Raw genomic sequence first — 115,343 nt, forward strand, 5'->3', positions numbered from 1 at the left:
ACGAGCACGGCCGCTACGACGGTGAGCGTCAGACCCAGGTCCGGCGTCTCGGCCGCGCTGGCGTCCGGGACGTCGACCTGGGCGCCGACCATCGTGACCAGGAGACCGCCGAAGAGGACTGCCGTGCCCGACGCCAGGCCCAGCACCGTTCGCCGGGTCACCGCCGTCCGGCCGACCCTCAGGGAGAGAACCGCCAGCACGACGAGGCTGATCCCGCCGACACGCCGGTCACGGTGACCAGATCGGCGACGGAGCCGAAGCGGTCCGCGACCCCGCCGGTTCCCCAGTGCAGCGCCACGCGATCGGGCAGGCGCGGCAGCCAGGAGGCCACGAGCGCCCAGGCGGCGGCGGTGACGACCAGTGGAACCACCACGCCCAGCAGCAGTGCGCGTGTGCGGTGGGGGAGCGGCGGGCGTGGGGCGTCGGCGGTCATCGGTTCTCCTCGGGTCGGTCGATCATGGCGGCGACCGCGCTGAGCGGCAGTCCGAGGCGTCCCGCCTCGCGGCGGACCTCCTCGATCGCCCCGCCCAGCCGGTCGTACTGCTCGGTGGCTCGGGCCGTGACGACGGCGCCGCGCCCCCGTCGGAGCTCCACCAGACCTTCGTCGCGCAGCACCTGGTACGCGTGGAGCACCGTGTGCTGGTTGATCTCCAGGGAGGCGGCGAGATCGCGCGCGGCGGGCAGTCGTTCGCCGCTGCGCAGCTCGCCGTCCACGACCGCCACCCGGATCTGGACCGCCAGCTGTTCGAAGAGCGGCCGGGGGGAAGCTGGGTCGACGCGGAGGAGCATGAACCGACCATAGTTGTTCTATGGGAACTAGAGCAACAATTTTTACGACGCCGTGCCCGCCGGGTGCTCGACGACAGTCACGCCGGCGGACGCGACCCTCGCGGTGCCGGCGGTCAGGGCGGCCACCGTCCCGGCGAGCTCGGCGCCGTCGGCCGCGGCGAGGGTGAGCCGCACGCCTTCGGCGTCGTAGCGCACGTCGGGGACCCCCACCCCGCGTGCGTGCAGCTCCGCCTCCAGTCGGCCGGCGTCGGCGTGTCCGACGTCGACGGTCCACAGGCCCACGGTCTCGGCGCGGACCCGCGGCGTGACGGCCAGCGCCCCCTGCACGGCCTCTGAGTACGCGCGCACGAGGCCGCCCGTGCCGAGCTTGGTGCCGCCGAAGTAGCGGACGACGACGGCGACGACGTTCGACAGGCCGGAACCGCGCAGCGCCTCGAGCATGGGCATGCCCGCCGTACCGGCCGGCTCGCCGTCGTCGGAGGAGCGTTCGACGCGGTTCGCGCCGGGGACGTCGACGACGAAGGCCGAGCAGTGGTGCCGCGCGTCCGGGTAGAGGGACCGGGACTCGGCGACCGCCGCCCGGGCCTCCTCCTCGTTGTCCGCGCGGCGGACGAGGGTGATGAAGCGCGAGCGGCGCACCTCGGTCTCGGTGCGCACGTCCGTGCCCGGGGCGGGCCTGAGGTCGCTCACCGCCGCAGTATGCCGCCCCGGCGCGACCGATCTCACATCTCTGGTCCTGTCCTGGCCCCGGCAGGAGGCGGCAGGTGCGCTCGGGCGTGGGTTAGACTGCTCCGGTTGGTCTGACGCCCCTGCCACGTGGGAGGGTATGCGTCGGCAATATCCCTCTACCTACGGAAGGAGCGGCAAGGGCATGGCAGTTCCCAAGCGCAAGATGTCCCGCAGCAACACCCGCTCTCGCCGGTCCCAGTGGAAGGCCGAGCTCACCGAGCTCGTCGCCGTCCGCGTCCAGGGCCGCGAGGTCAAGGTGCCGCGGCGGCTGGCCAAGGCTTACCAGAAGGGCATGCTGGTCGAGGACTGATCCTCGCCGCGTACCCTGACGGCCCCCTCACCCACCGGTGAGGGGGCCGTCGTCGTGGGGCTGGCCGTCTGGCCTGGACTCCCGGGCCGCGTTGTCGGGGACGCCCGAGCCGGGTTGTCGGTCACGGCCAAGCACGGGTGGCGCGGACGGGCGGTGCCGGGTCGGCGACGGTGCGAAGGAGCCGGGGGCGTCGTCCGCCGTCGGGACGCCCAGGACGTTCGTGCTGGAGCGGGTGACCAGAATCGAACTGGCACCATCTGCTTGGAAGGCAGAGGCTCTACCATTGAGCTACACCCGCGCGGGCCGGAGCCGCACGAGGATTCTAACCAGATCGTTCCGCTGGTGCGTGACATCGATCAGGTGCGGCTGTGCGTCCAGGTGCGGCTGTGCGTCCGACGGCGCGGTGCGACCGCACCGGTGTCCCGGCCCGTAGAATGCGGGACTGGCGCCGCCGGTGGCGCGACGGGATGTGGCGCAGGTTGGTAGCGCGTCCGCTTTGGGAGCGGAAGGTCGTGGGTTCGAATCCCGCCATCCCGACTGTGTGATGTCGCAAGACATCCGCGACAGGCCGAACCCACGAATGTGGGCCCCGCCGCGGCGGGTACGGTCCGGTGCATGCGCCTGCCCGAGCCGTCCGACCTCTGCCTCCTGCTCGTGCGGACCGACTACTCCGACCAGCAGGCATGGCGCGCCGCGCTCGCAGCGGCGACCGCCGTGTACGAAGTCGGTGACTTCCCGCGCATGGGCGCGTGCCTAGAACCGGTCGAGTCGCCAGATCTGGCAGGCCTGACCCCGCACGACCTCGTGCACCTGCCGCGGGCCGGCTACGTGGGCCAGCTCGCGGTCGCTGACGCGCAGACCATGCGAGACCAGACCGTGCTGTTCATCGACCTGAACACGTACAACGATCAGGTCGGGCGGACGTTCCGGGCGATCCCGCAACAGGTCGAGGGGATAGCGAGCAATCTGACGATCGCGAACATGGACTTTTTCGAGTACGCCGACGCAGCCGACCCGGACGGTGTGTTCCGGGGCTTCTGAACGCTGCCGATCGACGGCCAGGTCCGCCGGACCTGAGCGTGCGCCGATGCTGAGCGCCTCAAGGCGTCCGCGGTGCCGTGATCCCACCCCTGTGCGACGCTTCCCCCTCCAGGTCGAAGGGGCGGTACCGATGGACCCCACCGGACTGACGTACGCGGCCGCGGGCCTGGCGGCACTTCTCGCCGCCGTGCTGCCGCGCCTGATCAGCCGCGCCCCCGTCTCGATGCCGATGATCTTCCTCGGCGCGGGCGTGGTCGCGTTCGCCACGATCGAGTGGTTGCCGAACCCCGACCCCCTGGCGCACGGCGGCGTCGTCGAGCACGTCACCGAGGCGTGCGTCATCATCTCGCTGATGGGTGCCGGGCTGGCCCTGGACAGACCCGTCGGCCTGCGCCGGTGGGGCTCCACCTGGCGCCTGCTCGGCATCACGATGCCCCTCACGATGCTTGCCGCCGCGTCGCTCGGCGGCTGGGCCCTGGGGCTTCCGGTCGCGAGCGCCATCCTCCTCGCGGCCGTGCTCGCCCCCACGGACCCCGTGCTGGCGAGCGAGGTGCAGGTGGCCGAGCCCTCGGACGCGGAGGGCGAGGACGAGGACGAGGTGCGTTTCGCGCTGACGTCCGAGGCCGGGCTGAACGACGGCCTCGCGTTCCCGTTCACCTACGCGGCCATCGCGGTCGCCATGGCGGGAACCGCGCCCGCCGGCTGGCTGGGCCGGTGGCTGGCCGTGGACGTGCTGTGGCGCCTCGGGGTCGGCGTCGGTGTCGGCCTGGTGCTGGGCTGGCTCCTCGGCAAGCTGTTCTTCTCCGTCAGCTCCGAGCGGCTGCGGCTGGCCGAGCACGGCGAGGGCTTCGTGGCGCTCGCCTGCACGTTCGCCGCGTACGGAGTGGCGGAGCTGGCGGAGGGCTACGGGTTCGTGGCGGTGTTCGTCTGTGCCTGCACCATCCGGGCCGCGGAGCGCGACCACGGGTATCACAAGGTGCTGCACCAGTACGTCGAGCAGCTCGAACGCCTCGTCACGATCGTCATCCTGGTCCTTCTCGGCGGCGCGGTGGCGCGGGGTCTCTTCGCCGACGTCACCTGGGGGCACGTGCTCGTCGCCGCCGTGTTCCTGCTGCTCGTGCGCCCGCTGGCGGGCTGGGCCGGCATGGTGGGGAGCAAGGCAGGCCCTCGGGAGCGCGCGGTCATCGCGTTCTTCGGCGTGCGGGGCGTGGGGTCGCTCTACTACCTCGCCTACGCGCTCGGGCAGGCGTCCTTCGGCCAGCCCCGCTCCCTGTGGGCGATCACCGGCCTGGTGGTGGTGGGATCAGTCGTCGTCCACGGCATGACGGCGGGCCCGGCGATGGCGCTCCTGGACGACCGGCGACGCGCCTACCTCCGCCGGGCCGGGGGCGGCCAGCGTGCGCCGCAGACGGGGGCGATGCCCCCGACGTTGCCGACGGGAGGACCGGCCGGGCAGGGGCCGCAGTAGCACGGTGAACGGGCGCAGGACGAGTTTTCGGCGTCGCAAAAGGCTCTGGATCGTTTCAACGGTCGTTCGGAATGCCCGAAGTCGCCTCCGCAGTTGTGCATTTACCGTTCAAGTGTTCCGTGAATGACGCCACATCACTAGGGTCTGCCTTATCGGGTAGGCGCCCCCCTCGCCAACCCATGTTCGCAGGAGACCCCCATGAGTGTTGACCGTTCCTGGACCGCGTACGCCGCATGCGCACAGCAGGCCCCTGACGCGTTGTTCGTGCGCGGCGCTGCGCAGCGATCGGCGCGCGAGGTGTGCTTCGGCTGCCCCGTCCGCGAGGCCTGCCTGGCCGAGGCCCTGACCACCGAGACGGAGTTCGGCGTCTGGGGTGGCATGACCGAGCGGGAGAGGCGAGCTCTGCTCCGCCGTCATCCCGAGGTGACTGACTGGGCCGCGTGGCTGGCCGAGCGTGGTGACGAGATTGAGAACCCGTCGATGCGGGCCGCGCGTCGCCGCGCCCGGCGTCCGCTCGTCAACGCCTGACGCCTGACGCCTCACGCCTGACGCCTGACGCCTGACGCTGCGCCCGACGCCCGGCCCTGCGCCGGTCGTCGACGCGCCGGCAGGTGACCCTCTCGTCGGGACGGTGTGCCCGGCCGCTGCGCCGTGCCCTAAGATTGGTCGGTCTGTGCGCCTCGCGCGCATGCAAGAACTTCGCGCCGCCCCCTGGGCGGGGCCTGACCGAACCGTCACGATGAGTGGAGCACCGCAGTGAAGAGCGCCGTCGAGAACCTTGAGCCCACCCGGGTCAAGCTGACCGTGGAGGTGTCGTACGACGAGCTCAAGCCGAGCCTCGACCACGCCTACTCCCACATCGCCGAGCAGGTCAACGTGCCCGGCTTCCGCAAGGGCAAGGTGCCCCCGCGCGTGCTCGAGCAGCGCGTCGGCCGCGCCGCGGTGATCGAGCACGCCGTCAACGACGCCGTCCCGGGCTTCTACAACCAGGCGGTCGCCGAGACCGAGGTCCGCCCCATGGGCCAGCCCAGCATCAACGTCACCGAGATCCCGGCCGTCACCGGCACGCCCGGCGGCCAGCTCGTCTTCGAGGCCGAGGTCGACGTCCGCCCCGAGATCTCCCTGCCGGCCCTCGACGGCATCGAGATCACCGTGGAGCCGGCCGCCGTGAGCGACGACGACGTGGCCGCCAAGCTCGACGAGCTGCGCGAGCGCTTCGGCACCCTGGTCGGCGTGGACCGGCCCGCCGAGGACGGCGACTTCGTCGTCATCGACCTCTCGGCGAAGGTCGGCGAGGAGGAGGTCGACTCGGTCTCCGGCGTCTCCTACCAGATCGGCGCGGGGAACATGCTCGACGGCCTGGACGAGGCCCTCACCGGCCTGACGGCGGGCGAGACCACCACCTTCACCGCGCCGCTGGCCGGCGGCGAGCACGCGGGTGAGGACGCCGAGGTCACCGTGACCCCGACCGCGGTCAAGGAGCGCGACCTGCCCGAGGCGGACGACGACTTCGCCCAGCTCGCCTCCGAGTTCGACACCATCGACGAGCTCCGCGAGGACCTGCGCGGCCAGGCCGCCAAGGACCGGGCGGCCGACCAGGCCGTCCAGGCCCGCGACCGTCTCCTCGAGCGCCTGCGCGGCGACGTGGAGATCCCCGTCCCGGCCGGCGTCGTCGAGGCCGAGATCGGCCGCCACCTCGAGGCCGAGGGCAAGGAGGCCGGCGACCCGCACGGCGAGGAGGTCCGCGAGGAGATCACCGACCTCCTGCGCGACCAGATGCTCCTCGACACCCTGGTGGACCGGCTCAAGGTCGGCGTGACGCAGAACGAGCTCCTCGAGTTCCTCGTCTCCAGCGCCCAGCAGTACGGCATGGAGCCGAACCAGTTCATCCAGGCGGCGTCCCAGACGGGGCAGATCCAGGCCTTCATGGGTGAGATCGCCCGCAACAAGGCTCTCGCCGTCGCGCTGCGCCAGGTCACCGTCAAGGACAGCGACGGCAGCGAGGTCGACCTGAGCGAGTACATCGGCTCGGACGAGCTCGACGCCGCCGGGCCGGACGGCGCGACCGCACCGGTCGAGGAGAAGGCGGCCGAGGCCGGCAGCGCGGAGTCCGCCGAGAGCGCGGAGTCCGCCGAGTCCGCCGAGAGCGGGGAGTCGGCCGAGAGCGCCGCGTCCGCCGGTTCCCCGGCCGAGGTCGCAGAGGCCGAGGAGGAGGCCGCCGAGGCGAAGAAGGCCCCCGCCAAGAAGGCTCCCGCGAGGAAGGCGCCTGCCAAGAAGGCCGACACGGCGTCGAAGGACGAGGGGGCGGCCAAGCCCGCGGCCAAGAAGGCGCCCGCGCGCAAGACGGCGGCGAAGACCGCGGAGAAGGCGCCCGCGAAGTCCGCCGCGGCCAAGAAGCCGGCCGCCAAGAAGGCTGAGAAGAAGGCCGACGAGTAGCAGCTCCCGGCCATCGCGGCGGGCCCGGCACCTTGTGGTGCCGGGCCCGTCGCACGTCCTGGACGGCCCCGGGCCGCTCCGCCTCGGTGACCGTGCGCCGTGAGCGAAAAGCGTCCCCTGGGGAAAGGATCTGTCGGCGGGCGGCGTTAGTGTCGTCCGAACGGACCATCACAGGCCGAGACGGCCGTGGCCGCGGGGCCCGGCGAGAAGGAGCATGCACGTGAGCGAGACGATGCCGCAGGCAAGGACCGAGAGCACCGGTATGGGCCTGAACGACAACATCTACAACCGGCTCCTCAAGGAGCGCATCATCTGGCTCGGCTCGGAGGTGCGTGACGACAACGCGAACGCGATCTGCGCGCAGATGATGCTGCTCGCCGCGGAGGACCCGGACAAGGACATCTTCCTCTACATCAACTCCCCGGGCGGCTCCATCACCGCGGGCATGGCGATCTACGACACGATGCAGTTCGTCCAGCCGGACGTCGCCACCGTGGCCATGGGCATGGCTGCCTCGATGGGCCAGTTCCTGCTCTCCTCCGGCGCGAAGGGCAAGCGTTTCGCGACGCCGCACGCCCGCGTCATGATGCACCAGCCCTCCGGCGGCATCGGCGGCACCGCCACCGACATCCGCATCAACGCCGAGCTGATCCTGCACATGAAGCGCGTGCTCGCCGAGCTGACCGCCGAGCAGACCGGCAAGACCGTGGAGCAGATCAACGCCGACGCCGACCGCGACCGCTGGTTCACGGCCCCCGAGGCGCTCGAGTACGGCTTCATCGACGGCGTCGTCGAGCACTCGCACTCGGTGCCCGGCGGCGGGGGCACCGACAGCAACAGCGGGCCCGAGACCAAGTGACGCCGCACCCCGCCGACCCGATGACCCCAGGAGCACCCGTGAGCACCAACTTCTTCGCCCAGGCCGGGCGCATGCCGGCCTCCACCGCGCCGGCCATGCCGGGGGCCCGGTACGTCCTCCCGCAGTTCGAGGAGCGCACCGCCTACGGCTACAAGCGCCAGGACCCGTACACCAAGCTCTTCGAGGACCGCATCATCTTCCTCGGCGTGCAGGTGGACGACGCCTCCGCCGACGACGTCATGGCCCAGCTGCTCGTGCTGGAGAGCCAGGACCCCGACGGGCTGATCACCATGTACATCAACTCGCCCGGCGGCTCCTTCACCGCCATGACGGCGATCTACGACACGATGCAGTACATCAAGCCGCAGATCCAGACCGTCTGCCTCGGCCAGGCCGCCTCCGCGGCCGCGGTCCTGCTGGCGGCCGGCTCGCCCGGCAAGCGCCTGGCGCTGCCCAACGCCCGCGTCATGATCCACCAGCCCGCGCTCGAGGGGGGCGGCTACGCGCAGGCCTCGGACATCGAGATCCACGCCAACGAGGTGCTGCGGATGCGCGAGTGGCTCGAGGAGACCATCGCCCACCACTCCGGCACGCCGCTGGAGCAGGTCCGCACCGACATCGAGCGCGACAAGATGCTCACGGCCGAGCAGGCCCGCGAGTACGGCCTCGTGGACCAGGTCCTCGAGTCCCGCAAGACCCCGGTCCTGACCAAGGCCTGAGGCCTGCCCGCGCCGGGTGCGTCCGCCCCTCGTGGCGGCGCACCCGGCGTCGGCGCACCGGGGTACCGTGAAGCGCCCGCGCGGCGAGCAGGACAGGAGCGCGCCCGGTGGTGTGGAATGGGAGTGTCGGACCGGATCGCCCGGCCGGCACGTGACAAGAGACGAGACGGTGGTGGAGCGCGGTGGTTCGCACGGGTGAGGGAGCGGACCTGCTCAAGTGCTCGTTCTGCGGAAAGAGCCAGAAGCAGGTCAAGAAGCTCATCGCGGGTCCGGGTGTGTACATCTGCGACGAGTGCATCGACCTGTGCAACGAGATCATCGACGAGGAGCTGGCGGAGGCGAGCGAGCTCGGGCTGGTCGACCTGCCCAAGCCCCGCGAGATCTACGACTTCCTCGAGGAGTACATCATCGGGCAGGACCGCGCGAAGCGGTCGCTCGCGGTGGCGGTCTACAACCACTACAAGCGCGTGCAGGCCCGCGAGTCCGCCGGGCAGGACGACGCCGGCGTCGAGATCGCCAAGTCCAACATCCTGCTCGTCGGCCCCACCGGGACCGGCAAGACGTACCTGGCGCAGACGTTGGCGAAGATGCTCAACGTGCCGTTCGCGATCGCCGACGCCACGGCGCTGACCGAGGCGGGCTACGTCGGCGAGGACGTGGAGAACATCCTCCTCAAGCTCATCCAGGCCGCCGACTTCGACGTCAAGAAGGCCGAGAAGGGCATCATCTACATCGACGAGATCGACAAGATCGCCCGCAAGAGCGAGAACCCGTCGATCACGCGGGACGTCTCCGGCGAGGGCGTCCAGCAGGCGCTCCTCAAGATCATCGAGGGCACTCAGGCCTCGGTGCCGCCCCAGGGCGGGCGCAAGCACCCGCACCAGGAGTTCCTGCAGATCGACACCACCAACGTGCTCTTCATCGTGGCCGGCGCGTTCGCCGGCCTCGAGGAGATCATCTCCGCCCGCGCCGGTCGGCGCGGCATCGGGTTCGGTGCGCCGCTGCGCTCCGCCGACCAGGAGGTCGACCTCTTCTCCGAGGTCCGACCGGAGGACCTGCACAAGTTCGGCCTCATCCCCGAGTTCGTCGGCCGCCTGCCGATCGTCGCCACGGTCAGCACGCTCGACCAGGAGGCGCTCGTGCGCATCCTGACCGAGCCCCGGAACGCCCTGGTCAAGCAGTACCAGCGGATGTTCGAGATCGACGGCGTCGAGCTGGAGTTCACCGACGACGCCCTGGAGTCCATCGCGGACCAGGCGCTCCTGCGGGGCACCGGGGCCCGCGGGCTGCGCGCCATCATGGAGGAGGTCCTCCGCGAGGTGATGTTCGAGGTGCCGTCGCGCGACGACGTCGCCCGCGTCGTCGTCACCCGTGAGGTCGTCCTGGAGAACGTGAACCCGACGCTCGTGCCGCGCGAGAAGGCCAGCAAGCGGCGTACGCCGCGGGAGAAGACGGCCTGACGAGCGACAGCGGCGACGGCGGTCGCCGACGGCCGAGGGCCGGCACCGGACGGTGCCGGCCCTTCGTCGTCCCCGGGGTGCAGGCCCCGTAAAGCTGCTTCGGGGGCACCTATGGCGTCCCGGGCCGAGGTGCGTCAGAGTGGACGCGACCAACCGACTCCGACACAGTGAGGTGCCCGATGCGACTTGACCGGATCACCGCCAACCTTCCCCAGGACGTCCCCCTCGTCACCGTCGTGATGGACGCGACGCGGGAGAGCGAGACGGGAAACCAGGCGGTGCTCACACGGTGGAAGGACCTGCGGCGCGGCCTTGAGGGGCAGGGCGCCGACGGTGCCACCCTGGAGGCGCTCGGCGAGCGCATCCGGACGATCAGCAACGCGGCCGGCAAGTACGGGCGGGTGCTCGTCGGGGCCAGGGGCGAGGTGGTCCTCGACTGCACACTCGCCTCGCCGCCGGGAGCGGACGAGGCCATCGTCGACCGCGGCGTCAACGCCCTCGCGCTCGCGCGCGTGGCCGACGAGCACGTGCGCTACCTCCTCGTGACCGTGGACCGCTCCGGCGCGGACGTCACGCTCTTCGAGTCCGCCACCGCGTCCGAGGTGGCTGCCGACCTCATGAGCGTCGAGGGGGGCCACGACGAGCTGACCAAGGCCAACGCGGGCGGATGGTCGCACCGCCGCATCGAGAAGCGCGCGGAGGACTCCTGGGAGCGCAACGCGGAGGTCGTCGCGGCCGAGCTGGACCGCATCGTCTCCGAGCGCCGCCCGGAGCTGCTGCTGCTCACCGGCGACGTCCGCGCCCGGGCGATGGTCGCCGACGCCCTCGGGCAGCAGGCCCGCGAGATCCTCACCATCCTCGACGGCGGCTCGCGGGCCGAGGGGGTCAAGCCCGAGGCGTTCAACGCGCACGTGGCCGACATGCTGACGCAGTTCCGGCTGCGCCGCCGGGAGGCGGTCGTGAACCGGTTCCGGGAGGTGCACGGCCAGGACGGCGCAGCCGTCGCGGGCCGTGACGGCGTCCTCGACGTGCTGCGGCGGGGTCAGGTCGCCGAGCTTCTCGTCACCGAGGAGGTGGCGGGGCCTCCGTCGTCGCTGGCCGGCAGGAAGCTCTGGTGCGGCGACGACCCGCTCCAGCTCGGCAACCGCACGGACGTGGTCGAGATGGGTGCGCGCGCCCCGCACGAGGTCCGCGCGGACCTCGCGCTCGGCCGGGCCGCCCTTGCCCAGGGCGCCGGCATCACGGTGGTCGACCCGGCGAGCGTCCAGCTGCCCGACGGCGTGGGTGCGCTGCTGCGCTGGAGCGACGCCGCGACGCCCAACGACCACCTGTTCTCCCAGAGCGCGGACCCGCACCGCGAGGGCCGCAGCCGGGTGGGGAAGCGGCAGTCGATCGGCGAGGCCCGCTGACGGCCCGCTGACGGCCGACCCGGGCGCCGGAGCTCCGGCACGTGGGCGCCCGGGTCCGGCGGCCGCCGTCTTCCGTAGGATCGCGCCATGACGACGACCCCAGGGATCCACCGCAGCAACGAGCCCGACGAGGTGCCGGCGGCGCTGCGCTCGGCGCGGGCGACGATCGACAACATCGACGCCGCGCTGGTGCACCTGCTCGCCGAGCGCTTCCGCTGCACCCAGCAGGTCGGCGTCATGAAGGCGGAGATGCACCTGCCGCCCTCGGACCCTGACCGGGAGGACCGTCAGGTGGCCCGGCTTCGCGCGCTCGCCGAGGAGGCCGGCCTGGACCCGGTGTTCGCGGAGAAGTTTCTCAAGTTCATCGTGGACGAGGTCATCCGCCACCACGAGGACATCGCGGAGGCCCGGGCCAACGGCGGCGGCACGCTCCAGTCCTGACCGCAGCGGCCCGTCACGCCGCGAGGCGTCATCTTCCCGGTGAGAGCTCACGAGCTCGTGAAGGTCTCACCGGGAAGATGACGCCCCGCCGGGCCGGCGACGTCTCACCGAGAAGAGGACGTGCCCGGCGGGTCAGGAGTAGATCTTCTCCACCTCGCCCGCGAAGTCCGCGAGCACCTTGGCGCGCTTGACCTTCTGCGACGGCGTCAGGTAGTCGTTCTCGATCGTGAGGTCCGTGGTGAGCACCCGGATCTTGCGGATCGACTCGGCCCGGGAGACCGCCTCGTTCGCGCGGGTGACGGCACGGTCGAGGGCCGCGAGCACCTGGGGGTTCTCCGCGGCCTCGGCGACGCTCATGGCCGGCAGGCCGTGGTTCGCCAGCCACTGCGGCAGCATGTCGCCGTCCAGGGTGACCAGCGCGCCGATGAAGGGCTTGGCGTCACCGACGACGACCACCTGGGAGACGAGCGGGTGGCCGCGCAGACGGTCCTCCAGCACCGCCGGGGCCACGTTCTTCCCGCCCGCGGTGACGATGAGTTCCTTCTGCCGGCCGGTGATGCGCAGGTAGCCGTCGGCGTCGAGGGTGCCGATGTCGCCGGTGACGAACCAGCCGTCGTCGAAGGCGGCCTCCGTGGCCTCGGGGTTGTTGCGGTACCCGCGGAAGACGTTGGGCCCCTTGACCTGGACCTGACCGTCCGCCCCGATGCGCACGGAGCTGCCGGGGTAGGGCGGGCCGACCGTGCCGATCTTGACCAGTCCCGGCCGGTTGACGGTGGTGGGGGCGCCGACCTCGGTGAGCCCGTAGCCCTCGAGGACGACGACGCCGATGCCGCGGAAGAAGTGCCCGAGCCGCTCGCCCAGGGGTGCGCCGCCGGAGATCGCGTACTCGAGGTCCCCGCCCATCGCGGCGAGGATCTTGCCGTAGACGAGCCGGGCCGCCACGGCGTGCTGCGCCTTCAGCGCCGCCCCGGGGCCGTCCGGCCGGTCCTGCGCGCGGGAGTACTCGATGGCGACCTTGGCGCCCCAGCGGAAGATCCGCTTCCTCGCCCCCGAGCCGGCCTTGGCGTCGGCCGAGTTGTAGACCTTCTCGAACACCCGCGGGACGGCGAGGAGGAAGGTGGGCCGGAACGCGCCGAGGTCGGCGACGAGGTTCTTCGCGTCCGGCACGTGCGCCATGACGGCGCCCGAGTAGATGCAGAGCACCTCCACGAAGCGGGCGAACACGTGGGCCATCGGCATGAACAGCAGCGTGCGCTTGCCGCCTCCGCGCACGACCCCGGAGAAGTTCGGGTCGTCCGTCCCGTTGACCACCAGGGAGACGAAGTTGCCGTGGGTCAGCTCGACGCCCTTGGGGCGCCCGGTGGTGCCGGACGTGTAGATGACCGTCGCCAGCGACTCCATGACGACGGCGTCGGTGCGCTCGTCGACCACATCCTCGGGCACCTCCGTGCCCGCGGCGGAGACCTGGGAGATGGCGAACTCGTCGATGACGTAGACCTTCTCCAGGCCGGGGACCTTGCCGACCAGCGGCTCGACCAGCGCGGCCATGGCGCGGTTCTCGGCGAAGACCAGGCGCACGCCCGCGTCGGTGACGATCCACTCGACCTGCTCGGCGGAGGACGTCTCGTAGACGGGCACCGGCACGGCGCCGACCGACCAGGCGCCGAGGTCCAGGACGGACCACTCGTAGCTCGTGCGGCTCATGATGGCGACCCGGTCGCCCGGCTCGACGCCGAGGGCCACCAGGCCCCGGGCGAACGCGCGCACCTCGTCGAAGAAGACCTTGGTCGTCACCGGGACGAAGCTGGACCCGAGCGCGGACTGCCGCTCGAAGATCGTGCCCTCCGGGTCCCGGGCGGCCCGCTCGCGCAGGATCTTCGGGATCGACATCTCCGGGGTCAGCGTCCCGCGGCCCGGGGTGGAGGCCTCCGGCAGCGTGGTGGTCTGGGTCATGGTGTCCTTCCGTGCGTCAGCGACGCGGTTCGGGCTCGTCGAGCTCGTGGTCGACGACGGCGGCGGCCTCTCCCGCGGGAGCGCCGAGAATCTCGAGGTCGCCGCGCACCCGGCCGGCCGCGCGCAGGTCGCCGAGCGCCTGCTGGACCAGGGCGATCGTGTCGGCGGGCAGCTGCAGGCGCGCCCGGGCGAAGCTGGTCTTCTGGGACGCCTTGGCCTCGGACTTGACCTTGCGCAGCGCCGCGAGCGCCTCGCCGGTCGCGGCGACGACCGCGGGGTCCCCGCCGGCCGCCGCGGCGCGCAGCGGCTCCGCCGTCGGCCACGACGCGGTGTGCACCGAGCCGGTGCGGTACCAGCTCCACACCTCCTCCGTGGCGAACGGGAGCACCGGCGCGAACAGCCGCAGGAACGTGTCCACGGCGATGGCCAGCGCGGCCCGCGCCGAGGCGACCTCGCTCACGCCCAGAGCCCCGTCACGGTTGTACGCGCGGTCCTTGACGAGCTCGAGGTAGTCGTCGCAGAACGTCCAGAAGAACGTCTCGGTGGTCTCCAGCGCCCGGGTGTGGTCGTACGCCTCGAAGGCGGCGGTCGCCGTCTCGACGACGTCGGCCAGCCCGGCGAGCATCGCGCGGTCGACGGGGGCGGTGACGGCGGCGGGGTCGAGGACGAGGTCCTCCTCCCCGCCCATCGTCAGGGCGAACTTCGACGCGTTGAGGACCTTGATGGCCAGGCGGCGGCCGATCTTCATCTGGCCGACCTCGAAGGCCGCGTCCGTGCCGAGGCGGGCGGAGGCCGCCCAGTAGCGCACGGCGTCGGAGCCGTGCTCCTCGAGCAGGCCCATCGGGGTGACGACGTTGCCCTTGGACTTCGACATCTTCTTGCGGTCCGGGTCGAGGATCCAGCCAGAGATGGCGGCGTGGCGCCACGGCAGCGCACCGAACTCGAGGTGGGCGCGGACCACGGTGGAGAACAGCCACGTGCGGATGATGTCCTGACCCTGCGGGCGAAGGTCCATGGGGTACACGCGGGCAAAGAGGTCCTCGTCGCGCAGCCAGCCGCCCGCGATCTGCGGGGAGAGCGACGACGTCGCCCACGTGTCCATGATGTCGACCTCGCCGACGAACCCGCCGGCCACGCCGCGCTGGTCCTCGGTGTAGCCCGCGGGGACGTCGATGCTCGGGTCGACGGGGAGCTGGGCCTCGTCGGGGGTGAGGACGCGCTGGTAGTCGGGCTCGCCGTCGTCCCCGACGGCGTACCAGACCGGGATCGGGACGCCGAAGAAGCGCTGGCGCGAGATGAGCCAGTCGCTGTTGAGACCGTTGACCCAGTTCTCGTACCGCACCCGCATGAAGTCGGGGTGGAAGTCGAGCTCCTTGCCGCGGGAGATGAGGTTCTCACGCAGCTCCTTGCCGTTGGCCTCCGTGTGGGGGCGGCCGCCGTTGCGGATGTACCACTGGCGGGACGTGACGATCTCGAGGGGCTTGTCGCCCTTCTCGAAGAAGTTCGTCTTGCGCTGGGTGGCGACCGGCTCGCCGACGAGGTCGCCGGAGGCCCTGAGCGCGTCGACGACGGCGGTGCGCGCCGAGAACGTCGTCTTCCCCGCCATCTCGGCGTAGGCGGCCCGGCCGCCGTCGTCCGTGATCCAGTCCGGGGTCTCGGCGAGGATGCGGCCGTTGCGGCCCAGCACCGGGCGGGTGGGCAGGTTCAGCTCGCGCCACCACTGCACGTCGGTGAGGTCGCCGAAGGTGCAGCACATCGCGATGCCCGCGCCCTTGTCCATCTCGGCCGCCGGGTGGGCGAGGACGGGCAGCTCGACCCCGAAGATCGGCGAGGTGACCGTGGTGCCGAACAGGTCCTGGTAGCGCTCGTCGTCGGGGTGGGCGATGAGGGCGACGCAGGCCGGGAGCAGCTCGGGGCGGGTGGTCTCGATGGCGACGGTGTCCGTGCCGTCGGCCCGGGGCGCCGTGAGGTGGAAGGTGACCTTGTGGTAGTGGCCCGGGTAGTCGCGGGCCTCGAGCTCGGCCTGGGCGACGGCGGTCTGGAACGTCACGTCCCACAGGCCGGGGGCCTGGGCCTGGTAGGCCTCGCCGCGGGCGAGGTTGCGCAGGAACGCCGCCTGCGCGACGGCCCGGGCGTCCTTGCCGATGGTCTGGTAGTGGTGTGTCCAGTCCACGCTCAGGCCCAGGTGGCGCCACAGCGCCTCGAACTGCTGCTCGTCCTCGGCCGTGAGCCGCTCGCACAGCTCGACGAAGTTCTTGCGGCTGACCGGGACCTGGTCCGCGGCCTTGACCGACTTGCCCTCGCCGCCCACGTGGGGCGGCGTGAAGTCCGGGTCGTAGGGCAGTGACGGGTCGCAGCGCACGCCGAAGTAGTTCTGGACGCGGCGCTCGGTGGGCAGGCCGTTGTCGTCCCAGCCCATCGGGTAGAACACGGCCTTGCCGCGCATCCGCTGGTAGCGGGCGACGACGTCGGTGTGGGTGTAGCTGAAGACGTGGCCCACGTGGAGCGAGCCGGAGACGGTGGGCGGCGGGGTGTCGATGGAGTAGACCTGCTCACGGGTCGCGGTGCGGTCGAAGGCGTAGGTGCCCTCCCGCGTCCACGCGGCGTTCCAGCGGTCCTCGATCCCGTCGACGCTGACCTTCTCCGGCACCGACGGGGCCGGGAAGGTCTCGACGTCGACGGAGGGGGCCAGGGATGCATCGCTCATGGTGACCGATTCTCCCACGACGGCGGACGTGCCCGTCGTCACGGTCCGCAGCGCCTCGCCTCAGCGCCGGGCGAGGGTGATGAGTTTGTCGAGGATGCGGGCGCCGTCGGTCCGGATGCCGTCGTGGGCGTAGTCGTTGCTCACCCACGGGCGCGCGTCGTGGAGCGTCTCCGCCGTGGCCGCCGAGAGGTCGAAGGGGACGAACATGTCGTCCACGTAGACCGCCGCGGCCACGGGAGGGCCCTGCGCGGCGAGGGCCTGCGCGTCGTACAGGGCCGGGAAGTCGTCCTTGGCCGCGAGCAGGTCCGCGGCGTCGGCGAGCGGCGCCAGGGCGGGGTCCTCGCGCAGCTGCCAGGGGTAGACGTGCTCGCCGGTGAGGTAGTACGGGCTCGAGGTGTCCGCCGGGTCGGCGTCCTCGGCGAAGCCGTCGTGCTCCTCGCGCAGGCGGTGCGCCGCCCACCGGGTGGCGGAGCCCTGGGCGTAGATCGCCTCGTGCAGGACGGCGTAGAGCGGGTTCGTGGCGTGGCTGAGGATGGCGCCGGCGTCGGCCAGAAAGGCCCGGCTGACCCGGCGGGTGCCGCTCACCTGCACGAAGGGGTCCTCGAGGACGTGGTGCAGCGCGTCGAACCCGAGGTCGGCGCCGAGCCGGATGCCGATCTGCCGCAGCCGTCGCGGGCTGAGCCGCTCGCCGGTGGGCAGGTGCTCCTCGGTGTCGGCGAGGTGCCGGGCGAGCAGGCGCAGGTTCTTCTCGTCGCCGGTGTAGCGCGCGAAGTACTGGCGGTTGCGGCGGGCCGTGGCGGCGTAGGTGCGCCGGTAGACGTCCTCGGCACTCGCCGTCAGGCCGGGCAGGCCGCCGGTCACGAGCGCCTCGCGGACCGAGCCGGGCGCCACGGAGAGGTAGCGGGTGATGACGAAACCGCCGAAGGACTGGCCGAGCAGCGACCACGCGTCGCCGGCGAGCGCCTCGCGCAGCAGCTCGGCGTCGTCGACGATGGCGTCGGCGCGGAAGTGGGCCAGGTAGGCGGCCTGCGCGGCGGCGTCGCCCCGCGCGGTGACGGTCAGCGCGTCGGCGGGGGTCGACAGCCCGGTGCCTCGCTGGTCCATGAGCACCACGCGGTAGTCCTGGAGCGCGCGGTCGATCCACCCGGTCAGCCGGGCAGGACGGTCGGCGCGCCCGCCGGGGCCGCCCTGCAGGTAGAGCAGGTACGGCCGGTCCTCCCCGCCGTCGCGGACGATCTCGCGCGCGAAGAGGCCGATGCGCTCGCCGGCCGGCTCGGCGTGGTCCAGCGGGACGGCGATCCGGTGCTCGAGGACGCTGTGCCCGTCACGGCGGTGCCGGATGGTCTCCACCCCGCTCATCGGGCCGCCCTCACCGTCGGCGCGGGCGCGGCGGTGTCGGGCATGGCGTCCGAGATCCGGGCGATGGTGGCCTCGGCGCGGCGGACCCGGGCGAGCGCGTGGCCGGGGAGGGCGTCGACGAGGAACTCGTAGCTGTCGGCGGTGGCGCGGGCGGCGCGGTCGCCGGTACGGGCGGCGGCGACCGTGGCGTCCCACCAGTCGGCGATGTCGCCCCAGCCGGGCGCCGCCAGGGAGCCGCCGAAGTGCTGCACCGCCAGGGCGGAGCACAGGACGGCGAAGCGCAGCCGGTGCTCCAGGAGCCAGCCCTGCAGGGTGCCGCCGATCAGCGCGGCGGCGAACACGTCGCCGGCGCCGGTGGCGTCCAGGGCCTTCACGCGCAGCGGCGGGACCTCGACCTCCGTCCCGGTCGCCGAGTCGACGGCGAGCGCACCCTCCGCGCCGACGGTCACCACCGCCAGCGGCACGTGCTCGGCGAGGGCGCGCACCGCCTCGCGCGCGGTGCCGGTGCGGGTGTAGGCCATGGCCTCCACCGCGTTGGGCGTGAACGCGTGGCAGCCGTCCAGCATGGAGAGACGGGCCGGGTCCCAGCTCTGCGAGGGGTCCCACCCGCCGTCGGCGAAGACGAGCGAGCCGGACGCGGCCACCGCCCGCCACCACGGCTCGTCACCCTCCCCGGGGTCGGTGAGGTCGGCGACGACGGCGCGCGCCGGGGGAGCGGCGGCCACGAGCGCGCCGGCGGGCTCGGGGTCGTGGTGGCCGTGGCTGACCATGGCGCGGTCGCCGTCGAGCGCGAGGGAGACCGTCACGGAGGTGTGCCAGTGCCGGTAGCGGCGGGAGGCGGACAGGTCCACGCCCTCCTGCTGGGACAGCACGGTCCAGAGCCAGTCGGCGTAGGCGTCGTCGCCGAAGCCGGAGGCCATCCCGGTGCGCAGGCCCAGCCGGGCCGCCGCCACCGCCAGGTTCGCGATCCCGCCGGGCGCCGTGCCCATGCCCTCCGCCCAGACCTCCGTGCCGGGTACCGGCCCGCCCGGCAGGCCCGTGAAGATGAGGTCGAAGAAGACGGGGCCCGAGACCAGGAGGTCCAGCGGGGCGGTGGGGGAGGCGGTGGGGGAGGCGGCGGAGGCGGTGGGGCTCATGGTGCCCACGATCCTGCCACCCCGATAGCGTGGGCCACGTGATTCTCACGATCCTCGGCGGCGGGGGTTTCCGCGTGCCGCTGGTGTACGAGGCTGTCGCCGCGGCGAGGGAGCGGGTCGCCGTGGACGAGGTCGTCCTGCTCGACGACGACCCGGCCCGGCTCCGGGTGATGGCGGGCGTGCTCGAGCAGGCCGGCGCCGGCGCGGCGGGGCCGGTGCCCCGGGTGCGCGCCACCACGGAGCTCGACGACGCCGTCACCGGGGCGGACGTCATCTTCTCCGCCATCCGGGTGGGCGGGACGGCGGGGCGCACGCGCGACGAGCGGGTGGCGCTCGGTGAGGGGCTGCTCGGGCAGGAGACGGTGGGCCCGGGCGGGCTCGCCTACGCGCTGCGCACCGTCCCCGAGGTCGACCGCATCGCCGCCCGCATCGCCGAGCTCGCCCCCGGCGCGTGGACGATCAGCTTCACCAACCCCGCCTCGATCGTCACCGAGGCCATGCGGACGTGGCTCGGCGGGCGGGTGGTCGGGATCTGCGACACCCCCATCTCGCTCGTGCGGCGGACGCTGCGTGCCCTGGGGCTTCCCGCGCAGGCCTTCGACCGCGGCGACGTCGAGATCGACTACGCCGGGCTCAACCACCTCGGCTGGCTCCGCGGCGTGCGCGCCGGCGGCGAGGACCTGCTGCCGGGCCTGCTGGCCGACGACGCCGCGCTCGCGGGCCTGGAGGAGGCGCGCCTCATGGGCGCGGACTGGGTCCGGGCGCTGGGCGCGCTGCCCAACGAGTACCTGTACTACTACGACTTCACCCGCGAGGCCGTGGCCGGCATCGCCTCGCGGGGGTCGACCCGAGGCGAGTTCCTGCTCGCCCAGCAGGGGGCGTTCTACGAGGCGGCCGCCGCCCGGCCCGACCGGGCGCTGGAGCTGTGGCGCGCGACGCTGGCCGAGCGCGAGGCCACGTACATGGCCACGGAGCGCGAGGCCCAGCAGGCCGGCGAGCGGGCGGAGGAGGACCTCGGCGGCGGCTACCACGAGGTCGCGGTCGACCTCATGGCGGCGCTGCTCGGCGGCGAGGAGCACCGGATGATCCTGGACGTCGCGAACACCGGGCCCGACGGCGCCCCGCTCGTGGCGGGCCTGCCCGGCGACGCCGTCGTGGAGGTCCCGGTGCGCGTCGACAGCGACGGGGCGCACCCGCTGCCGCTGCGACGCCCGCTCGAGCCCGCCATGCTCGCCCGGGTCCAGGCCGTCAAGGCGTGCGAGCGGCTCGCGATCGACGCGGCGCGGACCCGCTCGCGCGAGACGGCGTGGCTCGCCCTCGCGATGCACCCGCTCGTGGACTCGGCCGCGGTGGCGCGGCGGCTGGTCGACGCGTACCTCTGACCGGTGCCCGGGACCGTGGTCCCTTCCCTCCGCACCCCCCGCGGGGTTTCCCTGGGAGAGCAAGGTCGCGGAGCGCGCTCCGCCCCTGGAGCGCCCCGCGCGAGGTCAGGGAGGACCGGTCATGCACGTCGCCTACTACCACGCATCCAGGTTCGGCAACGGTGCCGCGGTGGCGGCCAGGTTTGCGGACGTCATGGCGGCGAGGGGTGTCACGGTCGACGTCCGGCACATGCGCGACGCCGACCCGAAGAACCTCCCCACGGCCGACCTGTACGTCTTCAGCGCGCCGGGCTTCATGGGGAAGCCACGCCGGACGGCCCGGAGCTTCGTCAAGCACGTGCGGCTGGAGCCGGGCTCCCGGTACGCGATCCTCACCACCGAGGTCGCGCCGAGGCCGGACAAGAACGGGCAGATGCCGGACCCGGAGAAGCTCGACCGCTGGCAGCGCGTCATGCCGATCATGAGGGAGCTCCTCGAGGGCAAGGGCGTCGAGGTCGCGGAGGGCACCGTCAGGGTGACCGACCTCAAGGGGCCGCTCGAGGAGGGTTGGGAGGACAAGGTGCGGGCCTTCGCCGACCAGATCTCCTCGCCCCAGAGCTCCGCCGCCTGAGATCCAGCGTCCGGAGGCTGTCCCCTGAACGGACAACCGCGCGGGTGGGCGGACAGCCGCGCGGGCCACCGGCGCTCGTGGACGTCGAGAGCACGAGGTCGCCCTCGACGAGGGGCGCCTCCCTGGTGCGCGCGCGTCGTTCCGTCAGGCTGAGCCTCACAGAGTGACGCCGGCGCCCCCCCGGCCGCCGGCCGCCACCGCCGCCGGCGCGCCGTGTCAGGTTCCGCCGTCGGCGCGCCGTGTCAGGTTCCGCCGTCGGCCGCCGGCTGCCGGCCGTCGGCTGCCGGCTGCCGGCCGAGGTGCTCCGGCCGTCGGCCGAGGTGCTCCGGCTGCGCTCCTCGCCGCCCTGCGAGAGGGTGGGGCGACGGCGCACCGCGCACCACCGAACGAGGAGGCACGCATGACGTTCCACCACTGGTCCCGAGACAGCGAGGCCGAGCAGTCCAAGGACTTCCGGCGGGTTCTGTGGACCGGGGAGCACAGCCAGCTCGTCATCATGACGATCGAGCCCGGCGGGGAGATCGGCGAGGAGACGCACCCCGACAACGACCAGATCCTCAGCTTCGTCTCCGGGTCTGCCAAGGCCGTGATCGAGGGTGAGGAGCACCTGGTCGCGGCCGGCGACATCGTCGCCGTGCCGGCGGGGACGAAGCACAACTTCGTCAACGTCGGGCACAGCCCGCTGGTCCTCTACACGATCTACGGCCCGGCCCACCACGCCGAGGGGGCGGTGCACGCCACCAAGGAGGAGGCGGACGCCAAGGAGGAGGCCGGCGAGGACGAGCCGCCGCAGTGATCCCGGGCCGGCCTGCCAAGATGGCCCCATGAGTCTGACGATCGGTTACGCCGCGGCCCTCGAGCAGTTCGCGCCCATGGAGGCGGTGGAGTACTCGGCGCTCGCGGAGGAGCACGGCTTCTCCGGGGTGATGGCGGCGGACCACTTCCAGCCGTGGACGCCCACGCAGGGGCAGGCCGGCTTCGTGTGGAACGTGCTCACGGCGGTGGCGGAGCGGACCCGGGGCGACCTCGGGCCCGGCGTCACCGCCCCGACGTTCCGGTGGCACCCGGCGATGGTGGCCCAGGCGTCGGCGACCTTGGCGACGATGTACCCCGGGCGGCACTGGCTGGGGCTCGGCTCGGGGGAGGCGCTGAACGAGCACGTCGTGGGCGGCTACTGGCCCGAGGCGCCGGAGCGGATCAACCGGATGTTCGAGGCGATCGAGATCATCCGCAAGCTCTTCACCAACTCCCTCGCGGGCAAGGACACCAAGCACGCGGGCACGTTCTACAAGCTCGAGTCCACGCGGCTGTGGTCGATGCCCGAGGAGGCGCCGCCGATCCTCGTGGCCACCGGCGGCCCGGTGACCGCGAGGCGGGCGGGCAGGCACGCGGACGGGCTGATCACCGTGGGGGCGCCCCTGGAGAAGATCGGCGGGCTGTTCGAGAAGTTCGCCGCCGGGGCGAAGGAGGCGGGCAAGGACGTGGACACGATGCCGAAGGTGCTCCAGCTGCACCTCTCCTGGGCGCCGACCGACGAGGAGGCGCTCGCGAACGCGATGGACCAGTGGCCCAACGGCGGCATGAAGTTCCCGAAGGCCGACATCCGCTCGCCCTTCGACTTCGCCGCGATGGCCAAGCTCGTGCGCGAGGAGGACTTCGCCGGCCGCATGGTGATCTCCGCCGACCCGGACGAGCACCGCGCGGAGATCCAGCGGTACGTGGACCTCGGTTTCGACCGCATCTACCTGCACAACGTCGGCCGCAACCAGCGGGAGTGGCTCGAGGTCTTCGGCCGCGACGTCCTGCCCAAGCTCGCCCGGTGAGCGCCGACGGCATGCTGCTCGCCCAGGCGCCCGACGGCGTCCCGATCATCACGCGGGGCGACGATCTCGCCGCCCTCCTCGTCCCGGTGCTCGAACGGCTCTCCTGGCCCGACGGCTCCACCGGGCTCGCGGAGGGCGACGTCGTCGTCGTCGCCTCGAAGATCGTGGCCAAGGCCGAGGGCCGGCTGGTCGCCGCCCGGGACGACGCCGAACGGGAGTCCGTGATCGCGGGCGAGACGGTGCGGGTGGTGGCCGAGCGCGAGCGGCCCGACGGCACGACCCTGCGCATCGTGGAGAACAAGCTCGGCCTGGTCATGGCCGCGGCAGGTGTGGACGCCTCGGACGTGCCGCCCGGGACGGCGCTGCTGCTGCCCGAGGACCCCGACGCCTCCGCGCGACGGCTGCGCCGCGGCCTCCTCGCCCGTACCGGCGTCCGCCCGGGGGTGCTCATCACCGACACCGCCGGCCGCCCGTGGCGCCGGGGCGTGGTGGACATGGCCATCGGCGCCGCCGGCGTGCAGGTGGTGACCGACATGCGGGGGAGCAGGGACGCGTACGGCAGAGAGCTGCAGATCACGGTGATCGCGGTGGCGGACGAGATCGCCGCCGCGGCGGAGCTGGTCAAGGGCAAGGTGTCGGGTCGCCCGGTCGCCGTGGTCCGGGGCATGGGCCACGTGGTGACCCTGGAGGACGGCGACGGCGCCGCGTCCCTGATCCGCCCGGCGGTCGAGGACATGTTCCGCCACGGGGTCTCTCAGGACTGACCCGGGCCTCCCGGGCCGGCGGCCTCGTCGTCCGGGACCGGGGCGGGGGTGACCGCGCAGCTGTCGGTGCCACCGGGCATGCGGTGCCGCCGGGCCGCCACGGCCCGGTAGACCACGTCCGCCAGCGGGCGCACGGGGTCGCTGGCGATCAGCAGCCCCGCCACCGTCGCCGGCCCACCACGGGCGACCATCGCGGCGGCGATGGCCGCGCTCCCGCCGCGCAACGGCCCCTCGCTGCCCTGCCAGTACGCCTGGCGCGAGAGATCCTCCGCCCGCAGGCCGAGCTCGGCCAGGTCGGGCACCGACTGCCACGGAACGATGGTCACCCGGTCCGGTCGCCGCCGGGCCAGCCAGAGCGCCGCGCGGGTGCAGAAGCCGCAGTCGGCGTCGTACAGCAGCCGCCCCGAGGTGTCGGCGCCGCGGCGGACCGCCCGGGCGGCCCGGGCGAGCCGCACCACGGGCGCGAGCAGGAACCAGGCACCGACGGCCCCTCCGGCGACGAGCACGACGGGGTAGACGACGTCGGCGGCATTCCCGGCCGACTCGACGAGCAGGGACCAGCCGACGCCGCCCGCGAGCACCACGACCGGTGCGAGGCGGACCAGCCGGGCCGGCGCGACGAACGAGCGGCGCAGCGCCCGTGGCACCGGCACGCGGTCCCACGGCACCACGAAGCCGTACGTCACGACGTTCATAAAGAAGGCGATGTTCATCATGAGCCACACGCCCAGGTGGAACGTCGCCGCCACCGCGAAGGCCAGCCGCGTGGTGGTCCACCACAGCACCGCCACGATCATCCCCGCCTCCAGGACGATCGTGGCGATGTCGAGGATCTCCCAGAACACCGGGTGGTCGAAGTTGAGGAAGAACGGGGCGAGGAGGTCGTCCTTGCCGTTGGTGAAGTACTGGCGCACCTGATGGCCCTGGACCGCCTGGGTGCGGGGACTGAGCCAGTCGCCGCGGATCTTCGGCCAGGCGGCCGTCAGGAACCCCAGGCCGATCATGAGCGCGTACAGCCGCAGCGGCCACTGCTCCGCGCGCTCGGGCGCCTCGGGCAGACCTCGGGCGCGTCGTCGCACCGCGTCCAGGGACATCCGGTCCCCCCACCCCGCGAGGGCCATCGCCGCCGGGATCAGCACGAGAAAGATGTCGTGGTCTATTTTTCCGAGGCTGTACGTGAAACCGAAACCCGTCATCGCGACGATCACCGAGAAAAATGACGCGGCGCGTGTGAACCATCCGAGCAGAATTGCGACCAGGCACGAGGCGAAAATCGCCTCCAGGGCGCGCAGGAAAACCTCGGGCGGAAATCCCGGGAAAAGCATGAAAGGCCCCGGCGGGGCGATGTACATCGAGTCGGGGAAGAGCGTCGGCCAGGAGAAGTCCGGGAGGGTCAGCAGGGCGATGACGGCGTAGACGACGCGGTAGCGCGCCAGCGAGGTCCTGGTGAAGGCCCCGCCGTGGATCCAGGCGTCGATCCGGGCGGTCCTGGTCGTCGTCGCGCTGCTCATGACTGCCCCCCGAACGGGATGACGGTGCGGTCGCCCACCGTGACGCGGGGAGGGCCGTCCTCGTCGAGGTCGTAGTGCACGGTCCGCCAGCTGATCACCGCGCGGACCGGTTCTCGGCCACCCGCAAGGACGGACACGCGCTCCTCCAGCCACGCGACGGTCTCGGGAAGGTCCCGCCGCGGGCTGTCCGGCCGGAAGGCGGTCGAGAACACCCGCGTCGGCGACGACTTCGCCTGCGCCATCACCTCGAGGTGGCTGAAGGTCTCGGAGCCGCCGTCGGCGTAGTCGACCGTGACCGTGGGCTCGTCCGAGTCGACCGTGCCCGCGACGGGGCCGATCCCGCCGAAGCCCGGCTGGAACAGTCCGGGATACGGCTCGCGCCACATCTCGTCCACCGCCACCTGCACAATAAATCCAGTCAGGGCAAGAATGAAAATGCCCCGGACCAGAGAGTTCCGAGTCGTCCTCATCGCGCCAAGGTAGCGTCCGGCGCGTCGGCGGGAGGCGGATCGGGCGGCCGTCGTCGCACAATCAAGAATGCGATTTGATACGGGTCCAATTTTTATGAAAAGGACCTCGGCAGGGCATGCCGGCGGTCAGCGACGCCCGGACGACGCGCTCGTCAGCTGGCGCACCGGGTGCTTCGCGTCGTCCCGCTTCAGCTCCAGCAGCAGCAGGTCGTGCCCGCCGGCCCGCACCCGTTCGGCAGCGACGCCGTACACGTCGCTCACCAGCTCCCCGGTGAGCACGTCGCCCGGCGCACCGGCGGCGACCACGGCCCCGCGCGCCATCACGACCACCCGGTCCGCGTGGCGGAGGGCGTGGTTCAGGTCGTGCAGGGCGGCGAGCACGGTGACCCCGTCCCCGGCGAGCTCGCGCGCCAGCGCGAGCACGTGGAGCTGGGCGGCGACGTCGAGGTGGTTGGTGGGCTCGTCGAGCAGGAGCACCTCCGGCTGCTGCGCGAGCGCACGGGCCAGGTGCACGCGCTGCCGCTCGCCGCCGGACAGCGTCGAGAAGTCCCGCTCGGCGAGGTCCCACGCCCCGGCACGTGTCAGCGCCGCACCGGCGATCTCGAGGTCGCTGGCGGAGTCCGCTCCCCACCGCGGGCGGTGCGGCGTGCGGCCGAGCATTACCACGTCGAGAACCTGCCGGGCCACCGGCGCCGAGGAGTCCTGCTCCACGAGCGCCATCCGTCGTGCTCGCTCGCGCCGCGTGAGCCGGCCGAGGTCGGCGCCGTCGAGCATGACGGAGCCCCCGGCCGGCAGCGCCCCGACGAGGACGCGCAGCAGCGTCGACTTCCCGGCGCCGTTCGGGCCCACCACGGCGGTCACGGCCCCCGCGGGGACGTGCAGGTCCACACCGTCGAGGACGGTCACGCCGTCGACGCTCACCTGCACCCCGGCGATCGTCAGGGTGGTCACGAGACGGCCCTGCGGCGCAGGAGGACGGCGAAGACGGGGGCCCCGATCGCCGCCGTGAGGATGCCGACCGGCAGCTCCCGGGGCTCGAAGAGGCTGCGGGCAGCGGTGTCCGCGAGAAGCAGGAACGTGGCGCCGGCGAGGGCGGCGACGGGCAGGAGCCGGTGGTGCCGGTCCCCCACGATCAGCCGCACGGCGTGGGGAACCACGAGCCCGACGAACCCGATCGCGCCGGCCACGGACACGAGCAGCCCGGTCAGGAGCGCCGCCGTCCCGAGCAGCACCCAGCGGGTGCGCGTGACGGCCACGCCGAGCGAGGCGGCCGAGACGTCGCCGAACGTGAAGGCGTCGAGCGCCCGTGCCTGACCGGCGAGGAACGTGCCGACGACGGCGGTCGCCCCGAGCGCGGTGAGCGCCTCGGGCCAGGTCGCCCCGCCGAGGGAGCCCATGAGCCAGGTCAGGATCTCCCGGTAGGAGTCGCCGGTGGAGGACCAGAAGATGACGAAGCTGACGACGGCGGATCCGGCCTGGGCCACCGCCACGCCCGCCAGCACGGTCCGCACGGGGCTCAGCCCGCCGCCCCGGCCGGTCGCCAGCGCGAGCGTGAGCACCAGCGCCGCCATGGCGCCGGCGAAGGCGGCGACGGGCAGCGCGGCGGACAGCCCGAGCACGAGCACCAGCACGGCGCCGACCGACGCCCCGGAGGAGACGCCGAGAAGGTACGGGTCGGCCAGCGGGTTGCGGGTCAGAGCCTGCATGACGCCACCGCACAGGGCCAGCCCGGCCCCGACGGCGGCGGCCGCGACCACGCGGGGCGCCCGCCCCGACCAGATGATGGCGTCCTGGATACCGGTCAGCGGGTTGGCCGGGCACCAGCCGGCTCCCGGCGTCCCGGCCTGGCCGCAGAGGTGGTGCCAGGCGGAGGTCCAGACCTGCGCCGTCGAGATGTCCGCCTGCCCCAGCGTCAGCCCCCAGCCGGCGACGACGACCAGGACGACGGCGAGCACGACCAGCACGAGCGCCAGGGGCGCCCGGGCTCGCACGGCGGGCCGTGGGGCCCCGGGCCCGCGGTCCCTGCCGGGCGCGGGCCGGCGCGCCGGACCTGCCGGGCCGCCGGGCCCGGGCGTCGGGCGGGCCGCGGACCGGATCGCGGGCTGGGTCGCGGTCAGCGTCCCACCTCCAGCTCGGCGAGCTGCGCGGCGAGGTCGGTCACGGCCGGCACGTTGCGCACGCCGGCCTCGGTCGCGGGGAAGGGGACGACCAGGTACCGCTCCTCCTGCACGGCCGGCAGCGCGGCCGTGACGGGGTTCTGCTCCAGTGCCTGCTTCTTGTGCTCGGCCGTGTTCCAGGCGGCGTCGACCAGCACGACGACGTCGGGGTTCGCCTCCGCCACCGCCTCCCAGCCGAGCGAGGTCCAGGTGTCCTGCACACCGGCCGCGACGTTCTCCAGCCCGACGGCGTCCATGATCATCTGCGGCGCCCCGATGCCCGCCCCCACGTAGGGCACGTCCTCGCCGGAGGAGTACCACAGCGCGGTCAGCCCGGCGTCGGAGGGGACGACGGCGTCGAGCTCCGCGCGCTGCGCGGCCACCAGCTCCGCCGCGGCCTCCTCCTCGCCGAGCATGCGCCCGGCCTCGGTGATCTCCTCGAGGACGAGGTCGAACGTGAGCCGCTCCGGACGGTGCTCCGCGGCCTTGCACGCCGAGGGGGAGACGTAGGTGGCGACGCCGAGGTCCTGGTACATCTCCCGTTCGCCGGCGCCATCGGCGGTGAGGTTGGACTCCCACCCCGCGTAGACCAGGTCCGGCTCGAGCTCCAGGACCGCCTCCGTCGCCGGGTTCTTCTCCGCCAGCACGGGCACGTCCGCGGCCGCCGGCGCGAGCTCGGCCGGCACGTCGCCGTCGGCGAACGCGGTGCCCACCAGGCGGTCGCCGGCCCCCAGGGCCAGCACCATCTCGGTCGCGGAGGACTTGATGGTCACGATGCGCTCGGGCGGCGCCTCGAGCGTCGCCTCCACCCCGCAGGAGGACACGGTGAGCGGGAACGTGGCGGTGGAGCCCGGGGCGGCGGAGGACGGCGCCGCCCCCTCCGTGCCCGGGCCGGCGGCGGCCGGGCCGGCCGCGCCCGAGCCGGCGCAGGCGGACAGGAGGGCGCAGACGGCGAGGCCTGCCGCGAGAGGCAGGGTGCGGCGTCGGGAAAGGCGGACGGGAGCAGCGGGCACAGGAGATCTCCGGAACGTCGTCGGACTGGTCGTCGGGCTGGTCGCCGCAGTCACCGCGCTGCGCTCGGCGGACCGTGACCCATGTCCAGGCCAACGCTCAGGGTCAGTGCCGACCCGAGGTCCGCCGTCATCGTAGCCCTTCCCACCTGCACATCTGCGCAATCGCCCCCGGCCGGGCCCGCCGCAGGGCACGATGTCACCTAGCGAGCCCCGGCAGCGCCGCCGGGGGAGGCGAAGGCCGCACCCAGTCAGAACCTGCTGGAGGATTCGATGACCGTTCGGAAGATCGCCCTGACCCAGACGCCGTGGACCGGGGACAAGGAGTCGATGATCGCCCTCCACGAGGACTGGACCCGTCAGGCGGCGGCCCAGGGGGCCGACGCGATCTGCTACCAGGAGCTCTTCTACGGCCCCTACTTCGGCATCACCCAGGACACGAAGTACTACGAGTACGCCGAACCGGTCCCGGGGCCGACGACGGACCGGTTCGCGGCGCTCGCCAAGGAGCTGGGCCTGGTGATCGTGCTCCCGATCTACGAGCAGGACGCGCCGGGCATCTACTACAACACCGCCGTCGTCATCGACGCGGACGGCTCGGTGCTGGGCAGGTACCGCAAGCACCACATCCCGCACCTGCCGAAGTTCCAGGAGAAGTTCTACTTCCGCCCCGGCAACCTCGGCTACCCCGTCTTCGACACCGCGATCGGCAAGGTCGGCGTGTACATCTGCTACGACCGGCACTTCCCCGAGGGCTGGCGCGAGCTGGGCCTCAACGGTGCCGAGATCGTCTTCAACCCCAACGCCACCGCGCCGGGCATCTCCAACCGGAACTGGGAGCTCGAGCAGCCGGCCGCGGCGCTGGCCAACGAGTACTTCATCGCCGCCGCCAACCGGGTCGGCGCCGAGACGAACGAGTACGGCGACGAGGCGGTGACCTTCTACGGCAGCTCCTACGTGGTGGGGCCGGACGGGATGTTCGTCGGGGAGTGGGCCTCGAGCACCGAGGCGGAGATGAAGGTCTGGGAGATCGACACCGACCTCATCAAGGTGGTGCGCGACCGCTGGCAGTTCTACCGCGACCGCCGGCCCGACTCCTACGCCGCCGTGACGGCCCCATGACCGGCAAGGAGCGTACGCCGTGAAGACCCTCGTCACCGGCGGCACCGTGGTCAGCTCCACGGGCCGCTCGCAGGCCGACGTCCTCATCGACGGCGAGACCATCGCCGCCGTCCTGCCCACCGGGTCGACGATCCTCGGCTTCGACGTCGCCGCGAACGTCGACACCGTGATCGACGCGACGGGCAAGTACGTCATCCCGGGCGGGATCGACGCGCACACCCACATGGAGATGCCCTTCGGCGGCACCCAGGCCTCGGACACCTTCGAGACCGGGACGACGGCGGCGGCCTGGGGCGGGACGACGACGATCGTCGACTTCGTGGTCCAGTACCCCGGCCAGGACCCGCTCGAGCAGTACCAGCTCTGGCACGAGAAGGCGGACGGGAACTGCGCCGTCGACTACGGCTTCCACCAGATCCTCTCCGACGTCCAGGACTCCACCCTCACCGCGATGGACGCGCTGCTGAAGGAGGGGGTCACCAGCTTCAAGCTCTTCACCGCCTACAAGGGCGTCTTCCTCTCCGACGACGGCCAGATCCTCAAGGCGATGCAGCGCGCCGCGGACAACGGCGCCATGATCATGGGGCACGCGGAGAACGGCTCGGTCATCGACGTGCTCGTGCAGCAGGCGGTCGCCCGCGGCGACACCGACCCGATCTACCACGGCCTCACCCGGCCGTGGCAGGCCGAGGAGGAGGCCACCCACCGGCTCATCATGCTGGCCGACCTCACGGGCGCGCCGCTGTACATCGTCCACGTCTCGGCCAAGCAGGCGGCCGACCAGATCGCCGCGGCCCGCGCCCGGGGGCAGAACGTGTTCGGCGAGACCTGCCCGCAGTACCTCTACCTCTCGCTCGAGGAGCAGCTCGGGGCGCCGGGCTTCGAGGGCGCCAAGTGGGTGTGCTCGACGCCGCTGCGCTCGCGGGCCGAGGGCCACCAGAACCACATGTGGCACTCACTGCGGACCAACCACCTCCAGGTGGTCTCCACGGACCACTGCCCCTTCTGCATGAAGGACCAGAAGGAGATGGGGATCGGCGACTTCTCCAAGATCCCCAACGGCATCGGCGGGGTGGAGCACCGGCTGGACCTCCTCTACCAGGGCGTGGTGACGGGGGAGATCACCCTCGAGCGGTGGGTGGAGCTGTGCTGCGTCACCCCCGCCCGGATGTTCGGCCTGTACGGCAGGAAGGGTGTCATCGCCCCCGGCGCCGACGGCGACGTCGTCGTCTACGACCCGAACGGCCACACCAGCATCGGGGTCGGCAAGACCCACCACATGAACATGGACTACTCCGCCTACGAGGGCTTCGAGGTCGACGGCCACGTCGACACCGTCATCTCCCGCGGGGAGGTGATCGTCGACGGCGGCCAGTTCCGCGGGCGGGCCGGTCACGGCGAGTACCTCCGCCGCGGACTCACCCAGTACCTCGTCTAGCTCGCCGCACCGGCCCCCGCAGTACCCCGACGTGAGGAGGCGCCACCCATGGACTTCGGTGTCGTGCTGCAGAACAACCCGCCGGCCTCGCGCGTGGTGGACCTCGCCCGCCTCGCCGAGACGCACGGCTTCTCCCACGTGTGGACGTTCGACTCCCACCTGCTCTGGCAGGAACCGTTCGTCGTCTACAGCCAGATCCTGGCCCACACGCGCAAGGTGATCGTCGGGCCGATGGTCACCAACCCCATCACCCGCGACGTGACGGTGACCGCCTCGGCGTTCGCCACGCTCAACGAGATGTTCGGGAACCGGACGGTGTGCGGGATCGGGCGCGGGGACTCGGCGGTCCGCGTGCTCAACGGCCGCCCGGCCACCCTCGCGCAGCTGCGTGACGCGGTGCACGTCATCCGCGAGCTCGCGAACGCCCGGCCGGTGGAGATCAACGGCTCCACCGTGCGCTTCCCGTGGACGCTGACCTCGCGGCTCGAGGTCTGGGTGGCCGGGTACGGGCCCAAGACGCTGGCGCTGACAGGCGACGTCGCCGACGGGTTCATCCTCCAGCTCGCCGACCCCGACGTCACGGCCTGGACCATCCGGGTGGTGCGCGAGGCCGCCGAGAGGGCCGGGCGCGACCCGGACTCCCTGCAGTTCTGCATCGCCGCGCCGATGTACGTCGGCGAGGACCGCGCCCACATGCACGACCAGACCAGGTGGTTCGGCGGCATGGTCGGCAACCACGTCGCCGAGCTCGTCGCCCGGTACGGGGCGGACTCCGAGCTGCCCCGCTCCCTGACCGACTACATCGCCGGCCGCACGGACTACGACTACAACGAGCACGGGCAGGCCGGGAACACCCACACCGACTTCGTGCCCGACGAGGTGATCGAGCGGTTCTGCCTCCTGGGGACGTGGCAGGAGCACGTGGCCCGGCTCAAGGAGCTCTCCGGCCTCGGCGTCACGCAGTTCGCCGGCTACCTCATGCACGACAACAAGGAGGAGACCCTGCGCGAGTACGGCGAGCACGTGATCCCCGCGCTGCGGGAGCACGTGCTGGCGAAGGCATGAACGCCGACGCCGACGCCGGGATGACGGTGAGCGACATGGCGGCCGACGCCGCCGTGCTCGCACCGAGCCTCGGCGCGGCGGGGGAGACCACGGCCGGGGGGCCGGCCGGCCGCCGGGCCGCCCTGCGCGGGCTGCCGGCCTGGGCGCGGGCGCTCGTGTTCGGCGCCGCCGGGGTGGTGGTCCTGGCGGCCCTGTGGGAGCTGTACAAGTTCCTCGGGCCGCAGGACGGCGTCAGCGTGGGGGACAACCGCGTGCTGCCCCGCACCACGGACCTCGCCATGCCGCACGTGTGGGAGATGCTCGCCGAGCTCGGGCAGCCGCTCAGCTCCGCCACCGACGCACCGGTGCTGTGGGTGGCGGTCCTCCGGGCGAGCGCGGCCAGCGCGCTGATCGCCCTGGTGGGGTGGGTGACCGGGGTCGTCGTCGGGATGCTGCTGGCGCTGGCGATGCTCCGGGTGCGCATCGTCGAGTCCGCCGTCCTGCCGCTCGTCATCCTCAGCCAGACCGTCCCCCTCATCGCCCTGGCACCGCTCGTGAGCAACTGGGGGAACCGGATCCGCGTCGGGCCCTGGGAGTGGCAGGAGTGGACGTCCGTCGCGGTGATCGCCGCCTACCTGGCGTTCTTCCCCGTCGCCGTCGGGGCGCTGCGCGGGCTGCAGTCCCCGGACGCCATCCACCGCGAGCTCATGCGCTCCTACGGGGCGGGCTGGTGGCAGACCCTCCTGCGCCTGCGCCTGCCGGCCAGCGTGCCCTACCTCCTGCCCGCCCTGCGCCTCGCCGGGGCGAACGCCGTGGTCGGCACGGTCGTCGGCGAGGTGTCCACCGGCCTGCCCGGCGGCGTGGGGCGGATGATCATCGAGTTCGCCAACTTCGCCTCCAGCGCCCCGGCCCGGCCCTGGGCCCCGCTCCTGGGCGCCGTCCTGCTCGGCCTGCTCACCGCGGGCCTGGTGGCTCTGATCGGCACGGCGCTGCACCGGTTCCGGCGCACGGAGGTGGCGGGGTGAGCCGCCCGGCCGCCGGCGGCGCGGCTGTGGGTGCGCCCCGCGGCGCAGCCGTCGAGATCACGTCGGTCGGCCGGGTCTTCGGGACCGGGCGAGACGCCGTCAGAGCCCTCGAGGACATCGACCTCACCGTGGCCGACGGCGAGTTCGTCTCGCTCATCGGCCCCTCCGGGTGCGGCAAGAGCACGCTGCTGCGGCTCGTCGCGGACCTGGACCGGCCCACCTCCGGGCAGATCACCGTCTTCGGCCGCAGCGCCGAGCAGGCCCGGCTCGCCCACGACTACGGCATCGCGTTCCAGCAGGCCGGCCTGCTGCCCTGGCGCACGGTCCGTGGGAACGTCGAGCTGCCGCTGTCCCTGCACGGGGCCGGCCGGGCCGCGCGGGCGCGGCGGGCCGACGAGCTGCTCGCGATGGTCGGCCTGACCGAGTTCGCCGACAGCTTCCCTGACCAGCTCTCCGGCGGCATGCAGCAGCGCGTGGCCATCGCCCGGGCGCTCGCGGAGGAGCCCAGCCTGCTGCTCATGGACGAGCCCTTCGGGGCGCTCGACGAGATGACGCGCGAACGGCTCCAGACCGAGCTCGTGCGCATCTGCGCCGAGACCCGCGCCGCCGTCGTCTTCGTGACCCACTCGATCCCGGAGGCGGTGTACCTCTCCGACCGCGTGGTGGTCATGTCCCCGCGGCCGGGGCGCATCCAGGACGTCGTGACCATCGGGCTCCAGCGCCGGCCCGGGGAGTCGGAGCAGCTGCGCGAGGAGGACGCCTACTTCGACGCGGTCCGCCGGGTGCGCGAGGCGCTCCACGCCGGCAGCGGGGTCCCCTCGCGCGGGGTGGAGAACCGGTGAACGCCCGGGCGGACCTCGCGCGGCTGGCCGCCCCGGTCGTGCTCGCCCTGGTGCTGCTCGGGCTCTGGCAGGCGGTGGTCGTCGTGGCCGGCGTCCCGGCCTTCCTCCTCCCCAGCCCCTCGCACATCGGCAGCGAGGTCGTCGCCATGTGGCCGACCATCTCCGGCGCGATGGTCGCCACCGGCTTCAACGCCTTCGTCGGCCTCGCGGTCGGCGCGGCCGGCGGGGTGCTCGGCGCCGTCGTCGCCGCCGCGCTGCCCGTGGCCCGGCAGATGGTCTCCCCGCTGGTGGCCGGCCTCGCCGTCGTCCCGATCGTCGCGCTGGCCCCCGTGCTCTACACGATGCTCGGCGCGGACTCCGAGATGGCACGGCGCGTGGTCTGCGGCATCACCGCGTTCGTCCCGGTGTTCATCACCACCCTGCGCGGCCTCCAGCAGGTCCGTCCGGTCCATCGCGACCTCATGCGCGTCTACGCCGCCACGTCCCTGCAGGCCGCCCGGGCCGTGACCGTCCCGACCGCGCTGCCCTTCGTGTTCACCGGCCTGCGGCTCGCCTCCTCCCTCGCGGTCATCGCCGCCATCGTCGCGGAGTACTTCGGCGGCCCCCGCACCGGCATCGGCTCCTTCATCACCACCGCCGCCGCCGGCAGCAACTACGCCCGTGCCTGGGCCTTCGTGGTCGGGGGCATCGTCCTCGGCCTGGTCTTCTACGCCGTCTCCCTGGGGCTCGAGAGCCTCGTGCGACGGCGCACCGCACCCGGTCGGGGCGCCGCATGAGCGCCACGACGGGCGCCACCGCCCCACCGCACGTCGTCCGCCCACGCAGGAGGAAGACCTCATGAGCATCACGCGAAACCTCACCGCCCGGACCCGCTCCGCCGCGGCGCTCGCCGCGGCCGGCGCCCTCACCCTGGCCGCCTGCTCGACCACGGAGCCGGAAGCTCCCGGCGCCGGAGGCGGGGGGACGGGCGGCGACGGCGAGCTCACGCCGGTGACCCTCCAGCTCCAGTGGCTCACGCAGGGCCAGTTCGCCGGCTACTACGCGGCGCTCGACCAGGGCTACTACGAGGACGCCGGGCTCGACGTCGAGATCGTCCAGGGCGGCGGCGACGTCGTGCCGCAGGACGCCCTCGCCGGCGGCCAGGCCGACTACGCGATCGCCTGGGTCCCCAAGGTGCTCGGCTCGATCGAGCAGGGCGCGGAGATCACCAACGTGGCCCAGATCTTCGAGCGCTCCGGCACGCTGCAGATCGCCTTCGCCGACTCCGGCATCCAGAACGTGGGCGACCTCGAGGGCAAGAAGGTGGGCAGCTGGGGGTTCGGCAACGAGTGGGAGCTCTTCGCCGGCCTGAACAAGGCCGGGGTGACCAACTTCGAGCTCGTCACGCAGGCCTTCGACATGAACGCCTTCCTCGCCGGCGACATCGACGCCGCGCAGGCCATGACCTACAACGAGTGGGCCCAGGTGCTCGAGGCGGAGAACCCCGAGACGGGCGAGCTGTACCAGCCGGAGGACTTCAACGTCATCGACTGGAACGACGTCGGCACCGCCATGCTGCAGGACGCGATCTGGGCCGACGCCAGGCGACTGGCGGACGACGACGCGTACGCCGACACCACGGTCGCCTTCCTCAAGGCGTCCATCCAGGGCTGGGTCTTCGCCCGCGACAACCCGGAGGAGGCCGCCACGATCGTGACGGAGGCCGGCTCGACCCTCGGCAAGAGCCACCAGCTCTGGATGGTCAACGAGACCAACAAGCTCATCTGGCCGTCCACCTCCGGCGGCATCGGCATGATCGACCAGGCGGCGTGGGACGCCACCGTCGAGATGGCCATGCAGACCTCCAACGAGACCGGCGCGACGATCATCACCGAGGAACCCCCGGCGACCGCGTACACCGACGAGTACGTCGAGCAGGCCCTCACGGAGCTCAAGGACGAGGGCGTGGACGTCGTCGGCGAGGGCTTCGAGCCCATCGAGGTCGAGCTCCAGCCGGGAGGGAACTGAGGGCGGAGGACCTGAGCGTGCGACGAAGCGCCGCCCGGCGGCGGGCCCCGAAACCCCTTCCGGTCCGCCGCTCGAGAGGGCAGGCTCATCACCAACGGCCGGCGCCCCGGCGGCGCCGACGCGTCTCGACGAGGAGAGCACCATGACCACCGCCCCGACCACGACCTCGCCCACCACCGCCACGGTGGCCCACTGGGTCGACGGCAGGCCGTACCCCGGCACGTCCACCCGCTCGGGGGAGGTGTTCGACCCCGCCACCGGCGAGGTCGCCCGCCGCGTCGCCCACGCCTCGGCCGACGACGTCGAGGCGGCCGTCGCCTCGGCCAGGGCCGCGTTCCCCGCCTGGCGCGCCGCCTCGCTGGCGCGCCGCACCCAGGTCCTGTTCGCCTTCCGTGAGCTCCTCGCCGCGCGGCGGGAGGAGCTGGCGGCGATCCTCACCGCCGAGCACGGCAAGGTGCTCTCCGACGCCCTCGGCGAGGTCGCGCGCGGCCTGGAGGTCGTGGAGTTCGCCTGCGGCATCGCGCACCTGCTCAAGGGCTCGACGTCGGAGAACGTCTCCACCGGCGTCGACGTCTCCTCCGTCCGGCAGCCGCTGGGGCCGGTGGCGATCATCTCGCCGTTCAACTTCCCGGCCATGGTCCCGATGTGGTTCTTCCCGATCGCGATCGCCGCCGGGAACACCGTCGTCCTCAAGCCCTCGGAGAAGGACCCCTCCGCCTCGCTGTGGATGGCCGAGCGCCTCGCCGAGGCCGGCCTGCCCGCCGGGGTCTTCAACGTCGTGCAGGGCGAGAAGACCGCCGTCGACGCCCTCCTGACCCACCCCGACATCAAGGCCGTCTCCTTCGTCGGCTCCACCCCCGTCGCCCGGTACGTCTACGAGACCGCCACCTCCCACGGCAAGCGCGTCCAGGCGCTCGGCGGCGCGAAGAACCACATGGTCGTCCTGCCCGACGCCGACCTCGACCTGGCGGCGGACGCGGCCGTCAACGCGGGGTACGGCTCGGCGGGGGAGCGGTGCATGGCGATCTCGGCGCTCGTCGTGGTCGAGCCCGTGGCCGACGAGCTCGTCGCGAAGATCGCCGAGCGCACGGGCTCCCTGAGGGTCGGTGACGGCCGGCGCGGCTGCGACATGGGGCCGCTCATCACCCGCGCGCACCGCGACCGCGTGGCCGGCTACATCGACGCGGGCCGCGAGGCCGGCGCCGAGGTCGTGGTGGACGGCCGGGGCGTGGAGCCGGACGGCGCCGCGGAGGGGTTCTGGCTCGGGCCCACGCTGCTGGACCGGGTGACGCCGGGGATGAGCGTGTACACCGACGAGATCTTCGGTCCCGTCCTCTCCGTGGTCCGCGTCGGCAGCTACGAGGAGGCGCTGGAGATCATCAACGCCAACCCGTACGGCAACGGCACCGCGATCTTCACCAACGACGGCGGGGCCGCCCGCCGGTTCGGCAGCGAGGTCGAGGTGGGCATGGTCGGGATCAACGTGCCGATCCCCGTGCCGGTGGGCTACCACTCCTTCGGCGGCTGGAAGAACTCCCTGTTCGGGGACACCCACGCCTACGGCCCCGACGGCGTCCACTTCTTCACCCGGACCAAGGCCATCACCACCCGGTGGCTGGACCCCAGCCACGGCGGCATCAACCTCGGCTTCCCCCAGCACTCCTGAGACGAAGGAACGCACCGTGACCGCACCGCAGAGCGTCCGGGCCGGACGCGCGCACGACCTCGACCGCGCCCACGTCTTCCACTCCTGGTCGGCGCAGGCGGCGCTGGACCCGATGACCATCGTCACCGGCCGCGGGTGCGAGGTGGTGGACGAGGAGGGCCGGTCCTACCTCGACTTCTCCTCCCAGCTGGTCAACCTCAACATCGGCCACCAGCACCCCAGGGTGGTCGCGGCGATCCGGGAGCAGGCGGAGCTGCTGACCACCGTGGCGCCCGTCTACGCGAACCTCGCCCGCGGCGAGGCGGCCGAGCGGATCCTCTCCCACGCGCCGGAGGGGTTCACCAAGGTCTTCTTCACCAACGGCGGCGCGGACGCCAACGAGAACGCCATCCGGATGGCCCGGCTGCACACCGGCCGGGACAAGGTGATCTCCTTCTACCGCTCCTACCACGGCAACACGGGAGCGGCGATCGTGGCCACCGGGGACTGGCGGCGCGTGCCCAACGAGTACGCACGCGGGCACGTGCACGTCTTCGGGCCGTTCCTCTACCGCTCGGAGTTCTGGGCGACCACCGAGGCCGAGGAGTGCGAGCGGGCCCTGCACCACCTCGAGCGGGTGATCCAGGCGGAGGGCCCGACCTCGGTCGCGGCGATCCTCATCGAGACCGTGGTGGGCACGGGCGGGATCCTCGTGCCCCCGCCGGGCTACCTCGCCGGTGTGCGCGCGACCGCGGACCGGTACGGGGTGGTGCTGATCCTCGACGAGGTGATGGCCGGCTTCGGGCGGACCGGCTCCTGGTTCGCGCTCGACCAGCACGACGTCGTGCCCCACCTCATCACCTTCGCCAAGGGCGTGAACTCGGGGTACGTCCCGGCCGGCGGGGTCGTCATCAGCGCCGAGATCGCCGAGACGTTCGACGACCGGGTCTTCCCCGGGGGCCTGACCTACTCCGGCCACCCGCTCGCCATGGCCTCGATCGTGGCGGCGCTCGACGCGATGGCGGAGGAGGGCGTCGTCGACAACGCCGCCCGCATCGGCACCGACGTGCTCGGCCCCGGGCTGCGGGCCCTGGCGGAGCGCCACCCGGTGGTGGGCGAGGTGCGCGGGACCGGGGTGTTCTGGGCGCTCGACCTGGTGCTGGACCGCGCGACCCGCGAGCCCGTGCCGGCCGCGGAGGTCGTGGCGATGCGGGCGGCGCTCGCGGCCCGGGGGCTGCTGGCCTTCGTCGCCGAGAACCGGATCCACGTGGTCCCGCCGTGCGTGGTCACCGACGAGGAGGTGGCGCGGGCGCTGGAGATCTACGACGAGGTGCTCGCCGAGGCCGAGGAGCGCCTGCTGGAGTGACGCGGGCTCAGTGCAGGCCGGGCACCCACAGGTCGACCCACACCGGCCGGTGGTCCGACGTGGGGAAGGGGTAGACGCCGGTGAGCTCGGAGCCGGGCTGGTCGGCCATCGGCCAGAACACCCGCGAGTCCCGCACGGGCAGGTTCTTCGACGGCAGGGCGTAGTCCACGCGGAGGTTGCCCGGCGCGTCGTCGGCGAAGTCGGCCGTGTCGAGCGCGGCGTCGCCCTCGTGCCGGTCGTTCGCGCCGCCCTGGACGGCCGCCGCCTCGACGGCTCCCATGGACTCCGGGCGCGGGTCGCGCACCCGCGGGTGGTGCAGCAGCTGGTCGATCGCGCCGGGGTAGGAGTCGCCGTCGACGGGGTCGGAGTTCTGGTCGCCCACGATCACGAACCGGCTGCCGGGCCGCAGCCCGCCGGTGGTGCCCTCGTCGTCGTAGATGTAGGCGCTGTCCCGTCGGCTTCCGACGTAGTCGGCCCAGAACCGGATCTCGTCGTGGTTGCGCAGGCCGTTGCGGTCCTCGGGCCCGTCGAACGTCGGCGGCGTGGGGTGCGAGGCGAGCACGTGGACCGTCGTGGCGCCGACCTCCACCGGGACGTCCCAGTGGGACTTGCTCGACAGCCGCAGCGTCTCCAGCTCCTCGGGGGTGTACCAGTCGGCCGGCGCGTCCGTCGCGGGGTCGTCCGGGAGCAGGGCCCCGGGCATGTCCTTCCACAGGAACTCCTGGAAGGTGCGGGCCCGCTCGGTGTCGATCGGGTAGCGCGAGAGCACCACCATGCCGTACTGCCCGGGGAACGCGCCGAAGCCGAACGCGTCGTCCGCGGTCCCGGTGCGCCCGTCGTTGTTGAGGTCGGAGCCGGAGTCCACGCCGGTGTTCACCGGCTGGGAGTACGCGTACGGGTACTCGATCGGCGCCTCGTCGTGCTGGCCGACCTCCAGGTACTGCTCCCGGAAGAGGTCGACCGCCTCGCCCTCGGCGTCGTGGTCGAACTCGTTAAGCAGGACGACGTCGGGACGGACGGTCTGCAGCACCTGGGCGACGGCCCTGGCCTGGGTGTCGTCCCCGCCGGCGAGGTCGGCGACGAGCTCGCCCTCGGCGGGTCGGTTGAGGGAGACGTTGTAGGTCGCGACCCGCAGCTGGGGCCGCTCGGCCCGGGTGCTCGCGCCGGGTCCGCCGTCGGCGGCCGCGGGCGCACCGAGCACCACCGCGCCGGCCACGGCCGTGGCCGCGGCGGCGAGTCCGCCGGTGAACCGCACTGCACGCATGCGACCACCGTAACAACGGCCGCGCCCGGCCGGAAGGGAATGTGGACCGCTACGGACGGGTGGTGGGGTCAGCCGGCCGCGATCTCGGCGTCCCGGTCCACGGCGGCCTGCACGCCGCGCACGACGGCGGCGGAGAAGCCGGCGTCCTCCAGCGCCACCGTGCCGGCGATCGTGGTGCCGCCGGGGGAGGAGACCATGTCCGCCAGCTGCGTCGGCGTCACCCCCCTCTCGAGGAGGGTGCGGGCCGTGCCGAGCACCGTCTGCGCGGCGATGCGCGTCGCCTGGGCCTTGGGCATCCCGTTGCGCACCGCCGCCCGGGCGAGGGCCTCGACGAAGTAGGCGGCGTAGGCCGGCGCGGAGCCGGCGATGGCGGCGTAGGCGGGGAAGAGCCGCTCGGGCAGCACGAGCGCGGAGCCGACCGTCTCGAAGAGGCCGACGACGGCGTCCACCTGGTCCTCGGTGGCGGCCGCGTTGCCGCACACGGCGGCCATGCCCGCCCCGACCATGGCGTTGACGTTGGGCATGACCCGCACGACGCTCTGCCCAGGGACGAGCATCTCTCCGAGCGTGTCCAGCGTGAGGCCGGCCGCGAGGGAGACCACCAGGGAGTCCTGCTCCGCGAGGGTGTCGGCGAGGGGCTCGAGCACCTCGGCGAACAGGTGCGGCTTGACCGCGACCACCACGACCCCGCCGGGCCCGGTGCGCTCGACCAGCTCGAGGTTGTCGGTCAGCGCGTCCACGCCGGTCTCGCGCGCCAGCGCCTGGGCGGAGCGACCGTGCGCGCTGGTCACCGCCAGGTCCTCCGGCGGCACCGTCCCCTCGGCGACGATGCCGCGCACGATCGCGCCGGCCATGTTCCCCGCACCGATGAACCCGACCCGCATGTCCCGCTCCTCCGCCTCGCCGACGTCTCCGACCGAAAGGGCCAGTATGTCGTCACGCGCGGCGCCGTCGCGCCCTCGGAGCTCTCGCGCAGGCACCACGCCCGACGCCCCTCGCCCGTGCCCGTGCCCGTGCAGGCTTTCGCCGCACTCCCGCCGGTCGTAACATCGAGCAGCCCCGTCAGGCCGGCGAGCAGTCACGACGTGAGGCAACGCCGCGCAGGCCTGCCTGGGGCGACACACGGTGGGAGCAGGAATGTCCGGGTCTGTCGTCTACGTCGACCGCTCCGAGATCGTCGAGGGGAAGCTCGAGGAGCTCAAGGCTGCGCTCCGTGAGCTGGCCGCGCTGGTCGAGGCCGAGGAGCCGGGGCTCGTCTCCTACCAGGTCTTCCTCGACGAGGACGAACGCCATGTCAGCGTCCTCCACGTCCACCGCGACGCGGACTCGCTGGCCCGCCATGCGGCGGTGGCCGGTCCGTCCTTCGCCTCCTTCGTCGGTCTTGTCGAGCTGAGTCGTATCGACCTCTACGGCGACGTCGGACCGGAGCTCGTGGAGCGCATGCGTGACAAGGCCAGGCTGCTGGGAACAGGGACGGTCGAGGTCCACCCGTTCCACGCCGGGTTTGCGAGGTTGTAGGCGGTGCGAGCGCTCCAGGGGCCCTCTTCCAGCACCGGCCGGGAACCGCGTTAGACTACGGACCACAGGCGTCGACCCGGCCATCACCGGCGAGCCTCCGGAAGAACAGGGCCCGGCGACGGACGTGCGTGCGGTCGGCGCCGGCCCCCAGTAGAACCGGACGGGAGGGCCCGTCACAGCCTGCTCGAGCGGTCACGCCCGCCGCCACGGCGGAGGGCGGGGCAAGCGAGGTGGTACCGCGGCAGCGAGGTGCCCGGCGAGAAGCCGGTCAGCGTCGCCGTCGTCCTCGCGGTTGTCTGTCCACCGCTTGACCGAGGAGCACCGTTGGCCGATCAGCCCCGCCGCTACCCCCTGCACCGCCCCGGTACCGAGGTGGTCGCATCCCCGAGCTTCCCCGCGCTGGAGCGCGAGGTGCTGAGCTACTGGGAGGGCGACGACACCTTCCAGGCGTCGATCGACAACCGCCCGGCCGGCGAGAACGGCGCCAACGAGTTCGTCTTCTACGACGGCCCACCCTTCGCCAACGGCCTGCCCCACTACGGGCACCTGCTGACCGGGTACGTCAAGGACGTCGTGGGCCGTTACCAGACCCAGGCCGGCCGCCGCGTGGAGCGCCGGTTCGGCTGGGACACCCACGGTCTTCCCGCCGAGCTCGAGGCGGAGCGCCAGCTCGGGATCAAGGACAAGTCCGAGATCGAGGCCATGGGCATCGAGGCCTTCAACGAGGCCTGCCGCGACTCGGTGCTGCGCTACACCGACGAGTGGCGCGAGTACGTCACCCGCCAGGCCCGCTGGGTCGACTTCGAGAACGACTACAAGACGCTCGACGTCACGTTCATGGAGTCGGTGATCTGGGCGTTCAAGCAGCTCTACGACAAGGGCCTGGCCTACGAGGGCTACCGCGTCCTGCCCTACTGCTGGCACGACCAGACGCCGCTGTCCAACCACGAGCTGAAGATGGACGACGACGTCTACCAGAACCGTCAGGACCCCTCGGTCACGGTCGGGCTGCGGCTGGAGTCCGGCGAGCTCGCCCTGATCTGGACCACGACGCCCTGGACCCTGCCGTCCAACCTCGCCGTCGCCGTCGGCCCGGACATCGACTACGTCACCGTCCGTCCCGCCGAGGGGCCGTTGGCGGGGGAGCGCGTCATCCTCGCGGCCGCGCGGCTCGGCGCCTACGCCCGCGAGCTGGGCGAGGAGCCCGAGGTGCTTGCCACCACCAGGGGCGCCGACCTGGCCGGGCTGCGCTACGCCCCCGTCTTCGACTACTTCGTGGGCAGCGACGTCCCGGGGCCGAACGGCTGGACCGTGCTGGTCGCCGACTACGTCACCACCGAGGACGGCACGGGCCTGGTCCACCAGGCGCCCGCCTTCGGCGAGGACGACATGGCCAACTGCGCCGCCGCCGGCATCGGCACCGTCGTCCCGGTCGACGACGGCGGCCGGTTCACCGCCGAGGTGCCCGACTACGCCGGGAGCCAGGTCTTCGAGGCGAACCGGGCGATCATCGCCGACCTCAAGAAGGGCACCGGCCCCCTGGCCCGCCGCCCCGAGGCCGAGCGCGCCGTCCTGGTCCGCCAGGAGACCTACGACCACCCGTACCCGCACTGCTGGCGCTGCCGGAACCCGCTGATCTACAAGGCTGTCTCGAGCTGGTTCGTGCGCGTGACCTCGTTCCGGGACCGCATGGTGGAGCTCAACCAGGAGATCACCTGGGTGCCCGAGCACATCAAGGACGGCCAGTTCGGGCACTGGCTCGCCGGCGCCCGCGACTGGTCCATCTCCCGCAACCGGTACTGGGGCACCCCGATCCCGGTGTGGGTCTCCGACGACCCCGCCCACCCGCGCATCGACGTCTACGGCTCGCTGGCCGAGCTGGAGCGTGACTTCGGTCGGCTGCCCCTGGACCGGGACGGCAACCCCAACCTCCACCGGCCCTTCATCGACGAGCTCACCCGGCCCAACCCTGACGACCCGACGGGGGCGTCCACGATGCGCCGGATCCCGGACGTGCTCGACGTCTGGTTCGACTCCGGGTCGATGCCCTACGCCCAGGTGCACTACCCGTTCGAGAACCGTGACTGGTTCGACCACCACTACCCGGGCGACTTCATCGTCGAGTACATCGGCCAGACGCGCGGCTGGTTCTACACGCTGCACGTGCTCGCCACCGCCCTGTTCGACCGGCCGGCGTTCCGCACCTCCGTCTCCCACGGGATCGTGCTCGGCTCCGACGGGCGCAAGATGAGCAAGTCGCTGCGCAACTACCCGGACGTCACGGAGGTCCTCGACCGCGACGGCTCGGACGCCATGCGCTGGTTCCTCATGGCCTCCCCGGTGCTGCGCGGCGGCAACCTCGTGGTGACCGAGGAGGGCATCCGCGAGAACGTCCGCCAGGTGCTCCTGCCGCTGTGGAACACCTGGTACTTCTTCGCCCTCTACGCCGGCACGCTCGACGACGGCGCGGGCTACCTCGCGCGACCGGTCGACCTCGACGACGCGGAGGCGGTGGCCTCCCTCGACGTCATGGACCGCTACCTGCTGGCCCGCACCCGCGACCTCGCCGCGAACGTGCGCGCCCAGCTGGACGTCTACGACATCCCGGGCGCCGCCCAGTCGGTGCGCGAGCACCTCGACGTGCTGACCAACTGGTACGTGCGCACCTCCCGCCAGCGGTTCTGGGACGAGGACCGGGGGGCCTTCGACACCCTGTACACCGCCCTCGAGGTCCTCACCCGGGTCATGGCGCCGCTGGCGCCCCTGGTCACCGAGGAGATCTGGCGCGGGCTGACGGGCGGGCGCAGCGTCCACCTCACCGACTGGCCGACGCTGCCGGAAGCCGTGGCCGACCCCGGGCTGGTGGCCGCCATGGACGCCGTACGTGACGTGGTCTCCACCACGCACGCGCTGCGCAAGGCCGCGAAGATCCGGGTGCGCCAGCCGCTGCGCACGCTCACCGTCGTCGCCGACGACCCCGCCGCGCTGCGGCCGTTCGCCGGCCTGGTCGCCTCCGAGGTCAACGTCAAGGACGTCGTGCTGATCAGCCCGGCCGAGTCCGACCTGCGACTGACCAGCGAGCTGAAGGTCCTCCCGCGCGAGCTCGACCCGGCCAAGCGGCGCCACACCCAGCAGATCTTCGCGGCCGCCCGCGAGGGGCGCTGGAGCGCGCCCGGGGCCGACGGCGTGATCGTCCTCGAGGGCGTCGAGCTCGACGGCGCCCCGCTCACCCTCGTGGCCGGCGAGTACGACCTCACCACCCGCATCGACCTCGGCGACCACGCCGGTGCCGACGCCGCGGCCGACGTGCTCGCGGACGGCGGCTTCGTGGTGCTCGACACCGCGGTCGACGACGAGCTCGCCGCCGAGGGCTACGCCCGCGACCTGGTCCGCCAGGTCCAGGACGAGCGCAAGGCCGCCGGTCTGTACGTGGCGGACCGCATCGCGCTGGCGCTCACCGTCCCCGCCGACAAGGTCGGCTGGGTCGAGGCCCACCGCGACCTCATCACCCACGAGACCCTCGCCCTGCAGCTCGACGTCGCCGCCGGCGACGGCGGGGCGCCGCAGGTCGCCGTCACGAAGCTGGAGGCACGATGACCGCTGGGACCGGGGGCACCGGGGGGACCGAGGGCCGACGCAGCCCCGAGGAGGCCGAGCGCGAGGCCCAGGAGCGCATCGCCTCCTTCATGGCCGAGGCCGACGCGCCCGAAGACGTGGAGCGGCGTGCCGCCGCCGAGGCCGAGGAGGACGAGCACGACGCCGGGCTGCGGGCCCTGCTGAGCTCGTCCCTCATCGCCGGGCCGGACCCGGAGGTGGCCGAGGAGGTCCTCACCGAGGGGGAGGACACCTCCCGGGAGGCGACGGACGCCGCCGCCGTGGCGCACGCCCGCGCCGAGGAGGAGGTCCGGCACATCTACGAGGCGATCCTGGCCCGGGCGCCGGAGCACGACGTCCAGCCCAGCCTGGACCGCGTGCGGGACGTCCTCGACCTGCTCGGCGACCCGCAGCGCGCCTACCCGGTCATCCACCTGACCGGTACCAACGGCAAGACCTCCACCGCCCGGATGATCGAGCGGCTGCTGCGCGAGAAGGGCCTGCGCACCGGCCGCTTCACCTCCCCGCACCTGCACACCGTCCGCGAGCGCATCGCCCTGGACGGCGAGCCCATCGCCCCGGAGGCGTTCGTCGCCACCTGGGAGGACGTCGCGCCCTACGTCGCCATGGTGGACGAGCGCTCGCAGGCCGCGGGCGGTCCGCGCCTGAGTTTCTTCGAGGTCTTCACCGTCATGGCCTACGCCGCGTTCGCCGACGCCCCGGTGGACGTCGCCGTCGTCGAGGTCGGCATGGGCGGGCGCTGGGACGCGACCAACGTCGCCGACGGCACCGTCGAGGTCCTCACCCGCGTCGAGCGCGACCACGAGCGCTGGCTGGGCCACGAGCTCACCCAGATCGCCGAGGAGAAGGTCGGCATCATCACCGACGGCTCCACCGTCGTCACCGCCGAGCAGCACGACGACGTCGAGTCCGTCGTCCTCCACGCGGCGGCGGCCCACGGGGCGCGGCTGCTGCGGGCCGGGACCGACCTCGGCGTCGTCGACCGTCAGGTCGGCGTCGGCGGGCAGATGGTCACTCTCCGCACGCCCGGCGGCGTCTACACGGACGTGTTCCTGCCGCTGCACGGCGCCTACCAGGCCGACAACGCCGCGCTCGCCCTGGCCGCGGTGGAGTCGTTCTTCGGGGGCGGCGCGCTCGACGCCGGCATCGTCGAGCAGGGCTTCGCGGGCGTCGACTCGCCCGGCCGCCTCGAGGTCGTCCGCCGCAGCCCCACGGTGCTCGTCGACGCCGCGCACAACCCGGCCGGCATCGAGGCCCTCCGCGCGGCCGTGGAGGAGGCGTTCGACTTCACCCACCTGGTCGGCGTCGTCGGCGTCATGGCCGACAAGGACGCCGAGGGCATCCTCGCCGGCCTCGAGCCGCTGCTCGCCGAGGTGGTGGTGACCCGCGCGCGCACCGACCGGGCCATGGACGTCGACGAGCTCGCCGAGGTCGCCCGCGACGTCTTCGGTGAGGACCGCGTGCACGTGGCCGAGCGCCTCGACGACGCCATCGACACCGCCGCCGGCCTCGCCGAGGCGGACACGGACGAGGTGGTCACCTCCACCGGGATCCTCGTGGCCGGCTCGGTCCTCCTGGCCGCGGACGCCCGGGCCCTGATGGGGAGGGCCTGAGCCGGCCAACTGACTGCCGCGCCCGACACCGAGGGGCCAAGATGGGGACGTGGTCCGGCATCGGACCGATCCCGGCTATTCGAAGGAGCACGTCGGTGAAGAAGCTCATCAACGATCCGCAGAACGTCGTGACGGAGTCCCTGCGCGGCTTCGGTCTCGCCCACCCCGACCTCGTCCGCGTCAACGAGGACCCGCTGTTCGTCTGCCGCGCGAGCGGGGCGGTCCGGGGCAAGGTCGGGCTGGTCTCGGGCGGCGGCAGCGGCCACGAGCCGCTGCACGCCGGGTACGTCGGGCTGGGCATGCTCGACGCCGCCGTCCCGGGCGCCGTGTTCACCTCCCCGACCCCCGAGCCGATCTTCGAGGCCACGAAGGCGGCCGACGGCGGGGCGGGCGTCCTGCACATCGTGAAGAACTACACCGGGGACGTGCTCAACTTCGAGACTGCCGCCGAGCTCGCCGAGGCGGAGGACATCCAGGTCCGCTCCGTCGTCGTCAACGACGACGTCGCGGTCGAGGACTCCCTCTACACCGCCGGCCGCCGGGGCGTGGCCGGCACGGTGCTGGTGGAGAAGATCGCCGGGGCCGCCGCCGAGCGCGGCGACGACCTGGACAAGGTCGTCGCGGTGGCCGAGAAGGTCAACGCCCAGGTGCGGTCGATGGGCGTGGCCCTGAGCGCGTGCACCGTCCCGCACGCCGGGAAGCCGTCCTTCGACCTCACCGAGGACGAGATCGAGATCGGCATCGGCATCCACGGCGAGCCGGGCCGGCACAAGATCCCCATGGCGGGCGCGAACGAGATCACCGAGCGCCTGCTGAACCCCGTGCTCGAGGACCTCAAGGTCGCCTCGGGGGAGAAGGTCCTGCTGTTCGTCAACGGCATGGGCGGCACCCCGCTGTCGGAGCTCTACCTCGTCTACGGCCACGCCCGCGAGGTCCTCGACGCCAGGGGCGTGGAGGTGACACGCTCGCTGGTCGGGAACTACATCACGGCCCTGGAGATGCAGGGCGCGTCCATCACCGTCCTGCGCCTCGACGACGAGCTCACCGAGCTCTGGGACGCACCGGTCAACACCCCCGCGCTGCGGCGCGGGGTGTAGGAGGAGGAAGAGAACGCATGACTGCCACCACCCTCGGCGCCGACTGGGCCCTCGACTGGATGGAGCGGGCCCGGGCCGTCGTCTCCGCGAACCGCATCGAGCTCATCGAGCTGGACCGCGCCATCGGCGACGGCGACCACGGCGAGAACATGGACCGCGGCTTCACCGCCGTCGCCGCGAAGCTCGCCGGGGTCACCCCGTCGGCGCCGGGAGAGGTGCTCAAGACCGTGGCGACCACCCTGATGTCCACGGTCGGCGGCGCCGCCGGCCCGCTGTACGGCACCGCCTTCCTGCGCGGGTCCAAGGCGGCCGACGGTGCCCTCGACGCCGGTGGGGTCGCCGCCGTCCTCGAGGCGGCCCTGGAGGGCATCCAGGCCCGCGGCAAGGCGGAGGCCGGGGAGAAGACCATGGTCGACGCGTGGCTGCCCGCCGCGCAGGCGGCACGGTCCGCCGCCGAGGAGGGCTCCGGGCCGGTCGAGGCGCTGCGGGCCGCCGCCGACGCCGCGGCCGCCGGGGCCGAGGCCACCGAGCCGATGGTCGCCCGCAAGGGGCGGGCGTCCTACCTCGGGGACCGCTCCGCCGGGCACCGCGACCCCGGCGCCCAGTCCTCCGCCCTGCTCCTGGCCGCGGCGGCCGAGGCGGCCGAGGCGCTGTGAGCGCTGCGCCCACGACCGCCCTGGTGATCGTCTCGCACTCCGCCCGGCTGGCCGAGGGCGTCGTCGAGGTGGCCTCGCAGATGGCCCCCGACGTCGCGCTGCGCGCCGCCGGCGGGACGGACGATGGCGGGATCGGCACGAGCTTCGACGCGGTCTCCTCCGCCGTCGCCGAGCTGCTCGGCTCCGACGGCGTCACCGGCGTCACCGTGCTGACAGACCTCGGCTCGGCCACCATGACGGCCGAGTCGGTGATCGAGAGCCTCGATGACGACGACGCCGCGCGGGTCACCCTGGCCGACGGCCCGCTCGTCGAGGGGGCCGTGGCCGGCGCGGTGGCCGCCCAGGGCGGCGCCGACCACGCCGCCGTCGCCCGGGTCGTGGCCGAGGCCGCCGGGAGCTTCGGCGCCGCGGCCGACGTCACCGTGCCCGCGGAGGGCGTCGCGGCGGCCGTGGGGGCAGCGGCGGACGGGGCGGAGACGCGTGCGGACGGCGCCGGCGGGGACGGTGCCGGCGGCGCCGGTGCGCTCAGCCGCACGTTCACACTCACCAACGAGGTCGGCCTGCACGCCCGGCCGGCCGCGCTGCTGGCCCGGCTCGTCGCCGGGTACGACGCGACGGTGGCCGTCAACGGCGTCGACGGCGCCAGCGTGCTCGCGCTGATGGGCCTGGGCCTGGAGAAGGGCGACGAGATGCTCGTCACGGCCTCCGGGCCGCAGGCCGCCGAGGCGCTGGACGGCGTCGCCGCGGCGGTCGCCGAGGGGTTCGGCGAGGGGCCGGGCGCTCGGTAGCCTGGCGGGGTGAGCACCCCGCACGAGACCGCCCCCGGCGCCGGCGCGCCGCAGACGCCCGAACCCGTCCGCCGGCCCGGTTCGGCGCGTCACCTGTTCGCCATGACGGTGCTCGTCAGCGAGCTCCTGGTGGTGCTCTTCGCCACGCTCGTCGCCCACGGGCTCGAGGTCGCCGACCGCGGTCTCGTCTGGGGCGTCGGCGGCGCCGCCATGGTGGCCTGCGCGGTAGCGGCCGGGCTGCTCCGCCGCGGGCGCGCCGGGTACGTGCTCGGCACGGCGGTGCAGGTCCTGCTCATCGTCTCCGGCCTGGTCGTGGCGACGATGTACGTGATCGGCGGTCTCTTCGCGATCCTGTGGGTCGTCTCCCTCCGGGTGGGCGGGCGCATCGACACCGAGCGCGAGGAGCGCTACCAGGCCGAGGTCGCCCACCGGGCGGCCGCCGGCGGTCCCACGGCCGGTCCCACGGCCGGTCCCGCGGGCGGGCCCACGGCCGGTCCCACGGCCGGTCCCGCGGGCGGGCCCACGGCCGGCCCCGGGGGCGGCCCGGTGGACGGAACGAGCGCCGCGGACCGGTAACGTGCCTTCCCGTGAGCACTACCCAGCCTGAGCGCACCCTCGTCCTGATCAAGCCCGACGGCGTCGCCCGTCGCCTCACCGGGGAGGTGCTGCGCCGCGTCGAGGCGAAGGGCTACAGCATCGTCGCGCTCGAGCAGCGCACCGTCGGTGCGGACCTGCTGCGCGAGCACTACGCCGAGCACGAGGGCAAGCCGTTCTTCGCCCCGCTCGTCGAGTTCATGAGCTCCGGGCCGGTCGTCGCCGCCGTCGTCGAGGGGCACCGTTCCATCGAGGGCTTCCGCGCCCTCGCCGGGGCCACCGACCCCACCACCGCGGCCCCGGGCACCATCCGCGGGGACCTCGGCCGCGACTGGGGCACCGCCGTCGTGCAGAACATCGTCCACGGCTCCGACTCCCCGGAGTCTGCCGCCCGCGAGATCGGCCTGTGGTTCCCCGCACTCTGACCTCCGGGTGCGCCGGGCGGTGCGCCGAGGGCGCGCCGCCCGGTCCACAGGCTCCCGGCGCCGCCGGGGTGTTGGCAATAGGCTGCCGCGCGTGCACCTGAAGACGCTGACGCTGCGAGGGTTCAAGTCCTTCGCGTCCGCGACGACGCTGCACCTCGAGCCGGGGATCACCTGCGTCGTCGGCCCGAACGGCTCCGGGAAGTCCAACGTCGTCGACGCGCTCGCCTGGGTGATGGGCGAGCAGGGCGCGAAGACCCTGCGCGGCGGGTCGATGTCCGACGTCATCTTCGCCGGGACCTCCTCGCGCGCCCCGCTGGGACGCGCGGAGGTCTCCCTCACGATCGACAACACCGACGGGTTGCTGCCGATCGAGTACACCGAGGTGACGATCTCGCGCACCCTCTTCCGCTCCGGCGGCTCCGAGTACGCGATCAACGGCACCTCCTGCCGGCTCCTCGACATCCAGGAGCTGCTCTCGGACACCGGCCTGGGCCGGGAGATGCACGTCATCGTCGGGCAGGGGCGCCTCGACTCGGTCCTGCAGGCCACGCCCGAGGACCGCCGCGGCTTCATCGAGGAGGCCGCGGGCGTCCTCAAGCACCGCCGCCGCAAGGAGAAGGCCCTGCGCAAGCTCGAGGCGATGGCCGCGAACCTCGCCCGGGTGACCGACCTCTCCGCCGAGATCCGCCGCCAGCTCGGGCCGCTCGCCAGGCAGGCGGACGTCGCCCGGCGCGCCCAGGTGGTCCAGGCCGACCTGCGCGACGCGCGCGCCCGGCTCCTGGCCGACGACCTCGTCCAGCTCACCGCGACCCTCGCTCAGGAGGTGGCCGACGAGACCGCGCTGCGCAAGCGGCGCGAGGCCGTCGAGGCCGCCCAGGAGGAGGCGCGCGAACGGCTCACCGCGCTCGAGCAGGCCGCCGCGGCCGCCGCGCCCCGGCTCGGGCAGGCCACCGACGTCTGGTACCGGCTCTCCGGCCTTCGTGAGCGCCTGCGGTCCCTGCAGAGCGTCGCCACCGAACGCTGCCGCCTTCTCGGCTCCCCGACGGCGGAGCCCGTCCGGGGCGGCAGGGACCCGGACGAACTGGAGACGAAGGCTGCCGCGGTGCGCGAGCAGGAGGACGCGCTGCGCACCGAGCTCGACGCCGCCCGGACGACCCTCGAGGCCGCGGTCGCGGAGCGCACCACGGCGGAGGAGACCGAGCGCGACTCCGAGCGGGCGCTGGCCGCCGTCCACCGCGGCGTGGCCGACCGCCGCGAGGGGCTGGCCCGGCTGACCGGCCAGGTGGGCGCCCGGCGTTCCCGCCTGGAGGCCGCCGAGGCGGAGCTGGGCCGGCTGCGCGAGTCCCTCGCCGCCGCGGAGGAACGGGCGCGGACGGCCCAGGCCGAGTTCGCCGCGCTCGAGCAGCAGGTGGCCGGCGCCGAGGAGGGCGAGGAGAACCTCGACGAGGCCCACGAGGCGGCCACCGCCGCCCTCGAGGACGCCGAGCGCGAGGTGGCGGAGCTCGTCGACGCCGAGCGGGCGGCGCAGGCCGACCGCGCCACCTGGACCGCCCGCAGCGAGACCTTCGAGCTCTCGCTGCGCCGCAAGGACGGCACCGGCGCGCTGCTCGCCGCCGGGCTGGCCGGCGTGCTCGGGACGGTGCCCGAGCACCTGAGCGTCGAGCCCGGCTGGGAGAACGCCGTCGCCGCCGCCCTCGGCGCCGCGGCGGACGCCGCCGTGGTGGAGTCCGTCGACGTCGCCGTCGACGCCGTGCGCCACGTCCGCGAGAGCGACGCCGGCCAGGTCCGCCTCGTCGTCGCCGCGAGCGCCCCGGCCGACGCCGGTGCCCGGCCGCCCGCGCCCGCCGCTTCCCGCTGGGCGCTGGACCTGCTCACCTCCGCCGACGACGAGCTGCGGCCGGCGCTGGCACGCCTGCTCGCCGGTGTGGTGGCCGTCGAGGACCTCGCCGAGGCCCGCTCCGTCCTCGCCGCCGAGCCGTCGCTCACCGCCGTCACCCGGGCTGGGGACGTGCTCTCCGGGGTCGTGGCCCACGGCGGCGCCCCCGGCGCCCCCAGCGTCCTGGAGCTGCACGCCGCGCACGAGGAGGCCGTCGCCGAGGTCGAGGCCGCCACTGCCCGGCACGAGCAGGCGCGGTTCGCGCTCGGCCCCGCGCGGGAGCGGGTGGAGAGCGCCCGGGCGCAGGTCCGGGCGACGCTGGACGACCTGCACGCCTCCGACGCCCGCCTCGCCGCCGTCGCCGAGCAGCTCGGCCGGCTCGGCTCGACCCTGCGCAACGCCCAGGCGGAGGCGGACCGGGCGCGACCCGCGATCGAGCGGGCCGAGGCCGAGATCGCGGAGCACGCGGGCGAGCTGAAGACCCTGTCCGAGCGGCTCGAGATCGCCCGCCGCGAGCCCGCCCAGGCGGAGGCGGACCTCGCCGGCGCCACCCAGGCCCGCGACCGCGCCACCGAGGTCGCCCGCGCGGCGCGCACCCGCGAGACGGACGCGCGCCTGGCCCTGCGCACCCTGGAGGAGCAGGCGAAGGGCCTCGCCGGCCGCGCCGCGTCCCTGGCCGCCGCCGCCCGTGAGGAGCGCGCCGCGCCGCCGAGCGGGAGGCCCGCCGGGCCGCGCAGGTCGCCGTCGCCGCCGAGGTCCTCGACGGCGCCGCCCGGGCGGCCGCCGCCATCGACCGATCCGTCGCCGCCGCGGAGGCGGAGCGGGAACGGGCCGAGGAGGAACGCACCGAGCGCGAGCGCGCCATCGCCGGCGTCCGGGCCGAGCTCGAGGAGATCGGCGCCGAGCTCGCGGCCCTCACCGACGTCGCGCACCGCGACGAGGTGGCCCGCGCGGAGCAGCGCCTGCGCATCACCCAGCTGGAGGAGAAGGCCGTCGCCGAGCTCGGTCTCGACCCCCAGGTGCTCGTGGACGAGTTCGGGCCCGACCGGCCGGTCCCCTCCACGGCGCCGGTGCCGGAGGGGGAGGAGCCTGCGCCGCCCAGGCCGTACGTGCGCGAGGAGCAGGAGAAGCGGCTGCGCACCGCCGAGCGTGACCTCGCCCGCCTCGGCAAGGTCAACCCGCTCGCCCTGGAGGAGCACGCGGCGCTGGCCGAGCGGCACAAGTTCCTCACCGATCAGCTCGCCGACCTGAAGAAGTCCCGCGCCGACCTGATGGAGATCGTCCGGGAGGTCGACGAGCGCGTCGAGCGCGTCTTCTCCGAGGCGTTCGCGGACACCGCGCGGCAGTTCGAGCAGGTCTTCCCGCGGCTGTTCCCGGGCGGCGAGGGCCGCCTCGTCCTGACGGACCCCGAGAACATGCTCACCACCGGCATCGAGATCGAGGCCCGGCCCGCCGGCAAGAAGGTCAAGCGGCTGTCGCTGCTCTCCGGCGGGGAGCGCTCGCTCACGGCGGTGGCGCTGCTCGTCTCGATCTTCAAGGCCCGCCCCAGCCCGTTCTACGTGATGGACGAGGTCGAGGCGGCGCTCGACGACGTCAACCTCGGCCGCCTCCTGGAGATCTTCACGGAGCTGCGCGACAGCTCCCAGCTCATCGTCATCACCCACCAGAAGCGGACCATGGAGGTCGCCGACGCCCTCTACGGGGTGACGATGCGTGGCGACGGCGTGACCACGGTGATCTCCCAGCGCCTGGAGCGCGAGCCCGAGCCCGCCGCGTGAGGAACCTCACCGGTGAGACGCCGCGCGGGGGCACCCGCCGCGCTGCGGCCGACGGGTGCGCCTGCATACTGGAGATATGACCGGAGCTTTCGTCGGAGGCCTTCTCGCCGTCCTGTGCGCGCTGCTCGTGCTCCTCGCGCTGCTCGCCGCGCGCCGGCCCGAGAACGGGTGGGCCGCCTGGCTGCGGGAGGCCGTCGACGCCTGGCGCTCCGACGAGCTCCGGCGGGAGCACCTCAAGGTGCGCCGGTCGGAGGTGCGTGACACGCCCGTGGAGGACATCTTCAGCCTCGGCGCGCCGGAGGACGTCCCGGCGTACGCGCGCCCCGAGGAGCTCGTCGCCCGCCTGGGCGAGGTACGGGGCCGCGCGAGGAACCTGACCCGCCGCTGACCCCGGCCGGTCGCAGCGGCGCGGCCGCGTGGGCCAGACTGGGTCCGTGACCGACCTGACCTGGATCCTCATCGCCGTCGCCGCCGTCGTCGTCATCGCCCTGGTGATCGGCGCCACGGCGCTGACCAGCGGCCGCCGTCGCCGCGGCCCCTCAGCCCCCCTGCCGCCGACCGACGTCAGCCCCTACGACGTCGACCAGCCCCCGGCCGCGGGCGCGACCGCCACGGCCACCGCCCCGCCCCCGGCCGAGACCGAGACGGCGCCGCCCGCGCCCACCCTGGAGCGGCCCGAGCCCGTCGGCACCCGCATGCAGCGGCTGCGCGCGCGCCTCGCCGGGTCGGGTCGGATGGGCCAGACCCTGCTGTCCATCCTCTCCCGGGGCGATCTCACCGAGAGCGACTGGGAGGAGATCGAGGAGACCTTGCTCCTCGCCGACGTCGGCATCGGTCCGACGACGGAGCTGATGGACACCCTCCGCACCCGCACCAAGGTGCTCGGCACCACCGACGCGGAGACCGTCCGCGGCGTGCTCCGCGAGGAGCTCGTCAAGCTGGTCGACCCGGACATGGACCGCTCGCTGCACCTGGGGCCGGTCGTCGGCGACGACGGCGAGCTGCACCCCGCCACCATCCTGGTCGTCGGGGTGAACGGCACCGGGAAGACCACCACGGTCGGCAAGCTCGCGCGCGTCCTCGTCGCCGAGGACCACGACGTCGTCCTCGGTGCGGCCGACACCTTCCGCGCCGCCGCGGCGGACCAGCTCAGCACCTGGGGCGCCCGTGTCGGCGTCGAGGTGGTCCGGTCCGACCGTGAGGGCGCCGACCCCGCCGCCGTCGCCTTCGACGCCGTCAGGCACGGCCGCGAGATCGGTGCAGACGTCGTCATGGTGGACACCGCCGGCCGCCTGCAGAACAAGGCCGGCCTGATGGACGAGCTCGGCAAGATCAAGCGCGTGATGTCCCGGCAGGCTCCGGTGCGCGAGGTGCTCCTCGTCCTCGACGCCACCACCGGTCAGAACGGCATGCGCCAGGCCCAGGTCTTCGCCGAGGTCGTCGACGTCACCGGCATCGTCCTGACCAAGCTGGACGGCACCGCCAAGGGCGGGATCGTCGTCGCGGTCCAGCGCGAGCTCGGGGTGCCCGTGAAGTTCGTCGGGCTCGGCGAGGGGCCGGACGACCTGGCCCCCTTCGTCGCCGAGGAGTTCGTGGACGCGCTGCTGTCCTGACCTCCCTCGTCGCCGGGGAGATGTCATCTCCTTGGTCAGATGTCATCTCCCCGGCGACGCAGGTCGTGACATCTCGCCGGGAAGACGACATCTCGTGAGCCTGAGAGGACGCCGGGGCGCCCGCAACCTAAATGTCACGCACGCGGCCGTCTTGTCACGTGACGGAAACATCCGGGAACGTCCCTCGTAACGTGCGCGCAGGACCGTGGTACCCGGCCAGCCGATCGAGCTGGCGAGGGAGGAACCATGGAGCTGGATACCGGAGCGACCGCCTGGATGCTGATCTCAGCGTCCCTCGTGCTCCTGATGACCCCCGGGCTGGCGCTGTTCTACGGCGGCATGACCCGGTCGAAGTCCGTGCTGAACATGATGATGATGTCCTTCGGGGCCATGGCCGTCATCGCCGTCGTCTACGTCCTGTGGGGCTGGTCGATGTCCTACGGCAGCTCGGTCGGCGGGATCTTCGGCAACCCGTTCGACCAGTTCGGGCTCTCGGGCGCGATCTACGACGGTGCGGGCGCCTTCCTGATCGACGACTACGGCGTCCCGGGCATCGTGGGGGTCGCCTTCCAGTCGACCTTCGCCATCATCACCACGGCGCTGATCTCCGGCGCCATCGCCGACCGCACCCGCTTCTCGACCTGGATGGTCTTCGTCGCCCTGTGGGTCACGCTGTCCTACTTCCCCATGGCGCACATGGTCTGGGGCGGCGGCCTGCTCAGCGGTGACGGCCCCTTCGCGTCGATCGCGACGCCGATCGACTTCGCGGGCGGCACCGTGGTGCACATCAACGCCGGTGTCGCGGGCCTGGTGCTGGCCCTGATCATCGGCAGGCGCAAGGGCTTCGGCGCCGTGCCGATGAAGCCCCACAGCCTCCCGCTGACCATGCTGGGTGCCGCCCTGCTGTGGTTCGGCTGGTTCGGCTTCAACGCCGGCTCGGCCTTCACGGCCGACGGCGTCGCCGGGCTGGCGTGGGTCAACACCACCACCGCCACGGCCGCGGCCGTCCTGGGCTGGCTCGCCACGGAGAAGCTCCGCGACGGGCACGCGACCTCGCTGGGGGCGGCCTCGGGCGTCGTCGCCGGCCTGGTGGCCATCACCCCGGCCGCCGGCGCGCTGAGCCCGGTCGGCTCGATCCTGCTCGGCGCGATCGCCGGCGCCCTGTGCGCCCTCGCCGTCGGGCTGAAGTACCGGCTCGGCTACGACGACTCGCTCGACGTGGTCGGCGTCCACCTCGTCGGCGGCCTCGTCGGCACCGTGGGCATCGGCTTCCTGGCCACCGAGACGGGCCTGTTCTACGGCGGCGGCGCGAGCCAGCTGGCCGTGCAGGTGATCATCGCCGTCGTCGCCATGATCTTTTCCGGCGTGATCACCGCCGTCATCGGACTCGCGCTGAAGGCTGTCATGGGCTGGCGCGTGAGCGAAGATGTGGAGGTGAACGGCATCGACCAGGCCGAGCACGGTGAGTCCGCCTACGAGGCCCTCGGGGTGGGACGGTTCAGCACGGACACCAGCGCAGGTGCACCCGCACCGGTGCGGCGGTCCACGACGGAGGCACACGCATGAAGCTCGTGACAGCGATCGTCCAGCCGCACCGGCTCGACGACGTCAAGAAGGCGCTCGAGGCGGCCGGGGTCCACGGCATGACCGTGTCCGAGGCGAACGGCTACGGCCGGCAGCACGGACACACGGAGGTCTACCGGGGCGCCGAGTACACGATCGAGCTGGTGCCGAAGGTGCGGGTGGAGGTCGTCGTCGACGACTACGACGCGCCGGCGGTGGTCGACGCCGTCGTCGGGGCGGCCCAGTCCGGGCGGATCGGCGACGGCAAGGTCTGGACCGTGCCGGTCGAGGACGTCGTCCGCGTCCGCACCGGCGAGCGCGGCGCCGACGCCCTGTAGCGCCGGTGGCGATCGCCGCGGACCGGCGGCCGGGCCCGGCGCAGCTTCCCCTGCTGGGGGAGCTGCGCCGGGCCCGCCTCGCGGTCCCCGCCCCGGCTCCTGGCGCTCCCGGCGCCCCGGCTCCTGGTGCTCCCGGCGCCGGGGCGGCCTACCGACGGCGGCTGGCCGACCTGACGGACGCGGCCCTCGCCGAGCTCTGGCGCCACGCCGCGGCGACCACCGGCCTGGACCTCGGCCACGGCGTCGCCCTGGCCGCCGTCGGCAGCCTCGGCCGGCGCGACGGCGGACCGGCCGCGGACCTCGACCTCGTCCTGGTCCACGACGGCCGGCTCCCGGCCGCCGACCTCGCGCGGCTCGCCGACGCGCTGTGGTACCCGCTCTGGGACGCCCGGCTCGACCTCGACCACGCGGTCCGCACGCTCGACGAGTGCCGGCGGGTCGCGTCGGCCGACCTGCCCGCCGCCGTCGGCCTGCTGCACCTGCGCACCGTCGCCGGCGACCCCGCCGTGGGGGAGCGCGCCCAGGAGGCCGTCCTCGCCGACTGGCGCTCCGGCGCGCGGCGCCGCCTGCCAGACCTGCTCGACTCGGTGGTCCGGCGCGCGGAGCGGTTCGGGGAGGTCGCCTACCTCCTCGAGCCCGACCTGAAGGAGGCGCGCGGCGGGCTGCGGGACGCCGTCGTCGTCGACGCCCTGGTCGCGAGCTGGCTCGCCGAGCGCCCGCGCGGGCGGCTCGACGTCGGACGGGCGCACGCCCACCTCCTCGACGTCCGGGACGCGCTCGCCCTGAGCACCGGCCGGGCGACGAACCGGCTGGTGCTCCCCGAGCAGGACGAGGTCGCCCGCCGGTGCGGGTTCGCCGGTGGCGACGGCGACGCCGCCGACGACCTGCTCGCCTCCGTCGCCGGCGCGGCGCGCGTCATCACGGCCGCGCTGGACACCACCGTGCGCCGGGCCCGCCAGAACAACGAGGCGCGCCGGCCGAGGCTGCTGCGACCGCTGCTCGTGCGAGGACGGGCCGCCCCGCCGCGCCTGCCCGCCGTCGCCGAGGGCCTGGTGGAGCACGAGGGCGAGATCGTCCTCGCGGCCGGCGCCGACCCCGCCGCCGACCCTCAGCTCGCCCTGCGTGCCGCGGCCGCGGCGGCGCGCACCGGCCTGCCGCTCTCGCCCGCGATGCTGGACTCCCTCGGCCGCACGGCCCCGCTACCCGAGCCCTGGCCGCGCGGGGCGCTCGGGCTGCTCCTGGAGCTTCTCGCCGCCGGCCCCGCCCAGGTCCCGGTGTGGGAGGCGCTCGACCTCGCCGGGGTCGTGACCGTGTGGTTCCCCGAGTGGGCGGCGGTGCGCAACCGGCCCCAGCGCAACGCCCTGCACCGGTTCACCGTCGACCGCCACCTCGTCGAGACCGTGGCCGGCGTCCCCGCCACGGCCGACGTGACGCTGCCGGGCGGCGTGACGCTGCCGGCCGACGTGACGCTGCCGGGCGGCGTGTCCGTCGCCGGCGAGCACGTGCTGCTGCTCGCCGCCCTCCTGCACGACATCGGCAAGACCCCCGGTGCGCACGACCACGCCGCGCGCGGGGCCGCCGTCGTGCCGGGCATCCTCGACCGGCTCGGCGTCTCGGCGGGGGAGCGGGACGACGTCGTCCTCCTCGTCCGCGAGCACCTGCTGCTGCCGGCGGTGGCCACCACGCGCGATGTGGCGGACCCGGCGGTGCTCGCCGAGGTGGCGGACGCGGTCGCGCGGCGGCCCGACCTGCTCCTCCTGCTGCGCCGGCTCACGGAGGCCGACGCGCGCGCCGCCGGCCCCCAGGCGTGGACCGCGTGGCGGGCGCAGCTGGTGACCACGCTCACGGACCGCGTGGCGGCGGCGCTGCGGGCGTTACCCTGATCGTCAGCCACGTCCGCCCGAAACCACGAGGTACGACTTGTTCGCCAACCTGTCCGACCGGCTTACCGCCTCCTTCAAGCAGCTGCGCGGGAAGGGCCGTCTGTCCGAGGCCGACATCGACGCCACCGTCTCGGAGATCCGGCGCGCCCTCCTCGAAGCGGACGTCGCGCTGCCCGTGGTGCGCTCGTTCACCGCCGCCGTGCGCGAGCGGGCGAAGTCGGCGGAGGTCTCCGCCGCGCTCAACCCGGCCCAGCAGGTCATCAAGATCGTCAACGCCGAGCTGATCGAGATCCTCGGCGGCGAGGCCCGCGACCTGCGTTTCGCCAAGCACCCGCCGACGGTGATCATGCTCGCCGGCCTCCAGGGCGCCGGAAAGACCACCCTCGCCGGGAAGCTGGGCCGGTGGCTGAGGGAGCAGGGCCACACGCCGCTGCTCGTCGCCTCCGACCTCCAGCGCCCCAACGCCGTCACGCAGCTGCAGGTGGTCGGCGAGCGGGCCGGCGTGCCCGTGTGGGCCCCGGAGCCGGGCAACGGCGTCGGCGACCCGGTCGCGGTGGCGCGCTCCGGCCTCCAGCACGCGCGGGACCGGCAGTACTCCGTCGTCGTGGTCGACACCGCCGGCCGCCTCGGTGTGGACGCCGAGATGATGCAGCAGGCGATCGACATCCGCGACGCGACCGACCCCGACGAGATCCTCTTCGTCCTCGACGCGATGATCGGCCAGGACGCGGTCACCACCGCGAACGCGTTCGCCGAGGGCGTCGGCTTCACCGGCGTCGTCCTGTCCAAGCTCGACGGCGACGCCCGCGGCGGCGCGGCGCTGTCCGTGCGCGGGGTGACCGGCAAGCCCGTCCTCTTCGCCTCCACCGGCGAGAAGCTCGAGGACTTCGAGCGGTTCCACGCCGACCGGATGGCGTCGCGCATCCTCGACATGGGCGACATCCTCACGCTCATCGAGCAGGCCGAGCGGACGTTCGACGCCGCCCAGGCCGAGGAGATGGCAGCCAAGCTCGCCGGCGACGGCGACTTCACGCTCCAGGACTTCCTCGGCCAGCTCGCCCAGCTGAAGAAGATGGGCTCGATGAAGAAGATGCTCGGCATGCTGCCGGGCATGGGCCAGATGCGCGAGCAGCTGGAGAACTTCGACGAGCGCGAGGTCGACCGCGTCGAGGCGATCGTGCACTCGATGACCCCGGCCGAGCGCGCCAACCCCAAGATCCTCAACGGCTCGCGCCGTCTGCGCATCGCGCGCGGCTCGGGCACCACGGTCGCCGAGGTCAACTCGCTCATGGAGCGCTTCGACCAGGCCAAGACCATGATGCGGCAGATGGCCCGCAACGGCGGCAAGGGCATGCCCGGGATGGGCATGATGCCCGGCGGCGGCAAGAAGTCCAAGGGCCGCATGGCACCGCCGCCGAAGAAGGGCAAGAAGGGCAAGTCCGGCAACCCCGCGAAGCGCCGCCAGCAGGAGCTGGAGGCCGCGCAGCGTGCGGCTCAGCAGCCCGCGGCGCCGTCGGGCTCGGCCTTCGGGCTGGGCCGCCAGCCTGCCCCGACCCAGGAGATGCCCGACCTCGAGGAGCTCCAGAAGTACCTCCGCTGATCCGCATGGACGCGTTCGGCCCTGAACTCTCCCGGGCGGCCGTCAGCGCCCAGGCGTTCGTCCCGGACTGCTGATCTGGTCGCTGCCTGCAGCCGCATCAGCAATCTGAGCTGGGTGGTTCGGTCCGGCGGGCCTTCCGGTCGAGCTGGCCTTCCGGTCGAGCTGGTGTTCCGTCCGGCTGGCTTTCCGGTCGAGCTGGCGTTCCGTCCGGCTGGCTTTCCGGTCCAGCGGCTTTCGGCCCACTCCCGGGTCTCGAGGCCGGTCTGGCCTGACGACACCTGCTCGAACTGCTGATCCGGTCGTTGCGAGCGACCAGATCGGCGGTCCGGTGGGTCAGCATCGGCATGCTCACCGTCCCGCCTGTGGACCGGTGGCCCCTCTGCCCGGAGCCTGGGGATCGAGAAACCACTGCCGTGTCCGTTCATCCACGGTGACGGCATGGACCGGGCAAGCCGCCGCCGCGCGGCCGAGTTGCTGCGGCGCCGCGCGGTGCTCGGGGTCTTCACGCTCAGGATGGCGCTGGAGGCGGGGTTCAGCCGAGGCGCTGTCCGTCACCGACGGGTGACAGGCGCCTGGAGCCACGTGGTGGGCACCGCGTTCGTCGACATGGAGGCGCCGGCTCTGGACGACGTCCGCCGTCGTGCTGTCGGTGCCTCGCTCTGCTGGCCGAGCAGCGTGGTGTGTCTGCGGACGGCCGCACTCCTGCACGGCATGCCAGTCGGCGACGACGGCGCGACGCACGTGATCGTGACGGGCGGGCGGCGGCCCACCCTCGGCCTCACGCCGCACTTCTTCGACGTGCCCGGGGGTCATGTCCGTCGAATGCTCTCGTTCCGCGTCACGTCGCCTCGACGAACGGCGATCGACTGCCTCGCGCACTTCTCGTTCGGCGAGGCGGAGCGACTGATGGCCTGGGTCCGCACCCGCGACATCCTGACGCTGGACGACCTGTCCGCCGCTGTCGACGAACGGGCCGGGCAGCCTGGTGTCACTCAGCTTCGGCGACTGCTCACCCTGACAGCGGGCGGTGGCCTCAGTTAGGGAGAACGCCGCCTGCACCGCCTGCTGGAGAGCGCAAGCCTGCACGGCTGGGAGGCGGACCAGCCGATCCTCGTCGGCGGCCGGATCGTCGGCCGGGCCGACGTGCTGTTCCGGAAGGAGCGACTGATCGTCGAGGTCGACGGTCGGCGTGCGCATCAGGACTTCGAGGCTGACCGTGCTCGGCTGAACGCGTTGACCGTCGCGGGGTACACCGTCCTCCGCTTCACTTGGAGGCAGCTGGTCCACGAGCCCGGGTCTGTACTGGAGCAGATCAGGGCCATGCTGCGGCGGGCCGGTTCCTGAGGGCGTGAGAACCTGTCGCCCATGAGCGAGGTCCTGCACCTGACCGGAACGATCGTCGTCGACGACGACACCGAGCTGCGGGAGGCGTGGGTCCTTGACGGGCGTCTCACCATGCGCAGGCCCGACGGTGCGGACGGCGCTCGCGAGCTCCGCGGCTGGGTCCTTCCCGGGCTGGTCGACGTCCACTGCCACATCGGGCTGGGCGCCGACGGCGTGGTCAGCGTGGAGGACGCGGTGCTGCAGGGCAAGACCGACCGCGACGCCGGCACCCTGCTCGTCCGCGACGCCGGCTCGCCCATGGACAACCGCTGGGTCCAGGACCGGGAGGACCTGCCGCGGCTCATCAGGGCCGGCCACCACCTCGCCCGCCCCAAGCGGTACCTCCGCCATTACGGCCTCGAGCTCGACGACGTCGCCCATCTCCCCGAGGCGGTCGCCGAGCAGGCGAGATTCGGGGACGGATGGGTCAAGATCGTCGCCGACTGGATCGACCGGTCGCTCGGCGCCGACGCGGACCTCACACCCCTCTGGCCGTCCGACGTGCTGAAGGACGCGATCGCCGCCGCGCACGAGAACGGGGCCCGGGTCACCGCGCACACGTTCTCCCACGAGGCGATCGACCCGCTGCTCGACGCCGGGATCGACGGCATCGAGCACGGCACCGGCATGGACGCGGACCACATCGCCGAGGCCGCCAGGCGCCGCATCCCCGTGACGCCGACGCTCCTGCAGGTGGGCAGGTTCACCGATATCGCCGACCAGGCCGGAGGCAAGTACCCGGTCTACGCCGCGCGCATGCGGCGCATGCACGCACGCCGGTACGAGCACGTGCGCGACCTCCATGCCGCGGGCGTGCCGCTGCTCATGGGCTCGGACGCCGGCGGCACGATCGCGCACGGCTCGCTGCCGGCCGAGCTCGCCGAGGTCGCCCGGGCGGGGGTGCCCGCGGCCGACGTCGTCGCCGCCGCGAGCTGGCGCGGCCGACAGATCCTCGGCGTGCCGGGGATCAAGGAGGGGGCGAGCGCCGACGTCGTCCTGTACGACGCCGATCCCCGGGCGGACGTCGACGTGCTTGCCCGGCCGTCCGCCGTCGTCCTGCGCGGCCGGCGTTACTGATTCCGGCGGCCGACCGCTGACCGACGCGAAGCGACGACCGGCCGCAGCGGTGAGCCTGCCGATGTGGTCGTCGGCGACGACCAGTTCAGCAGTCTGAGGGACCGGCCCTCGGCTGAGGACGCCGACGGGCCGCTGGCGGACCGGGCCCGCCGGTGCGGGTGGCGGACCATGCCCGCCGGTGCGGTGGGAGGCCCACTGCGGCGCACGTCCTGCCTCGCCGGCCCATCTGAGACTGCCGATGTGGTCGTGAGGGACGACCAGTTCAGCAGTCTGAGGGACTCGGCTGAGGACGCCGACGGGCCGCCGGCGGACCGGGCCCGCCGGTGCGGCCTCGGCTGAGAACGCCGACGGGTCACTGGCGCCGGGTCGGACGAGGGCGGTCGAGCAGCGTCGGTCGGCTGGCGCAGGCACTTGTCGTTCTAACGGTTCTGTGGTTCATTAGTCGAGTAATGAACCACAGAACCGGGGTGACGGATGTTCGACGGGCCCGAACCGATCTACGTGCAGATCGCCGAGCAGCTGCGCCGCCAGGTGCTCGACGGCACCCTGTCGGCCGGTGACCAGGTCATGTCCACCACCCAGTACGCCACCACCTACCGCATCAACCCGGCGACGGCCGCCAAGGCCTTCGCCCAGCTGGTCGACGAGGGCGTCATCTACAAGCAGCGAGGAGTGGGGATGTTCGTCGCGGACGGCGCCCGGGAGCGCCTGCGGGAGCGGCGCCGGGGCGCGTTCTTCACCGACCGGGTCGATGCCGTCGTCGCCGAGGCCCGGGCACTGGGCATCAGCTCCGACGAGCTTGTCGCCTACATCACGAAGGGGGAGCGGTCGTGACCGGCCTGACCGTGGAGGTCGAGGACCTCAGCGTCCACCACGGCGAGGTCCGCGCGGTCGACCACGCCACCTTCACGCTCCCGGCCGACTCCGTCACGGGTCTGCTCGGGCGCAACGGCTCCGGCAAGTCCACGCTGCTCTCGGCCGTCGCGTCGATGCGCCGCCCGACCTCGGGCCGGATCCTCGTCGACGGGGAGGACCCGTTCGAGAACGAGGCTCTCATGGAGCGCATCTGCCTCGTGCGGGAGGCCGGGGACCTCCTGCCCGACGAGCGGATCGTCACCAACCTCGCCTACGTCGCCACGGCGCGCCCGACCTGGGACGACGATCTCGCCGGCCGCCTCCTCGACGCCTTCCGGCTGGACCCGCGGGCGAGACCGCGCCAGCTCTCCCGCGGCGCGCGCTCGGCCCTCGGCGTCGTCGTCGGGATCGCCTCGCGGGCGCCGCTGACGATGCTCGACGAGGTCTACCTCGGGATGGACGCGCCGTCGCGCTACCGGTTCTACGAGCTGCTGCTCGATGACTACGCGGAGCACCCTCGCACGATCGTCCTGTCCAGCCACCTCATCCAGGAGGTCGAGCGCCTGCTCGAGCACGTCGTCGTGCTGCACGAGGGTAGGGCGCTGCTGACCGGCAGCGCCGACGAGCTGCGCGCCCGCGGGGCCACCCTGACCGGCCGCCCCGCCGACGTCGACGCCGCCGCGGCCGGCCTGACAGTGCTCTCCGAGCGGCACCTCGGCCCCACCAAGCAGACCACGGTCCTGGACGGCGTCGACGCCGCCCGCGCCGCGGCCCTCGAGCGCTCCGGCGTCGAGGTCGGCCCGGTCGACCTGCAGGACCTCTTCGTCCACCTCACCGGGAGGAACTCGTGAGCCGCACGCACGACGCCGCGCCCGTCACGGACCTCACGGGACTGACCGCGGGGAGCCAGCGGTACGGCCGGCGCGTCTCCCACCGGCGCCCGCAGTGGTGGCGCGCCGCCTTCTGGATGGTGCGCACGCAGGCGTACCTGGGCCTGTGGTTCTGGGCGATCGTCGTCGTCCTGGCGTTGGCCGCCACGGTGGTCGTGAGCCAGGTGGCGCAGGTCGAGGTCTCGATCCTCCAGTTCGCCGCACACGGGGCACTCTGGTTCCCGTTCGCCCTCATGATCACGGTCGTGGCCGCCCAGCTGACGGGCCACGTCGGCAACGGCATGACCCGCCGCTCCTTCGTCCGCGCCGCGCTGCTCGCCGCGACCGCGACCGGGCTCGTTTACGGCCTCGTCATCGCGGTCGGGCTCGCTGTCGAGGGCGCCATCTACGACGGCGTCGGGTGGCCGCACGTGCACGTCGCCACCACCGGCCCGGGCGGCGACGACGTGGTCGCCCCGTGGGGCCTCGGGCTGCCCACGTCCGCGTTCGTCTACGCGGTCCGCACCGCGGGGAGCGCGGTCGCCGGCCTGCTGGTGGGCATCACCTACTACCGCCTCGGCGGTCTGCGGGGCACCCTCCTTCTCCCTCTGACGGTGCTGCCGGCGGTCGTCGGCCAGGACGACCTGGCCGCCCGGGCGGCCGACGCCCTCGGGCTCTCCCTCCCGCTCTACACGTTCGCCACGCTGGCCGTCCTCGCGCTCGCCGCCTGGGTGTTCGGCCGGCTCACCCGTCACGCACCTCTCGCACACCCTCGGAGCTGACCATGGAACCCGTCATCACCGTGCAGCACCTCCGCAAGACCTTCGGCGCGACCGTCGCCGTCCAGGACGTGAGCCTGACCGTCGGTCGCGGGGAGATTGTCGGCGTCCTCGGTCCCAACGGTGCCGGGAAGACGACGACGGTCGAGATCGTCGCGGGCCTGACACCCCCCGACGCCGGCCGGGTCGAGATCCTCGGCCACGACCCGCAGCGCGACCCCGCCGCGGTCCGCCAGCTGGTCGGCATCCAGCTCCAGGAGTCCCGGCTGCCGGCGAGGATCCGCGTGGAGGAGGCGCTGCGCCTGTACGCGTCGTTCTACCCGGACCCGGCCGACGTCGACGAGCTCATCACCCTGCTCGGGCTCGAGGACAAGCGGCGCACCGCGTTCGACGACCTCTCCGGCGGGCAGCAGCAGCGGCTGTCGATCGCCCTGGCGCTGGTCGGCCGCCCGCAGGTGGTCGTCCTCGACGAGCTGACCACCGGCCTGGACCCTCGCGGGCGCCGCGAGACCTGGGCGCTGGTCGAGCGCGTGCGCGACTCCGGCGTCACCGTCCTCCTCGTCACCCACTTCATGGACGAGGCCGAGCACCTGTGCGACCGCGTCGTCGTCATCGACTCAGGGCGTGTGGTGGCCGAGGGAACGACGGCGGAGCTGACCGCCGCCGACGCCGAGCCCTCCCTGCGGCTGCGGCTGCCGGTCGGTGCCCCGGCCGGGCTGGAGGACCTGCTGAGGTCTCTGCCCGAGGTGTCCGCCGTCGTCGGTGACGACGGCGCCCTCCGGATCCGGGGCGACCGCCGGGTCCTGCCCGCCGTGGTCGCGGCCCTCGACGAGCGCGGCGTGGTCCCCGCCGAGCTCAGCACGCTCACCCGCTCGCTGGAGGACGTCTTCGTCGACGTCACCGGCTCCAATCTCGAGGAGGCGGCGGCATGACCACCCTTCCCCTGACCGCCCACCTCCACCTCGGGGGCGGCCGCACCGGCATGCGGGGCCTGCCGGCTCTCGTGCGCTCGGAGGCGAGGCTGTTCCTCCGCGATCCAGGCACGGTCTTCTTCTCTCTGGCCCTGCCCGCCACGCTCGTCCTGGGCATCGGGTTCGCCCTGCCCGGCATGCGTGACCCCATCACCGACGCCGGTCCGCCCTGGGACGGCCTGACGCCCGTCGCCACCTTTCTCCCGGTCGTGCTGGCGACGGCGATCGCCGCGCCGGCGCTGAGCACCATGCCGACGTTCATCGCCGGCTACCGCGAGCGGGGGGTCCTGCGGAGGCTGTCGACCACCCCGATGCGGCCGCAGGGCGTGCTGCTCGCCCAGGTCGTGGTCAACGTCGCCGCCTTCGCCGTCGCGGCCGCCCTCGGTGTCGCCACGGCCGCCCTGGCCTTCGGAATCGTCGTGCCGCGGCAGGTGGGCCTGCTCGTGGTCGCCGTCCTCCTCGGCGCCGCGTCGACGTTCGGCATTGGCCTCGTGATCGCGGCCGTGGCGCCGAAGGGGTCCACCGCCGGCGGGCTCGGCATGCTCGCCTACTTCCCGCTGCTCTTCTTCGCGGGCATGTGGACCCCCGGCCCGGCCATGCCCGACGCCGTGGCCACCGTCGGCCGGTTCACCCCGCTCGGCGCGGCCGGTCAGGCGATGAACGAGGCGTGGTTCGGCACCGGGGTCCCCGCGTTCGAGCTCGTCGTGATGGTGGCCTGGGTCGTGGTCCTGTACCCGGTGGCGGCCAGGATCTTCCGCTGGTCCTGATGTCCGCCCCGGCCCGGGTGCGCCTGGGACCGCCGGCCCTGGGGAAGTGGTGAAGGGCACGTCGGTGCGCGGACGCCGCGGGGTTGGGCGGGTCCCCAAGTTCTGGCAGAATGACCCGCTGTACTCAGCCCGTCCGGCCCCTCTCACCGGGTGAGGTTGTGTCCTGCGACCAGACGGACCGCCGAATCCCACCGGCAGCCCGCGCGGTCCACCCTTACGAAACCAGGAGTGACCACCTAGTGGCAGTCAAGATCCGTCTCAAGCGTCTGGGCAAGATCCACGCGCCGTACTACCGCGTCGTCGTCATGGACTCGCGGACCCGCCGTGACGGCCGGGCGATCGAGGAGATCGGGAAGTACCACCCGACCGAGGAGCCCTCGCTCATCGACATCGACTCCGAGCGCGCGCAGTACTGGCTCTCCGTGGGCGCGCAGCCCACCGAGCAGGTCGCCGCGCTCCTCAAGGTCACCGGTGACTGGCAGAAGTTCAAGGGCCTGCCGGGCGCCGAGGGCACCCTGCGCACCAAGGACTCCTCCGAGTCGGCCGCGGAGGCGCGCGCCGCCGCCGTCAAGGCCGCCGAGGACGAGGCCGAGAAGCGCAAGGCGAAGGCCGCCGAGGCCAAGGCTCAGAAGGACGCCGGCGCGTCCGAGGCGCAGTCCGAGGAGGCGGCGGAGGAGTCCGCCCCCGCCGAGGACGCCTGATCCCGTGCTGGCCGACGCTCTCGAGCACCTCGTGCGTGGCATCGTCGACCACCCGGACGACGTGCAGGTGACGTCCCGTTCCCTGCGCCGCGGGGAGCTGCTCGAGGTTCGTGTCCACCCCGAGGACCTCGGCCGCGTGATCGGCCGGTCCGGGCGCACCGCCCGGGCCCTGCGCACCGTCATCGGTGCGCTCTCCACGTCCGGCCCCGTGCGGGTCGACGTGGTGGACACCGACCGCCGCTGAGCAGCCACGCGCAGACCCGGTCCGCCCCGGCGGGCCGGGTCTGCGCGCATCCACCGCCCGACCGAACCTGAGGAGCACACCGTGCTGCTGACCGTCGCCGTCATCGGCGCCCCGCACGGGCTGCGTGGCGAGGTGCGCCTCGACCTGCGCACGGACGACCCGGAACGGCGCCTCGCCGTCGGGAACGTCCTGGAGACCGAGCCCGCCGACGCCGGGCCGCTGACCGTCACCCGCGCCCGCACCGCCCCCGACGGCGCCACCTTCGTCATCTTCGACGAGGCCCGGGACCGCACCGCGGCCGAGGCGCTGCGCGGCGTCCGCCTGGTCGTCGAGTCCGACGAGGACGAGGGCGACGACGACGAGGGCTGGTACCCCCACGAGCTGGTCGGCCTGCGGGCCGTGCACGTCGACGGCCGCGAGCTCGGCACCGTGGCCGCGCTCGAGCACCTGCCCGCGCAGGACGTCCTCGTCGTCACCGAGCCGGACGGCGGCGAGGCCCGCGTGCCGTTCGTGGCCGAGCTCGTGCCCGACGTCGACCCCGGCGCCGGCACGGTCACGCTCGACCCGCCCCGCGGGATCTTCGCCGGCGACCCGGCCGAGTGGGAGGACGAGGGCGAGGACGAGGAGGCCGGCACCGACGAGGGTGCGGGCACCCGGGCCTGACATGCGCATCGACGTCGTCACGATCTTCCCCGGCTACCTCGACGCCCTGGACCTCTCCCTCGTGGGCAAGGCCCGCCGCGACGGGCTCCTCGACCTTCGTGTGCACGACCTGCGCGACTGGACCACCGACCGGCACCGCACGGTCGACGACACGCCCTTCGGCGGCGGCGCCGGCATGGTCATGCGCCCCGACGTGTGGGGGCGGGCGCTGGACGACGTCCTGGGCCGCACCGGCGGCGGCGACCCCGCCGGCCGGCAGGTCCTGCTCGTCCCGACCCCCTCGGGGGAGCGCCTCACCCAGCGCACCGTCGAGGACCTCGCCACCGTCGACCAGCTCGTCCTCGCCTGCGGGCGCTACGAGGGCATCGACGCCCGCGTCGCCGAGCACTACGCCGACGCCGGCGTCGAGGTGCGCGAGTTCTCCCTCGGGGACTACGTGCTCAACGGCGGGGAGGTCGCCGCGCTCGTCGTCGTCGAGGCGGTCGCGCGCCTGCTGCCCGGGGTCGTCGGCAACCCCCAGTCCCTCGTCGAGGAGTCCCACGGCGCGGCCGGGCTGCTCGAGTACCCGGTCTACACCAAGCCGCCCGCGTGGGCCGGCCGGGAGGTCCCCGAGATCCTGCTCTCGGGCCACCACGGCAACATCGCCCGCTGGCGCCGCGACCTCGCCCTGGAGCGCACCGCGGAGCGCCGGCCGGACATGGTCGGGACGCTGGACCCCGCGGACCTCGACCGCCGGGACCGCGCCGTCCTGGCCCGGCACGGCTGGTTCGTCCCGGCCGGCGGCGCCGCTCCGGTGCGCGTCGTCGTCCGTCCCGGCCGGCCGGAAGACGCGGCCGGCCTCGCCGACCTCGCCGCCGCCACCTTCCCGCTCGCGTGCCCGCCGCACATGGCCGAGGAGGACGTCGCCGCCTTCGTGGCGGCCCACCTCGGGCCCGAGCACTTCGCCGCCTACCTCGCCGAGGAGGAGCGGTACCGCGTGCTGGTGGCCGAGGGGCCGGCCGGGCCGGTGGGGTACACCCTGCTCGTGCTGCCGCTGACGGCTCAGGAGTCCCCGTACGCCGAGGACGTCGCCGCCCTGGTGGTGGCCCGGCCGGCCGCCGAGCTCAGCAAGTGCTACGTCCTGCCGGAGTTCCAGGGCTCGGGCGTGGCCGGGGCCCTGCTCGACGCGACGACGACGCAGGCCGCCGCACACCTGGTCGAGGACGAGCCGGTCGCCACGGTGTGGCTCGGCACGAACCGGGCCAACCGGCGCGCGCAGCGCCGCTACGCGCGCCACGGGTTCGTCACGCTGGGGACCCGCCGGTTCCGGGTGGGGGAGAGCCTGGAGGAGGACGTGGTCATGGCCGTCACGCTCGCGGACGTGCCGCAGACCACACCGCCGCCCGCCCCCGCGGGTTAGCCGCACGCGCGGACGCTGTGGCAGACTGGGACGGCCCTGCGTCCCGAACCAGCGCCGTCAGACCTGCCACAGGGGGTCCACGGCCCGCGGACGGGGGCGACCCGATGACGAAACGCGGCGAGCGCCGCCCGACATCGCGCGTGACCTGTGGCACGAGCGGGAAGAGATCACCATGCAGACCCTGGACATCGTCGACGGCGCCTCGCTGCGCGACGACATCCCCGCCTTCCGCGCCGGCGACACCCTCAAGGTGAACGTCAAGGTCGTCGAGGGTAACCGCTCCCGCATCCAGGTCTTCCAGGGTGTGGTGATCGCCCGCTCCGGCCAGGGCGTGCGCGAGACCTTCAAGATCCGCAAGGTCAGCTTCGGCGTCGGCGTCGAGCGCACGTTCCCCGTGCACTCCCCGTCGATCGACTCGGTCGAGGTCGTCACCCGCGGTGACGTCCGCCGCGCGAAGCTGTACTACCTGCGCAACCTGCGCGGCAAGGCTGCGAAGATCAAGGAGAAGCGCGAGACCACCGCGCGCTGACGTCCTTCACGGTGCCCGGCACACCTCGCGGTGTGCCGGGCACCTGCACGTCCCGGCCTTGTAAGGTCGACCCAGGTCCCTCTGGGCCGGCAGCGTCCTGGCTGAGCAGGGCCAGAGGGGAGCGGATCGCTTGACCACCGACAGCACCGACGGCGGCACCCGCCGGGGCGACGGCGCCCCGGGCGAGACCGGGGCCATGCCGCCGAGCTACCCGCCCCGGGCGACCCCGCGGGGCCGTGGGCGCCGGACCGCGCCGATCGGGGACGCGCCGACGGCCCGCCGCGGCGGATGGTTCCGCGAGACGCTCACCGTCCTGGTCTCCGCGCTCGTGCTCTCGGTGCTGATCAAGACGTTCCTCGCCCAGGCCTTCTACATCCCGTCCGGCTCGATGGAGGACACCCTCGAGCTCGGCGACCGCGTCATGGTCAACAAGCTGGCCCCCGGGCCCTTCGAGCTCGACCGCGGCGACATCGTCGTCTTCGTGGACCCGAACGACTGGCTTGGCGAGCTGCCGCCGGACACGCGGCCCGCGTGGCAGCGCACCGCCACGGAGCTGCTGACCTGGATCGGGCTCCTGCCGCAGGACGCGGGCCACCACCTGATCAAGCGCATCATCGGGGTCGGCGGGGACACGGTGGAGTGCTGCGACGCCGAGGGCCGGCTCATGGTCAACGGCGAGCCGATCGACGAGCCCTACCTCAAGGACGGCACGGTCCCCAGCGAGCAGGAGTTCGCCGTCACGGTGCCGGAGGACCACGTCTGGCTGATGGGCGACAACCGCTCGAACTCCGCCGACTCGCGTGCCCACCTGGGGGACCCCGGCGGTGGCGCCGTGCCCGTGAAGAACATCGTGGGGCGCGCGTTCGTGCTGCTGTGGCCTGCGGACCGCATCACGTTGCTGGACAATCCTGAGGAGACCTTCACCGACGTCCCGGAGCCCGCGCCGTGACCGCCACCGCCGCCGCCCGCCGCACCAGGCGGCCCAAGCCCACCCGTGTCCTCGAGAACGCGATCCTCGCCGAGCTCGGCGACGGCGCGCTCGTCGCCGGGATGGACGAGGTCGGCCGCGGTGCGCTCGCCGGGCCGGTGAGCGTCGGGGTCGCCGTCGTCAGCGCGGCCACGTCGCGCCGCATGCCCCCCGGGCTCGCCGACTCCAAGCTCCTCACCGCGCAGGCGCGCGAGGACCTGGTGGCGCCCGTGCGGGCCTGGTGCACAGCCTCGGCCGTGGGGCACGCCTCGGCGGCGGAGATCGACGAGCTCGGCATCATCGCGGCCCTCCGGCTCGCCGGACGGCGGGCGCTCGCCGAGCTGGCCGGCGCCGGCGTGGTGCCGGGGATGGTCATCCTCGACGGCGTCCACGACTGGCTGGCCGAGCCCGCGCAGCTCGAGCTCTTCGCCCCCCGGCCGCCGGCGGTGCTCGTGCCCGGCTCGGAGGAGGAGCTTCGCACGCCGCCGGTGCGCACCCAGGTCAAGGGCGACGCCCGGTGCGCCGTCGTCGCCGCCGCGAGCGTGCTGGCCAAGGTCGCCCGCGACGCCATCATGGTCGGGATGCACGAGGAGCACCCGCGGTACCACTGGGCGGGCAACAAGGGCTACAGCTCACCGGAGCACGTGACCGCGCTGAGCGAGCACGGGCCGTGCGAGCTGCACCGCCGCTCGTGGCGGCTGCCGGGCGTCGGGGCCGCGCACGCCGCCCAGAGCGGCGCCGACCTGGCCGCCGCGGCGCCCGACGCCGCCGGCGGCTGGAGCCCGGACGAGGCGGGCGGCGGCTGGGCCGTGAGCCTCGAGGACGACGGCGAGGGCTGGGCCGCGCGCCCCGACGAGGATGGCGACGGCTGGGCCGCGCGCCCCGACGAGGACGGCGACGGCTGGGGAACGACCGCGGACGACGCGGCGGCGGCTGGCGCGGGCGTGCTCGTGGGCGGGGCATGATGGTGCCGTGAGTGCCGAGGACCTGGAGAACTACGAGACCGAGCTCGAGCTGGACCTGTACCGCGAGTACCGGGACGTGGTGGGCCTCTTCAGCTACGTCGTGGAGACGGAGCGGCGCTTCTACCTCGCCAACAACGTCGACGTGCAGGTGCGCTCAGCCGGCGGCGAGGTCTTCTTCGAGCTCACCCTCAGCGACGCCTGGGTCTGGGACGTCTACCGCTCGGCCCGGTTCGTGAAGTCCGTGCGCGTGGTGACGTTCAAGGACGTCAACATCGAGGAGCTCGCCAAACGGGAGCTCGAGCTGCCGTAGCGGCCCCTCCCTCCACAGCCCGGCCGGCCGCCGCGCCGTCCACAGCGGGGCGGCAGCCCGCCCCGCCACCACCCGCTCCCGCGGGACGGTGCGGGTGGAGGTGGTCGCGATGCGGGCGAAGGACGCGGTGGGCAGGTACGGCGAGCGGGTCGCCGCGCGGTACCTGGGCGAGCACGGCATGGAGGTCCTCGAGCGGAACTGGCGGTGCCCGCACGGGGAGATCGACATCGTCGCGCACGACCGGGGGCCCGACGAGCTCGTCTTCGTCGAGGTCAAGACGCGCCGCGGCACGGGCTACGGGCACCCCGCCGAGGCGGTCACACCGGTCAAGCTCGCCCGGCTGCGCCGGCTCGCCGGCGTCTGGCTCGGCACCCACGGCGCCCGGGCGGACGGCATCCGCATCGACGTCGTCGCGATCCTCCTGCGGCCCGCCGGCCTCCCGCTCGTCGAGCACCTGCGGGCGGTGGGCTGAGTGGGGCTCGGGCGGACCTGGACGGTCTCCCTCCTCGGCCTGACCGGACACCTGGTGGAGGTCGAGGCACACATGAGCGCCGGGCTGCCGGCGTTCACCCTGGTCGGTCTCCCGGACACGGCGGTGAACGAGGCACGCGAGCGCGTCCGGTCGGCGGTCAGCAGCTCGGGGGTGACGTGGCCCGCCCGCCGGACGACCGTCAACCTCTCGCCCGCCTCGCTGCCCAAGTCCGGCACCGGGCTCGACCTCGCCCTCGCGGTCGCGGTCCTCGTCGCCGCCGGGCTGCCCGGCCGCGGGGCCGCCGAGCGCACGGTGCACCTCGGCGAGCTCGGGCTCGACGGGCGGCTGCACCCGGTGCGCGGGGTGCTCCCGGCTGTCGCCGCCGCCGTCGCGGCGGGCCGGTCGGAGTTCGTCGTCCCGATCGCCAACGCCGCGGAGGCCGCGCTCGTGCCGGGCGCCCGGGTGCGGGCGGTGGGCCACCTCGCCGAGCTCGTCCTCGCCTACGGCGGCGACGCGGCAGTGCCCGACGGCGTGACCGCGGTCCCCGCGGCGCCGGCGCCGGCCCCGACGACCGCGGACGCCGCCCGGGCCGCGGACCTGGCCGACGTCCGGGGGCAGGACGACGCCCGGTTCGCGCTCGAGGTCGCGGCGGCGGGCGGGCACCACCTGTTCCTCCTCGGCGCGCCGGGCGCGGGCAAGACGATGCTGGCGGCGCGCCTGCCCGGCCTGCTCCCGGACCTCGCCGAGGCCGACGCCGTGGAGGTCACCGCTGTGCACTCTGTCGCCGGCACCCTGGACCCCGCCGCGGGCCTGGTCCGCCGCCCGCCCTTCGAGGACCCGCACCACACAGCGACCCCGGCCGCCGTGATCGGCGGGGGCAGCGGCTTCCCCCGGCCGGGTGCCGCGACCCGGGCGCACCGCGGCGTCCTGCTGCTGGACGAGGCACCGGAGTTTTCCCCACGCGTCCTGCAGACGCTGCGCCAGCCGCTCGAGCAGGGCGAGCTGGTGCTCCAGCGCGCCGCGGGCTCCGCCCGTTACCCCGCCCGGTTCCAGCTCGTCCTGGCGGCGAACCCGTGCCCGTGCGGCAAGGCCGTGGGCAAGGGACTGTCCTGCACCTGCTCCGCCCTCGAGCGCCGGCGTTACCTCGGCCGCCTCTCCGGTCCGCTGCTGGACCGGATCGACATCCAGGTGGACGTGGGCCCCGTGACGCGGGCCTCGCTGTCGTTGGCGGGCGACCCCGAGCCGACGGAGGTGGTGGCCGCGCGGGTGGCGCAGGCCCGCGCCCGGCAGGCGTCCCGGCTGCGTGGGACGCCGTGGCGGACCAACGCCGAGGTCCCCGGCTCGTGGCTGCGGGGCAGCGAGGGCGGCCTGCCGGCCGACGTGCGCCTGGCCCTGGAACGGGCGATGGACCGGGGCGCCCTGAGCATGCGCGGCATGGACCGCGTGCTGCGGCTCGCCTGGACCCTCGCCGACCTGGCCGGCCGGGAGCGCCCCACCACCACCGACGTCGGCGCCGCGCTGGCGCTGCGCACCCGAGGAGGAACGGATGCCTGACCTGCCCTTCGACGCGACCGACCCCAGGCTGGCCGCCGCCGCGTGGAGCAGGATCGCCGAGCCGCCGGACGCCGCGGCCGGCGCCCTGGTCGAGAACCTCGGCGCGGTGGAGGCGCTCGGCTGGCTGACCTCCGTGGCCGGCGGTCGTGCGAGCGCCGGCGCGCAGGACTGGGAGAGAGCCGTCGCCGGCTGGGCCCCGCGGCTGGAGAACCTCGACATCCGGCGCGAGCTCGACACGCTCCACCGGCTGGGCGGGCATCTCCTCCTGCCGGGCGACCCCGGATGGCCCGCCGCCCTGGACGACCTCGGCGTCGAGCGGCCGCACGCCCTGTGGGTGCGGGGCGGTGCGGTCACCGGCACCCGCGCCGTCGCCGTCGTCGGGGCCCGGGCGGCCACCACCTACGGCCAGACCATGGCCGCCGAGCTCGGGACGGGTCTGGCGGAGGCCGGCGTGACGGTCGTCTCTGGCGGTGCCTACGGCATCGACGCCGCCGCCCACCGCGGCGCCCTCACGGTCGACGGGGTGACGACGGCCGTGCTCGCCGGCGGCGTCGACCGGCTCTACCCGGTCGGCAACACGAGGCTCCTCAACGCGGTCGCCGCCTCCGGAGCGGTGGTCTCCGAGGTGCCACCGGGCTCGGTCCCGTCCCGCAACCGGTTCCTGGCCCGCAACCGGCTGATCGCCGCGCTGGGGGCGGCCACCGTGGTGGTCGAGGCGGCGTGGCGCTCCGGCGCGCTGAGCACGGCCGCCCGCGCCGCGGACCTCTCGCGCCCGGTCGGGGCGGTGCCCGGGCCGGTGACGTCCATGGCCTCGGCCGGGTGCCACCGGCTCATGCGGGAGCAGGGGGCCGTCTGCGTCACTGACGTCGCCGAGGTGCTCGAGCTCGCCGGCGCGGCGGGGGAGCACCTCACCACCCCCGACCGGCCGGCCCCGCCGGGGCTCCTCGACGGGCTGGACCCTGTTGCGCGGCGGGTGCTGGACGCGCTCCCGGCGCGGGGCTCCGCCCCGGTGGCGAACGTCGCGCGGGCCGCCGGGCTGCCACCGGCGGAGGTCCGCGCGGCCCTGGGCAACCTCGAGCTCGAGGGACGGGCGCGGCGCACCGGCTCGGCGTGGGCACGTCCGCGGTGAGGACGCGTACGTTTGGGCCCGTGGACGCGACGGGGACGGTGCTCGAGGGGTTCGGCAGGCACCTGAGCCTGCAGCGCAACCTCAGCGCCCACACCGTGCGGGCCTATCTCGGTGACGTCACCTCCCTCCTCGAGCACCTCGACGAGCGCGGGACAGCCCTGGCCGACCTAGACCTGACCGCGCTGCGGTCCTGGCTCGTCGGGCAGCAGCGGCGGGGCATGTCCCGCGCCACGCTCGCCCGACGGGTCGCCGCGGTCCGGACCTTCTGCACGTGGGCCGCCCGTTCCGGTCATCTCAGCTCCGACGTGGGGGCGCGGCTGCGCAGCCCGCGGCCGGACCGGCACCTGCCAGCGGTCCTGGGCGTGGAGGACGCCGCGGGGCTGCTGCGCACGGCCGAGGAGCTGGCGGGCGACGACGACCCGTTGCACCTGCGGGACTGGGCCGCCCTCGAGCTGCTCTACGCCACCGGCGTGCGGGTCAGCGAGCTCGTCGGTGCGGACGTCACGGACGTGGACCTCGGCGAGCGCACCGTGCGGGTGACCGGCAAGGGCGACAAGGAGCGGGTGGTGCCGTTCGGCGTCCCCGCGGGCCGCGCCGTCGCCGCCTGGCTGGACCGCGGCCGGCCCCGCCTCGTCGGCCCGGGCAGCGGCGCTGCCCTCTTCCTGGGCGCGCGCGGCGGGCGCCTGGACCCGAGGACGGTGCGCGGCGTGCTGCACCGCCTCACGGCGGTGGCCGGCGTGCACGACCTCGCCCCGCACGGCCTGCGCCACAGCACAGCCACGCACCTGCTCGCCGGCGGCTCGGACCTGCGCACGGTCCAGGAGGTGCTGGGGCACAGCTCGCTGGCGACCACGCAGCGCTACACCCACGTGACCCCCGAGCGGCTGCGCGCCGCCTACACCCAGGCGCACCCGCGCGCCTGAACCACCGCGGGCTCACCCGGCGGTCACCCGGCGGCGTCCTCGCCGTCCGGCAGCAACCGGATGACGACGTCCGCCCCCAGCAGCCGCAACGGGTCGACGTAGGTCTGGGGGCCGGTGCGCGCGCCGAGGTGCAGGCACCCGCCCGGCGGAAGAACGAGACAGTGCAGGCCGTCGAGCCGGCCCACGGGCTCCCCGGCCGCCACCCGCTGGCCCGGCCGGACGGAGGGGCGCACCGGCTCGTACGTCGTGCGGATCCCGTCCGCGTGCTCGATCGAGACCACCGGCCGGTCCACCACGGTGCCCGCGAAGACGACCACGCCGTCCGCGGCCGCCAGCACCTCAGACCCGAGATCGAGCTTGAGGTCGACCCCGCGGTGCCCGGGCGCCCACGGTGCGGACGGCTCGTCGAAGGCGCGGAGCACGTCGGCCGGTCCGCCGGTCGGCCACACGTAGGACGTGGCGGAGCCGATGCGGGTCGGTCCGGCTGCCGGCCGCTCGCCGGGAGCGGCCCCCGCAGACGCAGCCTCGGCGGCGGGTGCGCCGGCGTCGGCGCTGGGCCGGGCCACCCCGGCGGGCGGGTGCGCGGACGCGGCCGCCGCCGTGGCGAGGCCGAGCGCCGCGAGCAGGGGGAGAAGGACCGCGTGGCGCCGCGCGAGCGCGCGGGCCCGGCCGCCCGGGCGCACCGTCGGCACGGGGCGGCCCGTCGTCGGGACCGGGCGGTGCGTCGTCGGGACCGGGTGGTGCGTCGTCGGGACCGGGTGGCGCGGCCCGGGGAGAGGGCGAGCAGTCGTCGGGAGGGCGTCTCGGTCGGGTTCGGCAGCCATGGCGGCAGGCTGCCGCCACGGCAGCCGCCGCCGCGGCGCGCCGCGGTCGCCCTGTGGACGGTGCGGCGCCGAGCCCGCCTGTGGACGAGCGACCGGGTGACCGCCGCCGCAGGCACGCGGGTGCGGAAACCGGCCGGTCATCGGCTAGCATGGACCCCGCAACCGGCACCTGTCGGTTGACATCGCGTGCCCGCACGTCGTCGCACCAGCCCGCCGCACGGCGAGCCTCGGTCGACGAGGCGAGAGAGCAGCGGTCCCGTTCGCGGGTCGCTCACTCGTCGCGGGCACCAGGGCACCGCGACCACCCGGCCGCGGGCGACAACCGGAAAACGGGCCACGGTGCCGGCGCAAGCCGGCCGACCGGGCCCACTTCGTGTGCGGGCCAAGGCCGGCACCAGGAAAGGACGTGGCATGGCCGTCGTCACCATGCGCCAGCTCCTCGAGAGCGGCGTGCACTTCGGGCACCAGACCCGCCGTTGGAACCCGAAGATGAAGCGGTTCATCTTCACCGAGCGCAACGGCATCTACATCATCGACCTCCAGCAGTCGCTGAAGGACATCGACCGCGCGTACGAGTTCGTCAAGGAGACCGTCGCCCACGGCGGCAACATCCTCTTCGTCGGCACGAAGAAGCAGGCCCAGGAGGCCATCGCCGAGCAGGCGCAGCGCGTGGGCATGCCCTACGTCAACCAGCGCTGGCTGGGCGGCATGCTGACCAACTTCGGCACCGTGCACAAGCGCCTGCAGCGCCTCAAGGAGCTCGAGCAGGTCGACTTCGACGACGTCGCCTCCTCCGCCTTCACCAAGAAGGAGCTGCTCATGCAGCGCCGCGAGAAGGAGAAGCTCGAGCGCACCCTCGGCGGTATCCGCGACATGGCCAAGATCCCGTCGGCCGTGTGGATCGTGGACACCAAGAAGGAGCACCTGGCCGTCGCCGAGGCCCGCAAGCTCAACATCCCGGTCGTCGCCATCCTCGACACCAACTGCGACCCCGACGAGGTCGACTACCGCATCCCGGGCAACGACGACGCCATCCGCGCCGTCTCCCTGCTGACGCGTGTGATCGCCGACGCCGCGGCCGAGGGCCTCGTCACCCGCCACGGTGGGGGCACCGCCGAGGCGGGCGCCGCCGAGGAGCCCCTGGCCGAGTGGGAGCGCGAGCTCCTCGAGTCGCACGAGGCCGAGCAGAGCACCAAGGCCTCCGTCGTCGCCGCCGACGCCCCGGACGAGGCCGTCGAGGCCGCGCAGCAGACCGCGGGTGCGACGCACGACGCCGAGCAGGTCGCCGAGGCCGCCGAGGCGGCCGAGGAGAGCGCCCCCGTGACCGACGTGGCCGGCCCCGACACCACCCAGGTGGCGGACAACTCCGCCGCCGCGCAGGACGCCCAGGCCGCCGAGTCCGAGCAGGCCTGACACACCACCGCTGATCTGGAGAGGATCGTCCATGGCGAACTACACCGCCGCTGACATCAAGGTTCTGCGCGAGAAGACCGGCGCGGGCATGCTCGACGTCAAGAAGGCCCTCGACGAGGCCGACGGCGACCAGGAGAAGGCGCTGGAGATCATCCGCGTCAAGGGTCTGAAGGGCGTGGCCAAGCGTGAGGGCCGCACCGTGGCCGAGGGCCTGGTCGCCGCCGAGGTCGTCCCCGACGGCGACGGCGAGACCGGCGTCATCGTCGAGGTCAACTCGGAGACCGACTTCGTCGCGAAGAACCAGACGTTCATCGACTTCGCGAACAGCGTCCTCGAGGCGGCGGTGTCCTCCGGCGCCGCCGACGTCGACTCGCTGCTGGCCGCACAGCTCGACGGCGCCACCGTCGCGGACAAGGTGGACGGCATCGCCGCCACCATCGGCGAGAAGATCGTCGTGCGTCGCGTCGCCCGCGTCAGCGGCGAGAAGGTCGCCCTGTACCTGCACCGCACCGCCAAGGACCTCCCGCCGTCGGTGGGTGTCCTGGTCGCCTCGGACGAGGCGGGCGCCGCCGTCGCCCGCGACGTCGCGATGCACATCGCGGCGTACTCCCCGTCGTACCTCAGCCGCGACGAGGTCCCCGCCGACCTCGTCGAGAACGAGCGTCGCATCGCCGAGGAGACCGCCCGCAACGAGGGCAAGCCCGAGGCAGCGCTGACGAAGATCGTCGAGGGCCGCATGAACGGCTACTTCAAGGAGAACGTCCTGCTCGACCAGGCGTTCGCGAAGGACCCGAAGAAGACGGTCGGCAAGGTCGTCGAGGAGGTCGGTGGCACCCTCACCGGCTTCGTCCGCTTCCGCGTCGGCAACTGACGCACCACCCGGTGGCCCCGGTCCGCGAGTCGGACCGGGGCCACCGTGCAACCCGGGCGCGTCCGGCGAGCGGCGCGCGCACCACCGCCAGTAACGTCACCGCAGGAGGCTGACACATGACCCACGACGCGACCACGCACCACCGACGGGTGCTCCTGAAGCTCTCCGGAGAGGTGTTCGGCGGGGGGAGCGTCGGTCTCGACCCGGACGTCGTGGCCGACGTCGCGCGTCAGATCGCGGCCGCCGTGGTCGACGGCGTCCAGGTGGCCGTCGTCGTCGGCGGCGGGAACTTCTTCCGCGGCGCCGAGCTCTCCCAGCGAGGGATCGACCGCTCGCGCGCGGACTACATGGGCATGCTGGGCACCGTGATGAACGCCCTCGCCCTGCAGGACTTCCTCGAGCAGGCCGGCGTGCGCACGCGCGTGCAGACGGCCATCACCATGGGGCAGGTGGCGGAGCCGTACATCCCGCTGCGCGCCATCCGGCACATGGAGAAGGGCCGCGTCGTCGTCTTCGGCGCCGGGGCCGGGATGCCCTTCTTCTCGACCGACACGGTCGCCGCCCAGCGGGCGCTGGAGACCCACTGCGACGAGGTCCTCGTCGGCAAGAACGGCGTCGACGGCGTCTACACCGCCGACCCGCGCACCGACCCGTCGGCGACCCGCCTCGACCACCTGACCTACGACGACGCCATCCGCCAGGGCCTGCGCGTGGTCGACGCCGCCGCCTTCAGCCTCTGCATGGAGAACGACCTGACCATGCGCGTCTTCGGCATGGGCGAGCCCGGCAACGTCACCCGCGCCCTGCGTGGTGAGAAGATCGGAACGCTCGTGACCGCCAACCCCCACAACACCAAGGAGTGACGCCGTGATCGACGACGCCCTGCTCGAGGCCGAGGAGAAGATGGACAAGGCTGTGGAGGTGGCCCGCGAGGAGCTCAGCCACATCCGCAGCGGCCGCGCCAACGCCGGCATGTTCAACAGCATCCAGGTCGACTACTACGGGGCCCCCACGCCGCTGCAGCAGCTCGGGTCCCTGACGATCCCCGAGGCCCGCACCGTCCTGATCTCCCCGTACGACCGGTCCGCCTCGAGCGCGATCATCAAGGCGCTGCGCGAGTCCGACCTCGGCGTCAACCCCAGCGACGACGGCAACGTCATCCGGGTGGTCCTGCCGGCCCTGACGGAGGAGCGCCGCCGCGACTACGTCAAGCTCGCCAAGACCAAGGGCGAGGACGCGCGCATCTCCATCCGCGCCATCCGGCGCAAGGCCAAGGAGGAGCTCGACCGCATCAAGAAGGACGGCGAGGCGGGCGAGGACGAGGTCGACCGCGCCGAGAAGGAGCTGGAGGCCCTGACCAAGAAGCACGTCGAGGTCGTCGACCACGTGCTCGAGGGCAAGGAGCGCGAGCTCCTCGAGGTCTGAGCCACCTGCCGCGATGAACGCACCGGACGAGTCCTCAGAACCGCTCGCGAGCGCGGTACGCAGGCTGCGCGAGGCGCGGCGCCGTGCCCGCACGGCCCTCGTCGAGCCGGCACCGCCCCGCCCGCGCCCGCTGCCGCCCACGGGCCGCGCCGGCCGGAACCTCCCGGCCGCCATCGGCGTGGGGCTGGGTCTGCTGACGGTCGTCGCCCTGAGCCTGTTCGTGCGCCGCGAGGCGTTCGTGGTCCTGGTCGTCCTCGCCGTCTGCGGGGCGCTCTGGGAGCTCGCGGCGGCGGTGGGCCAGCGCCACATCCGCATCCCGGTCCTCCCGCTGTGGGTCGGCGCCGTCGGCATCCTGGTCTCCGCCTGGGTGGCGGGGCCGGAGGCGATGCTCATGGCGTTCACGCTCACCGCGGGCGGCGTGTTCGTCTGGCGGGTGCTGGACGGCGGCGGCATGGACGCCGTGCGCGACGCCTCGGCCGGCATCTTCGCGGCCGCCTACGTCCCGTACCTGGCGGGGTTCGCGGTCCTGCTCCTGCGCGAGCCCGACGGGCCCTGGCTGGTGGTCGCCTTCCTGCTGGTGACCATCGCCAACGACACCGGCGGCTACATCGCCGGCGTCCTGTTCGGCAAGACCCCGATGGCGCCGTCGATCAGCCCCAAGAAGTCCTGGGAGGGCATGGCCGGTTCGTGGCTGCTCTCCACCGCCGTCGCGGTGGTGATGGTCACCCCGGTGCTCGGCGGCCCCTGGTGGGGCGGGCTGGTGCTCGGGACCGTCGCCGTCGCCGCCGCCACCACGGGGGATCTGGCGGAGTCCCTGCTCAAACGGGACCTCGGGCTGAAGGACATGGGCTCGCTGCTCCCGGGGCACGGGGGGATCATGGACCGCCTGGACTCCCTGCTCGTCTGCGCCCCGGTGTCCTACCTGGTGCTGCGGGCGGTGCTCGGAGGGTGAGCACCGGATGAGAGGATGTCCGACGTCATGACGCAGCCGCCCTCCGCCCAGCCGCAGGTCCGCCCCGCCCACGAGGGCCCCGGGGACCGCCCCACCCTGACCTTCACCGCGCGCCGGCGCGGCAAGCCGCCCCGCCACCTCGCGGACCTGACGACGGCGGAGCGCGCCGCCGCGGCCGTCGAGCTGGGGCTGCCCGCCTTCCGCGCCGACCAGGTCTCCCGGCACTACTTCGACCACCTGACCCGCGAGCCGGGGGAGATGACGGACCTGCCCGCCGCGGCGCGCGAGCAGATCGCCGAGACCCTCGTGCCCGAGCTCGTCACCAAGGTCCGCGACCTGACCGCGGACCAGGGGGCGACCGTGAAGTCGCTGTGGCGCCTCTTCGACGGCGCCATGGTCGAGTCGGTCCTCATGCGCTACGCCGACCGGACCACGCTGTGCGTCTCGTCCCAGGCCGGCTGCGGGATGGCCTGCCCGTTCTGCGCCACCGGGCAGCAGGGCCTGACCCGCAACCTCTCCACGGCCGAGATCGTCGAGCAGGTCCGCCTGGCCGCCCGGGCCTCCCGCGACGGCGACCTCGCCGGCGGCCCGACGCACCTGCGCAACGTCGTCTTCATGGGCATGGGCGAGCCCATGGCCAACTACAAGGCCGTGATCGGCGCCGTGCGCCGCATGGTCGACCCGGCGCCCGCGGGCCTGGGGCTCTCCGCCCGCCACATCACGGTCTCCACCGTCGGGCTCGTGCCGGCCATCGACAAGCTGGCCAAGGAGGGGATCCCGGTCACCCTGGCCGTCTCCCTGCACGCCCCCGACGACGGGCTGCGCGACGAGCTCATCCCGATCAACTCGCGCTGGAAGGTCGGCGAGCTCCTCGACGCCGCCCGCCGCTACTTCGAGGCCACGGGCCGGCGGGTGAGCATCGAGTACGCCCTGATCAAGGACATGAACGACCACGCCTGGCGGGCCCAGCTCCTCGCCGACGAGCTCAACCGGCGGGGGCGCGGGTGGGTGCACGTCAACCCCATCCCGCTGAACCCCACCCCGGGGTCGGTGTGGACGGCGAGCGAGCGCGCCGTCGAGGCGGAGTTCGTCGACACGCTGCGACGTGCCGGGATCCCGACGACGGTGCGGGATACTCGCGGCAGCGACATCGACGGCGCGTGCGGCCAGCTCGCCGCGGAGGTGCTGGACCAGCCGCGCGACGCGTCGACGGCCAAGGAGGAGCAGGAGCAGGAATGACGACGATGTTCCCGCCGGCGGGGCGCTGGCGCACCGGGTACGACCGTGAGCAGGTGGAGGAGTTCTTCACCCGTGCCCGCGCCGCGTACGAGAGCGGCGAGAACGGCACGCCGACCGACAGCCTCGACGAGAACGACGTCCGCACGGCCGCGTTCGACCTGGTGCGCGACGGCTACGCCACCTCCGCGGTCGACGCCGCCCTGGACCGCCTCGAGGCCGCGTTCGTCCAGCGCCGCCGCACCCGCTTCGTCGCCGAGCACGGGGAGGCGGCATGGATGGACCGCATCGCCGACCAGGCGACCACCCTCTACCCCCGGCTGCTGCGCCCGGCGGGCGAGCGGTTCCGGGCGCCGGAGCGTGGCCGCGGGTACGACCGCGACGCCGTCGACGCCCTGCTCGAGCGTCTCGTGGCCTACTTCGACGACGGCGGCGAGCTGACCTCGGGCGAGCTGCGCTCGACGACGTTCCCCAGCGCCCGCGCCTCCCGCGCCTACCACGAGGGCACCGTGGACGCCTACCTCGACCGCGCGGTCGAGGTGCTCGTCGCGGTCGAGTGAGCGTGGCCACCCCCACCGACGTCGTCATCCTCGGCTCCACCGGCTCGATCGGCACCCAGGCCCTCGAGGTCGTCGCCGCGGCCGGGCCGGAGGCCTTCCGGGTGCGCGCGCTGTCCGCGGGCGGGGCGAACCTCGAGCTGCTGGCCGAGCAGGCCCTGGCCTTCGACGTCCCCGTGGTCGCGGTCGCCGACGACGGCGCGGTGGGGCGCCTGCGCGACCTGCTCGCGGCGGCGGCACGGCGCGCCGGGCGGACCGGCAGCACCCCGGAGGTCCTCGCCGGGCCGCGCGCGGCCGCCGAGGTCGCCGGGGCGCTCTCCGGCGCACCGGGGCGCGCCGTCGTCCTGAACGGCATCACGGGGTCCGTGGGTCTCGCGCCCACCCTCGCCGCGCTGCGCTCCGGTGCCACGCTGGCCCTGGCCAACAAGGAGTCCCTCGTGGTCGGCGGGGCGCTGGTGCGCGCGGCGCAGACGCGGCCCGGCCAGGTCGTCCCGGTCGACTCGGAGCACTCCGCCATCGCCCAGGCGCTGCGCGGCGGACGCCACGAGAAGGGCATGACCAGCGAGGTCCTCACCGGCCGCAGCGAGGTGCGCCGGCTCATTCTGACCGCGTCCGGCGGCCCGTTCCGCGGCCGCGCGCGGGCCGAGCTGTCCGGCGTCACGCCGGAGCAGGCCCTGGCGCACCCCACCTGGGCGATGGGCCCGGTCGTCACGGTCAACTCCTCCACCCTCGTCAACAAGGGGCTCGAGCTCATCGAGGCCCACCTGCTCTTCGACGTGCCTGCCGAGGACGTGACGGTGGTGGTGCACCCGCAGTCGGTCGTCCACTCGATGGTGGAGTTCGTCGACGGCTCGACCCTCGCGCAGGCGAGCCCGCCCGACATGCGGCTGCCCATCGCCCTCGGGCTGACCTGGCCCGAGCGGGCGGCGGGCGTCGCGGCCCCCTGCCGGTGGGACGCCCCGACGGCGTGGACCTTCGAGCCGCTCGACGAGGAGGTCTTCCCCGCGGTGGCGCTCGCCCGCTCCGCGGCGGCCGCCTCGGCGACCCACCCGGCGGTGCTCAACGCGGCGAACGAGCAGTGCGTGGCGGCGTTCCTCGCCTCCCGGCTACCGTACCTGGGCATCGTCGACGTCGTCGCCGAGGTCCTCGCCGAGCACGACGGCACGGCCGACCCCTCCCTGGAGGACGTGCTCGCCGTCGAGACCTGGGCGCGGGCCCGGGCCGACGAGCTGGTCGCCGCGCGCGGCTGACGGGAACCTGCCCGGGCGGCCCCGCGTTGTCACTGCGCGAGGCATGATTGAGCTGGTCGTGGGGGTCAGCCTCCCCTCCGGACGCAGCGCCCGCCGCCGCGCCGGCCGTGCGAACCGTGAACAGCCCCCGACGGGGCGGAAGGGGGACGGACCGTGGACTTCGTCATCGGCGTCCTCATCGTCGCCGTCGGCCTGATCCTCTCGATCGCCCTGCACGAGGTGGGCCACCTCGTCCCGGCCAAGAGGTTCGGCGTCAAGGTGCCGCAGTACATGGTCGGGTTCGGGCGCACCCTGTGGTCGCGGACCGTGAACGGCACCGAGTACGGCGTCAAGGTGCTGCCCCTCGGCGGCTACGTCCGCATGGTCGGGATGTACCCGCCGGCCCGCGCGGGCGCCGTGCGCACCCGGCGCGACGGTCGCCCCACCATGGTCGAGGAGGCGCGGTCGGCCGCGCTGGAGGAGATCGAGCCGGGGGAGGAGCACCGAGCGTTCTACCGGCTCAGCGTGCCGAAGAAGCTGGTGGTCATGCTCGGCGGCCCCACCATGAACCTCCTGATCTCCGCGGTCCTCCTCGGTGCGGTCGTGACGGGCCTGGGTATGGGCCAGTACACCGCCACGCTCGGCACCGTGCAGCAGTGCCTGCCGTCGGACCCGGACGCCACCGAGTGCGCCGCCGGCGACCCCGCCGCGCCCGGCGCCCAGGCGGGCCTGCGGCCCGGTGACGAGGTCGTGGCGTGGGCCGGCACCCCCGTGGACGGCTGGGAGGACGTCACCGCCGCGATCGCCGCCAACGGCACCGGTCCCGCCGCGGTGGAGGTGCTGCGGGACGGCGCACCGGTCACCGTGTCCGTCACGCCCGTGCTCACCGAGCGGCCCGTCCTGGCGGAGGACGGCACCGTGGCCGTGGACGCCGAGGGCGACGAGGTCACCGAGATGCGGCCCTACGTCGGCATCGGCCCCACCTTCGAGCTGGTGCGCCAGCCGGTGACGGCGGTGCCCGGGCTGGTCTGGAGCACCTTCACCGGGACGGTCGAGGTGGTCCTCACCCTTCCGCAGCGCCTCGTCGACGTGGCCCAGGCCGCGTTCGGCACCGAGGAGCGCGACCCGTCGGTGGTCGGCCTCATCGGCGTGGGCCGCTTCGCCGGGGAGATCGCCTCGCTCGACGGTGAGGGGTACGGCCTGGCCGAGCGCAGCGCCGACATGCTCTCCCTCCTCGTCTCGCTGAACATGGCGCTGTTCGTGTTCAACCTCGTCCCGCTGCTCCCGCTCGACGGCGGACACATCGCCGGGGCCCTCTGGGAGGGCCTGCGCCGCCAGGTCGCCCGGTGGCGCCACGCGCCCGACCCGGGCCCGGTGGACACGGCCCGGCTGCTGCCGGCGACCTACGTCGTCGTCGCTCTCATGCTCGGGATGAGCGTCCTGCTCGCGTACGCCGACATCGTGCGGCCGGTGAGCCTCACCGGCTGACCGCCCGGCAGGAGCTCGGGCGGTCGGTGAGACGTCAGAACCTCACGGCCTCGGTGCGGAGTCTCAAGTCGTCCGTGACACCGGCCCGGGCATGGCGACGCTCACGCCGCCCCGGGGTGGGGCCTGGACGGACCGGGTGCGATACTTGCCCGGTGAGCACCCCCATCTCCCTCGGTATGCCGACCGTCAAGGAAGCGCCCCCCGTGCTGTCCCCGCGCCGGAAGACGCGGAAGATCCGGGTGGGCTCCGTCGAGGTCGGTGGCGACGCGCCCGTGTCGGTGCAGTCGATGACCACCACCAAGACCCACGACATCAACGCCACGCTGCAGCAGATCGCCGAGCTGACCGCGTCGGGCTGCGACATCGTGCGCGTGGCCTGCCCGACGGACAAGGACGCCGAGGCCCTGCCGATCATCGCGAAGAAGTCCCAGATCCCGGTGATCGCGGACATCCACTTCCAGCCGAAGTACGTCTTCGCCGCGATCGAGGCCGGGTGCGGCGCCGTGCGCGTGAACCCGGGCAACATCCGCAAGTTCGACGACCAGGTCAAGGAGATCGCCCAGGCCGCGAAGGACGCCGGGGTCTCCCTGCGCATCGGCGTCAACGCCGGCTCGCTGGACAAGCGGCTGCTGCAGAAGTACGGCAAGGCGACCCCGGAGGCGCTCGTCGAGTCCGCCGTGTGGGAGGCGTCCCTCTTCGAGGAGCACGACTTCCACGACTTCAAGATCTCCGTCAAGCACAACGACCCCGTGATCATGGTGCGCGCCTACGAGCTGCTCTCCGAGCAGGGCGACTGGCCCCTCCACCTCGGCGTCACCGAGGCGGGCCCGGCGTTCCAGGGCACCATCAAGTCGGCCACCGCGTTCGGCGCGCTCCTGAGCCAGGGCATCGGCGACACGATCCGCGTCTCGCTGTCCGCCCCGCCGGTGGAGGAGGTCAAGGTCGGTAACCAGATCCTGGAGTCGCTGAACCTGCGGCCCCGCAAGCTCGAGATCGTCTCCTGCCCGTCCTGCGGGCGCGCCCAGGTGGACGTCTACGAGCTCGCCGACTCCGTCACGGCCGGCCTGGAGGGCATGACCGTCCCGCTGCGCGTCGCCGTCATGGGCTGCGTCGTCAACGGCCCCGGCGAGGCCCGCGAGGCCGACCTCGGCGTCGCCTCCGGCAACGGCAAGGGCCAGATCTTCGTCAAGGGCGAGGTCATCAAGACCGTGCCCGAGGATCAGATCGTCGAGACCCTGATCGCCGAGGCCAACCGCATCGCCGCCGAGATGGGCGAGCCGGTCGACGGCCCCGCGCCCGGCGGTGCGCCGGTCGTCACCGTCGGCTGACGGCAGGGTCGCGCGTGGCGCTGTGGCGCCGGCACCCGGGCGCGGTCCGGGCGCTGGACGGGCGTGACCGGGAGGCGGCGCTGGAGCTGTGCCGCCGGGACCCGGTGGGCTCCGTGCTGGCCGCTGTCCAGGCGGAGCGGCTGGGGGAGCCCGGCCCGCCGGGCACGGAGATGCTCGGCGTCTTCGACGACGACCCGGGGACCCCCGAGGCGCTGTGCTGGGCCGGCGCCAACCTCGTGCCGGTCCAGCTGCGCCGCGGCGCCCTGGTCGACGAGGTCGTCGAGCACCTGCGCCGGCGCGGACGGCGCTGCTCCTCGATCGTCGGGCCCGCCGAGGAGGTCCTGCCGCTGTGGGAGAGCCTCGCCCCCGTCTGGTCCCCGCCGCGCGAGGTGCGCCCCGAGCAGCCCTCGCTCGTCATCGACGCCGACCCCGCCGTCGAGCCGGACCCGCAGGTGCGGCTCGCCACCCTGGACGAGGTCGCCCACGTGGTCCCCGCCAGCGTCGCCATGTTCACCGAGGAGGTCGGCTACGACCCGACCGCCGTCGGCGGCGCCTACGCCGCTCGCGTCGCCGAGCTCGTCGCCGGCGCCCGGACCTACGTGCGCACCGAGGACACGGGGGACGGGCCGGAGGTGATCTTCAAGGCCGACGTCGGCGCCCTGGCGCTCGGCGTGGCCCAGGTGCAGGGAGTGTGGGTCCACCCGGAGCACCGTGGCCGAGGGCTCGCGACGGCGGGCATGGCGGCCGTCGTCGCCGACGTCCGCGCGCGGCTGGCGCCCACCGTCTCGCTCTACGTCAACAGCTACAACGCCCCGGCGCTGGCCACCTACGACCGCGTCGGCTTCCGCCGGGTCGGCACGTACGCCACGGTCCTGTTCTGACCCCCGCCAGGGGTGCCTAGCCCCGGCGGGGCGTGGCCGCCTCGGCCACCGGCTCGCCGGCGACGACCGCACGCGCCTCCCGGCGCCGGTCCCACGCCCGGCGCAGGCGCCGCTCGAGCGGCTTCTCCACCAGGTGGTGCGCCAGGGCGGCCGCCAGCACCGACACCGCCAGGAACGGCACGTGCCAGGCCAGGTTCGCCCACGACGTCTCGGCCGGCCCGCCCGCGATCCCGCGGGCCAGGTAGATCCCGGTGGCGTGCAGCAGGTAGAACGCGTAGGACCACTCGCCGAGGCGCAGCATCGGTCCCGTGGTCAGGTGCGACCTCCGCCCGCGCAGCTCGTGGCCGACCGCGGAGACGATCACCACCGCGCACAGGACGCCGATGAGCACCGGGACGAGCCGGACGAACCGGTCGGCGCCGTTGAGGTGGGAGCCGAAGCGGGGCACCCACCAGATCGCGGCCGCGCCGAGCGCGAGCAGGCCGTAGGCGACCACGGGCCGCAGCCCCGGCCGCCAGCCGGCGAGCACCGCCCTCCCCAGCGCCATCCCGAGCACGAACTCCCACAGCCGCAGCACCGGCTGGGGCACCAGGTCGAGGCGCAGCGCGGGCGCCTCGACGCGCAGCAGGTAGAACACGGCCGCCCCCAGCACCACGGCCGCCGCCAGGAGCAGCGCCGCGCGGCTGCCCGCCCGCCGCAGCGGGCGGTTCAGCGCGGGGTGCAGCGCGTAGAAGAACGCCTCGCAGCTGAGGGTCCACGCCGCCGGGTTGCCCGAGAACAGGATCCCCGGCGACGTCGACCAGCCGTGGACGAGCAGCACCGACAGCGCCAGCACGCCGAGCGAGAGCGGCTTGACCCAGGTCATCGCGGGGTCGGGGTCGGGGGAGTGGAAGACCGGGACCGCGACGGCGAGGGCGACCGCGTGCAGGGGCCAGATGCGGGCGAACCGCCGCCACCAGAACGTCGTGGCGGGCACCCCGGGCCGGGAGGACCAGGTCAGCACGAAGCCGGAGAGCACGAAGAAGAACGTCACCCCCTGCGCGCCGAGGGCCAGCACGCTGTGCGCGGGCAGCGGGGCGATGTTCGTCATGTGGTGCAGGAACACCCCGAACGCCGCCCACCACCGCAGCCCGGTCAGCGAGTCCAGCCGCCGCGGAGCTGCGCCGGTCGCGGCCGGGTCGTCGGGCAGGGCGGGGGAGAGCACCGGCGCACTCTACCGACCGTGTCCCGGGCTGTGCGGCGCCCGGGGCGGCGCTGATGCCCCGGGTTACCGTCCCGCGCGGGCCGGCATGACCAACGCCTCCCTCGCCCTCGGCGTCACCCGTCGCCAGCAGGAGGGGGTCAGCGCAGCAGCTTGGACATCCGCCGGTCGGCGAGGATCTTGCCCTCCGTCTGGCACGTGGGGCAGTACTGCAGCGAGGAGTCGGCGAAGGAGACCTCCCGGACGGTGTCCCCGCACACCGGGCACGGCTGGCCGGTCCGGCCGTGCACCCGCATGCTGCGCCGCTTGCTGTCCTTCAGCTCCGCGGCGGGCTTGCCCGACGCCTGCTCGACGGCGGAGCGGAGCACCTCCTCGACCGCACGGTGCAGCCGCGCGACGGTCTCCTCGTCGAACGAGCGCGTGAGCGCGAAGGGGCTGATGCGTGCGGCGTGCAGGATCTCGTCGGAGTACGCGTTGCCGATCCCGGCGATGACGGACTGGTCCCGCAGCAGCCCCTTGACCTGCTGGTTGCGCGCCGCGAGCAGCTCCCGCAGCCGGTCCACGGTCAGCTCCGCCGGCTCGACCCCGAGGGTCGCGACGGCCTCCACGGCCTCCGGGCGCGGGACCACGTGGACGGCCAGGCGCTTGCGCGTGCCTGCCTCGGTGAGGTCGAAGCCGGCGCCGTCGTCCAGCCGCACGCGCAGCGCGATGGGGGAGCGGCCGGGCCGGACGGCGGTGCGGGGCACCTCCTCGTACCAGCGCAGCCAGCCGGCCCGGGCGAGGTGGAAGACCAGGTGGAGCGGTTCGCCGTCGCCGGTCGTGACGACGTCGAGCCACTTGCCGTGCCGTGCGACGTCGAAGATCTGCCGCCCCACCAGCTCGGCGGGCGCGGGGGCGAACGTCTTCAGGGCGCTGATCGCGCCCACCTCGACGGCCTCCAGGGCGCGGCCGACCGTGCGCTCGCGCAGGAACCGGGCGAGCCCCTCCACCTCCGGCATCTCGGGCATGGCCCCATCCTGCCCCCGGCGGCGCGGGGCCGCGGCCGGAAACGCCCCGCTCCGCCTCGGGAGCCCACCTGAGCTGCGTCCGGGCGGCGGGCGGGCGTCCTGGTGGGCGCGGCGGCGTCGGTAGGCTGGCCCGCGTGCTGATGAAGATGTCGTCCCTTTTCGTGCGGACCCTGCGGGAGGACCCGGCCGACGCCGAGGTCGCGAGCCACCGCCTCCTGGTGCGGGCGGGCTACATCCGCCGCGCCGCCCCCGGGATCTACTCCTGGCTGCCGCTTGGCCTGAAGGTGCTGGCCAAGGTCGAGCAGATCGTCCGCGAGGAGATGGACGCCATCGGCGGCCAGGAGGTGCACTTCCCGGCGCTGCTGCCCAAGGAGCCCTACGAGGCCACCGGCCGCTGGGTCGAGTACGGCCCGAACCTCTTCCGGCTGCAGGACCGCAAGGGGGCCGACTACCTCCTCGCGCCCACGCACGAGGAGATGTTCACCCTCCTGGTCAAGGACCTCTACAGCTCCTACAAGGACCTCCCGCTCGCGCTCTACCAGATCCAGACGAAGTACCGCGACGAGGCCCGGCCCCGCGCGGGGCTGATCCGCGGGCGCGAGTTCATCATGAAGGACGCCTACACCTTCGACGTCGACGACGCCGGCCTCGAGCGCTCCTACAACCTCCAGCGTGAGGCGTACCAGCGCATCTTCGACCGGCTCGGCCTGGAGTACGTCATCGTGCGGGCGATGAGCGGCGCCATGGGCGGCTCACGCAGCGAGGAGTTCCTGCACCCGACGGCGATCGGCGAGGACACGTTCGTGCGCTCACCGGGCGGGTACGCGGCCAACGTCGAGGCGGTCACCACCCCCGTGCCCGACCCCCTGCCCTTCGACGGGCTGCCCGCCGCCGAGGTGCTCGACACCCCGGACTCGCCGACCATCGACACCCTCGTCGACGCGGCGAACCGTCTGCACCCGCGGGCCGAGGGCCCCTGGACGGCCGCGGACACCCTCAAGAACGTCGTCCTGGCCCTCACCCACCCGGACGGCACCCGCGAGCTCGTGGCCGTCGGCCTGCCCGGCGACCGCGAGGTGGACCTCAAGCGGCTCCAGGCCGCCGTCGAGCCGGCCGAGGTCGAGCCCGCCACGGACGAGGACCTCAGGACCCGTCCGGAGATCGTCAAGGGCTACCTCGGCCCGGCCGTCCTCGGTCCCAACGGGGCGCCCCGCGAGCACGACGGCGACGGCCGCCAGGTCTCCGGCGCCATCAGGTACCTGCTCGACCCGCGCGTGGTGCCCGGGACCGCCTGGATCACCGGCGCGGACGAGGCGGGCAAGCACGTCTTCGGGCTCGTGGCCGGGCGCGACTTCACCGCCGACGGCACCATCGAGGCCGCCGAGGTCCGCGCCGGCGACCCCGCGCCCGACGGCTCCGGCCCGCTCGAGCTCGCGCGCGGCATCGAGATCGGCCACATCTTCGCGCTCGGCCGCAAGTACGCCGACGCCCTCGACCTGAAGGTGCTCGACCAGAACGGCAAGGCCGTCGTCGTCACGATGGGCTCCTACGGCATCGGCATCACCCGGGCGCTGGCCGCCCTCGCGGAGGGCAACAACGACGAGAACGGTCTCGTCTGGCCCATGCAGGTGGCGCCCGCGCACGTGCACGTGCTCGCCACCGGCAAGGGTCAGGAGATCTTCGACACCGCCGAGCGCCTGGCGCGCGAGCTCGAGGCCGTCGGCGTGGAGGTGCTGTACGACGACCGGCCCAAGGTCTCCGCCGGGGTGAAGTTCGCCGACGCCGAGCTGATCGGCGTCCCGCTCAGCCTCGTCGTGGGCCGTGGGCTCGCCGACGGCGTGGTCGAGATCCGGCAGCGCGCGAGCGGCGAGCGCGAGGAGATCGCCCCGGACCTGGCCGTCGCACGGGTGCGCGAGCTGGTCGACGACGCGCTCGCGGGCTGACGCTCGGCCCGGCGCCGGCTCGGTCCGGCGCCGCTCAGTCCAGGCCGGGCAGCGCGGGCAGCGTGCCGCCCGCGTCCACCAGGCGGCGGGCGCTGTCCGCCGCGGCGTCCACGAGCGCGCCGCGGGCGTCCGGGGCGACCAGCCCGAGGCTGAAGACCCAGTGCTCGAGCAGCCGGGACTCCGCGTCGACGACGGCGGCCTGCTCCGCGCTCAGGCCCGCCTCGTCGTCGGCGCCGGGAAGGTCGTAGACCCCCAGGCGCTCGTCCGGCGCGCCCTCCTCCAGGGCCACGTCCACCAGGGACTGCAGGTGGGCGGCTCGCGCGACGGCCGACTCGCGCGCCGCCCCCGCGGACCGCGCGGCCACGGTCTCGTAGGCGAACCGCGCCTGGTCCAGCACCCGCAGGGTCGGGCCGTCGACGCCGCGAACCAGCAGCGCCTCGCGGGTCAGCGGCGCGGCCGCGGACTCGGGGGCGGTGGCCCCCGTGGCGGCCGCGACCTCCGCCGCCCCGTGCGCGCGGGAGAGCGACACGGCGGCCAGGACGGCGGCCAGGTCGTCGGTGGGCGCGGCCACCGCCCCCTCGCGGGCGTCGGCGGCGCCCGTGGTCAGCAGCTCGAGGACGTCCGCGGCGTCGGGGTCGGGCACGGCGGACGTCGCCGCGGGCTCGGGCGTCACGGCACCCTCGGGTGCCCCGTCCGGCCAGGCGACCCACACCCCGCCCAGCGCGTCCAGGTGCGCACCGGCCTCCTCGCCGATACGGGCCAGCAGCTCCGCCGTCGCGCCCTCGGCCGTGACGTCGGACACGGTGGCGGCGATGACGGCGGCCTCGGCCGCGGCGTCCTGGCGCACCTCCTCGGCGGGGTCCGGGCTCGGCGCCACCGGGGGCGGGGTCTCCAGCCGGAGGCCGCACCCGGCCAGCGTCAGGGCCGCGAGCGCGCCGGTCACGGCGACCGCCGCGCGGCCGCGCGGAGAGCGGCGACGGAGGGGCGGGACCGGACAGGCGGCGGGGGCGTGGGAGGGCATCGGGGCCGATCCTCCCACGCCCCGCGGCGCGCGGGTGCGCCGCACGGTTGAGTAGAGTCGAGCCCTGTCCAGACCGTCCGACCAGGAGCGACACCCACGATGAGTCCTGCCCGTCCCACCGATCTGACCGACCGCCTGCGAGGTGCGCTCGGACCGGTCGTCGACGCCGCCGGCCTCTACCTGGAGGACATCACCGTCGCCGCGGCGGGCCGCCGGAAGATCGTGCGCGTCGTGGTCGACCTCGCTGACGGCCCGGGCGGGGTGGACTCCGACCGGCTCAGCGAGGTCTCGCGCCAGATCTCCGCCCTGCTCGACGACGTCGACCTGGTGGAGGGGGCGTACACCCTCGAGGTCTCCACCCCCGGTGCCGACCGCCCGCTGCGCGAGCCGCGCCACTACCGCCGCGCCGTCGGCCACCTGGTCCGTGCCCGGACCACGGGCGGGCGCGAGGTGACCGGCCGGCTGCTCGAGGCCGACGACGCCCTCGCCGTCCTCGACGTCGACGGTCACCGCCAGGAGCTTCCCTACGCCGAGGTCGCCGACGCCCGCGTCGAGCTCGAGCTCAACCGTCCCGACCAGGCCTGAGGAGCAGACCGTGGACATCGACATGACCGCCCTCCGCCTGATCGAGAGCGAGCGCGGGATCAGCCTGGACGTCCTCGTGCGCGCCATCGAGGAGGCCCTGCTCCTGGCGTACCACCGCACCCCCGGCGCGGTCCCCAAGGCCCGGGTCGAGCTCGACCAGCGCAGCGGCCGAGTCACCGTGCTGGCCACCGAGGTGGACGAGGAGGGCAACGAGATCGGCGAGTTCGACGACACGCCGTCGGGCTTCGGCCGCATCGCCACCGCCACCGCCCGCTCCGTCATCGTCCAGCGTCTGCGCGACGCCGAGGACGACCAGGTCATGGGCAACTACCGGGACAAGGCGGGGGAGATCGTCTCCGGCATCGTCCAGCAGGGCCGCGACCCGCGCGTGGTGCTGGTCGACATCGGCGACCTCGAGGCCGTCCTGCCCCAGCACGAGCAGGTCCCCACGGAGAGCTACGTCCACGGCGACCGGCTGCGGGCCTACGTCATCGACGTCTCCCGGGGTTCCAAGGGTCCCTCCGTCACGCTCTCGCGCACCCACCCCAACCTCGTGAAGAAGCTCTTCGCCCTCGAGGTCCCCGAGGTCGCCGACGGCAGCGTGGAGATCGTGGCCCTGGCCCGCGAGGCCGGGCACCGCACCAAGATGGCCGTGCGGGCCACCGTGCCCGGGCTCAACGCCAAGGGCGCGTGCATCGGCCCGATGGGCCAGCGCGTCCGCGCCGTGATGGCCGAGCTCGCCGGCGAGAAGATCGACATCGTCGACTACTCCGACGACCCCGCCACCTTCGTCGCCAGCGCGCTCTCGCCGTCGAAGGTCTCCAGCGTCGAGATCGTCGACGAGGCGGCCCGCGCGGCCCGCGTCGTCGTCCCGGACTTCCAGCTCTCCCTCGCCATCGGCAAGGAGGGGCAGAACGCCCGGCTCGCCGCCCGGCTGACCGGATGGCGGATCGACATCCACTCGGACACCGAGGACGCCGGCGCGTCGGACGTCACAGATGCCGCCGTCGAGCCGGGGAAGCACGCCGGCGGCCCGCAGGGGTAGAGTGTCCGGTGGGCACGTGCCCGGAATCCATGAGTGGACGCAGCGAGACACCCAGGCCCGACGGGCCGGTGCGGACCTGCGTCGGGTGCCGGGGCCGGGCCCCGAGGTCCGCCCTGGTCCGCCTGGTCCTGGACGACGTCACGCCCCGCGTGGCCGTCGACCCGGAACGCAGCGCTCCCGGGCGGGGCGCCTGGCTCCACCCGAGCCGGGAGTGCCTGGACCTCGCCCTGCGGCGCCGAGCGATCGGCCGGGCCCTGCGAGCAGCGGGGCCGGTCGGCACCGACGCGGTGGCGGCGTGGTTCGACCAGCACATCAGTCGCCGGACGCCCGATGCGCCCGGTGATCACGAGTCATCGACCGAGAAAGCGGGTTGGAAGCCGATGGGCACCCGATGAGTACCCAGCGATGAGCTGCCAGCACTAAAGACGGTCCTCCCTGTCCCGGGACGGACCGAGACAGGAGAGTTGTGGCAAAGGTCCGCGTCCACGAGCTTGCCAAGGAGCTCGGCGTCGACAGCAAGACGGTGCTCGCGAAGTTGCGCGAGCAGGGAGAGTTCGTGAAGTCGGCGTCGTCGACGATCGAAGCTCCCGTCATCCGTCGGCTGCGCGAGGCATTCCCCGCCGCACAGGCGGATGGCACCAGCCCGAAGAAGTCCGGGGGCACCCCCGCCCCCGCGAAGCCCGCCCCCAAGGCGGCACCGGCCCCGACGGCGGAGACCGCCGCCCCGGCCCCCAGGTCCCCGCAGGCCCCGTCCCCGGCGCCTGCCCCCGCTCCGACGCCCGCCCGGCCGTCGGCCCCAGCCCCGTCGGCGACCCCCGCCGCCGCGGCACCGGCACCCCGGGCGCCGCAGACCCCGGCGGCTCCCGAGGCCCCCGCGGCCCGTGCGCCGCAGGCTCCGGCACCGTCGGCGCCCGCCGAGCAGGCGCCCGCGCCCGCCCGTCCCGCCGCCGGCCCCAAGCCGGGGGCCCGTCCCGCGCCCGCGCCCGCGGAGAAGCCGGCCGACAAGCCCCGCGAGAGCGGTACCCGTCCGGGCGCGCCGCGTCCCGGTGGCGCCCGTCCGGGTGGTCCCCGTCCGGGCAACAACCCGTTCGCACCCTCGCAGGGCATGCCCCGCGGCGGGGGCAGCGGCGGCCCGCGCCCCGGCGGTCCCCGTCCGGGCAACAACCCCTTCGCGCAGTCCCAGGGCATGCCGCGCCCGGGCGGCTCCGGCGGCCCGCGTCCCGGTGGTGCCGGCGGCGCCGCCGGTCCCCGTCCCGGCGGGGCGGCAGGCCCGCGCCCGGCCCCGCGTCCCGGCGGTCCGCGCCCGAACCCGAACATGATGCCCGGGCACACCACCGTCGGCCGGCCGGGTGCTCCGGCACGCGGCGGCGGTCGTGGTCGTCCCGGCGGTGCTCCCGGCGGTGGTGGCGGCTTCGGCGGTCGTCCCGGCGGCGCTCCCGGCGGTGGCGGCGGCGGCTTCGCCGGTCGTCCCGGCGGTGGCGGCGGCCGCGGCGGTCGCGGCGGCACGCAGGGTGCGTTCGGTCGTGCGGGAGGCCGCCCGGTCCGCGGGCGGAAGTCCAAGCGCGCGAAGCGCCAGGAGTTCGAGCAGCAGTCCGCGCCGTCGCTCGGCGGCGTCCAGGTTCCCCGCGGGGACGGCAGCACCGTCGTCCGTATCCGCGCGGGCGCCTCGCTGGCCGACTTCGCCGACCGCATCGACGCCAACCCCGCGTCGCTCGTGACGGTCCTGTTCCACCTCGGCGAGATGGCCACGGCCACCCAGTCGCTGGACGAGGACACGTTCGCGGCGCTGGGCGCCGAGCTCGGCTACGTGGTCGAGGTCGTCTCTCCGGAGGAGGAGGAGCGCGAGCTCCTCGAGAGCTTCGACATCGACCTCGACGCCGAGATCGCCGGCGAGGGCGACGACGAGCTCTTCCCGCGTCCCCCGGTGGTCACGGTCATGGGTCACGTCGACCACGGCAAGACCAAGCTCCTCGACGCCATCCGTTCCACGGACGTCGTCGCCCAGGAGCACGGTGGCATCACCCAGCACATCGGTGCGTACCAGGTGCGCACCGACCACGAGGGTGACGACCGCGCGATCACCTTCATCGACACCCCCGGTCACGAGGCGTTCACCGCCATGCGTGCCCGTGGTGCCGAGGTGACGGACATCGCCATCGTCGTGGTGGCCGCGGACGACGGCGTGATGCCGCAGACGGTCGAGGCGATCAACCACGCCCAGGCCGCCGGCGTGCCGATCGTCGTCGCCGTGAACAAGATCGACGTCGAGGGCGCCAACCCCGCCAAGGTCCGCCAGCAGCTCACCGAGTACAACCTGGTGGCCGAGGAGTACGGCGGCGACACGATGTTCGTCGACGTCTCCGCCAAGCAGCGCATGGGCATCGACGACCTCCTCGAGGCCGTCCTGCTCACCGCGGACGCCGCCCTGGACCTGCGGGCCAACCCCGACAAGGACGCGCGCGGCGTGGCCATCGAGGCGAACCTGGACAAGGGCCGCGGCGCCGTCGCGACCGTCCTGGTCCAGTCCGGAACCCTGAACGTCGGGGACGCGATCGTCGCCGGCACCGCCCACGGGCGCGTGCGTGCGATGTTCGACGACCGCGGCCAGCAGGTGAAGGAGGCGGGGCCCTCGTTCCCCGTCCAGGTCCTGGGTCTGCAGTCCGTCCCGCGGGCCGGCGACAGCTTCCTCGTCGCGCCCGACGACCGGACCGCCCGGCAGATCGCCGACAAGCGTGAGGCCGCCGAGCGTGCCGCCACCCTGGCCAAGCGCCGCAAGCGCGTCAGCCTGGAGGACTTCACCAAGGCGCTCGAGGAGGGCAAGGTCGAGAACCTCAACCTCATCCTCAAGGGTGACGTCTCCGGTGCCGTCGAGGCGCTGGAGGACTCGCTGCTCAAGATCGACGTGGGCGACGAGGTCGCGCTGCGGATCATCCACCGCGGTGTGGGTGCCATCACGCAGAACGACGTGAACCTGGCGACCGTGGACAACGCGGTCATCATCGGCTTCAACGTGCGTCCCGCGGAGCGGGTCGCCGAGCTGGCCGACCGCGAGGGTGTGGACCTGAAGTTCTACTCGGTCATCTACGACGCCATCAACGACGTCGAGGACGCCCTCAAGGGGATGCTCAAGCCGGAGTACGAGGAGGTCCAGCTGGGCACCGCGGAGATCCGCCAGGTGTTCCGCTCCTCCAAGTTCGGCAACATCGCCGGGTCGATCGTCCGGTCGGGTCTCATCCGCCGCAACGCCAGCGCGCGCCTGCTGCGCGACGGCGTCGTGGTGGCCGACAAGCTCTCGATCGAGTCCCTGCGCCGCGAGAAGGACGACGTCACCGAGGTCCGCGAGGGCTTCGAGTGCGGTATCGGCCTCGGCGGTGTCAAGGACATCCAGGAGGGCGACGTCATCGAGACCTTCGAGATGCGCGAGAAGCCCCGGGCCTGACAGCCCTACCGGGACGGCCCCGCGGTGCACGGATACAGTGCCCGCGGGGCCGTCGCGGTCCCCCACCCGCGCGGCGGCGGTCATCCCGGCCGCCGCGCCCCGAGAGGAGACTCACCATGGCCGACGCACCCCGCGCCCGCCGGCTCGCCGAGCGCATCCAGCAGATCGTCGCCCGGATGCTCGACACCCGTATCAAGGACCCGCGCCTCGGGTTCGTCACCGTCACCGACGTCCGCGTGACCGGCGACCTGCAGAACGCCACGGTCTTCTACACCGTCCTCGGCTCGGACGAGGAGCGCGCCGCCTCGGCAGCCGCGCTCGCCTCCGCCAAGGGGCTCATCCGGTCGGAGGTCGGCAAGCAGACGGGCATCCGCCTGACCCCGACCCTGGAGTTCGTGCCCGACGCCGTCCCCGAGACCGCTGCGAGCCTGGAGGAGGCGCTCCGCGAGGCCGCCGCACGGGACGCCCAGCTGGCCGAGATGGCCGCCAGCGCCACCTACGCGGGCGAGGCCGACCCCTACCGCCGTCCGGGCGAGGACGAGGACCTCGGTGACGAGGAGTCCGGCGACGTCGACACCGGCGAGCTCGAGGACGCCCTGGGCGACGCCGTCGAGAGCCCGGACGAGGCCGTCGAGCGGCCCGGCGACGAGCCGTCCGCCGGCCGGTGACCGCACCCGCGCGCCCCGACATCCCCCGCGGCGCCGTCACGGCCGCGGACGGCCTGGTCGTCGTCGACAAGCCCCAGGGCTGGACGAGTCACGACGTCGTCGCGCGCACCCGGCGGCTCGCCGCGACCAAGAAGGTGGGCCACGCCGGCACGCTCGACCCCATGGCCACCGGTGTGCTCGTCCTCGGGGTGGGGCGGGCCACCCGGCTGCTGACCTACCTCGTCGGCGCCGACAAGGTCTACACCGCGACCGTCCGGCTCGGGCAGCGCACGGTCACCGACGACGCCGAGGGCGAGGTCACGGAGGCCCGGGGCGCGGGGGCGCTGCTGGACGGCGCCGGCGCCGCGGACCCGGCCGCCCTCGAGCCGGCGCTGGCCGGCCTGCGCGGCGTCATCGAGCAGGTGCCGAGCGCCGTGTCCGCCATCAAGGTCGACGGCCGCCGCTCCTACGCCCGCGTGCGGGCGGGGGAGGAGGTCGACCTGCCGGCCCGCACCGTCACGGTCCACCGGCTCGAGCTCACCGCCCCGCCGCGGACCACCACCGCCGACGGCACGACTGTCCTCGACCTCGACGTCGTCGTGGCCTGCTCGTCCGGGACGTACGTGCGCGCCCTCGCCCGCGACCTCGGCGAGGCCCTCGGCACCGGCGGGCACCTCACCGCGCTGCGGCGCACCCAGGTGGGCCCCTTCACGCTCTCGGACGCGCGCACCGTGGACCAGCTCGTCGCGGACGTCGTCGACGGCGCGGGCGCCCCCGAGCCAGGCGGGCTGCCTGTCATGTCCCTCACGGAGGCGGCCCGCGCCTGCTTCCCGGCCCGGCACCTGGACGACGGCGAGACCGCCGCGGTCCGGGTCGGCAAGATGCTGACGGCGAGCGACCCCGACGGCGGCGGCCCGGGCGGGCGCGCGCCCGTCACCGCCGCCTTCGCCCCGGACGGCCACGTCGTCGCCCTCCTCGAGGACCGCGGCGGGAGGGCCCGCCCCGTGCTCGTCCTCGACCCCGCGTAGCCCCGGGTCCGCCGGCCACGGCGCCCCCGGGCACGCGGCCGGGCGGTGGGCGCGTGCCTGGGGACGGGCCGTCGGGAGATACAGTCGACCTCGCGCGCCGGACGGCGCACGGAGGAGGACGACGCGTGCAGGTGTGGAGAGGAGCCGGGGAGGTCCCGGCCGACCTGGGACCCACCGTGGCCACCCTCGGGATCTTCGACGGCGTGCACCGCGGGCACCAGGTGGTGCTCGCCGCGACCGTCGCCGAGGCGGAGGCCGCGGGGCTCACCTCGGTCGCCGTCACCTTCGACCCGCACCCGGCCACCGTCCACCGGCCGGAGGAGCCCTTCGTCCTCATCAGCTCCCTGACCGACCGGCTGGAGCGCCTCGCGGGCACGGGTCTGGACGCCGTCCTCGTGCTCGACTACACGCTCGAGTTCGCCCGGGCCACCCCCGAGGAGTTCGTGCGGCGCTACCTCGTCGAGCTCCTGCACGCCCACGTCGTGGTCGTGGGGGAGGACGTGCGCTTCGGACGGGCCAACACCGGCGACCGGCGCACCATGGCCGAGCTGGGCCGGCGCCTCGGCTTCGGCGTGGAGATCATCGAGGACATCGCCCACCCGGGGACGGGGCGGCGCTGGTCCTCCACGTGGGTGCGCGAGCTGCTCGCCGAGGGTGACGTCGCGGGCGCAGCCCACGTCCTCGGACGGCCCCACCGCGTGCGCGGCGTCGTCGTCCACGGTGCCAAGCGCGGGCGCGAGCTCGGCTATCCCACGGCGAACCTGCACGCCGACGACCTCGGCGTGGTCCCCGCCGACGGCGTCTACGCGGGCTGGCTCATCCGGCCCGAGCACGCCCCGCACGACGGCACCTCCAAGCGGCTGCCCGCCGCCGTCTCCGTGGGCACGAACCCGACCTTCCACGGCGTCGAGCGCACCGTGGAGGCCTACGTCCTCGGCCGCACCGACCTCGACCTGTACGGCGAGGAGGTCGTGGTCGAGCTCGTCGAGCGGCTGCGGCCGATGGTCGCCTTCGACGGGATCCCCGCCCTGCTCGACCAGATGGCCGACGACGTCGTCCGCAGCGCGCAGATCCTTGGCGTGCCGGCCCCGCAGGTCCCGGGCCCGCAGGTCCCGGCCCCACCGGCTGCGGCGCCCCGAGCAGCCGACCGCCGCTGACGGACGCCTCCTGCGGTGCAGGCCCGCTCGCGGGGGGTCCCGCGGGCCTGATAGTCTGGCCCGTGCCGTCAAGCCGGCCACGGATGTGTCATGCCCGGGAGAACATGCCCCGGTGCTCCGTGCAACGACCTACCAGGAGAACCAATGGCCCTCGCTGCCGACGTCAAGCAGTCCATCATCACTGAGTACGCCACCCACGAGGGTGACACCGGTTCGCCGGAGGTCCAGATCGCCCTGCTCAGCCAGCGGATCAAGGACCTCACCGAGCACTTCAAGACCCACAAGCACGACCACCACTCGCGTCGTGGCCTGATGCTCCTCATCGGTCAGCGCAAGCGCCTGCTCGCCTACCTGGCCGCCGAGGACATCGAGCGCTACCGCAGCCTCATCGCGCGGCTCGGCCTGCGCCGCTGATCCACCGACCGGCTCGGACCCACGGGTCCGGGCCGGTCGTGCGTGCACACCGTGCACGGCACAACTGAACATCCACACCACCTCCGCCACGGGACGGCGCGTCCGGTCCTCGGTAGTGGCCTCCGGACCCCAGCCATCGCGGCGGGTCTTCCGTGGGCCTCGATCGAAGGCCGTCGGCCGACCGGGCGGACGACACGTAAGGAGGGCACCCATGGAGGGTCCCGAGATCACGTCCGCAGAAGCCGTCATCGACAACGGCGCCTTCGGCACCCGCACCGTCCGCTTCGAGACCGGGCGTCTCGCCCGCCAGGCCGCCGGCTCCGCCGTCGCCTACCTCGACGACGAGACGATGGTCCTGTCGGCCACCACGGTCGGCAAGCACCCCAAGGACCAGTTCGACTTCTTCCCCCTGACGGTCGACGTCGAGGAGCGCCAGTACGCCGCCGGCAAGATCCCCGGCTCGTTCTTCCGCCGCGAGGGCCGTCCCTCGACGGAGGCGATCCTCGCCTGCCGCCTCATCGACCGCCCGCTGCGCCCCACTTTCGTCAAGGGCCTGCGCAACGAGGTCCAGATCGTCGAGACCGTCCTGTCGATCCACCCCGACGACAGCTACGACGTCCTGGCGATCAACGCCGCGTCGATGTCCACCCAGATCTCGGGCCTGCCGTTCTCCGGCCCGATCGGCGGCGTGCGCATCGCGCTGATCGGCAACCAGTGGGTCGCGTTCCCGCGGTACAGCGAGATCGAGAAGGCCGTCTTCTCGATGGTCGTCGCCGGCCGCGTCGTCGGTGACGACGTCGCCGTGATGATGGTCGAGGCCGAGGCCACCGACAACGCCTGGACGCTCATCAAGGAGCAGGGTGCCACCGCCCCGACCGAGGAGGTCGTGGCCGAGGGGCTCGAGGCGGCCAAGCCGTTCATCAAGGCCCTTGTCGAGGCCCAGCAGAGCCTCGCCGCGGAGACCGCGAAGCCGACGGCGGAGTTCCCGCTGTTCCCGGACTACCAGGACGACGCCTACGCCGCCGTCGAGGAGCAGGTCTCCGCCGACCTCGCCCAGGCGATCACCATCGCGGGCAAGCAGGAGCGCGAGGCGCGCCAGGACGAGATCAAGGCCGCCATGCTCGAGGCGCTCGCCGGGCGCTTCGAGGGCCGCGAGAAGGAGCTCTCCGCCGCCTACCGCGCCGTGACGAAGCACGCCGTGCGTCAGCGCGTCCTCACCGAGGGCGTGCGCATGGACGGCCGTGGCCTGCGCGACATCCGAACCCTCTCCGCCGAGGTCGAGGTCCTGCCCCGCGTGCACGGCTCCGCCCTGTTCGAGCGCGGCGAGACCCAGATCATGGGCGTGACCACGCTGAACATGCTCCGGATGGAGCAGCAGCTCGACACCCTCAGCCCGGTGACGCGCAAGCGCTACATGCACAACTACAACTTCCCGCCGTACTCGACCGGTGAGACCGGCCGCGTGGGCTCGCCCAAGCGCCGCGAGATCGGCCACGGCGCCCTGGCCGAGCGGGCCCTGATGCCCGTCCTGCCCACCCGCGAGGAGTTCCCCTACGCGATCCGCCAGGTCTCCGAGGCCCTCGGCTCCAACGGGTCCACCTCGATGGGCTCCGTCTGCGCCTCGACCCTGTCGCTGCTCAACGCCGGCGTGCCGCTGCGCGCGCCCGTCGCGGGCATCGCCATGGGCCTGATGAGCGACCAGGTGGACGGTGAGACCCGCTTCGCGGCGCTGACCGACATCCTCGGCGCCGAGGACGCCTACGGCGACATGGACTTCAAGGTCGCCGGCACGCGCGAGTTCGTCACGGCCATCCAGCTCGACACCAAGCTCGACGGCATCCCCGCCTCCGTGCTGGCCGGCGCGCTGACCCAGGCCCGCGACGCGCGCCTGTACATCCTCGACGTGATGAACGAGGCCATCGACACCCCGGACGAGATGGCCCCCACCGCCCCGCGCGTGATCACCGTCAAGGTGCCCGTGGACAAGATCGGCGAGGTCATCGGGCCGAAGGGCAAGATGATCAACCAGATCCAGGAGGACACCGGCGCGGACATCTCCATCGAGGACGACGGCACCGTCTACATCGGCGCCGTCGACGGTCCCTCCGCCGAGGCGGCCCGCCAGGCCGTCAATGCGATCGCCAACCCGCAGATGCCCGAGGTCGGCGAGCGCTTCGTGGGCACGGTCGTCAAGACCACGTCCTTCGGCGCCTTCGTCTCCCTCACCCCGGGCAAGGACGGCCTGCTGCACATCTCGCAGATCCGTCGCCTGGTCGGCGGCAAGCGGGTCGAGAACGTCGAGGACGTCCTGGCCGTCGGGCAGAAGGTTCAGGTCGAGCTCGCCGAGATCGACCCGCGCGGCAAGCTCTCGCTGCACGCGGTCGTCGAGGGCGAGGAGAACGGCGAGGCCGTCGAGGACCAGGACGAGTCCGTCGAGGAGCGTCCGTCCTCCGACGAGCGTCCGTCCTCCGACGAGCGTCCCGCCCGCGAGGAGCGCCGAGGTGGTCGCGAGGGCGGCCGTGACGGCGGACGCCGTCGCGAGCGCACCCGCACCCGCCGCACCGAGGGCGGCGAGCAGGCCGAGCGTGAGCCGGCCGAGACCGGCGCCGGCGAGGCCGACGCCTGAGGATGCCCCACCCGCTGACCCTGGGCCCGGCCGGAGCGCCGGGCACCGAGATCCGCACCGAGCAGGACGGCAGCGTCATCCGGCGCTCCGTCCTGCCCGGCGGGATCCGGGTGCTGACCGAGGCCATGCCCGGCCAGCGCTCCACGGCGGTGGGCGCCTGGGTGGCCGTCGGCTCGCGCGACGAGACCGACGGCCACCACGGCTCCACCCACTTCCTCGAGCACCTGCTGTTCAAGGGCACCCCTAGCCGCTCCGCCCTCGACATCGCCGAGGCGTTCGACGCCGTCGGCGGCGAGGCGAACGCGGCCACGGGCAAGGAGCACACGGCCTACTACGCCCGCGTGCTCGACGTCGACCTGCCGATGGCCGTCGACGTCATCCTCGACATGGTCACCTCCTCCGTCCTCGACGCGGGCGAGCTCGAGACCGAGCGCGGCGTGATCCTGGAGGAGCTGGCGATGAACGACGACGACCCCGTCGACGTCGCCCACGAGCGCTTCACCCTCGCCGTCCTGGGCGAGCACCCCCTCGGCCGCCCCATCGGCGGCACCCCCGAGACCATCCGGGCCGTCCCGCGCGAGGCGGTGCTCGAGCACTACCGGCGCACGTACGTCCCCGCCGAGCTCGTCGTCACCGCCGCCGGGAGCGTCGACCACGACGTCCTGTGCGCGCAGGTCCTCGAGGCCGTGCGCCGCGGCGGCTGGTCGCTCGCCGAGGACGCCGTCCCCGCCGAGCGCCGGGTGGGCGCCGTCGCCGCGCGCGCCCGCGGCGTGGACGTCCCCGGGTCGGGCGCCGTGGTCGTCCCCGGCCCCGAGTCGGCGCTGCTGCCCGCCCACGGCTCTGCCGTCACCGTGCGGCGCCCCACCGAGCAGGCCAACGTCCTCCTGGGCGGCCCGGGGATCGCGGCCGGCGACGAGCGCCGCTACGCGCTCTCCGTGCTCACCACCGTCCTCGGCGGCGGCATGAGCTCCCGGCTGTTCCAGGAGGTCCGCGAGAAGCGTGGGCTGGCCTACTCCACCTACGCCTTCGCCTCCTCCTACGCCGAGGCCGGCACGTTCGGCCTGTACGCCGGGTGCGCGCCCGGGAACGTCGCGCAGGTGACCGAGCTCCTCATGGCCGAGTGGCGCCGGCTCGTCGAGGACGGGATCAGCGAGGAGGAGCTGCGCCGCGGCGTCGGCCAGCTGCGCGGCAACATGGTCCTCGGGCTCGAGGACAACGGCTCGCGCATGTCCCGCCTCGGCCGGGCGGAGATCGTCCACGGCGAGCTGACCAGCCTGGACGAGCTCATCGCCCGGATCTCGGCGACCACCGCCGAGCAGGTGCGCGAGCTCGCGGCCGAGCTGGCGGCCGGCCCCCGCTCGCTGGTGGTCGTCGGCCCGTTCGAGGACGACGTCGCCGCTCGCCTCCTCCCCGCCTGACCCACTCCCGGCCGCGGGTCGTCACTGCTGAGACGGCTTCCCGGTGAGACGTCATCTCTTCGACGACGTCTCACCGAGAACAGCAGAGGTCGCGCCAAGGAGGGGCTAGCCCGGGAGGACCTCCGTGAGCCACTCCTCGACCGCCGCCCGGACCGCGGGGACGTCCTTGGCGAGGCTGTGGTCGCCCGCGACCGTCACCACCTGGCGCCCCGGGCCCGGCGGCGGCATGCCGAACGGGTCGCGCTCACCCTGGACGACCAGCACCGGCACGGTGACCTGCTCGAGCTCGGGCAGGCGGCTGGGGCGGTCCGGCCGGCCCGGCGTCCGCAGCGGGAAGGCGAGACAGAGGACCGCCGCGGCACCGACGTCGGCGGCGGTCCGGCACGCCACCCGGGCGCCGGAGGATCGTCCGCCCACCACCAGCGGGAGTCCCGCCAGCACGCTCGCCCGCAGCTCGGCCGCCACCGCGGTCCACGCGGCGTCGAGCTGGCGCGCCGGGGCCGGGGCGCGCCGCCCCGCCACCCGGTAGGGCTGCTCGACCAGGACCACGGCGAGGCCGAGGGCCTGCGCCACCTCCGCCGTCGCCACCAGGTCCTTCGCGCCCACGCCGCCGCCGGCGCCGTGCCCGAGCATCACGGCGGCGCGCGGTGACGCCGGCGCGCTCAGGTGCACCCGCGCAGGTCCGTGCGGGGTCCCTACCTCCGTCGTGGCCACGGCGCAGAGGCTATCCGAGGCGGACCCCGGGCTCGCGAGGCGGCCGACGGACGGTCCGCGTCCGTCGGGGGCAACGTTTGGCAACCGTTTGCCAGAGGCGTGAGGCAGGCAACACGCTGGCCGAGCGTTCGGGAGACCGGGCGTCCGGTGCAGACCGGGAACGGCCGGGGCGTGGACGCCCTGGACCGCAGGTACGAGCCGCAGGGGGCGGCTCGACACGTCGAGGGAGACAGTGTGAAGAAGACCAAGAGGAGCGGCCTGGTCGGCATGGCCGTCGCCGTGCCGCTCTCGCTCGGGCTGGCCGGGAGCGCCTTCGCCGCGCCGCCGGACCACGCCAGCAGCACCGACCGCGCGGCGGAGGCCTCCGCCGGCGACGAGGGCAACCACGGCCGTCCGCCCGAGCTCGAGGCTCGCGCCAAGGACGTCATCACCGTCAAGGGCCGCCAGTTCAAGGACCTCAACGACAACGGCACGCTCGACCCGTACGAGGACTGGCGCCTCTCGGTCGACGAGCGTGTCGATGACCTGGTGGGGCAGATGAGCCTCGAGGAGAAGGCCGGCCTCATGCTCATCGACACGCTCAACGCCGAGTGCATCGACGGCGACCGTGCGAGCGTGTCGGCCACCGGCAAGGACTACATCAACAACCAGCACATGCACCGGCTGATCTTCCGCAACGTCGTCACCGACAAGCCCGTGTGCGCCACCTCCGGCGGCGGGTTCAGCGCCTCGACGAGCGTCACGCCGGCCGAGGCCGCCACGTTCATGAACCGTGTCCAGGAGCTCTCCGAGGGCACCCGCCTGGGCATCCCGGTGCTGTACAAGTCCAACGCGCGCAACCACATCGACGCACAGGCGCGTGCGGGCATCAACGAGGCCGCCGGCGCGTTCTCCGCCTTCCCGAAGGAGGCCGGCATCGCGGCAGCCGCGCTGGGCGAGCAGGCCAGGCAGACCGGCGAGGCGACCGACGGTGACATGTCCGTCGTCGAGGACTTCGCCGGGGTCATGGCTGCCGAGTGGGAGTCCATCGGCCTGCGCGGCATGTACGGCTACATGGCAGACCTGTCCACCGAGCCGCGCTGGTACCGCACGCACGAGACGTTCACCGAGGACGCCGACCTGGGCGCCAACATCATGGGCGAGCTCGTCGAGACCCTGCAGGGCCCCGTCGGCGAGGACGGCAACTCCCTCAGCCCCGAGACCTCGGTCGCCCTGACGATGAAGCACTTCCCGGGCGGCGGGCCGCAGGAGCTGGGCCTGGACCCCCACTACGCCTTCGGCAAGACCCAGGTCTACCCGGGCGACGCCTTCGGCCACCACCTCAAGCCGTTCGAGGCGGCCATCGAGGCCGGCGTCTCCTCGATCATGCCGTACTACGGCGTGCCGATGGACGTCACCTACGAGGGCGTCGACTACGAGGAGGTCGGGATGGCGTTCTCCGACCAGATCGTCAACGGCCTGCTGCGTGACCAGATGGGCTTCGCCGGCTACGTCAACTCCGACACCGGCATCATCAACGACCGCGCGTGGGGCCTCGAGGAGGCCACCATCCCGGAGCGGGTCGCGGCAGCCATCAACAGCGGCACCGACACCCTCTCGGGCTTCCACGACGTCCAGACGATCACCGACCTCGTCGCGGACGGTCTCGTCACGGAGGAGCGCGTCGACCTCGCCGCCGAGCGGCTGCTCGCCCCGATGTTCGAGATGGGTCTCTTCGAGAACCCGTACGTCGACCCCGAGGTCGCCACGGCGACCGTCGGCAACGACGAGAACCGGGCGGTCGCCCTGGACCTGCAGCGCAAGTCCACGGTGCTCCTGCAGAACCAGGAGGTCGACGGCGACGCCGTCCTCCCGCTCGAGGGTGACGAGACCGTGTACGTGCTCGGCAACGTCGACGCCGCCGCGGTCGAGGCCGCCGGCTACGACGTCATCAACGGCAACGTCAAGGCCGGGGAGACCCGCCCGAGCGCCGCGGACGCCGACGTCGCGCTCATCTCGATGACGGCGAAGAACGTCGGCACCGGTGCCTACGCCAGCAACGACCCGGCCACGGGCCTCAACGAGGACCACATCAGCCCCATCGTCTGGGACGGCGCGAAGAACCTCGACGGCACCAAGCCGTACGGTGCTGCCGACGCGTGCGTCGCCTACGGCGCCACGGCCTGCACGGACAACGGCCTGCGCTTCGGTGGCTCCTTCCCCTGGGAGTCGAGCATCCTCGACTTCACCGGTATGGAGGAGGAGGCGGCCTCGTGGGAGGTGACCCCCTCGCTGGAGACCATCCAGGCCGTGATGGACGAGGTGGGCGCCGAGAACGTCGTTCTCGACATCTACTTCCGCCAGCCGTACGTGCTCGACGAGGCCAGCGGCCTCCTCGACGCGGGCGCGATCCTCGCCAACTTCGGCAACAGCACCACAGCGCTGATGGACGTCGTCTCCGGCGACTTCGCGCCGCAGGGCCGGATGCCGTTCGCGCTGCCGGCCTCGCGCCTGGCCGTGGAGCAGCAGCACAGTGACCTCCCCGGCTACGAGGAGACCACGGACGGAGCACTCTTCGAGTACGGCTTCGGCCTCACCTACGCGGAGTGACACCCGCTCCCTGAGGCCTGCGGCCCCCGCCCACTTCGGGCGGGGGCCGCAGTCGTCCGCGGCGTGGCGGCCAGTCCGCATGCCGCACGCCGGACGCCGCCGCCCCGCTCGCCCGGTTACGCTGCCGGACGTGACGAACCTGGGTGTGGCAGTGATCGGCGCCCACGGGCGCATGGGACAGGCGGTCTGCGCGGCGGTCGACGGCGCGGCGGACCTCGACCTGGTGGCCCGGCTGGGGGAGGGCGACGACGTCGCTGCCCTGGCCGCCTCGGGCGCGGGGGTCGGGGTCGACTTCACCGTCCCCTCCGCCACGGAGGCCAACGTCCACGACCTCATCGACGCGGGCCTGCACGCCGTCGTCGGGACCACGGGGTGGACCGAGGAGTCGCTGGGGCGCGTGCGGGAGCACCTCGACCGCGCGAACGCCGGGCGTGAGCACGGCCTCGGCGTCCTCGTGGCCCCGAACTTCGCCCTCTCCGCAGTCCTCGCCATGAGGTTCGCGCAGCAGGCGGCCCGCTTCTTCGAGTCGGTCGAGGTGGTCGAGCTGCACCACCCCGACAAGGTCGACGCCCCCTCCGGCACGGCCCTGACCACCGCCCGCCACATCGCGGCCGCCCGCGCCGAGGCCGGGCTCGGGCCGGTGCCCGACGCCACGGAGAAGCAGGTCGACGGCGCCCGCGGCGCCGTGGTGGACGGGGTCCACGTCCACGCGGTGCGGCTGCGCGGACTCGTCGCCCACGAGGAGATCCTGCTCGGAAACCCCGGCGAGCAGCTGACGATCCGCACCGACTCCTTCGACCGCTCCAGCTTCATGCCCGGCGTGCTGCTCGCGGTGCGCGAGGTGGTCCGCCGGCCGGGCCTGACGTTCGGGCTCGACCAGGTGCTCGACCTGGGCTGACTGCGAGGATTCCCCTCACAGCCTGTCGATGGCGGGCGAGCCCCGCCGGTGCCGGCTCGGTCTCAGAGGTCGGCGTACCAGCAGATCTCGACGACCTCCTCGCCGCCGACGTCGAGCGAGCGGCGCAGCCCGGCGGGCGCGAACCCGGCCTGGCCGAGGAACCGGGTGCGGGACTCGTCGGCCTGGACGGTCCACGTCTGCACGCGGGCGGCGCCCTGCTGGCGCAGCAGGTCCGCGCAGGCGGCCAGGAGGCGCGAGCCGTGCCCGCGGCGGGCGTGGGCGGCGGGCACCTCGAGAGCCAGGATCTCGGCGACGGCGGCACCCGGCTCGGCGCCGGCCGCCCCGTCGGCGACGCTCCCGTCCGCGACGGCGGCACTCCCGTCCGCGCCGGTCGCCGGGCCGCTCCCGTCCGCGTCGACCGCCTCGACCTCGACCGGCACCTCGGCGGGCGCGAAGGCGGCGAAGCCGACCACCTGTGCGCCGGCCAGCGCCGTCAGCACCCGGTGCCGTGGCGAGGGCGGCGCCTCGATCGCGGCGGCCCACGACGCGCCGAGCGCCGCCGGGTCGATCGCCGCGGCGATCTCGGGGCCGAGGTCGTGGCCGACGCCGGCCGCCAGCGAGGCCCGCAGCGTCCGGGCGTGCACGTCGCCGATGGCCCCGGCGTCCTCGGGGACGGCGGGACGCACCGAGAGGTCCGCCGAAGGCCGCAGCGGGTCGGCGTGCGCGTGCCCCGCGTGCGGGTCCGCGTCCGGCCCGGCGGCGAGCCCGCCGAGCACGTCCTGGTGGCCGAGGTCGTCCGCTGAGGTCATCGGCCCAGGCTAGCCGCCCGGCACCGCGGCCCCGCGCCGCGCTCCCTCGCCACGCTCCGGCGCCACCATGTGGAACGTCGCACCTGCGTCACGGGCCCGCCGCGTTACCGTCCTCCCATGGACTCCACCGCCTCCCCGCGCGTCCCCGCGCGCACGTTCGGCTCGGTCGCCACCGCGATGGTCACCCCGTTCCACGAGGACGGCTCGATCGACGTCGACGCCGGGGTGGCGGTCGCCGTCAAGCTCGTCGACGACGGCTGCGACGCCCTGGTCCTGCACGGCACCACCGGGGAGTCGCCCACCACGCACCAGCCCGAGAAGGACGACCTGATGCGGGCCGTCGTCGACGCGGTGGGGGACCGCGCCATGATCATCGGCGGCGCCGGCTCCAACGACACCGCGCACGCGGTCCGCATCGCGCAGGGGGCCGAGCGCTCCGGCGCCCAGGGCCTGCTGGTGGTCTCCCCGTACTACAACCGCCCGTCGCAGGAGGGCGTCTACCAGCACATCAGGACCGTCGCCGACGCGGTCGACGTGCCGGTGATCCTGTACGACATCCCGGGCCGCACCGGCGTCGCGATCGCCGACGACACCCTCGACCGGCTCGCCGAGCACCCCCGCGTCAAGGCCGTCAAGGACGCCACGGGGAACGTGCCGGCCGGGTTCGAGCGCATGGCCCGCACCGGGCTCGAGTTCTACTCGGGGGACGACGCCCTCAACTTCGACTGGCTCGCCCACGGCGCCTCCGGCGTCATCTCCGTCGTCGGCCACGTCACCGCCGGCGCCTACGCCGAGATGGTGCGCGCCGTCGACGCCGGCGACCTCCCCGGCGCGCGCGACGTCGCCGCCCGGCTGCGTCCCGTCGTTGCCGCGCTCATGGGCGGCGGGCAGGGGGCCGTCATGGCCAAGCACGCCCTCCACCTCCAGGGCGTCATCCCCAGCCCCGCCGTCCGGCTCCCGCTGGTCAGCGCCAGCGAGGCGGAGGTCGAGGCGCTCGCGGCGGTCCTGCGTGAGCAGGGACTCCTGGGGGCATAGGTCACGCAGCCCGCGCTGCGGTGTTCCGCCGGCCACCTGGCAAGATGGGCCCGTGAGCCATCCCCATCCTGAGCTGTCCGCGCCCGGTCCGATCCCGCAGGGAGGCATGAGGATCGTCCCGCTCGGCGGGCTCGGCGAGGTCGGGCGGAACATGACCGTCTTCGAGCACTCCGGCCGCCTGCTGATCGTCGACTGCGGCGTCCTCTTCCCGGAGGACAACCAGCCCGGCGTGGACCTGATCCTTCCGGACTTCGACTACATCGCCGACCGCCTCGACGACATCGAGGCCATCGTCCTGACCCACGGTCACGAGGACCACATCGGCGGCGTGCCCTACCTGCTGCGCCAGCGCCGCGACATCCCGCTGATCGGCTCCCAGCTCACCCTCGCCTTCATCGAGGCCAAGCTCAAGGAGCACCGCATCACCCCCGTCACCCTGGCCGTGCGCGAGGGCCAGACGGAGCAGCTCGGGCCCTTCGGGCTCGAGTTCGTGGCCGTCAACCACTCCATCCCCGACGCGCTCGCGGTCATGATCCGCACCCGGGCCGGCAACGTGCTGCACACCGGCGACTTCAAGATGGACCAGCTCCCGCTGGACAACCGGATCACGGACCTGCGCGCCTTCGCCCGGCTCGGCGAGGAGGGCGTGGACCTGTTCATGGTCGACTCCACCAACGCCGAGGTGCCGGGCTTCACCGCCCACGAGCGCAACATCGGCCCGGTGCTGGACAACGTCTTCGCCCAGGCCGAGGGGCAGATCGTCGTCGCCTCCTTCGCCTCCCACGTCCACCGCGTCCAGCAGGTGCTCGACGCCGCGGCCCTCCACGAGCGCAAGGTCGCCCTGGTCGGGCGGTCGATGGTGCGCAACATGGGCATCGCGGCCGAGCTCGGCTACCTTAAGGTGCCGCCGGGCACGCTCATCGACGTCAAGCACATCGACGACTTCGCGCCGCACGAGACGGTCCTCATGGCCACCGGCTCCCAGGGCGAGCCGATGGCCGCGCTCAGCCGCATCGCCAACCGCGACCACCGCGTGGCCGTCGGCCCCGGCGACACGGTGATCTTCGCCAGCTCGCTCATCCCGGGCAACGAGAACTCGGTCTTCCGCGTCATCAACGGCCTCATGCGCCTCGGCGCCAAGGTGGTCCACCAGGGCAACGCCAAGGTGCACGTCTCCGGCCACGCCAGCGCCGGGGAGCTGCTCTACTGCTACAACATCGTGCGGCCGAAGAACGTCATGCCGGTCCACGGGGAGATCCGTCACCTCGTCGCCAACGGTGCCCTTGCCGTGCAGACCGGCGTGCCCGCCGAGCGGGTCGTGCTCGCCGAGGACGGCGTCGTCGTCGACCTCGTCGACGGCAAGGCCCGGATCGCCGGGGCGGTCCCGTGCGGGTACGTCTACGTCGACGGCTCCTCCGTCGGGGAGATCACCGACGCCGAGCTCAAGGACCGCCGCATCCTCGGCGAGGAGGGCTTCATCGCCATCTTCGCGGTGGTCGACACCGCCACGGGCAAGGTGCTCACGGGACCGCACATCCAGGCCCGCGGCATGGCCGAGGACGACTCCGTCTTCGACGCGATCCTGCCGGACGTCACCAACGCGCTGAACGAGGTGGTCGGGCGCGGCAACGCCGACCCGCACCAGATGCAGCAGGCGATGCGCCGCGTGGTGGGCCGCTGGGCGGCCAAGCGCCTGCGCCGCAGCCCGATGATCATCCCGACGGTGGTCGAGGCCTGACGACGGCGTGAACCCC

105 protein-coding genes, 2 tRNA genes and 2 pseudogenes (1 of these 109 only partly in view) are annotated in these 115,343 nt (G+C 73.7%); 87 read left to right on the forward strand and 22 right to left on the reverse strand.

All coding sequences use genetic code 11. The features are described 5' to 3' along the window. The 4 genes in view from ABD774_RS05100 to ABD774_RS05115 are tightly spaced (at most 42 nt apart) and all read right to left on the reverse strand, a layout consistent with a single transcriptional unit that may run on beyond the window. A protein-coding gene (locus tag ABD774_RS05100) for a DUF1648 domain-containing protein (protein WP_345038394.1) crosses the window boundary here: on the reverse strand, positions 1 to 161 show its 5' portion. The gene continues 655 nt to the left of window position 1, outside the view; 161 of the gene's 816 nt are visible here — the first part of the coding sequence; the start codon lies at positions 159 to 161; its stop codon lies off the left edge, out of view. 17 nt (positions 162 to 178) lie between these two features. Continuing rightward, on the reverse strand, positions 179 to 433 hold the full coding sequence (locus ABD774_RS05105) for a DUF1648 domain-containing protein (RefSeq protein WP_345038396.1): 255 nt from the start codon (positions 431 to 433) through the stop codon (positions 179 to 181). Beyond that, positions 430 to 789, reverse strand: a complete 360-nt coding sequence (locus tag ABD774_RS05110) for a GntR family transcriptional regulator (protein WP_345038398.1) — start codon at positions 787 to 789, stop codon at positions 430 to 432. Before ABD774_RS05110 ends, ABD774_RS05105 begins: the two co-directional genes overlap by 4 nt. Before the next feature lie 42 nt (positions 790 to 831). After that, complete coding sequence (locus ABD774_RS05115) at positions 832 to 1,479, reverse strand: IMPACT family protein (RefSeq protein ID WP_345038400.1); 648 nt, start codon at positions 1,477 to 1,479, stop codon at positions 832 to 834. Between the two features lie 181 nt (positions 1,480 to 1,660). Between ABD774_RS05115 and rpmF the strand changes: the two genes are divergently transcribed. Beyond that, positions 1,661 to 1,828, forward strand: coding sequence for a 50S ribosomal protein L32 (gene rpmF, locus ABD774_RS05120; RefSeq protein WP_043496948.1), 168 nt, complete (start codon positions 1,661 to 1,663; stop codon positions 1,826 to 1,828). A gap of 224 nt (positions 1,829 to 2,052) precedes the next feature. Here the strand turns inward: rpmF and ABD774_RS05125 are convergent. Next, positions 2,053 to 2,126 (reverse strand) — tRNA-Gly (locus ABD774_RS05125). 165 nt (positions 2,127 to 2,291) lie between these two features. Between ABD774_RS05125 and ABD774_RS05130 the strand changes: the two genes are divergently transcribed. The 10 genes from ABD774_RS05130 (at position 2,292) to ABD774_RS05175 (ending at position 11,661) form a co-directional block, all read left to right on the forward strand. Beyond that, positions 2,292 to 2,365, forward strand: a tRNA-Pro gene (locus ABD774_RS05130). Between the two features lie 78 nt (positions 2,366 to 2,443). Then, on the forward strand, positions 2,444 to 2,869 hold the full coding sequence (locus ABD774_RS05135; protein WP_345038406.1) for a DUF6924 domain-containing protein: 426 nt from the start codon (positions 2,444 to 2,446) through the stop codon (positions 2,867 to 2,869). Between the two features lie 130 nt (positions 2,870 to 2,999). Next, positions 3,000 to 4,337 carry a cation:proton antiporter gene (locus tag ABD774_RS05140; protein WP_345038408.1) on the forward strand — a complete coding sequence of 446 codons (1,338 nt, stop codon included), beginning with the start codon at positions 3,000 to 3,002 and terminating at the stop codon, positions 4,335 to 4,337. Between the two features lie 198 nt (positions 4,338 to 4,535). Beyond that, positions 4,536 to 4,865, forward strand: coding sequence for a WhiB family transcriptional regulator (locus ABD774_RS05145; protein ID WP_345038411.1), 330 nt, complete (start codon positions 4,536 to 4,538; stop codon positions 4,863 to 4,865). Positions 4,866 to 5,093: 228 nt separating this feature from the next. Continuing rightward, positions 5,094 to 6,773: a trigger factor gene (tig, locus tag ABD774_RS05150; protein ID WP_345038413.1), complete on the forward strand. Its 1,680-nt coding sequence runs from the start codon at positions 5,094 to 5,096 to the stop codon at positions 6,771 to 6,773. Between the two features lie 232 nt (positions 6,774 to 7,005). Then, on the forward strand, positions 7,006 to 7,632 hold the full coding sequence (locus tag ABD774_RS05155; RefSeq protein WP_425554484.1) for an ATP-dependent Clp protease proteolytic subunit: 627 nt from the start codon (positions 7,006 to 7,008) through the stop codon (positions 7,630 to 7,632). A 71-nt stretch (positions 7,633 to 7,703) separates the two neighbouring features. Beyond that, positions 7,704 to 8,351 carry an ATP-dependent Clp protease proteolytic subunit gene (locus ABD774_RS05160; protein ID WP_425554485.1) on the forward strand — a complete coding sequence of 216 codons (648 nt, stop codon included), beginning with the start codon at positions 7,704 to 7,706 and terminating at the stop codon, positions 8,349 to 8,351. 182 nt (positions 8,352 to 8,533) lie between these two features. Continuing rightward, a complete protein-coding gene (clpX, locus tag ABD774_RS05165; protein ID WP_345038417.1) occupies positions 8,534 to 9,811 on the forward strand; it encodes an ATP-dependent Clp protease ATP-binding subunit ClpX in 1,278 nt (425 codons plus the stop codon). Positions 9,812 to 9,990: 179 nt separating this feature from the next. After that, positions 9,991 to 11,220, forward strand: a complete 1,230-nt coding sequence (locus tag ABD774_RS05170; RefSeq protein WP_345038420.1) for a baeRF2 domain-containing protein — start codon at positions 9,991 to 9,993, stop codon at positions 11,218 to 11,220. Between the two features lie 87 nt (positions 11,221 to 11,307). Continuing rightward, entirely contained in the window at positions 11,308 to 11,661 is a 354-nt protein-coding gene (locus ABD774_RS05175) for a chorismate mutase (protein ID WP_345038422.1), read from the forward strand. 132 nt (positions 11,662 to 11,793) lie between these two features. On the opposite strand, the gene ABD774_RS05180 is transcribed toward ABD774_RS05175, so the two are convergent. From ABD774_RS05180 to ABD774_RS05195, 4 genes are read right to left on the reverse strand one after another with little or no spacing between them, the layout of a single operon-like run. Continuing rightward, positions 11,794 to 13,614, reverse strand: a complete 1,821-nt coding sequence (locus ABD774_RS05180) for an AMP-dependent synthetase/ligase (protein ID WP_425554470.1) — start codon at positions 13,612 to 13,614, stop codon at positions 11,794 to 11,796. A gap of 16 nt (positions 13,615 to 13,630) precedes the next feature. Continuing rightward, a complete protein-coding gene (gene valS / locus ABD774_RS05185; protein ID WP_345038424.1) occupies positions 13,631 to 16,321 on the reverse strand; it encodes a valine--tRNA ligase in 2,691 nt (896 codons plus the stop codon). Between the two features lie 60 nt (positions 16,322 to 16,381). After that, positions 16,382 to 17,680: an alpha/beta fold hydrolase gene (locus ABD774_RS05190; RefSeq protein WP_345038427.1), complete on the reverse strand. Its 1,299-nt coding sequence runs from the start codon at positions 17,678 to 17,680 to the stop codon at positions 16,382 to 16,384. Further along, positions 17,677 to 18,816 (reverse strand): carbohydrate kinase family protein, encoded by a 1,140-nt coding sequence (locus ABD774_RS05195; RefSeq protein WP_345038429.1) that lies wholly within the window; start codon positions 18,814 to 18,816, stop codon positions 17,677 to 17,679. Before ABD774_RS05195 ends, ABD774_RS05190 begins: the two co-directional genes overlap by 4 nt. Positions 18,817 to 18,854: 38 nt before the next feature. On the opposite strand from ABD774_RS05195, the gene ABD774_RS05200 reads away from it, so the two are divergent. The 5 genes from ABD774_RS05200 to cofE all read left to right on the forward strand — a co-directional run bounded on the left by ABD774_RS05200 (position 18,855) and on the right by cofE (position 23,395). Further along, positions 18,855 to 20,198 (forward strand): family 4 glycosyl hydrolase, encoded by a 1,344-nt coding sequence (locus ABD774_RS05200; protein WP_345038431.1) that lies wholly within the window; start codon positions 18,855 to 18,857, stop codon positions 20,196 to 20,198. A gap of 121 nt (positions 20,199 to 20,319) precedes the next feature. Further along, positions 20,320 to 20,808 carry a flavodoxin family protein gene (locus ABD774_RS05205; RefSeq protein ID WP_345038433.1) on the forward strand — a complete coding sequence of 163 codons (489 nt, stop codon included), beginning with the start codon at positions 20,320 to 20,322 and terminating at the stop codon, positions 20,806 to 20,808. 400 nt (positions 20,809 to 21,208) lie between these two features. Further along, on the forward strand, positions 21,209 to 21,604 hold the full coding sequence (locus ABD774_RS05210) for a cupin domain-containing protein (RefSeq protein ID WP_345038435.1): 396 nt from the start codon (positions 21,209 to 21,211) through the stop codon (positions 21,602 to 21,604). 28 nt (positions 21,605 to 21,632) lie between these two features. Then, on the forward strand, positions 21,633 to 22,631 hold the full coding sequence (locus tag ABD774_RS05215) for a TIGR03557 family F420-dependent LLM class oxidoreductase (protein WP_345038438.1): 999 nt from the start codon (positions 21,633 to 21,635) through the stop codon (positions 22,629 to 22,631). Further along, positions 22,628 to 23,395, forward strand: a complete 768-nt coding sequence (gene cofE / locus ABD774_RS05220; protein WP_486327270.1) for a coenzyme F420-0:L-glutamate ligase — start codon at positions 22,628 to 22,630, stop codon at positions 23,393 to 23,395. The genes ABD774_RS05215 and cofE overlap by 4 nt, the downstream gene beginning before the upstream one ends. On the opposite strand, the gene ABD774_RS05225 is transcribed toward cofE, so the two are convergent. The 5 genes from ABD774_RS05225 to ABD774_RS05245 all read right to left on the reverse strand — a co-directional run bounded on the left by ABD774_RS05225 (position 23,386) and on the right by ABD774_RS05245 (position 28,545). Beyond that, a complete protein-coding gene (locus tag ABD774_RS05225; protein WP_345038440.1) occupies positions 23,386 to 24,906 on the reverse strand; it encodes a DCC1-like thiol-disulfide oxidoreductase family protein in 1,521 nt (506 codons plus the stop codon). The genes cofE and ABD774_RS05225 overlap by 10 nt on opposite strands. Next, positions 24,903 to 25,376 carry a hypothetical protein gene (locus ABD774_RS05230; RefSeq protein ID WP_345038442.1) on the reverse strand — a complete coding sequence of 158 codons (474 nt, stop codon included), beginning with the start codon at positions 25,374 to 25,376 and terminating at the stop codon, positions 24,903 to 24,905. The genes ABD774_RS05225 and ABD774_RS05230 overlap by 4 nt, the downstream gene beginning before the upstream one ends. Positions 25,377 to 25,502: 126 nt before the next feature. Beyond that, positions 25,503 to 26,327 carry an ABC transporter ATP-binding protein gene (locus ABD774_RS05235; protein ID WP_345038444.1) on the reverse strand — a complete coding sequence of 275 codons (825 nt, stop codon included), beginning with the start codon at positions 26,325 to 26,327 and terminating at the stop codon, positions 25,503 to 25,505. Continuing rightward, complete coding sequence (locus tag ABD774_RS05240; protein ID WP_345038446.1) at positions 26,324 to 27,367, reverse strand: putative F420-0 ABC transporter permease subunit; 1,044 nt, start codon at positions 27,365 to 27,367, stop codon at positions 26,324 to 26,326. Before ABD774_RS05240 ends, ABD774_RS05235 begins: the two co-directional genes overlap by 4 nt. Positions 27,368 to 27,489: 122 nt before the next feature. After that, entirely contained in the window at positions 27,490 to 28,545 is a 1,056-nt protein-coding gene (locus tag ABD774_RS05245) for a putative F420-0 ABC transporter substrate-binding protein (RefSeq protein ID WP_345038449.1), read from the reverse strand. A gap of 270 nt (positions 28,546 to 28,815) precedes the next feature. Here ABD774_RS05245 and ABD774_RS05250 point away from each other — a divergent pair, with 270 nt between their 5' ends. The 9 genes from ABD774_RS05250 to ABD774_RS05290 all read left to right on the forward strand — a co-directional run bounded on the left by ABD774_RS05250 (position 28,816) and on the right by ABD774_RS05290 (position 39,031). Continuing rightward, on the forward strand, positions 28,816 to 29,664 hold the full coding sequence (locus tag ABD774_RS05250; protein WP_345038451.1) for a nitrilase-related carbon-nitrogen hydrolase: 849 nt from the start codon (positions 28,816 to 28,818) through the stop codon (positions 29,662 to 29,664). A 19-nt stretch (positions 29,665 to 29,683) separates the two neighbouring features. Further along, a complete protein-coding gene (gene hydA, locus ABD774_RS05255; RefSeq protein ID WP_345038453.1) occupies positions 29,684 to 31,102 on the forward strand; it encodes a dihydropyrimidinase in 1,419 nt (472 codons plus the stop codon). 48 nt (positions 31,103 to 31,150) lie between these two features. Further along, on the forward strand, positions 31,151 to 32,167 hold the full coding sequence (locus tag ABD774_RS05260; RefSeq protein ID WP_345038455.1) for a TIGR03842 family LLM class F420-dependent oxidoreductase: 1,017 nt from the start codon (positions 31,151 to 31,153) through the stop codon (positions 32,165 to 32,167). After that, complete coding sequence (locus ABD774_RS05265; RefSeq protein WP_345038457.1) at positions 32,164 to 33,171, forward strand: ABC transporter permease; 1,008 nt, start codon at positions 32,164 to 32,166, stop codon at positions 33,169 to 33,171. The genes ABD774_RS05260 and ABD774_RS05265 overlap by 4 nt, the downstream gene beginning before the upstream one ends. Then, a complete protein-coding gene (locus ABD774_RS05270; protein WP_425554473.1) occupies positions 33,168 to 34,013 on the forward strand; it encodes an ABC transporter ATP-binding protein in 846 nt (281 codons plus the stop codon). Before ABD774_RS05265 ends, ABD774_RS05270 begins: the two co-directional genes overlap by 4 nt. Beyond that, on the forward strand, positions 34,010 to 34,789 hold the full coding sequence (locus tag ABD774_RS05275; protein ID WP_345038460.1) for an ABC transporter permease: 780 nt from the start codon (positions 34,010 to 34,012) through the stop codon (positions 34,787 to 34,789). Before ABD774_RS05270 ends, ABD774_RS05275 begins: the two co-directional genes overlap by 4 nt. A 61-nt stretch (positions 34,790 to 34,850) precedes the next feature. Further along, positions 34,851 to 36,020 (forward strand): ABC transporter substrate-binding protein, encoded by a 1,170-nt coding sequence (locus ABD774_RS05280; protein ID WP_345038461.1) that lies wholly within the window; start codon positions 34,851 to 34,853, stop codon positions 36,018 to 36,020. Positions 36,021 to 36,162: 142 nt separating this feature from the next. Then, positions 36,163 to 37,686 (forward strand): CoA-acylating methylmalonate-semialdehyde dehydrogenase, encoded by a 1,524-nt coding sequence (locus ABD774_RS05285; protein ID WP_345038463.1) that lies wholly within the window; start codon positions 36,163 to 36,165, stop codon positions 37,684 to 37,686. A 16-nt stretch (positions 37,687 to 37,702) separates the two neighbouring features. Beyond that, positions 37,703 to 39,031, forward strand: a complete 1,329-nt coding sequence (locus ABD774_RS05290; protein WP_345038465.1) for an aspartate aminotransferase family protein — start codon at positions 37,703 to 37,705, stop codon at positions 39,029 to 39,031. 7 nt (positions 39,032 to 39,038) lie between these two features. Here ABD774_RS05290 and ABD774_RS05295 read toward each other — a convergent pair whose 3' ends face one another. Further along, entirely contained in the window at positions 39,039 to 40,295 is a 1,257-nt protein-coding gene (locus ABD774_RS05295; RefSeq protein ID WP_345038467.1) for an endonuclease/exonuclease/phosphatase family protein, read from the reverse strand. A 68-nt stretch (positions 40,296 to 40,363) separates the two neighbouring features. Beyond that, complete coding sequence (proC, locus tag ABD774_RS05300) at positions 40,364 to 41,179, reverse strand: pyrroline-5-carboxylate reductase (RefSeq protein WP_345038469.1); 816 nt, start codon at positions 41,177 to 41,179, stop codon at positions 40,364 to 40,366. Positions 41,180 to 41,432: 253 nt separating this feature from the next. On the opposite strand from proC, the gene ABD774_RS05305 reads away from it, so the two are divergent. The 35 genes and pseudogenes from ABD774_RS05305 to ABD774_RS05475 all read left to right on the forward strand — a co-directional run bounded on the left by ABD774_RS05305 (position 41,433) and on the right by ABD774_RS05475 (position 77,809). Further along, positions 41,433 to 41,813: a putative quinol monooxygenase gene (locus ABD774_RS05305; protein ID WP_345038472.1), complete on the forward strand. Its 381-nt coding sequence runs from the start codon at positions 41,433 to 41,435 to the stop codon at positions 41,811 to 41,813. A 324-nt stretch (positions 41,814 to 42,137) separates the two neighbouring features. Further along, positions 42,138 to 45,410: an isoleucine--tRNA ligase gene (gene ileS / locus ABD774_RS05310; RefSeq protein ID WP_345038474.1), complete on the forward strand. Its 3,273-nt coding sequence runs from the start codon at positions 42,138 to 42,140 to the stop codon at positions 45,408 to 45,410. Beyond that, positions 45,407 to 47,041, forward strand: coding sequence for a bifunctional folylpolyglutamate synthase/dihydrofolate synthase (locus tag ABD774_RS05315; RefSeq protein WP_345038476.1), 1,635 nt, complete (start codon positions 45,407 to 45,409; stop codon positions 47,039 to 47,041). Before ileS ends, ABD774_RS05315 begins: the two co-directional genes overlap by 4 nt. A gap of 95 nt (positions 47,042 to 47,136) precedes the next feature. Continuing rightward, positions 47,137 to 48,138, forward strand: a complete 1,002-nt coding sequence (gene dhaK, locus ABD774_RS05320; protein WP_345038479.1) for a dihydroxyacetone kinase subunit DhaK — start codon at positions 47,137 to 47,139, stop codon at positions 48,136 to 48,138. Between the two features lie 17 nt (positions 48,139 to 48,155). Further along, a complete protein-coding gene (gene dhaL, locus ABD774_RS05325; protein ID WP_345038481.1) occupies positions 48,156 to 48,794 on the forward strand; it encodes a dihydroxyacetone kinase subunit DhaL in 639 nt (212 codons plus the stop codon). Beyond that, a complete protein-coding gene (gene dhaM, locus ABD774_RS05330; protein WP_345038483.1) occupies positions 48,791 to 49,582 on the forward strand; it encodes a dihydroxyacetone kinase phosphoryl donor subunit DhaM in 792 nt (263 codons plus the stop codon). The genes dhaL and dhaM overlap by 4 nt, the downstream gene beginning before the upstream one ends. Positions 49,583 to 49,591: 9 nt before the next feature. Next, positions 49,592 to 50,158: a DUF4233 domain-containing protein gene (locus ABD774_RS05335; protein ID WP_345038486.1), complete on the forward strand. Its 567-nt coding sequence runs from the start codon at positions 49,592 to 49,594 to the stop codon at positions 50,156 to 50,158. 11 nt (positions 50,159 to 50,169) lie between these two features. Continuing rightward, positions 50,170 to 50,601, forward strand: coding sequence for a nucleoside-diphosphate kinase (ndk, locus tag ABD774_RS05340; protein ID WP_345038488.1), 432 nt, complete (start codon positions 50,170 to 50,172; stop codon positions 50,599 to 50,601). 91 nt (positions 50,602 to 50,692) lie between these two features. Next, positions 50,693 to 54,255: pseudogene (smc, locus tag ABD774_RS05345) on the forward strand (chromosome segregation protein SMC). 76 nt (positions 54,256 to 54,331) lie between these two features. Further along, entirely contained in the window at positions 54,332 to 54,643 is a 312-nt protein-coding gene (locus ABD774_RS05350; protein WP_345038490.1) for a hypothetical protein, read from the forward strand. Between the two features lie 46 nt (positions 54,644 to 54,689). Further along, a complete protein-coding gene (ftsY, locus tag ABD774_RS05355; protein ID WP_345038492.1) occupies positions 54,690 to 55,868 on the forward strand; it encodes a signal recognition particle-docking protein FtsY in 1,179 nt (392 codons plus the stop codon). Positions 55,869 to 56,114: 246 nt separating this feature from the next. After that, on the forward strand, positions 56,115 to 57,434 hold the full coding sequence (locus ABD774_RS05360; protein WP_345038494.1) for an ammonium transporter: 1,320 nt from the start codon (positions 56,115 to 56,117) through the stop codon (positions 57,432 to 57,434). Beyond that, the gene (locus ABD774_RS05365; RefSeq protein ID WP_248257369.1) at positions 57,431 to 57,769 is read left to right on the forward strand and encodes a P-II family nitrogen regulator; all 339 of its coding nucleotides are present in this window, start codon (positions 57,431 to 57,433) and stop codon (positions 57,767 to 57,769) included. Before ABD774_RS05360 ends, ABD774_RS05365 begins: the two co-directional genes overlap by 4 nt. 5 nt (positions 57,770 to 57,774) lie before the next feature. Next, a complete protein-coding gene (locus tag ABD774_RS05370; protein ID WP_345038499.1) occupies positions 57,775 to 59,652 on the forward strand; it encodes a [protein-PII] uridylyltransferase family protein in 1,878 nt (625 codons plus the stop codon). A gap of 37 nt (positions 59,653 to 59,689) precedes the next feature. Next, a complete protein-coding gene (gene ffh / locus ABD774_RS05375; RefSeq protein WP_345038501.1) occupies positions 59,690 to 61,252 on the forward strand; it encodes a signal recognition particle protein in 1,563 nt (520 codons plus the stop codon). 585 nt (positions 61,253 to 61,837) lie between these two features. After that, positions 61,838 to 62,293: a hypothetical protein gene (locus tag ABD774_RS05380; RefSeq protein WP_345038504.1), complete on the forward strand. Its 456-nt coding sequence runs from the start codon at positions 61,838 to 61,840 to the stop codon at positions 62,291 to 62,293. Positions 62,294 to 62,305: 12 nt separating this feature from the next. Then, positions 62,306 to 62,596: an endonuclease domain-containing protein gene (locus ABD774_RS21660; protein ID WP_425554486.1), complete on the forward strand. Its 291-nt coding sequence runs from the start codon at positions 62,306 to 62,308 to the stop codon at positions 62,594 to 62,596. 21 nt (positions 62,597 to 62,617) lie between these two features. Continuing rightward, a complete protein-coding gene (locus ABD774_RS05385) occupies positions 62,618 to 63,712 on the forward strand; it encodes an amidohydrolase family protein (RefSeq protein ID WP_345038506.1) in 1,095 nt (364 codons plus the stop codon). Positions 63,713 to 64,186: 474 nt separating this feature from the next. Next, a complete protein-coding gene (locus ABD774_RS05390) occupies positions 64,187 to 64,546 on the forward strand; it encodes a GntR family transcriptional regulator (RefSeq protein ID WP_345038508.1) in 360 nt (119 codons plus the stop codon). After that, complete coding sequence (locus ABD774_RS05395) at positions 64,543 to 65,418, forward strand: ATP-binding cassette domain-containing protein (protein ID WP_345038510.1); 876 nt, start codon at positions 64,543 to 64,545, stop codon at positions 65,416 to 65,418. The genes ABD774_RS05390 and ABD774_RS05395 overlap by 4 nt, the downstream gene beginning before the upstream one ends. Beyond that, a complete protein-coding gene (locus ABD774_RS05400; RefSeq protein ID WP_345038513.1) occupies positions 65,415 to 66,218 on the forward strand; it encodes a hypothetical protein in 804 nt (267 codons plus the stop codon). Before ABD774_RS05395 ends, ABD774_RS05400 begins: the two co-directional genes overlap by 4 nt. 2 nt (positions 66,219 to 66,220) lie before the next feature. Then, the gene (locus tag ABD774_RS05405) at positions 66,221 to 67,147 is read left to right on the forward strand and encodes an ABC transporter ATP-binding protein (protein WP_345038515.1); all 927 of its coding nucleotides are present in this window, start codon (positions 66,221 to 66,223) and stop codon (positions 67,145 to 67,147) included. After that, complete coding sequence (locus ABD774_RS05410; protein ID WP_345038517.1) at positions 67,144 to 67,953, forward strand: ABC transporter permease; 810 nt, start codon at positions 67,144 to 67,146, stop codon at positions 67,951 to 67,953. Before ABD774_RS05405 ends, ABD774_RS05410 begins: the two co-directional genes overlap by 4 nt. Positions 67,954 to 68,192: 239 nt before the next feature. Then, entirely contained in the window at positions 68,193 to 68,654 is a 462-nt protein-coding gene (rpsP, locus tag ABD774_RS05415; protein ID WP_345038519.1) for a 30S ribosomal protein S16, read from the forward strand. Between the two features lie 4 nt (positions 68,655 to 68,658). After that, positions 68,659 to 68,898: an RNA-binding protein gene (locus ABD774_RS05420; protein ID WP_345038522.1), complete on the forward strand. Its 240-nt coding sequence runs from the start codon at positions 68,659 to 68,661 to the stop codon at positions 68,896 to 68,898. 81 nt (positions 68,899 to 68,979) lie between these two features. After that, on the forward strand, positions 68,980 to 69,561 hold the full coding sequence (gene rimM / locus ABD774_RS05425; RefSeq protein WP_345038524.1) for a ribosome maturation factor RimM: 582 nt from the start codon (positions 68,980 to 68,982) through the stop codon (positions 69,559 to 69,561). A 1-nt stretch (position 69,562) separates the two neighbouring features. Further along, positions 69,563 to 70,960, forward strand: a complete 1,398-nt coding sequence (gene trmD / locus ABD774_RS21830) for a tRNA (guanosine(37)-N1)-methyltransferase TrmD (RefSeq protein ID WP_486327271.1) — start codon at positions 69,563 to 69,565, stop codon at positions 70,958 to 70,960. Between the two features lie 172 nt (positions 70,961 to 71,132). Further along, the gene (gene rplS / locus ABD774_RS05440) at positions 71,133 to 71,489 is read left to right on the forward strand and encodes a 50S ribosomal protein L19 (RefSeq protein WP_345038526.1); all 357 of its coding nucleotides are present in this window, start codon (positions 71,133 to 71,135) and stop codon (positions 71,487 to 71,489) included. 130 nt (positions 71,490 to 71,619) lie between these two features. Further along, positions 71,620 to 72,438 carry a signal peptidase I gene (lepB, locus tag ABD774_RS05445; protein ID WP_345038528.1) on the forward strand — a complete coding sequence of 273 codons (819 nt, stop codon included), beginning with the start codon at positions 71,620 to 71,622 and terminating at the stop codon, positions 72,436 to 72,438. Then, the gene (locus tag ABD774_RS05450; protein ID WP_345038530.1) at positions 72,435 to 73,421 is read left to right on the forward strand and encodes a ribonuclease HII; all 987 of its coding nucleotides are present in this window, start codon (positions 72,435 to 72,437) and stop codon (positions 73,419 to 73,421) included. Before lepB ends, ABD774_RS05450 begins: the two co-directional genes overlap by 4 nt. Before the next feature lie 7 nt (positions 73,422 to 73,428). Further along, positions 73,429 to 73,731 (forward strand): DUF2469 domain-containing protein, encoded by a 303-nt coding sequence (locus ABD774_RS05455; RefSeq protein ID WP_248257384.1) that lies wholly within the window; start codon positions 73,429 to 73,431, stop codon positions 73,729 to 73,731. A gap of 109 nt (positions 73,732 to 73,840) precedes the next feature. Beyond that, entirely contained in the window at positions 73,841 to 74,203 is a 363-nt protein-coding gene (locus ABD774_RS05460) for a YraN family protein (protein WP_345038533.1), read from the forward strand. Further along, positions 74,204 to 75,757 carry a YifB family Mg chelatase-like AAA ATPase gene (locus tag ABD774_RS05465; RefSeq protein ID WP_345038535.1) on the forward strand — a complete coding sequence of 518 codons (1,554 nt, stop codon included), beginning with the start codon at positions 74,204 to 74,206 and terminating at the stop codon, positions 75,755 to 75,757. Next, entirely contained in the window at positions 75,750 to 76,886 is a 1,137-nt protein-coding gene (gene dprA, locus ABD774_RS05470; protein WP_345038538.1) for a DNA-processing protein DprA, read from the forward strand. Before ABD774_RS05465 ends, dprA begins: the two co-directional genes overlap by 8 nt. A gap of 20 nt (positions 76,887 to 76,906) precedes the next feature. Beyond that, positions 76,907 to 77,809, forward strand: a complete 903-nt coding sequence (locus ABD774_RS05475) for a tyrosine recombinase XerC (RefSeq protein ID WP_345038540.1) — start codon at positions 76,907 to 76,909, stop codon at positions 77,807 to 77,809. Between the two features lie 23 nt (positions 77,810 to 77,832). On the opposite strand, the gene ABD774_RS05480 is transcribed toward ABD774_RS05475, so the two are convergent. Next, complete coding sequence (locus ABD774_RS05480; protein ID WP_345038542.1) at positions 77,833 to 78,633, reverse strand: M23 family metallopeptidase; 801 nt, start codon at positions 78,631 to 78,633, stop codon at positions 77,833 to 77,835. A gap of 411 nt (positions 78,634 to 79,044) precedes the next feature. Here ABD774_RS05480 and rpsB point away from each other — a divergent pair, with 411 nt between their 5' ends. The 11 genes from rpsB to ABD774_RS05535 all read left to right on the forward strand — a co-directional run bounded on the left by rpsB (position 79,045) and on the right by ABD774_RS05535 (position 90,013). Then, entirely contained in the window at positions 79,045 to 80,046 is a 1,002-nt protein-coding gene (gene rpsB / locus ABD774_RS05485) for a 30S ribosomal protein S2 (RefSeq protein WP_345038544.1), read from the forward strand. Between the two features lie 31 nt (positions 80,047 to 80,077). Beyond that, the gene (tsf, locus tag ABD774_RS05490) at positions 80,078 to 80,917 is read left to right on the forward strand and encodes a translation elongation factor Ts (RefSeq protein ID WP_345038545.1); all 840 of its coding nucleotides are present in this window, start codon (positions 80,078 to 80,080) and stop codon (positions 80,915 to 80,917) included. Positions 80,918 to 81,033: 116 nt separating this feature from the next. Next, positions 81,034 to 81,780, forward strand: coding sequence for a UMP kinase (pyrH, locus tag ABD774_RS05495; protein WP_345038547.1), 747 nt, complete (start codon positions 81,034 to 81,036; stop codon positions 81,778 to 81,780). Between the two features lie 4 nt (positions 81,781 to 81,784). Further along, positions 81,785 to 82,342 carry a ribosome recycling factor gene (gene frr, locus ABD774_RS05500; RefSeq protein WP_248257393.1) on the forward strand — a complete coding sequence of 186 codons (558 nt, stop codon included), beginning with the start codon at positions 81,785 to 81,787 and terminating at the stop codon, positions 82,340 to 82,342. Between the two features lie 13 nt (positions 82,343 to 82,355). Next, positions 82,356 to 83,294 carry a phosphatidate cytidylyltransferase gene (locus tag ABD774_RS05505; protein ID WP_345038550.1) on the forward strand — a complete coding sequence of 313 codons (939 nt, stop codon included), beginning with the start codon at positions 82,356 to 82,358 and terminating at the stop codon, positions 83,292 to 83,294. Between the two features lie 27 nt (positions 83,295 to 83,321). After that, on the forward strand, positions 83,322 to 84,533 hold the full coding sequence (gene rlmN, locus ABD774_RS05510; protein WP_345038552.1) for a dual-specificity RNA methyltransferase RlmN: 1,212 nt from the start codon (positions 83,322 to 83,324) through the stop codon (positions 84,531 to 84,533). Then, the gene (locus ABD774_RS05515) at positions 84,530 to 85,090 is read left to right on the forward strand and encodes a DivIVA domain-containing protein (RefSeq protein ID WP_248257396.1); all 561 of its coding nucleotides are present in this window, start codon (positions 84,530 to 84,532) and stop codon (positions 85,088 to 85,090) included. The genes rlmN and ABD774_RS05515 overlap by 4 nt, the downstream gene beginning before the upstream one ends. Then, entirely contained in the window at positions 85,087 to 86,337 is a 1,251-nt protein-coding gene (gene dxr, locus ABD774_RS05520; protein WP_345038554.1) for a 1-deoxy-D-xylulose-5-phosphate reductoisomerase, read from the forward strand. The genes ABD774_RS05515 and dxr overlap by 4 nt, the downstream gene beginning before the upstream one ends. Before the next feature lie 153 nt (positions 86,338 to 86,490). Then, positions 86,491 to 87,804 carry a M50 family metallopeptidase gene (locus ABD774_RS05525; protein ID WP_345038556.1) on the forward strand — a complete coding sequence of 438 codons (1,314 nt, stop codon included), beginning with the start codon at positions 86,491 to 86,493 and terminating at the stop codon, positions 87,802 to 87,804. A gap of 176 nt (positions 87,805 to 87,980) precedes the next feature. Beyond that, positions 87,981 to 89,132: a flavodoxin-dependent (E)-4-hydroxy-3-methylbut-2-enyl-diphosphate synthase gene (gene ispG / locus ABD774_RS05530; RefSeq protein ID WP_345038848.1), complete on the forward strand. Its 1,152-nt coding sequence runs from the start codon at positions 87,981 to 87,983 to the stop codon at positions 89,130 to 89,132. 14 nt (positions 89,133 to 89,146) lie between these two features. Continuing rightward, positions 89,147 to 90,013 carry a GNAT family N-acetyltransferase gene (locus tag ABD774_RS05535; RefSeq protein ID WP_345038558.1) on the forward strand — a complete coding sequence of 289 codons (867 nt, stop codon included), beginning with the start codon at positions 89,147 to 89,149 and terminating at the stop codon, positions 90,011 to 90,013. Between the two features lie 16 nt (positions 90,014 to 90,029). Here the strand turns inward: ABD774_RS05535 and ABD774_RS05540 are convergent, their stop codons facing one another. Both ABD774_RS05540 and ABD774_RS05545 read right to left on the reverse strand, forming a co-directional pair. Next, on the reverse strand, positions 90,030 to 91,217 hold the full coding sequence (locus tag ABD774_RS05540) for an acyltransferase family protein (protein WP_345038560.1): 1,188 nt from the start codon (positions 91,215 to 91,217) through the stop codon (positions 90,030 to 90,032). Between the two features lie 137 nt (positions 91,218 to 91,354). Continuing rightward, on the reverse strand, positions 91,355 to 92,221 hold the full coding sequence (locus tag ABD774_RS05545) for an Fpg/Nei family DNA glycosylase (protein WP_345038562.1): 867 nt from the start codon (positions 92,219 to 92,221) through the stop codon (positions 91,355 to 91,357). Between the two features lie 134 nt (positions 92,222 to 92,355). On the opposite strand from ABD774_RS05545, the gene ABD774_RS05550 reads away from it, so the two are divergent. Further along, on the forward strand, positions 92,356 to 94,164 hold the full coding sequence (locus ABD774_RS05550; protein ID WP_345038564.1) for a proline--tRNA ligase: 1,809 nt from the start codon (positions 92,356 to 92,358) through the stop codon (positions 94,162 to 94,164). A 34-nt stretch (positions 94,165 to 94,198) separates the two neighbouring features. Here ABD774_RS05550 and ABD774_RS05555 read toward each other — a convergent pair whose 3' ends face one another. After that, complete coding sequence (locus ABD774_RS05555) at positions 94,199 to 95,107, reverse strand: hypothetical protein (RefSeq protein ID WP_345038566.1); 909 nt, start codon at positions 95,105 to 95,107, stop codon at positions 94,199 to 94,201. A 177-nt stretch (positions 95,108 to 95,284) separates the two neighbouring features. Here ABD774_RS05555 and ABD774_RS05560 point away from each other — a divergent pair, with 177 nt between their 5' ends. From ABD774_RS05560 to ABD774_RS05605, 11 genes and pseudogenes are all read left to right on the forward strand, one after another. Next, a complete protein-coding gene (locus ABD774_RS05560; protein WP_345038568.1) occupies positions 95,285 to 95,770 on the forward strand; it encodes a ribosome maturation factor RimP in 486 nt (161 codons plus the stop codon). 10 nt (positions 95,771 to 95,780) lie between these two features. Further along, the gene (gene nusA / locus ABD774_RS05565) at positions 95,781 to 96,815 is read left to right on the forward strand and encodes a transcription termination factor NusA (RefSeq protein WP_345038570.1); all 1,035 of its coding nucleotides are present in this window, start codon (positions 95,781 to 95,783) and stop codon (positions 96,813 to 96,815) included. Between the two features lie 29 nt (positions 96,816 to 96,844). Continuing rightward, positions 96,845 to 97,210 (forward strand): YlxR family protein, encoded by a 366-nt coding sequence (locus tag ABD774_RS05570; protein WP_345038572.1) that lies wholly within the window; start codon positions 96,845 to 96,847, stop codon positions 97,208 to 97,210. 71 nt (positions 97,211 to 97,281) lie between these two features. After that, positions 97,282 to 97,371: pseudogene (locus ABD774_RS21835) on the forward strand (translation initiation factor IF-2 N-terminal domain-containing protein); the annotation flags it as partial. Next, entirely contained in the window at positions 97,351 to 100,254 is a 2,904-nt protein-coding gene (infB, locus tag ABD774_RS05575) for a translation initiation factor IF-2 (protein WP_486327274.1), read from the forward strand. The pseudogene ABD774_RS21835 and the gene infB, both read left to right, overlap by 21 nt. Positions 100,255 to 100,370: 116 nt before the next feature. Next, complete coding sequence (gene rbfA / locus ABD774_RS05580) at positions 100,371 to 100,922, forward strand: 30S ribosome-binding factor RbfA (RefSeq protein WP_345038576.1); 552 nt, start codon at positions 100,371 to 100,373, stop codon at positions 100,920 to 100,922. Then, positions 100,919 to 101,929, forward strand: a complete 1,011-nt coding sequence (gene truB, locus ABD774_RS05585; protein WP_345038578.1) for a tRNA pseudouridine(55) synthase TruB — start codon at positions 100,919 to 100,921, stop codon at positions 101,927 to 101,929. Before rbfA ends, truB begins: the two co-directional genes overlap by 4 nt. Positions 101,930 to 102,054: 125 nt before the next feature. Next, positions 102,055 to 103,086: a bifunctional riboflavin kinase/FAD synthetase gene (locus ABD774_RS05590; protein WP_345038580.1), complete on the forward strand. Its 1,032-nt coding sequence runs from the start codon at positions 102,055 to 102,057 to the stop codon at positions 103,084 to 103,086. A 144-nt stretch (positions 103,087 to 103,230) separates the two neighbouring features. Next, entirely contained in the window at positions 103,231 to 103,500 is a 270-nt protein-coding gene (gene rpsO / locus ABD774_RS05595) for a 30S ribosomal protein S15 (protein WP_345038582.1), read from the forward strand. A 211-nt stretch (positions 103,501 to 103,711) separates the two neighbouring features. Beyond that, entirely contained in the window at positions 103,712 to 106,126 is a 2,415-nt protein-coding gene (locus ABD774_RS05600) for a polyribonucleotide nucleotidyltransferase (RefSeq protein ID WP_345038585.1), read from the forward strand. Positions 106,127 to 106,128: 2 nt separating this feature from the next. Beyond that, a complete protein-coding gene (locus ABD774_RS05605) occupies positions 106,129 to 107,544 on the forward strand; it encodes a M16 family metallopeptidase (RefSeq protein ID WP_345038587.1) in 1,416 nt (471 codons plus the stop codon). 105 nt (positions 107,545 to 107,649) lie between these two features. On the opposite strand, the gene ABD774_RS05610 is transcribed toward ABD774_RS05605, so the two are convergent. Continuing rightward, positions 107,650 to 108,258 carry an alpha/beta hydrolase family protein gene (locus ABD774_RS05610; RefSeq protein ID WP_345038589.1) on the reverse strand — a complete coding sequence of 203 codons (609 nt, stop codon included), beginning with the start codon at positions 108,256 to 108,258 and terminating at the stop codon, positions 107,650 to 107,652. Between the two features lie 234 nt (positions 108,259 to 108,492). Here ABD774_RS05610 and ABD774_RS05615 point away from each other — a divergent pair, with 234 nt between their 5' ends. Together ABD774_RS05615 and dapB are read left to right on the forward strand one after the other, a co-directional pair. Further along, a complete protein-coding gene (locus ABD774_RS05615; RefSeq protein ID WP_345038591.1) occupies positions 108,493 to 110,847 on the forward strand; it encodes a glycoside hydrolase family 3 protein in 2,355 nt (784 codons plus the stop codon). A 130-nt stretch (positions 110,848 to 110,977) separates the two neighbouring features. After that, positions 110,978 to 111,745: a 4-hydroxy-tetrahydrodipicolinate reductase gene (gene dapB / locus ABD774_RS05620; protein ID WP_345038594.1), complete on the forward strand. Its 768-nt coding sequence runs from the start codon at positions 110,978 to 110,980 to the stop codon at positions 111,743 to 111,745. A 62-nt stretch (positions 111,746 to 111,807) separates the two neighbouring features. Here the strand turns inward: dapB and ABD774_RS05625 are convergent, their stop codons facing one another. Beyond that, positions 111,808 to 112,554: a GNAT family N-acetyltransferase gene (locus ABD774_RS05625; RefSeq protein WP_345038596.1), complete on the reverse strand. Its 747-nt coding sequence runs from the start codon at positions 112,552 to 112,554 to the stop codon at positions 111,808 to 111,810. Between the two features lie 117 nt (positions 112,555 to 112,671). Between ABD774_RS05625 and dapA the strand changes: the two genes are divergently transcribed. Both dapA and ABD774_RS05635 read left to right on the forward strand, forming a co-directional pair. Continuing rightward, the gene (dapA, locus tag ABD774_RS05630) at positions 112,672 to 113,589 is read left to right on the forward strand and encodes a 4-hydroxy-tetrahydrodipicolinate synthase (protein WP_345038598.1); all 918 of its coding nucleotides are present in this window, start codon (positions 112,672 to 112,674) and stop codon (positions 113,587 to 113,589) included. A 52-nt stretch (positions 113,590 to 113,641) separates the two neighbouring features. Continuing rightward, positions 113,642 to 115,327: a ribonuclease J gene (locus ABD774_RS05635; protein WP_345038600.1), complete on the forward strand. Its 1,686-nt coding sequence runs from the start codon at positions 113,642 to 113,644 to the stop codon at positions 115,325 to 115,327. The last annotated feature ends 16 nt before the right edge of the window (positions 115,328 to 115,343 follow it).

It is taken from the genome of Georgenia daeguensis (assembly GCF_039537705.1).
In the GTDB taxonomy this organism is placed as follows: domain Bacteria; phylum Actinomycetota; class Actinomycetes; order Actinomycetales; family Actinomycetaceae; genus Georgenia; species Georgenia daeguensis.

Bases quoted from the DNA above. Each gene is read 5' to 3' on its own strand.
- ABD774_RS05105 (WP_345038396.1), bottom strand. From the start codon at position 433: ATGACCGCCGACGCCCCACGCCCGCCGCTCCCCCACCGCACACGCGCA.
- ABD774_RS05410 (WP_345038517.1), top strand. From the start codon at position 67,144: ATGACCACCCTTCCCCTGACCGCCCACCTCCACCTCGGGGGCGGCCGC.
- valS (WP_345038424.1), bottom strand. From the start codon at position 16,321: ATGAGCGATGCATCCCTGGCCCCCTCCGTCGACGTCGAGACCTTCCCG.
- ABD774_RS05160 (WP_425554485.1), top strand. From the start codon at position 7,704: ATGCCGGCCTCCACCGCGCCGGCCATGCCGGGGGCCCGGTACGTCCTC.
- ABD774_RS05175 (WP_345038422.1), top strand. From the start codon at position 11,308: ATGACGACGACCCCAGGGATCCACCGCAGCAACGAGCCCGACGAGGTG.
- rpsO (WP_345038582.1), top strand. From the start codon at position 103,231: ATGGCCCTCGCTGCCGACGTCAAGCAGTCCATCATCACTGAGTACGCC.
- ABD774_RS05360 (WP_345038494.1), top strand. From the start codon at position 56,115: ATGGAGCTGGATACCGGAGCGACCGCCTGGATGCTGATCTCAGCGTCC.
- ABD774_RS05570 (WP_345038572.1), top strand. From the start codon at position 96,845: ATGAGTGGACGCAGCGAGACACCCAGGCCCGACGGGCCGGTGCGGACC.
- proC (WP_345038469.1), bottom strand. From the start codon at position 41,179: ATGCGGGTCGGGTTCATCGGTGCGGGGAACATGGCCGGCGCGATCGTG.
- ABD774_RS05265 (WP_345038457.1), top strand. From the start codon at position 32,164: ATGAACGCCGACGCCGACGCCGGGATGACGGTGAGCGACATGGCGGCC.
- dhaL (WP_345038481.1), top strand. From the start codon at position 48,156: ATGACTGCCACCACCCTCGGCGCCGACTGGGCCCTCGACTGGATGGAG.
- ABD774_RS05250 (WP_345038451.1), top strand. From the start codon at position 28,816: ATGACCGTTCGGAAGATCGCCCTGACCCAGACGCCGTGGACCGGGGAC.
- ABD774_RS05350 (WP_345038490.1), top strand. From the start codon at position 54,332: ATGACCGGAGCTTTCGTCGGAGGCCTTCTCGCCGTCCTGTGCGCGCTG.
- ispG (WP_345038848.1), top strand. From the start codon at position 87,981: ATGCCGACCGTCAAGGAAGCGCCCCCCGTGCTGTCCCCGCGCCGGAAG.
- ABD774_RS05545 (WP_345038562.1), bottom strand. From the start codon at position 92,221: ATGCCCGAGATGCCGGAGGTGGAGGGGCTCGCCCGGTTCCTGCGCGAG.
- rpsB (WP_345038544.1), top strand. From the start codon at position 79,045: ATGGCCGTCGTCACCATGCGCCAGCTCCTCGAGAGCGGCGTGCACTTC.
- ABD774_RS05560 (WP_345038568.1), top strand. From the start codon at position 95,285: ATGAGTCCTGCCCGTCCCACCGATCTGACCGACCGCCTGCGAGGTGCG.
- dprA (WP_345038538.1), top strand. From the start codon at position 75,750: ATGCCTGACCTGCCCTTCGACGCGACCGACCCCAGGCTGGCCGCCGCC.
- ABD774_RS05215 (WP_345038438.1), top strand. From the start codon at position 21,633: ATGAGTCTGACGATCGGTTACGCCGCGGCCCTCGAGCAGTTCGCGCCC.
- rplS (WP_345038526.1), top strand. From the start codon at position 71,133: ATGCAGACCCTGGACATCGTCGACGGCGCCTCGCTGCGCGACGACATC.
- ABD774_RS05260 (WP_345038455.1), top strand. From the start codon at position 31,151: ATGGACTTCGGTGTCGTGCTGCAGAACAACCCGCCGGCCTCGCGCGTG.
- ABD774_RS05365 (WP_248257369.1), top strand. From the start codon at position 57,431: ATGAAGCTCGTGACAGCGATCGTCCAGCCGCACCGGCTCGACGACGTC.
- ABD774_RS05195 (WP_345038429.1), bottom strand. From the start codon at position 18,816: ATGAGCCCCACCGCCTCCGCCGCCTCCCCCACCGCCTCCCCCACCGCC.
- dapA (WP_345038598.1), top strand. From the start codon at position 112,672: ATGGACTCCACCGCCTCCCCGCGCGTCCCCGCGCGCACGTTCGGCTCG.
- tsf (WP_345038545.1), top strand. From the start codon at position 80,078: ATGGCGAACTACACCGCCGCTGACATCAAGGTTCTGCGCGAGAAGACC.
- ABD774_RS05625 (WP_345038596.1), bottom strand. From the start codon at position 112,554: ATGACCTCAGCGGACGACCTCGGCCACCAGGACGTGCTCGGCGGGCTC.
- ABD774_RS05295 (WP_345038467.1), bottom strand. From the start codon at position 40,295: ATGCGTGCAGTGCGGTTCACCGGCGGACTCGCCGCCGCGGCCACGGCC.
- ABD774_RS05460 (WP_345038533.1), top strand. From the start codon at position 73,841: ATGCGGGCGAAGGACGCGGTGGGCAGGTACGGCGAGCGGGTCGCCGCG.
- ABD774_RS05155 (WP_425554484.1), top strand. From the start codon at position 7,006: ATGCCGCAGGCAAGGACCGAGAGCACCGGTATGGGCCTGAACGACAAC.
- ABD774_RS05145 (WP_345038411.1), top strand. From the start codon at position 4,536: ATGAGTGTTGACCGTTCCTGGACCGCGTACGCCGCATGCGCACAGCAG.
- ABD774_RS05140 (WP_345038408.1), top strand. From the start codon at position 3,000: ATGGACCCCACCGGACTGACGTACGCGGCCGCGGGCCTGGCGGCACTT.
- ABD774_RS05170 (WP_345038420.1), top strand. From the start codon at position 9,991: ATGCGACTTGACCGGATCACCGCCAACCTTCCCCAGGACGTCCCCCTC.
- ABD774_RS05280 (WP_345038461.1), top strand. From the start codon at position 34,851: ATGAGCATCACGCGAAACCTCACCGCCCGGACCCGCTCCGCCGCGGCG.
- ABD774_RS05190 (WP_345038427.1), bottom strand. From the start codon at position 17,680: ATGAGCGGGGTGGAGACCATCCGGCACCGCCGTGACGGGCACAGCGTC.
- ABD774_RS05405 (WP_345038515.1), top strand. From the start codon at position 66,221: ATGGAACCCGTCATCACCGTGCAGCACCTCCGCAAGACCTTCGGCGCG.
- ABD774_RS05605 (WP_345038587.1), top strand. From the start codon at position 106,129: ATGCCCCACCCGCTGACCCTGGGCCCGGCCGGAGCGCCGGGCACCGAG.
- ABD774_RS05480 (WP_345038542.1), bottom strand. From the start codon at position 78,633: ATGGCTGCCGAACCCGACCGAGACGCCCTCCCGACGACTGCTCGCCCT.
- ABD774_RS05210 (WP_345038435.1), top strand. From the start codon at position 21,209: ATGACGTTCCACCACTGGTCCCGAGACAGCGAGGCCGAGCAGTCCAAG.
- ABD774_RS05385 (WP_345038506.1), top strand. From the start codon at position 62,618: ATGAGCGAGGTCCTGCACCTGACCGGAACGATCGTCGTCGACGACGAC.
- rpmF (WP_043496948.1), top strand. From the start codon at position 1,661: ATGGCAGTTCCCAAGCGCAAGATGTCCCGCAGCAACACCCGCTCTCGC.
- ABD774_RS05285 (WP_345038463.1), top strand. From the start codon at position 36,163: ATGACCACCGCCCCGACCACGACCTCGCCCACCACCGCCACGGTGGCC.
- ABD774_RS05315 (WP_345038476.1), top strand. From the start codon at position 45,407: ATGACCGCTGGGACCGGGGGCACCGGGGGGACCGAGGGCCGACGCAGC.
- ABD774_RS05600 (WP_345038585.1), top strand. From the start codon at position 103,712: ATGGAGGGTCCCGAGATCACGTCCGCAGAAGCCGTCATCGACAACGGC.
- ABD774_RS05205 (WP_345038433.1), top strand. From the start codon at position 20,320: ATGCACGTCGCCTACTACCACGCATCCAGGTTCGGCAACGGTGCCGCG.
- rbfA (WP_345038576.1), top strand. From the start codon at position 100,371: ATGGCCGACGCACCCCGCGCCCGCCGGCTCGCCGAGCGCATCCAGCAG.
- trmD (WP_486327271.1), top strand. From the start codon at position 69,563: ATGCGCATCGACGTCGTCACGATCTTCCCCGGCTACCTCGACGCCCTG.
- pyrH (WP_345038547.1), top strand. From the start codon at position 81,034: ATGACCCACGACGCGACCACGCACCACCGACGGGTGCTCCTGAAGCTC.
- ABD774_RS05390 (WP_345038508.1), top strand. From the start codon at position 64,187: ATGTTCGACGGGCCCGAACCGATCTACGTGCAGATCGCCGAGCAGCTG.
- ABD774_RS05515 (WP_248257396.1), top strand. From the start codon at position 84,530: ATGACGACGATGTTCCCGCCGGCGGGGCGCTGGCGCACCGGGTACGAC.
- ABD774_RS05305 (WP_345038472.1), top strand. From the start codon at position 41,433: ATGTCCGGGTCTGTCGTCTACGTCGACCGCTCCGAGATCGTCGAGGGG.
- ABD774_RS05225 (WP_345038440.1), bottom strand. From the start codon at position 24,906: ATGAGCAGCGCGACGACGACCAGGACCGCCCGGATCGACGCCTGGATC.
- ABD774_RS05110 (WP_345038398.1), bottom strand. From the start codon at position 789: ATGCTCCTCCGCGTCGACCCAGCTTCCCCCCGGCCGCTCTTCGAACAG.
- ABD774_RS05230 (WP_345038442.1), bottom strand. From the start codon at position 25,376: ATGAGGACGACTCGGAACTCTCTGGTCCGGGGCATTTTCATTCTTGCC.
- rlmN (WP_345038552.1), top strand. From the start codon at position 83,322: ATGACGCAGCCGCCCTCCGCCCAGCCGCAGGTCCGCCCCGCCCACGAG.
- ABD774_RS05505 (WP_345038550.1), top strand. From the start codon at position 82,356: ATGAACGCACCGGACGAGTCCTCAGAACCGCTCGCGAGCGCGGTACGC.
- ABD774_RS05180 (WP_425554470.1), bottom strand. From the start codon at position 13,614: ATGACCCAGACCACCACGCTGCCGGAGGCCTCCACCCCGGGCCGCGGG.
- ABD774_RS05135 (WP_345038406.1), top strand. From the start codon at position 2,444: ATGCGCCTGCCCGAGCCGTCCGACCTCTGCCTCCTGCTCGTGCGGACC.